This is a genomic window from Micromonospora fiedleri, assembly GCF_016774385.1.
GTDB classification, from domain to species: Bacteria; Actinomycetota; Actinomycetes; order Mycobacteriales; family Micromonosporaceae; genus Micromonospora; species Micromonospora gifhornensis.
Window position 1 is genome coordinate 1 of record NZ_JAETXL010000003.1, and the last position, 115,343, is coordinate 115,343.

Annotated in this window: 87 protein-coding genes and 1 pseudogene (1 of these 88 running past the window's edge); 41 read left to right on the plus strand and 47 right to left on the minus strand. The window is 69.5% G+C overall.

Annotated elements, in window-relative coordinates:
• Positions 1-23 precede the first annotated feature (23 nt).
• Entirely contained in the window at positions 24-917 is an 894-nt protein-coding gene (locus JMF97_RS07805) for an IS5 family transposase (protein ID WP_203220936.1), read from the minus strand.
• Positions 918-1,121: 204 nt separating this feature from the next.
• On the opposite strand from JMF97_RS07805, the gene JMF97_RS31945 reads away from it, so the two are divergent.
• Positions 1,122-2,474 carry an HNH endonuclease gene (locus JMF97_RS31945; protein ID WP_203220937.1) on the plus strand — a complete coding sequence of 451 codons (1,353 nt, stop codon included), beginning with the start codon at positions 1,122-1,124 and terminating at the stop codon, positions 2,472-2,474.
• Between the two features lie 98 nt (positions 2,475-2,572).
• On the opposite strand, the gene JMF97_RS07815 is transcribed toward JMF97_RS31945, so the two are convergent.
• From JMF97_RS07815 to JMF97_RS07850, 8 genes are all read right to left on the minus strand, one after another.
• On the minus strand, positions 2,573-3,061 hold the full coding sequence (locus tag JMF97_RS07815; protein ID WP_238359021.1) for a MarR family winged helix-turn-helix transcriptional regulator: 489 nt from the start codon (positions 3,059-3,061) through the stop codon (positions 2,573-2,575).
• A gap of 8 nt (positions 3,062-3,069) precedes the next feature.
• Positions 3,070-4,317 (minus strand): FAD-dependent oxidoreductase, encoded by a 1,248-nt coding sequence (locus JMF97_RS07820; protein ID WP_203220939.1) that lies wholly within the window; start codon positions 4,315-4,317, stop codon positions 3,070-3,072.
• An 85-nt stretch (positions 4,318-4,402) separates the two neighbouring features.
• Positions 4,403-5,113 (minus strand): hypothetical protein, encoded by a 711-nt coding sequence (locus JMF97_RS07825; RefSeq protein WP_238359022.1) that lies wholly within the window; start codon positions 5,111-5,113, stop codon positions 4,403-4,405.
• A gap of 58 nt (positions 5,114-5,171) precedes the next feature.
• Positions 5,172-6,497: a TIGR04013 family B12-binding domain/radical SAM domain-containing protein gene (locus JMF97_RS07830; protein ID WP_203220940.1), complete on the minus strand. Its 1,326-nt coding sequence runs from the start codon at positions 6,495-6,497 to the stop codon at positions 5,172-5,174.
• Between the two features lie 82 nt (positions 6,498-6,579).
• On the minus strand, positions 6,580-7,587 hold the full coding sequence (locus JMF97_RS07835; protein WP_203220941.1) for a sugar phosphate isomerase/epimerase family protein: 1,008 nt from the start codon (positions 7,585-7,587) through the stop codon (positions 6,580-6,582).
• Between the two features lie 80 nt (positions 7,588-7,667).
• Positions 7,668-9,779 (minus strand): PQQ-dependent sugar dehydrogenase, encoded by a 2,112-nt coding sequence (locus JMF97_RS07840; protein ID WP_238359023.1) that lies wholly within the window; start codon positions 9,777-9,779, stop codon positions 7,668-7,670.
• 322 nt (positions 9,780-10,101) lie between these two features.
• Positions 10,102-10,350, minus strand: coding sequence for a hypothetical protein (locus JMF97_RS07845; protein ID WP_203220942.1), 249 nt, complete (start codon positions 10,348-10,350; stop codon positions 10,102-10,104).
• Between the two features lie 252 nt (positions 10,351-10,602).
• Positions 10,603-11,157, minus strand: coding sequence for a DUF4352 domain-containing protein (locus tag JMF97_RS07850; protein ID WP_203220943.1), 555 nt, complete (start codon positions 11,155-11,157; stop codon positions 10,603-10,605).
• A 105-nt stretch (positions 11,158-11,262) separates the two neighbouring features.
• Between JMF97_RS07850 and JMF97_RS07855 the strand changes: the two genes are divergently transcribed.
• The 6 genes from JMF97_RS07855 (at position 11,263) to JMF97_RS07880 (ending at position 30,401) form a co-directional block, all read left to right on the plus strand.
• Positions 11,263-13,152: an N-6 DNA methylase gene (locus tag JMF97_RS07855; protein ID WP_307816816.1), complete on the plus strand. Its 1,890-nt coding sequence runs from the start codon at positions 11,263-11,265 to the stop codon at positions 13,150-13,152.
• A 469-nt stretch (positions 13,153-13,621) separates the two neighbouring features.
• Positions 13,622-16,261, plus strand: coding sequence for a DEAD/DEAH box helicase (locus JMF97_RS07860; RefSeq protein ID WP_203220945.1), 2,640 nt, complete (start codon positions 13,622-13,624; stop codon positions 16,259-16,261).
• Between the two features lie 476 nt (positions 16,262-16,737).
• A complete protein-coding gene (locus tag JMF97_RS07865; RefSeq protein WP_203220946.1) occupies positions 16,738-22,974 on the plus strand; it encodes a protein kinase domain-containing protein in 6,237 nt (2,078 codons plus the stop codon).
• Between the two features lie 96 nt (positions 22,975-23,070).
• Positions 23,071-25,953, plus strand: coding sequence for a DUF8741 domain-containing protein (locus JMF97_RS07870; protein ID WP_307816817.1), 2,883 nt, complete (start codon positions 23,071-23,073; stop codon positions 25,951-25,953).
• Entirely contained in the window at positions 25,953-30,005 is a 4,053-nt protein-coding gene (locus JMF97_RS07875; protein WP_203220948.1) for an Eco57I restriction-modification methylase domain-containing protein, read from the plus strand. The genes JMF97_RS07870 and JMF97_RS07875 overlap by 1 nt, the downstream gene beginning before the upstream one ends.
• Before the next feature lie 42 nt (positions 30,006-30,047).
• Positions 30,048-30,401 (plus strand): hypothetical protein, encoded by a 354-nt coding sequence (locus JMF97_RS07880; protein ID WP_203220949.1) that lies wholly within the window; start codon positions 30,048-30,050, stop codon positions 30,399-30,401.
• Positions 30,402-30,408: 7 nt separating this feature from the next.
• Here the strand turns inward: JMF97_RS07880 and JMF97_RS07885 are convergent, their stop codons facing one another.
• The gene (locus JMF97_RS07885) at positions 30,409-31,233 is read right to left on the minus strand and encodes a transposase family protein (RefSeq protein WP_203220950.1); all 825 of its coding nucleotides are present in this window, start codon (positions 31,231-31,233) and stop codon (positions 30,409-30,411) included.
• A 56-nt stretch (positions 31,234-31,289) separates the two neighbouring features.
• Between JMF97_RS07885 and JMF97_RS31950 the strand changes: the two genes are divergently transcribed.
• Together JMF97_RS31950 and JMF97_RS07895 are read left to right on the plus strand one after the other, a co-directional pair.
• On the plus strand, positions 31,290-32,180 hold the full coding sequence (locus tag JMF97_RS31950) for a restriction system modified-DNA reader domain-containing protein (RefSeq protein ID WP_203220951.1): 891 nt from the start codon (positions 31,290-31,292) through the stop codon (positions 32,178-32,180).
• The gene (locus JMF97_RS07895; protein WP_203220952.1) at positions 32,181-32,864 is read left to right on the plus strand and encodes a DUF6308 family protein; all 684 of its coding nucleotides are present in this window, start codon (positions 32,181-32,183) and stop codon (positions 32,862-32,864) included. It begins immediately after the preceding gene.
• Positions 32,865-32,918: 54 nt separating this feature from the next.
• Here JMF97_RS07895 and JMF97_RS07900 read toward each other — a convergent pair whose 3' ends face one another.
• The 4 genes from JMF97_RS07900 to JMF97_RS07915 form a co-directional block, all read right to left on the minus strand.
• Entirely contained in the window at positions 32,919-33,113 is a 195-nt protein-coding gene (locus tag JMF97_RS07900) for a DUF397 domain-containing protein (RefSeq protein WP_203220953.1), read from the minus strand.
• The gene (locus JMF97_RS07905) at positions 33,106-33,996 is read right to left on the minus strand and encodes a helix-turn-helix domain-containing protein (RefSeq protein WP_203220954.1); all 891 of its coding nucleotides are present in this window, start codon (positions 33,994-33,996) and stop codon (positions 33,106-33,108) included. Before JMF97_RS07905 ends, JMF97_RS07900 begins: the two co-directional genes overlap by 8 nt.
• Before the next feature lie 268 nt (positions 33,997-34,264).
• Positions 34,265-34,759, minus strand: coding sequence for a hypothetical protein (locus JMF97_RS07910; RefSeq protein WP_203220955.1), 495 nt, complete (start codon positions 34,757-34,759; stop codon positions 34,265-34,267).
• A 6-nt stretch (positions 34,760-34,765) separates the two neighbouring features.
• The gene (locus tag JMF97_RS07915) at positions 34,766-35,002 is read right to left on the minus strand and encodes a GntR family transcriptional regulator (RefSeq protein ID WP_203220956.1); all 237 of its coding nucleotides are present in this window, start codon (positions 35,000-35,002) and stop codon (positions 34,766-34,768) included.
• 117 nt (positions 35,003-35,119) lie between these two features.
• On the opposite strand from JMF97_RS07915, the gene JMF97_RS07920 reads away from it, so the two are divergent.
• Together JMF97_RS07920 and JMF97_RS07925 are read left to right on the plus strand one after the other, a co-directional pair.
• The gene (locus JMF97_RS07920; RefSeq protein ID WP_203220957.1) at positions 35,120-35,629 is read left to right on the plus strand and encodes a hypothetical protein; all 510 of its coding nucleotides are present in this window, start codon (positions 35,120-35,122) and stop codon (positions 35,627-35,629) included.
• Positions 35,626-35,985 carry a hypothetical protein gene (locus JMF97_RS07925; RefSeq protein ID WP_203220958.1) on the plus strand — a complete coding sequence of 120 codons (360 nt, stop codon included), beginning with the start codon at positions 35,626-35,628 and terminating at the stop codon, positions 35,983-35,985. The genes JMF97_RS07920 and JMF97_RS07925 overlap by 4 nt, the downstream gene beginning before the upstream one ends.
• Positions 35,986-35,995: 10 nt before the next feature.
• On the opposite strand, the gene JMF97_RS07930 is transcribed toward JMF97_RS07925, so the two are convergent.
• Positions 35,996-37,132 (minus strand): serine hydrolase domain-containing protein, encoded by a 1,137-nt coding sequence (locus JMF97_RS07930; RefSeq protein ID WP_203220959.1) that lies wholly within the window; start codon positions 37,130-37,132, stop codon positions 35,996-35,998.
• A 53-nt stretch (positions 37,133-37,185) separates the two neighbouring features.
• Here JMF97_RS07930 and JMF97_RS07935 point away from each other — a divergent pair, with 53 nt between their 5' ends.
• From JMF97_RS07935 to JMF97_RS31750, 4 genes and pseudogenes are all read left to right on the plus strand, one after another.
• On the plus strand, positions 37,186-37,725 hold the full coding sequence (locus JMF97_RS07935) for a PadR family transcriptional regulator (RefSeq protein WP_203220960.1): 540 nt from the start codon (positions 37,186-37,188) through the stop codon (positions 37,723-37,725).
• A 162-nt stretch (positions 37,726-37,887) separates the two neighbouring features.
• On the plus strand, positions 37,888-40,443 hold the full coding sequence (locus tag JMF97_RS07940) for a GmrSD restriction endonuclease domain-containing protein (RefSeq protein WP_203220961.1): 2,556 nt from the start codon (positions 37,888-37,890) through the stop codon (positions 40,441-40,443).
• 188 nt (positions 40,444-40,631) lie between these two features.
• Positions 40,632-41,492 (plus strand): annotated as a pseudogene (locus tag JMF97_RS32200) (UvrD-helicase domain-containing protein); the annotation flags it as partial.
• Between the two features lie 697 nt (positions 41,493-42,189).
• Positions 42,190-42,513 carry a 3'-5' exonuclease gene (locus JMF97_RS31750; RefSeq protein WP_307816819.1) on the plus strand — a complete coding sequence of 108 codons (324 nt, stop codon included), beginning with the start codon at positions 42,190-42,192 and terminating at the stop codon, positions 42,511-42,513.
• 415 nt (positions 42,514-42,928) lie between these two features.
• On the opposite strand, the gene JMF97_RS07950 is transcribed toward JMF97_RS31750, so the two are convergent.
• Together JMF97_RS07950 and JMF97_RS07955 are read right to left on the minus strand one after the other, a co-directional pair.
• Positions 42,929-43,639: a hypothetical protein gene (locus JMF97_RS07950; protein WP_238359024.1), complete on the minus strand. Its 711-nt coding sequence runs from the start codon at positions 43,637-43,639 to the stop codon at positions 42,929-42,931.
• Positions 43,640-43,781: 142 nt separating this feature from the next.
• Positions 43,782-44,261, minus strand: a complete 480-nt coding sequence (locus tag JMF97_RS07955; RefSeq protein ID WP_203220964.1) for a hypothetical protein — start codon at positions 44,259-44,261, stop codon at positions 43,782-43,784.
• A gap of 119 nt (positions 44,262-44,380) precedes the next feature.
• Here JMF97_RS07955 and JMF97_RS31955 point away from each other — a divergent pair, with 119 nt between their 5' ends.
• The 3 genes from JMF97_RS31955 (at position 44,381) to JMF97_RS07970 (ending at position 51,781) form a co-directional block, all read left to right on the plus strand.
• Entirely contained in the window at positions 44,381-46,468 is a 2,088-nt protein-coding gene (locus tag JMF97_RS31955) for a DUF4011 domain-containing protein (RefSeq protein WP_203220965.1), read from the plus strand.
• Positions 46,399-50,394: an AAA domain-containing protein gene (locus tag JMF97_RS07965; RefSeq protein ID WP_203220966.1), complete on the plus strand. Its 3,996-nt coding sequence runs from the start codon at positions 46,399-46,401 to the stop codon at positions 50,392-50,394. The genes JMF97_RS31955 and JMF97_RS07965 overlap by 70 nt, the downstream gene beginning before the upstream one ends.
• Before the next feature lie 97 nt (positions 50,395-50,491).
• Positions 50,492-51,781 (plus strand): serpin family protein, encoded by a 1,290-nt coding sequence (locus JMF97_RS07970; protein WP_203220967.1) that lies wholly within the window; start codon positions 50,492-50,494, stop codon positions 51,779-51,781.
• 89 nt (positions 51,782-51,870) lie between these two features.
• Here JMF97_RS07970 and JMF97_RS07975 read toward each other — a convergent pair whose 3' ends face one another.
• Positions 51,871-54,231, minus strand: coding sequence for a M14 family zinc carboxypeptidase (locus JMF97_RS07975; protein WP_203220968.1), 2,361 nt, complete (start codon positions 54,229-54,231; stop codon positions 51,871-51,873).
• A 229-nt stretch (positions 54,232-54,460) separates the two neighbouring features.
• Positions 54,461-54,886 carry a MerR family transcriptional regulator gene (locus tag JMF97_RS07980; protein ID WP_203220969.1) on the minus strand — a complete coding sequence of 142 codons (426 nt, stop codon included), beginning with the start codon at positions 54,884-54,886 and terminating at the stop codon, positions 54,461-54,463.
• 121 nt (positions 54,887-55,007) lie between these two features.
• Between JMF97_RS07980 and JMF97_RS07985 the strand changes: the two genes are divergently transcribed.
• Positions 55,008-55,733, plus strand: a complete 726-nt coding sequence (locus JMF97_RS07985; RefSeq protein ID WP_203220970.1) for an SDR family oxidoreductase — start codon at positions 55,008-55,010, stop codon at positions 55,731-55,733.
• A gap of 75 nt (positions 55,734-55,808) precedes the next feature.
• On the opposite strand, the gene JMF97_RS07990 is transcribed toward JMF97_RS07985, so the two are convergent.
• The gene (locus JMF97_RS07990) at positions 55,809-56,324 is read right to left on the minus strand and encodes a Uma2 family endonuclease (protein WP_307816820.1); all 516 of its coding nucleotides are present in this window, start codon (positions 56,322-56,324) and stop codon (positions 55,809-55,811) included.
• Between the two features lie 183 nt (positions 56,325-56,507).
• On the opposite strand from JMF97_RS07990, the gene JMF97_RS07995 reads away from it, so the two are divergent.
• Complete coding sequence (locus JMF97_RS07995) at positions 56,508-57,557, plus strand: sigma-70 family RNA polymerase sigma factor (RefSeq protein ID WP_203220971.1); 1,050 nt, start codon at positions 56,508-56,510, stop codon at positions 57,555-57,557.
• Between the two features lie 61 nt (positions 57,558-57,618).
• Positions 57,619-58,182: a dihydrofolate reductase family protein gene (locus JMF97_RS08000; protein WP_203220972.1), complete on the plus strand. Its 564-nt coding sequence runs from the start codon at positions 57,619-57,621 to the stop codon at positions 58,180-58,182.
• A gap of 75 nt (positions 58,183-58,257) precedes the next feature.
• On the opposite strand, the gene JMF97_RS08005 is transcribed toward JMF97_RS08000, so the two are convergent.
• The 3 genes from JMF97_RS08005 to JMF97_RS08015 all read right to left on the minus strand — a co-directional run bounded on the left by JMF97_RS08005 (position 58,258) and on the right by JMF97_RS08015 (position 61,583).
• Entirely contained in the window at positions 58,258-58,605 is a 348-nt protein-coding gene (locus JMF97_RS08005; RefSeq protein ID WP_203220973.1) for a hypothetical protein, read from the minus strand.
• Entirely contained in the window at positions 58,602-59,888 is a 1,287-nt protein-coding gene (locus JMF97_RS08010) for a S1 family peptidase (RefSeq protein ID WP_203220974.1), read from the minus strand. The genes JMF97_RS08005 and JMF97_RS08010 overlap by 4 nt, the downstream gene beginning before the upstream one ends.
• 432 nt (positions 59,889-60,320) lie before the next feature.
• On the minus strand, positions 60,321-61,583 hold the full coding sequence (locus JMF97_RS08015; RefSeq protein WP_307816821.1) for a hypothetical protein: 1,263 nt from the start codon (positions 61,581-61,583) through the stop codon (positions 60,321-60,323).
• Between the two features lie 116 nt (positions 61,584-61,699).
• Here JMF97_RS08015 and JMF97_RS08020 point away from each other — a divergent pair, with 116 nt between their 5' ends.
• Complete coding sequence (locus JMF97_RS08020; RefSeq protein ID WP_203220975.1) at positions 61,700-63,250, plus strand: NAD(P)/FAD-dependent oxidoreductase; 1,551 nt, start codon at positions 61,700-61,702, stop codon at positions 63,248-63,250.
• Between the two features lie 10 nt (positions 63,251-63,260).
• Here the strand turns inward: JMF97_RS08020 and JMF97_RS08025 are convergent, their stop codons facing one another.
• A complete protein-coding gene (locus JMF97_RS08025; protein WP_203220976.1) occupies positions 63,261-64,466 on the minus strand; it encodes an MFS transporter in 1,206 nt (401 codons plus the stop codon).
• A gap of 88 nt (positions 64,467-64,554) precedes the next feature.
• Between JMF97_RS08025 and JMF97_RS08030 the strand changes: the two genes are divergently transcribed.
• Together JMF97_RS08030 and JMF97_RS08035 are read left to right on the plus strand one after the other, a co-directional pair.
• The gene (locus tag JMF97_RS08030) at positions 64,555-65,175 is read left to right on the plus strand and encodes a CGNR zinc finger domain-containing protein (RefSeq protein ID WP_203220977.1); all 621 of its coding nucleotides are present in this window, start codon (positions 64,555-64,557) and stop codon (positions 65,173-65,175) included.
• A 97-nt stretch (positions 65,176-65,272) separates the two neighbouring features.
• Complete coding sequence (locus JMF97_RS08035) at positions 65,273-66,889, plus strand: flavin monoamine oxidase family protein (RefSeq protein ID WP_203220978.1); 1,617 nt, start codon at positions 65,273-65,275, stop codon at positions 66,887-66,889.
• Positions 66,890-66,917: 28 nt separating this feature from the next.
• Here JMF97_RS08035 and JMF97_RS08040 read toward each other — a convergent pair whose 3' ends face one another.
• The 3 genes from JMF97_RS08040 to JMF97_RS08050 are packed head-to-tail and all read right to left on the minus strand — an operon-like array spanning position 66,918 to position 70,248.
• Positions 66,918-67,703 (minus strand): hypothetical protein, encoded by a 786-nt coding sequence (locus JMF97_RS08040; protein ID WP_203220979.1) that lies wholly within the window; start codon positions 67,701-67,703, stop codon positions 66,918-66,920.
• A 35-nt stretch (positions 67,704-67,738) separates the two neighbouring features.
• Positions 67,739-69,052: an HEXXH motif domain-containing protein gene (locus JMF97_RS08045; RefSeq protein WP_203220980.1), complete on the minus strand. Its 1,314-nt coding sequence runs from the start codon at positions 69,050-69,052 to the stop codon at positions 67,739-67,741.
• The gene (locus JMF97_RS08050) at positions 69,049-70,248 is read right to left on the minus strand and encodes an FxsB family cyclophane-forming radical SAM/SPASM peptide maturase (protein ID WP_203220981.1); all 1,200 of its coding nucleotides are present in this window, start codon (positions 70,246-70,248) and stop codon (positions 69,049-69,051) included. Before JMF97_RS08050 ends, JMF97_RS08045 begins: the two co-directional genes overlap by 4 nt.
• Before the next feature lie 274 nt (positions 70,249-70,522).
• Between JMF97_RS08050 and fxsA the strand changes: the two genes are divergently transcribed.
• Genes fxsA through JMF97_RS08065 form a run of 3 tightly spaced genes read left to right on the plus strand, consistent with a single transcriptional unit; the run spans position 70,523 to position 75,547 of the window.
• Positions 70,523-70,705, plus strand: coding sequence for an FxSxx-COOH cyclophane-containing RiPP peptide (gene fxsA / locus JMF97_RS08055; protein ID WP_126710996.1), 183 nt, complete (start codon positions 70,523-70,525; stop codon positions 70,703-70,705).
• Entirely contained in the window at positions 70,692-74,546 is a 3,855-nt protein-coding gene (fxsT, locus tag JMF97_RS08060) for an FxSxx-COOH system tetratricopeptide repeat protein (RefSeq protein ID WP_203220982.1), read from the plus strand. Before fxsA ends, fxsT begins: the two co-directional genes overlap by 14 nt.
• An 11-nt stretch (positions 74,547-74,557) precedes the next feature.
• The gene (locus tag JMF97_RS08065) at positions 74,558-75,547 is read left to right on the plus strand and encodes a hypothetical protein (RefSeq protein WP_203220983.1); all 990 of its coding nucleotides are present in this window, start codon (positions 74,558-74,560) and stop codon (positions 75,545-75,547) included.
• Positions 75,548-75,577: 30 nt separating this feature from the next.
• Here JMF97_RS08065 and JMF97_RS08070 read toward each other — a convergent pair whose 3' ends face one another.
• A complete protein-coding gene (locus JMF97_RS08070; protein WP_203220984.1) occupies positions 75,578-77,749 on the minus strand; it encodes an ATP-binding protein in 2,172 nt (723 codons plus the stop codon).
• A gap of 314 nt (positions 77,750-78,063) precedes the next feature.
• Here JMF97_RS08070 and JMF97_RS08075 point away from each other — a divergent pair, with 314 nt between their 5' ends.
• Both JMF97_RS08075 and JMF97_RS08080 read left to right on the plus strand, forming a co-directional pair.
• Positions 78,064-79,866, plus strand: coding sequence for a RyR domain-containing protein (locus JMF97_RS08075; protein WP_203220985.1), 1,803 nt, complete (start codon positions 78,064-78,066; stop codon positions 79,864-79,866).
• Complete coding sequence (locus JMF97_RS08080; protein ID WP_203220986.1) at positions 79,856-80,353, plus strand: hypothetical protein; 498 nt, start codon at positions 79,856-79,858, stop codon at positions 80,351-80,353. The genes JMF97_RS08075 and JMF97_RS08080 overlap by 11 nt, the downstream gene beginning before the upstream one ends.
• A gap of 18 nt (positions 80,354-80,371) precedes the next feature.
• Here the strand turns inward: JMF97_RS08080 and JMF97_RS08085 are convergent, their stop codons facing one another.
• From JMF97_RS08085 to JMF97_RS08105, 5 genes are all read right to left on the minus strand, one after another.
• Positions 80,372-80,998: a response regulator transcription factor gene (locus JMF97_RS08085; protein WP_203220987.1), complete on the minus strand. Its 627-nt coding sequence runs from the start codon at positions 80,996-80,998 to the stop codon at positions 80,372-80,374.
• Positions 80,995-82,179: a sensor histidine kinase gene (locus tag JMF97_RS08090; RefSeq protein ID WP_203220988.1), complete on the minus strand. Its 1,185-nt coding sequence runs from the start codon at positions 82,177-82,179 to the stop codon at positions 80,995-80,997. The genes JMF97_RS08085 and JMF97_RS08090 overlap by 4 nt, the downstream gene beginning before the upstream one ends.
• Before the next feature lie 10 nt (positions 82,180-82,189).
• Positions 82,190-82,627 (minus strand): ABA4-like family protein, encoded by a 438-nt coding sequence (locus tag JMF97_RS08095; RefSeq protein ID WP_203220989.1) that lies wholly within the window; start codon positions 82,625-82,627, stop codon positions 82,190-82,192.
• Positions 82,628-82,688: 61 nt separating this feature from the next.
• Positions 82,689-83,621, minus strand: a complete 933-nt coding sequence (locus tag JMF97_RS08100; RefSeq protein WP_238359026.1) for a hypothetical protein — start codon at positions 83,619-83,621, stop codon at positions 82,689-82,691.
• A gap of 113 nt (positions 83,622-83,734) precedes the next feature.
• Positions 83,735-84,814 carry an FAD-binding oxidoreductase gene (locus tag JMF97_RS08105; RefSeq protein WP_238359027.1) on the minus strand — a complete coding sequence of 360 codons (1,080 nt, stop codon included), beginning with the start codon at positions 84,812-84,814 and terminating at the stop codon, positions 83,735-83,737.
• A 278-nt stretch (positions 84,815-85,092) separates the two neighbouring features.
• Here JMF97_RS08105 and JMF97_RS08110 point away from each other — a divergent pair, with 278 nt between their 5' ends.
• The 3 genes from JMF97_RS08110 to JMF97_RS08120 are packed head-to-tail and all read left to right on the plus strand — an operon-like array spanning position 85,093 to position 87,087.
• Entirely contained in the window at positions 85,093-85,497 is a 405-nt protein-coding gene (locus JMF97_RS08110; RefSeq protein WP_238359028.1) for a helix-turn-helix domain-containing protein, read from the plus strand.
• Positions 85,498-85,528: 31 nt separating this feature from the next.
• Positions 85,529-86,551, plus strand: coding sequence for an NsdA family TPR-like regulatory protein (locus JMF97_RS08115; RefSeq protein ID WP_498043305.1), 1,023 nt, complete (start codon positions 85,529-85,531; stop codon positions 86,549-86,551).
• Positions 86,548-87,087 (plus strand): GNAT family N-acetyltransferase, encoded by a 540-nt coding sequence (locus JMF97_RS08120; RefSeq protein WP_203220990.1) that lies wholly within the window; start codon positions 86,548-86,550, stop codon positions 87,085-87,087. The genes JMF97_RS08115 and JMF97_RS08120 overlap by 4 nt, the downstream gene beginning before the upstream one ends.
• A 3-nt stretch (positions 87,088-87,090) precedes the next feature.
• Here JMF97_RS08120 and JMF97_RS08125 read toward each other — a convergent pair whose 3' ends face one another.
• From JMF97_RS08125 to JMF97_RS08150, 6 genes are all read right to left on the minus strand, one after another.
• Positions 87,091-90,672: a tetratricopeptide repeat protein gene (locus JMF97_RS08125; protein ID WP_203220991.1), complete on the minus strand. Its 3,582-nt coding sequence runs from the start codon at positions 90,670-90,672 to the stop codon at positions 87,091-87,093.
• A gap of 191 nt (positions 90,673-90,863) precedes the next feature.
• Positions 90,864-91,754 (minus strand): hypothetical protein, encoded by an 891-nt coding sequence (locus tag JMF97_RS08130; RefSeq protein ID WP_203220992.1) that lies wholly within the window; start codon positions 91,752-91,754, stop codon positions 90,864-90,866.
• A 13-nt stretch (positions 91,755-91,767) separates the two neighbouring features.
• The gene (locus JMF97_RS08135; protein WP_203220993.1) at positions 91,768-93,330 is read right to left on the minus strand and encodes an AAA family ATPase; all 1,563 of its coding nucleotides are present in this window, start codon (positions 93,328-93,330) and stop codon (positions 91,768-91,770) included.
• A 10-nt stretch (positions 93,331-93,340) separates the two neighbouring features.
• Positions 93,341-93,895: a hypothetical protein gene (locus tag JMF97_RS08140; RefSeq protein ID WP_203220994.1), complete on the minus strand. Its 555-nt coding sequence runs from the start codon at positions 93,893-93,895 to the stop codon at positions 93,341-93,343.
• Between the two features lie 3 nt (positions 93,896-93,898).
• On the minus strand, positions 93,899-94,093 hold the full coding sequence (locus JMF97_RS08145) for a hypothetical protein (protein ID WP_203220995.1): 195 nt from the start codon (positions 94,091-94,093) through the stop codon (positions 93,899-93,901).
• Position 94,094: 1 nt separating this feature from the next.
• Positions 94,095-95,864 carry a hypothetical protein gene (locus JMF97_RS08150; RefSeq protein ID WP_203220996.1) on the minus strand — a complete coding sequence of 590 codons (1,770 nt, stop codon included), beginning with the start codon at positions 95,862-95,864 and terminating at the stop codon, positions 94,095-94,097.
• A 745-nt stretch (positions 95,865-96,609) separates the two neighbouring features.
• Here JMF97_RS08150 and JMF97_RS08155 point away from each other — a divergent pair.
• From JMF97_RS08155 to JMF97_RS31960, 3 genes are read left to right on the plus strand one after another with little or no spacing between them, the layout of a single operon-like run.
• Positions 96,610-97,923 carry an RNA-binding protein gene (locus JMF97_RS08155; protein ID WP_203220997.1) on the plus strand — a complete coding sequence of 438 codons (1,314 nt, stop codon included), beginning with the start codon at positions 96,610-96,612 and terminating at the stop codon, positions 97,921-97,923.
• Positions 97,923-99,869, plus strand: coding sequence for a caspase family protein (locus JMF97_RS08160; RefSeq protein ID WP_203220998.1), 1,947 nt, complete (start codon positions 97,923-97,925; stop codon positions 99,867-99,869). The genes JMF97_RS08155 and JMF97_RS08160 overlap by 1 nt, the downstream gene beginning before the upstream one ends.
• A complete protein-coding gene (locus JMF97_RS31960) occupies positions 99,866-103,771 on the plus strand; it encodes a CHAT domain-containing tetratricopeptide repeat protein (RefSeq protein ID WP_203220999.1) in 3,906 nt (1,301 codons plus the stop codon). The genes JMF97_RS08160 and JMF97_RS31960 overlap by 4 nt, the downstream gene beginning before the upstream one ends.
• Positions 103,772-104,055: 284 nt before the next feature.
• Here JMF97_RS31960 and JMF97_RS08170 read toward each other — a convergent pair whose 3' ends face one another.
• The 4 genes from JMF97_RS08170 to JMF97_RS08185 are packed head-to-tail and all read right to left on the minus strand — an operon-like array spanning position 104,056 to position 106,567.
• The gene (locus tag JMF97_RS08170) at positions 104,056-104,544 is read right to left on the minus strand and encodes a hypothetical protein (protein WP_203221000.1); all 489 of its coding nucleotides are present in this window, start codon (positions 104,542-104,544) and stop codon (positions 104,056-104,058) included.
• A 4-nt stretch (positions 104,545-104,548) separates the two neighbouring features.
• On the minus strand, positions 104,549-105,865 hold the full coding sequence (locus tag JMF97_RS31175) for a WXG100-like domain-containing protein (protein ID WP_238359029.1): 1,317 nt from the start codon (positions 105,863-105,865) through the stop codon (positions 104,549-104,551).
• Positions 105,862-106,182, minus strand: coding sequence for a type VII secretion target (locus JMF97_RS08180; protein WP_203221001.1), 321 nt, complete (start codon positions 106,180-106,182; stop codon positions 105,862-105,864). Before JMF97_RS08180 ends, JMF97_RS31175 begins: the two co-directional genes overlap by 4 nt.
• Positions 106,169-106,567 (minus strand): YbaB/EbfC family nucleoid-associated protein, encoded by a 399-nt coding sequence (locus tag JMF97_RS08185; RefSeq protein ID WP_203221002.1) that lies wholly within the window; start codon positions 106,565-106,567, stop codon positions 106,169-106,171. The genes JMF97_RS08180 and JMF97_RS08185 overlap by 14 nt, the downstream gene beginning before the upstream one ends.
• A gap of 290 nt (positions 106,568-106,857) precedes the next feature.
• Here JMF97_RS08185 and JMF97_RS08190 point away from each other — a divergent pair, with 290 nt between their 5' ends.
• Positions 106,858-107,559, plus strand: a complete 702-nt coding sequence (locus JMF97_RS08190; RefSeq protein ID WP_203221003.1) for a CBS domain-containing protein — start codon at positions 106,858-106,860, stop codon at positions 107,557-107,559.
• A 66-nt stretch (positions 107,560-107,625) separates the two neighbouring features.
• Here JMF97_RS08190 and JMF97_RS08195 read toward each other — a convergent pair whose 3' ends face one another.
• The gene (locus tag JMF97_RS08195; protein ID WP_203221004.1) at positions 107,626-108,402 is read right to left on the minus strand and encodes an SDR family oxidoreductase; all 777 of its coding nucleotides are present in this window, start codon (positions 108,400-108,402) and stop codon (positions 107,626-107,628) included.
• A gap of 234 nt (positions 108,403-108,636) precedes the next feature.
• Between JMF97_RS08195 and sigJ the strand changes: the two genes are divergently transcribed.
• The gene (gene sigJ / locus JMF97_RS08200; RefSeq protein ID WP_203221005.1) at positions 108,637-109,521 is read left to right on the plus strand and encodes an RNA polymerase sigma factor SigJ; all 885 of its coding nucleotides are present in this window, start codon (positions 108,637-108,639) and stop codon (positions 109,519-109,521) included.
• 111 nt (positions 109,522-109,632) lie between these two features.
• Here the strand turns inward: sigJ and JMF97_RS08205 are convergent, their stop codons facing one another.
• Complete coding sequence (locus JMF97_RS08205) at positions 109,633-110,259, minus strand: DUF6518 family protein (protein ID WP_203221006.1); 627 nt, start codon at positions 110,257-110,259, stop codon at positions 109,633-109,635.
• A gap of 91 nt (positions 110,260-110,350) precedes the next feature.
• Entirely contained in the window at positions 110,351-110,962 is a 612-nt protein-coding gene (locus JMF97_RS08210) for a CG0192-related protein (RefSeq protein ID WP_203221007.1), read from the minus strand.
• Between the two features lie 126 nt (positions 110,963-111,088).
• Between JMF97_RS08210 and JMF97_RS08215 the strand changes: the two genes are divergently transcribed.
• Positions 111,089-111,436 (plus strand): hypothetical protein, encoded by a 348-nt coding sequence (locus tag JMF97_RS08215; RefSeq protein ID WP_203221008.1) that lies wholly within the window; start codon positions 111,089-111,091, stop codon positions 111,434-111,436.
• 7 nt (positions 111,437-111,443) lie between these two features.
• On the opposite strand, the gene JMF97_RS08220 is transcribed toward JMF97_RS08215, so the two are convergent.
• Entirely contained in the window at positions 111,444-112,208 is a 765-nt protein-coding gene (locus JMF97_RS08220) for a FadR/GntR family transcriptional regulator (protein ID WP_307816823.1), read from the minus strand.
• 179 nt (positions 112,209-112,387) lie between these two features.
• Between JMF97_RS08220 and JMF97_RS08225 the strand changes: the two genes are divergently transcribed.
• From JMF97_RS08225 to JMF97_RS08235, 3 genes are all read left to right on the plus strand, one after another.
• On the plus strand, positions 112,388-113,635 hold the full coding sequence (locus tag JMF97_RS08225) for an ABC transporter substrate-binding protein (RefSeq protein WP_307816869.1): 1,248 nt from the start codon (positions 112,388-112,390) through the stop codon (positions 113,633-113,635).
• A 117-nt stretch (positions 113,636-113,752) separates the two neighbouring features.
• A complete protein-coding gene (locus JMF97_RS08230) occupies positions 113,753-114,655 on the plus strand; it encodes a carbohydrate ABC transporter permease (RefSeq protein WP_203221011.1) in 903 nt (300 codons plus the stop codon).
• On the plus strand, positions 114,652-115,343 hold the 5' portion of the coding sequence (locus JMF97_RS08235) for a carbohydrate ABC transporter permease (RefSeq protein ID WP_203221012.1). The gene runs 124 nt beyond the window's last position; 692 of the gene's 816 nt are visible here — the first part of the coding sequence; it begins with the start codon at positions 114,652-114,654; the stop codon falls past the right edge of the window. The genes JMF97_RS08230 and JMF97_RS08235 overlap by 4 nt, the downstream gene beginning before the upstream one ends.

Below are 115,343 nucleotides of genomic sequence, written 5' to 3' on the forward strand. Positions count from 1 at the left end.
TAGGCCGCGTTTCGTAATGGCCGTCAAAGCCACTGGTTGATGACGGCGATGGTGACGGTGGCTTCGAAGCGGACGGAGAGTTTGTCGTATCGGGTGGCCATCGCCCGGTTCTGTTTGAGCTGGTTGATGCCGCATTCCACGGCGTGACGCTGCCGGTAGAGGACCGGGTCGAACGACGGAGGACGCCCGCCCTTGGCTCCTTTGGCCTTGCGGTGGGCGTCCTGGTCAGCCTTGCTCGGGATGCACACCCTGATCCTGCGGCGGCGGGCGTACCCGCGATTGCCTCGGCTGGTGTACGCCTTGTCAGCCAAGACCAGGTCCGGCCGGGTGCGGGGCCGTCCACCACCGACCCGGTAGACCTTGATCCGTTCGAGGACCGTGATGAACTGCGGACTGTCACCACGCTGACCAGCAGTGATCACCGTCGACAGCGTCTTACGGCCTTGTTCGCAGGCCAGATGGGTCTTGGTGGTGAACCCGCCCCGGGACCTGCCCAGAGCATGATCGGCGGGTTCGGTGAACACTCCACCCGGCGGTTCCTTCTGCAGGTCACCTGCATGACGGGCACCCGCAGCATGCTGATGGGCACGACTGATCGTGGAATCGACACTCACCGCCCACTCGATGTCACCGGCCGCGTCGGCCCGGGTCTGGAGCCGGGCCAGGATCTTCGCCCAGGTCCCGTCACGCTGCCACCGCCTAAACCAGCGATACAACGTCTGCCAGGGCGCGTACACCTCGGGCACGTCCCGCCACGGCGTTCCCGCCCGAACCCGCCACCGGATCCCATCAATGATCTGCCGCTTCGTCCATCGCGGCGGACGACCTCGCCGAGGATCCGCAGGCAGCGCAGGCCTCAGCACCGCCCACTGAGCGTCGGTGAGATCATGCCGCCTCGCTGCCACTACCCTGGGCACGAGGTCTCCGGTGGTTCAGGTTTGCTTGGTCGCTAACCCATCTACCGGAGACCTCACTTCGTATCGACAACCGCCACGCCCAGACACGTCACACCCCGCCCGCACTTACGAAACGCGGCCTAGTATCGCCCTTTCTTATCGCCCGCTGGTGGGCGCTCGGGTCGTCGGCCGCATGGCCGGGACGAGGAGTCGACGAAGCGTATGGTGGCCAACGGCAAGAACCAGTTCGAGCGGCTGAGCGAGAGCGGGCACTACTCCGCGGTGGTCGAGGCGAACCGGGCGTACCTGAATGTCGCGGTGCCCGACCCGGCTGGCACGGAGCGGGAGTACTGGACCCTTTCCTGCCTGCCGAGCACCAAGAGCAACCCGCGCCGGCTGTCTGCGGTGTCCATGCGATCGATGGAGACATTCGTTCTGCACGAACCGCTCGATCCGGAAAGCCAGGATGTTGCCGAAGGGTTCGTCATCGTCCGCCGGTCCGTGCTCCGTCGGCACTGGCCGACCGGCCGAGCCCTGGCCCGGACGTTTCCCGGCCTCACCGAGGAGCCGTCAGACTACCGAGACGCGGGACCGGACCAGGTTCGGGTGTGCGGCCCGTACGACCAGTTGGTTGCAGCGTTCGCCGACGAGCGCTTCGCTGCGGCAGTACGGCACCTGACCTCCTCCCTCCTCACCGCGCGGACGATGCAGGGTGCTGGGCACAGCCGCCGGCTCGTCGGCGAGGTGCTGAGCCGTGCGCGTTCGGCCGCCGAGTGGATCTATCCGGTGAACGACCAGACCGACGGGTGGGGCTACGACCAGGACGTGCTGGAGATGTTCGGGGGCCTGCCGGCCGACGGGGCGTACGACGACTGGCACCTCTCCTCCTGCTTCAATCAGATCCGGGCTGGAGATCGCATCTGGGTCTATGCCAGCAGCCCGCACCGGCGGATCGTGGCAGCCGGGACCGCCTGGGCCGACCCGTACCTTTGGGTCGACGGCGACGGTTCGCAGTGGCGGTTGGAGATCCGCTGGGAGGTGCCGCTGATCCGCTTCCTACTCAGACGCCCTGTCCCGGGGGCAGACGTATTGGAGAAGGTCGTGCAGGGCGTTCGCGCCGTGCAGCCGGTGGAGTCGGACCGACTGGCCAAGATCCTCGACGAGGGCCATGCGCCGGAACCGGAGGGAATTCCACAGGGCCGCCGTCGGCGGCTGGCGCAGGTCACGGCCCGACAGGGACAGGCCGACTTCCGTCGCCGGCTCGTCGAGGCGTACCAGGGCCGCTGTGTGATCAGCGGTTGCGGTGTGGACGCGGCACTGCAGGCTGCACACATCGAGCCGTACGACGGGCCAGCTACCAACCGGGTTTCCAACGGCCTTCTACTCCGAGCGGACCTACACAACCTGTTCGACAAAGGGCTGCTCTGGATCGACGACTCGTACCGAGTCCAGGTCGCGGAAGGACTCGACCACTACCGCAAGTTCGCCGGCGTCGAACTGCCGCCGACAGCGGATCCCGCGCACCGGCCGGACCGGCGGGCGTTGGCGGCCCACCGCCGCGACCACGGCCTTGAGTGACGATTACCGCAGCCGACTCTTGCCGTCCTCACCCGGGTGGCCGGGCGAGTCGCTGCGTCGGCGACTCACCCCTCGGTCCGCCGACCGGAAGCGGTCAGTCACGCGACGCCTGCCTCAGGCAGACCCTTGCGGAGGCGGTCCAACTCGGCGAGGTACATCGCCTGCATGCGGTCGTAGTGTCGGACCAGCAGCATGATCTCCTCGACGCTGTAACCCTCGATGAGGTGCTTCGTTCGCTTGGCGAATCCCTCGTACGGTCGCTCCAACTCGGCAGTCCGCTCCGGCCGCAGGGTGACGATCACCCGCCGCCGGTCCGCCGGATCGCGTTCGGCCGTGACGTAGCCCGCCTGCTGGAGTCGACGGAGCATGCTGGTCACCGCTCCGGTGGTGAGGTTGGTCCGCTCGGCGATCTGGCCGGCGGTGGCCGATTCGACGTCCGCCAGGTAGTCCAGGCACTCCAGGTCGCTCACGGTGAGGCCCAGCTGTTCCGCGATGGCGTACCGGAACACCATGGACAGCCGTGACATCTCCCGCCCGGCGCGCATGAGGTCGGCGATCGCGGACGCACGGGCGGGCTCGTGGGACATGCCCGCAATCATGCCTCCGGCACGGTGACCCGGTGCAGCCGAGGTAACACCCGGGTGAGCACCCAGTGCGGTGCGGCCGCGCCCCCGGTGAGGCGGCGCATCAGTCCGGCGGCGGTGTCGACGGCGCGGAAGGCGTACGGCACCATCTCGTCCTGGTAGCGGGCGATCGCCTTCTCCACCGGCGCACCGCTCGCACGGGCCTCGATTAGCCTGCGGCCGAGCAGGGCGGCGTCGCGCAGCGCGGTGTTGCCGCCGTGCGCGCCGAACGGCGGCATGACGTGTACGGCGTCGCCCATCATCGTCGCCCGGGGCAGCGCCCACCGGTGCGGGCGTTGGCCGGTGGCGAAGAGGTTGAGCACCATCGCGTCCAGTTCGGCATTGTCGACCAGGCGCCGGACGAGCGGGTGGAAGTCCGTACTCAAGCCGGTGGCCAGGTTCCACAGGGCCAGCAGGTCCCGGCGGACGGTGGTGGGCAGCTCCTCCTGCCGCAGCAGCAGCCCCCACATGACGTAGTCGTCGCCGGTGGGTGCGTAGCTGCCCGGGGCCAGGCGGGCGAACGCCTCGCGCGGGTTCTCGCCGAACCGCATCGAGGTGAAGAAGAAGGCGCGGCCCGGCCGGTCGTCGATGGCCAGGACCCCGCTGGTACGCAGCGCGTCCGGGATGATGCTCTCGCCGTTTCGCCGCAGTGGCGTCCGGCCGTAGATGCCGGCCATCGGGGTGTTCACCGGTGCCGCGTCCGGCATGAGCTGTGCGCGCAGCGCGGAGCCGACGCCGTCCGCGCCGACGATGACGCTCGCCGGCACGGAGCCGCCGTCGGCGAAGAGCAGCCGCATCCGTGCCGGGTCGCTGCTGTCCACTCCGGCGGCGGCCTTGCCGTAGTGGATGCGCCCGTCCAGCCCGTACTGCAGGATCGACCGCAGGGTCAGCCGGTCGACCTGGCGGGTCGCGTGTGTCTTGTCCTTGAAGGTGATGGTGAAGGCGTCCCGTAGCCGCCGGTCGGTGAAGCGCAGCTGCCCGCCGGGTTCGTCGCCGGTGGCCAGCGCCAGGTGGTACAGCGGACGGGGCAGGCTCGTACGCAGGGCCTCCAGCCCGTACTGGTCGAGAATGATCCGGTAGCCCTGCTGCCTGACGAAGGGGCCCGGGTCCCGCTCGTAGACGTGCACGTCGATGCCGGCGCGCACCAGGTACTGGGCGAGGCAGAGGCCGGAGAGGCCGGCGCCGGCGATCGCCACCGAGAAGTCAGTCGATGTGTCCATGCAGTTATCTTAATGACTAAGATGATTTGGCCAAGGGGTGTCGGCACACCACAAGGCTCGTTCCCGCTGCGTCGGGTCAGCTTGGTCAGGCCGAGGTGATCACTGTTACCGGCGAGCCGAAGGTGGCGGAGCCGGGGCCGTGCGCGAGGCAGATCAGGACCCGGTTGCCGAGCGGAGCGGCCAGGCGCACGACCACCTCGCGTTCCTCCGCATAGGCCAGCCGGATGCCGTCCGGCCCGTCAAGAGGGACTTCCACCGGCTTGACGAGTACCGCGGTTTCCGTCTCGAACACCTCGGCGTAGGGATAGTCGGCATATTGCCGGGGTGTACCCGTGAACCGGTGGGTCAGGGTGCGGTGGTCGTCCGCGAGCACGGATTCCGGGTGACCGGAAGCGGTCAGGCCCGGCGGGCACCACGTCATCCGACGTTGGAAGTCTGGATCCAGGGCGATGAACGGCCATCTCCGGTTGGCGGGATATATCATCCACGCCGGGAGCTCCCGAAGGCCGCGGTCGGTGGCGAAGGGTCCGTTCGCCCGTACGAGGCGCGCCAATGGTTTCGGTTCCCCGGTCTGTACGTTACGGCAGTAGTCGATGGCGGCCGGAAGGATCTCCGGCGGCAACTCGGATTCCGCAACGCCAGGGCCATCGAACAACGTTCGCCACCGGGTGTCCGCCTTGAGTTGGTCGAGTGCGATGACGCTCATCGTCGTCAGCACGATCGGGCGTGGCTGACGGTGGACCGGAAAAGCTTCCCATCTCGCCAATGCCTGCCGTACCTGCTCATCGATCGACATACGCTGCAGGCTAGCGACCCGACGCCCGTTGAGGTGCTCCGGCTGTTCTCCGCAGAGGCTACGGTGCTTCGGTCCTGGGGACCTGGGGCAGGATGGTGCGGCTGCGTCCGGGGCGGGGGTACGCCTCGGCGGCGGCCGCGAGCCGGGCCGCGTGTTCGCGTTGCTTCTGCCAGTGTCCGTAGAGCGCGCCGCGTTGAGAGAGACGGTCGACCTCGCGGATGGTCTCCGGGTCCACATCGCCCGGTGGGGCGTCGCGCCACGGGGTGCCGGGCAGCGGCATGAAGGTGTGGGCGTGGATGCGGGCGCCGACCTCGGCGAGTTCACCGGCCAGGCGCAGGGAGTCGGCCACGTCCTGCTCGCTCTCGCCGGGCATGCCGAAGATCATGTCGACGTTGATCCGGAACCCTTCCTCGATGCCGAGGCGGGCGGCCCGTTTGACCTCCTCGACGCCGTGGCCGCGTTTCGCGGCGTCGAGAACCCGGTCGGAGCCGGACTGGGCGCCGACGATGATGTTGTTGTTCGCGCAGTACTTCTTGACCAGCCGCAGCGCCGCCCGGCTGACATGCTCGGGTCGGATCTCGCTGGGGAACGAACCGAAGAAGACCCGCCCGTTCGGTCCGATGCCCTCCTTGCAGCTGGCCAGCAACTCTTCGACCGCGTCGAGGTTCGGTTCCTCGGTCTGGCTGCCGTAGCTCAACGCGGTCGGCGTGATGAACCGGACGTCGCGCAGCCCACGGGCCCGCATCTGGTCGACGTGCCACCGCACGTCCGCCACGCTGCGGTGCCGGAACTTCGCCGAGAACATGAACGGGGTCTGGCAGAAGCGGCACGAGAAGACACAACCCCGGGTGATCTCCAGGGCGTTGAAACGGTCCCACCGCAGCGAGAAGCCCCGGAAGTCGTCAAGCGGTCGCCGCTGCGGTCGGCCCGTACGCACCACGGCGCCGGTGTCGTCGCGGTACACCAGTCCGGTGATCCCGGCCGGGTCACCGACGGCGTCGACGAGGTGCAGCAGCGTCGTCTCGCCCTCGCCGACCGCCGCGATGTCCCACCCGGCGTCGAGGGTCTGCACCGGCTCGGCGGTCGCGTGCACGCCGCCGGCGATGTGGGCCACGTTCGCCGCGTCGGCCAGGGCCCGGATCTCGGCCAGCTCCTGGGCCAGGGCGTGGGCGTCGGGGGAGTAGAACGACCACAACACCAGCACCCGGGTCGCGGTGGTGGCGGCGTCGCGGATGTGCGTGGCGGTCGTCTCCGGGGTGTCGCCGAAACGCACCTCGTACCGGGTGGCGGTCTGATGGGTCTCCAGCGCGCCGAGCAGGACGTGCAGCCCGTACGTCACCGCCTTGCGGTAACGCAGCACCAGCACCAGCTCGGCAGCTTCCATGGCCGCGATTGTGTCAGGGGAACCGGCCGTGATGTCGACGGGCACCGGGCCGACCGTGCGGCCCGATGCCCGTCGGCGGACGTCAGTACCGCAGCTTGCGCAGGTAGCGGTAGCCGACCTCGGCGGTCTGCTGGGGCGTCACGTCGGGGGTGTCGTTCTCGACGATGTACTCCTGCACGGCGTGACCCCGGAAGATCCGCGCGAAATCGATCATCCCGGTGCCCAGGTCGGCCATGTCTCCGTCGGCGGCGTGCCGGTCCTTCACGTGGTACTGCAGGACCTGCTGCGGCGCGCGGCGGATCACGTCCAGCGTGAAGCCCTCCGGGTCGGCCGCGCCGGCACCGGACTCGATGCCGCCGGTGACCGCCCAGTAGATGTCGATCTCCAGGTGAACGAGTTTGGGGTCGAGCTCCGCGGTCAGGATGTCCCAGGGTGTACGCCCACCGCCGAGGTCGATGGTGAACTCGTGCGCGTGGTTGTGGTAGCCGTACCGCAGACCTGCCTTGCGTGCCGCGGCGGCCTCGACGTTCATCTGCTCCGCCCAGCGCTTCCACTCGTCGGCGCTCTCGGAGTAGAGGTACGGCACCACCATGTACTTCTGGCCCAGGGTGACCGCGTCCTGGATCTTCTGCCGCAGTCCGGCGGCGTCGGCGCTGATCCCGTCGTGGCTGGAGCTGGCCTTGATGCCGATGCTGTCGAGGAACCGGCGCAACTGACCGGCGCTACGACCGAAGTAGCCGAGTGCCAGCTCCACCTTCGGGTAGCCGATGCGGGCGAGGTGCTTGAGGGTGGCGTCGTAGCCAGGCGAGCCGTTCAGCGCGTCGCGTACCGTCCACAGCTGGATGCTGATCAGACCCGGCGGCACGTGGTGCCGCCCGGCGTGACCGTGACCCGGCCCGTGACCGTGACCGGGCCCATGGCCGTGACCCGGACCGTGGCCGTGGCCGGGACCGGCGGTCGCGGCGGTCGCGCCGATCCCGGACGCGACCAGCCCCACACCGGCGGCGGCTGCCAACGAACCGCGCAACAGGCCCCGCCGGTCGATGACGGACCGCCGCAGCGCGGCCTCGCCGTCGTACCCGTAACACATGTGGCACTCCTCTCGTGGTGCGTGGACCCGGGCCGAGGTCCCTGGCCGACAGGCGTCGACCAGGGACCTCGATCGGGGACTTACTGGGTGGGGACCAGGACGACCTCGGTCGTGCCGGTCAGCGGCGGCAGGCCGTCACCACCCGGATCGGTGTACGACGCGACGAACACCGCGGACAGGTTGTCGGTCGCCGGATCGTGCCCGGAGGGCACCGTGGTGGTGATCGCGCCGGTGCAGCCGTTGGCCGTGGTGATCGGGTGGCCGTGGTCGTCGTGACCCAGGATGTACGTCACGCTGACCCTCGCGCAGTCCACCGGCTGGTCGTCGGTGACCCGCACCTCGAACTGCACCACGTCACCGAAGGTGAACGGCTGCCCGACGACCGGGCTGACCAGCTCCACCACCGGCGTGGCGTTGCCGACCACGACCCGCACGGAGGCCGACGCCGACCGTCCCTTCTGGTCGGTCACCTTCAACGTCGCCTCGTAGCTGCCGTTGCGGCGGTACGTGAACGTCGGGTTCGCCTCACGGGAGTCGACCTTGTCGTCGTCGTCGAGGTACCACTCGTACCGGAGCCGGTCACCGTCCGGGTCGACGGTGCCCTCGCTGGAGAACTCCACGGTCAGCGGCGCGAGCCCGGCCGTCTGGGTGGCCGACACCTGCGGCACCGGACTGTGGTTGCCGTCCCAGCCGATGTGGTCGACACGGGCCAACTGGGCGTCCGGGTTCTCGCTGAAGTAGCCGTCACCGTATTCGAGCACGTACAGCGCGCCGTCCGGGCCGAACTCCAGATCCATCGGGTTGTCGAAGACCACCGACGGCAGCACCGACTCGATGCCGCGCAGCTCGCCGCGCCGATCCAGCTGGAAAGCCTTCACGTAGTCGCGGGTCCACTCGTAGAACAGCGGCTTGCCGTCGTAGTAGGCGGGCCAGCCGGACGGGTTGCGGCCGCGGGTGGTGGAGCGGTCGAACTGGTACGCCGGACCGGCCATCGGCCCGATGCCGCCGGTACCCAGCTCCGGGAACTGCGGGGACAGGCCGAAGCCGTACCAGACCTGCGGCTGCTGCACCGGCGGAAGCTTGCGCAGACCGGTGTTGTGCGGCGAGTCGTTGACGGGTGCGGCGCAGTTGAACGGCGCCCCCGGCGTGGCGGTGGCGAAGTCGTAGTCGAGGTACGGCTGATCCGGCGTGATGCAGTACGGCCAGCCGTGGTTGCCGGGCTCGCGGGCGGCGAGCCACTTACCCTGCCCCGCCGGTCCACGATCCGGGTTGGGCTGACGGGCGTCCGGCGAGTAGTCACCGACGAACAGCGTGTCCGTCTTGCGGTCCAGCTCGATGCGGAACGGGTTGCGCAGGCCCATCAGGTAGATCTCGGGCCGGGTGTTCGGCGTCCCCTTCTTGAACAGGTTGCCCTTCGGGACAGTGTAGCCGCCCTTGGCACCCACCTTGATCCGCAGGATCTTGCCGCGCAGGTCGTTGGTGTTGGCCGAACTGCGCTGCGCGTCGTACGCCGGGTGACGGCCGGGGCGCTCATCGATCGGCGCGTACCCACCGGACTCGAACGGGTTGCTGTCGTCACCGGTGGACAGGTACAGGTTGCCCTTGCTGTCGAAGACGATGTCCCCGCCCACGTGGCAGCAGATGCCCCGGTCGACAGGCACGTCGATGATCTGCTGCTCGGACCGCAGATCCAGCGTGTCCTTGACCAGGCGGAACCGGGACAGCCGGATCACCCCGCGGAAGGGCGCGAAGTCCTCCTCGCTGCCCCAGGCCGGCGCATCGCCCTCGTTGACGTCCGGAGTGGACGGATCATCGACCGGAGTGTCCATCGGGGGCGAGTAGTACAGGTAGACCCAGTTGTTGCCGCCCTTGCCGAAGCCCGGGTCGATCGCAACGTTCTGCAGACCCTCCTCGTCGTGCTGGTACACGTCGAGGGTCGCGGCGATCGTGTTGCGGCCGGTGGCGGGATTGTGCAACCAGACCTGACCGGCGCGGGTCACGTGCAGCACCCGACGGTCGGGGAGCACGGCGAGGTCCATCGGCTCGCCCGGTCGATCGTTGAGTGTGACTTTCTGGAAGGCCGAGTCCGGCGGAGCGCTGGTGGGCGCCGGTGCGGCCATCGTCGGGGTCGGCGTCGCGGTGAGCGCGATGGCGGTCAGACCGGCCACAGCGAGCGCGAGTCGTCTCTTCAACTGCCTCTCCTTCGGTGAGGGACTGGTCGGGCAGGTCGTAGACGTGGGGGCTGGTTCCTCCTCGTGGGATGGGCAGCACGGAACCGCCCGTCGGCACCGCCTTCGCGGCGATCGGGGCGTTCTGGTGGGTGGGGTGGGAGATGTGGTCGGACGGCGGTTACGGTCGAGGTGCCCTCGACAAATCGGTTTACCTCGACGTAACAACTCGACTGAAGCTAACAAAGCGGATGTCCATATGTCTATGGCTTTCGCCGGACTCCGTGGAACTTTCCGCCAAGGCAGCGAAAGGCGTGTCCGTACCGGAAGAACGATGTCTCGGCGGTCAGCGCTGCGCCGCCCGCAGGTGTCGGATCAGGACGTCCACCGGGATGCCCAGCACGCCGGCCAGCAGGATCATCGGCTCCGGGTAACCCCGCGCGTTCAACTCCTCGTAGATCGCCAGCAGGCCACGTAGCCGGACCTCGGCGTCCTCCGGACGGTACGGCAGCTCGGCCAGTCGCGCCTGCACGTACCGGCGTGCCTGGTCCGCGTCGAGGCCGGGGGCCTCGTCGTCGTACGGCTGCGGTGACATGGCGTACCCCGCTTCAGCCGACGACCAGGCGGGAACCCGCCCGGGCCGGGCGGCGGCCGGGTCCGGCCCAGCCGCCTCCCGCGCCTGCGGTGCCGTGCCGACGAACGATGATCAGATGCGATTCCATCGATGCTCCTTCCCTTGCTGTGGACAGGACGAGGCAATACGGGACGCGCATGGTGAGTGGTGGGGGCCGGGACGAGCAGGGGAGTGCCCGTCCCGGATGCGGCGTGGCTCAGCGAGAGGGCAGGTTCACTTCAGGGCGACGGTGACGCCGCCGGAGAACGGCGAGTCGTGCAGCTCGAGCTTGGTGAGCTTGACGCCCTTGGGGATGTCGAAGACGACGACACCGGTGACCTGGTTGCCGGGGTTGATGTCGTTGAGGAAGGTCTCGGCGTTCTCGTTGGCGTAGATCGCCGCCCCGCCGTCGGCGGAGTACTCGGTGCCGTCGGCCGCGAACGCCTTCTGGCTGCTGCCGTCGAACATCTGCGATTCCTTGCCGATGTTCTTGACCTTGAGCGTGACCAGGCAGAACTGCCCCTGAGCCTTCGCGCCGAACAGGTCGCTGCCGACCTTGCGTACGCCGCACTTGGTGGACTTGACGGTGAACTCGAACTTGCCGTCGCGGGCCGGATCGCCGATCTTCGCCACCTTCTCGGCCTTCTCCGCCTTGTCGGCCTTCTTGTCCTCGCCCTCGGCGGCGACAGCGCCGCCGCCGGCGTCGCCGGCTTCGTCGGTGGCTCCGGCACCGCAGCCCAGGCCGACGAGAGCGGTGGCGAGCAGAGCGATCAGCGTGGTCTTGCGCATCGTTGTCCTCCTGATGTGAACGTGGCGGCGTCAATGAGAGCATCATCTGTGAACCGTGTCAACGGACATGATGCTTGACAGGTGTGACACGCTACGGAGGTGCAGGTGAACCCGAGCATCACCGCGGCAGAGATCGCCCGCCTCGCCGGAGTCGGACGGGCCGCTGTCAGCAACTGGCGCAAACGGCACGCCGACTTCCCGGCCCCGGTCGGCGGAACGGCTGCCAGCCCCGAGTTCGACCTGATCCAGGTCGAACAATGGCTCCGCGCCCAAGGCAAGCTCGCCGACCAGTCCACCGCCGACCGGCTCTGGCGCCGCCTCGCCCCCGCCGGCGAAACCCCGGCTGCCGCCCTCGCCGCCGTCGGCGCCCTGCTGCTGGCCCGACAACGCGGCCAACGCCCCCGCCGCCCCGACGACCCGCACCTGACAGCACTGCTGCCCGACCTCGACGCCCTCGCCGACGAACTCGGCCCCCAAGGTGCCTTCGACGAACTCTGGCAACGCTTCAGCGCACCCGGCCCCACCCGGACCTTGGCCACCCCCGACCACCTCGCCGACCTGATGGTCGCGCTGGCCGGAGTCGACGGGGGCACCGTCCTCGACCCGGCCACCGGCTCCGGCGCCCTGCTGCGCGCCGCCGTCCGGGCCGGCTGCAGCACCGCGTACGGGCAGGAACTCGACGAGGACCTGGCCCGCCTCGCCGAACTCTGGCTCGCGCTGCGCGAGGTACCCGGTCAGGTGCACGTCGGCGACTCACTGCGCGCCGACGCCTTCGCCGGGCACACCTTCGACACCGTGCTCTGCCACCCACCCTTCGGCGCCACGAACTGGGGAGACGAGGAACTCGGCCACGACCCACGCTGGATCGTCGGCACCACCCCGCGTACCGAACCGGAACTGGCCTGGGCCCAACACGCCCTGGCCCACCTGCGCACCGGCGGACACGCCGTACTGCTGATGCCGCCCACGGTCGCCAGCCGCCGCGCCGGCCGACGCATCCGCGCCGAACTGCTCCGCCGCGGCGCGCTACGCGCCGTCATCGCCCTACCGCCGGGAGCCGCCGCGCCGCACGGCGTACCGCTGCACCTGTGGGTGCTGCGACGGCCCGCCCCCGACGCACCACCACCGGCGCGGACGCTGCTGGTCGACGCCGCCGCGGACGACCTGACCGCGACCGCCCCGCGGATCCTCGCCGCCTGGCGGGCCTTCCACACCGACCCCGAGGCCGAGGAACCCGGCTTCGCCCGCGCGGTACCGGTCATCGAACTGCTCGACGAGGAAGTCGACCTCACCCCCGCCCGTCGCCAACCCGCCGTCGAGGGCAGGACCGCAGAGCATCTGGTACGCACCAGAGACCGCCTCGCCGCCCTCGTCGGCGACCTGCCGGCGCTGATGCCCCAGGTCACGCCCGCCCCCGGCGGCCCCGACGGCGAATTTCTGACCGTGGCGGAACTGGTCCGCGCCGGAGCCTTGCAGCTGATCGGCCCGATCCGCGCGGCCTCGACCGAACCAGGCGAACCGACCGGGGAAGGGCTGCCGGTGCTGACCGTGCCGGACGTGCTCGCCGGTGAGCCTGCCTCGGGCCACGACGACGGCGGGCTGGGCCAGCAGATCCGGCTGGCCGTCGGTGACGTGGTGGTGCCGATGGTGGCCCGGCAGCTCACCGCCCGGGTGGTGACCGCCGAAGGGGCACTGCTGGGTCGCAACCTGTACCTGCTGCGACCCAACCCGACGGCCCTGGATCCCTGGTTCCTGGCCGGTCAACTGCGCACCACGACCAACAAGAGGCAGGCGTCGAGCCTGTCCGGCACCCTGCGCTTCGACATCCGGCGGGCCCAGGTACGCCGACTGTCGCTGGAGGAGCAACGGGTACAGGGGGAGGCCTTCCGCCGGCTGAACGCTTTCGAGGCGGCGATCCGACAGGCCGCGACCCTCGGCGCGGAACTCGTCCAACTCGCCGCCGACGGCCTGGCCCGGGGAACGATCAGGTCTTGATCACTCTGCGCTAACTCTTACCGCACCTCACCACCGGATCTCGACCCCACGAGGTGCGGAGGGCCGACCGATTTCGGCCGCGAATGTCGGTCCATTGTGGTGTTGCTTGTCGCCGAGGGGCTGATGGCCCTGGGAGTTAGGCTGTCCGACTCCGGACACCATTTCCGACGATAGAACCTGCTCCGTGGATTGTCCCGCCTCCAACTGATCTGGTTACCTTGCCGGCTCACGGGTACGGCGGTGTCGGGGTGGTGCGGGAGTGAGAAGCGAGCGCAAGCTCATCAAGGCTGTACAACACGCGCTGGCGCGCGGGCCGATGTCGCAGGAGGCCCTGCTTTTAGCACTGGCCCAGGCAGGTGTACGGACCGACAGCAGTGCCCTCTACATCGCCTGCGCAACCCACGGCCTTGCCGATCTTCAGGGTGATACCTGGATACCTCGTGACTGGGCTGCCCCGGCGGTCGAGACGGTGCTCGTGCCGCCGGTGCAACGCTCGGCCGAGTCGGCGGCAACTCGCAAAGCCCTCGCGGAGGTGCGTCAGCTCGCTGCCTCGATCGGCATCTCCATGGACGAACCGGTTCCGCCGATCGGGCCGGTGCCGGACTCGTGGCCGCGAATCGCCGAGCAGGCCGCCCGAGCACTACATGAGGAGCTTCGGGCAGTCACCGATAAGCGCACCCTTCAGGATGTGCCGCTCAGCAGCGGATTCGTAGTCGCCGACACGACGACCCGGAAGCTGATGCGCTTCGAGGCGGAGGGTGATCTCGGCGTGGCGGAGGGCGCGCAGGCAACGCTCGTGGTGGATGGGGTGCCGCTGGACGTCGAGGTGGTGTCAGTCTTCGGCAACGTCGTCACGCTGGCAATGCCTCCGTCGGCGACGGTGCCGGCGGAGGCGTTGCTGCGCTGTGACCTGTCGTGGCTGCTCTCCGCGCAGAGCAAGCGTCTGCGCGAGTTGGTCCAGGGCGGCCCGGGGTTCAACGCCGAAGCTGCAGTGGCCATCTTGGACTCCGGTCGGGATCCCGCGCCGCAGGAGCTGCCAGACGTAGCTGTCGATCGGCTCAATCAGGGCCAGCGGTACGCCGTCCAGCTTGCGCTCACCCCCGGGGTCACCTGGCTCTGGGGCCCACCTGGAACCGGCAAGACCACCACCATCGGCACCCTCGTCGCGCAGCTCTGCGTACGCGGATCACGTGTCCTGCTCACCGCACCCACCAACGCCGCAGTCGACGTCGCTGTCCGTGCCGTCCTGGAGGTGATACCCGAGCTTGCCGGGGGTGGCCTGGTGCGCCTCGGGCAGCCCTCGGACACTGCGCTCATCGGACGCAGCGAGGGGCATGTACTGATCGACGAGATCGCCGCGAAGCGTGGTGAGGTTCTGGCCCGCAAGCGCGTTGACGAGGGTCGACGGAATCGTGACCTGCAGGATCGGCTCAAGGAGTTGGGGCGGCGCCACGCGAGCCTCACCGACGAGGAGCAGGAACTGCGGCTGGCCTGGGAGCGGGATCTGGCCGACTCCACCGCGCTGCTCCGAAAGCTCGACGAATCTCTGCAACTGGTACGCCGCCAGGTCTGCCGCGATGCGGAGGTGGTGGCCGCCACCTCACATCAGGTTGTGCTGGGGACCCTGCGTGAACTCACCTTCGACGTGGTGATTCTCGATGAGGCGAGCATGACCACGACGGCGCTGGCGCTGTTGGTCGCCGGTGCGGGCAGTGGGCACACCATCGTCGCGGGTGACTTTCGGCAACTGCCGCCGGTCGTGGTTGCCGAGACTGCGGAAGCACGGCAGTGGCTGCGAAACAGTCCGTTCGAGAAGTCTGCCGTCGACGCCGCAGTGGGCAGGGGCGTAGCGCCGGGTCGGCTCGCCGCTCTGACGAAGCAGCACCGTATGCGTCAGGACATCAACTCGGTCGTCAGCGCAGCCTTCTATCCGGAAAACCCGCTGATCTCCGCCGAGACGATTTCTGCCCGGCCGCGGCGCAGCAGGACAGCGTGGGCCGACGGTGAACTCCTGCTGCTGGACACATCCCGCATCGGTGCCCGTACCGCTCGCAAGCAGGGCATGTCGTCCCGGTACAACCTGATGCACGCACAACTCGTCGCCGGGCTGCTCGCGCAGGCGGGCGGTGAGTTGACCAGCCTGGGCGTCATCTCACCCTTCGCCGCACAGGCCCGACTGCTGGAGTCGCTCCTTCCCGACTCGGAGCAGGAGGCGTGGGCGGCGTCCACGGTGCACCGGTTTCAAGGTGGAGAGCGGGACATCGTCGTCTACGACACGGTGGACAGCGGTATCGGGGTGCGGCCCTTGCACCGGTGGTTCACCGAGGGCGAGTCGGGCGGGGACGGCGCTCGGCTGCTGAACGTGGCCGCCAGCCGCGCCCGCGACCACCTTATGGTCATCGCGGCTCTGGATCGGCTGCACCGGCAGCGCACCAGCAGGGACGCGGTGTGGCGGTTCTTTGCGACGTTGCTGGAGCGAGGTCGGGTCGTGCCGTGGGAGGAGGCACTCGACAACGGGGTCACCCGCCGGGTGACAGGTGACGTCATCGCCCTGTTGCGCGATGACCTGGCCGAGGCCGGGTCCGTCGAGATGTGGCTTCCCCGGGCGCCGCTGGTGGGCCTGCGGCCGTTGATCGAGTCGCTGAAGCTGGTCGCCGAGCAGGACGTACCGACCGAGCCGGTGACCATCTGGGTCGAGCCGGATCCGGATGGCTACCTGTCGGCCGAGGCGTTGGAGGCGAAGCGAAGAGGGGTGAACATCCGTCCCTGCCTGCCCATTTTCGAATCCAGCGCCGTGATCGGCGATGTGGTCTGGACGTCTACCGGCTCGCTGCTCGGTCCCGATCCGGGTGTGGTGCTGCGGACTCATCATCAGGCCTTCGCTGACGCGGTGCGGCGGGCTCAACGCCGCCGCCCCGGCACCGCCCCCGGCAGCGGCCAGCTTGGCGACGAGTGTGGGCGGTGTGAGCGTACGTTGGTGCGGTTCGAGGTGGGGCGGCGTGGTCTGCCGACGGTTGGCTATGGATGCCCGACCTGCGACAGGGGAGCGGGACGACAGGTCGCCGACCACAGCCTTGGGCGGGAGCGACAACCGAGCCGGCGGCGCTGACCGTGCGGGGTGCTTCCGCCCGGCGCGCGGCGCCTGAGTCGGCAATCCGACAGGCGGATTCATGGGTTGGCAGCCCTCTAGGCACACACCATCTGCCGGCCGCGCGGGGTGTTGCCCATCCGGCGGGCAGTCAATCTAGGAAGTGAGGCGTTTTCGCAGGTCCCGGCTGATCTGCGGGCATGAGCGGAGCGGTATTCCTCAGGGTGCGGGAGTCCATTGGCGACCCTCATGGCCAAGGCATTGATCGAACTCTGTCAAGGGGATCGACGTTTGGCTGGGTATTTTCGCTATCCGGACGAGTACCGCGCGCCATGCCGAACCATACATACTCCACGGACGTTATCGCGAGCAACCTTCAACTGTTGAGGTGTCGAGGTGTGGCCTTCGGCAGGGGGCGTCGGCCTGACGGAGTGCTTGGTTCTGCAGAACTGAAACGCCCACGCTCGCGATGCACGACGAGCTGGGAGCGTTGAGCATTGACTGGGGCGAACGACTGGGTGGCGGGCAGGTTCCGCATCCTGGCCGCGATCGGCAAGGGCAACATGGGCGAGGTCCATCGGGCCGAGGACATGTTGGCTGCGGAGGGATCCCCTGACCGGATCCTGGCGTTGAAGCTGATCCTGCGTAGCCGGTCCGGCGCGATGATCGACACGGCGGGCGACGGCAAGGCGCGGCAGCGCTTCGAGCGTGAGGTGCGCATCATGCGCAAGCTCGACCACCCCAACCTGCCCTGGATCATCGCCGGTGCGGCCCAGGCCGACAAGCTGCCCTTCATCGCGATGGAACTGCTCGACGGAGAGACCCTGCGAGACCTCGTCGCCGAGCACCCGCAACTGCCGATCTCCTGGGTGGCCGGCATCGGTGCGCAGATCGCCGACGGGTTGGCCGCCGCACACGGGGTCGGCGTCGTACACCGGGATCTCAAGCCGTCCAATGTCATGCTGCTGCGCGGCGGCGTGGTCAAGGTGCTCGACTTCGGCATGGGCCGGATCCTCGACGACGAGGCCACCGGTCGGGTGACCAGCACGGGAGTGACCGTCGGCACCGCACGCTACATGGCGCCGGAGCAGTTCCAAGCTGCCGCCGTCACCCAGGCCGCCGACCTGTATGCGCTGGGCTGTGTGCTGTTCGAGCTGCTGACCGGTGTCCCGCCCTTCCTCAGCGAGTCCGCGTACGAGTTGAGTCAGAAGCACCGTGAGGAACCCGTACCCGAGATCGGCCTGATGCGCTCCGACGTGCCGGCCGGACTGGCCCGGCTGCTCACGCAACTGCTAGCCAAGGACCCCGCCGATCGTCCGGCCGACGCGGTGACTGTCCGCGAGGCGTTGCGCCAGCACGCGAAGGGCGAGGACACGGTACCGGGCTGGGCTGAGTTCGATCCGGTGAGACACCTGGCTGCGGAGACGGCGGAGAATACTCCTGCCGTGCCGCCGGCGGTCTCCACCGACGGGGTGCTGGCCACCGCCGGGCCGGCCGGGATGGACGTCTTCGGGGTGCACCGGCAGCTCATCAAGGACTATCGCGCCTTCACCGAGGGTGGGACCGTCATCCGTAACGACCGGATCGCGGCCTTCGTCGAGGAGGATCTGAACGCCAAATCGCAGTGGCCCGACCCGTGGCTGTCGCTCAACCCTTTCTTCGCCTCTGGCGGGTCGGTCCTGGAACTGGTCAGCCAAGGGGTCCTGCACGAGGAGTGCGCCCGGATCTTCCAGGCCCGCAAGACCGAGGGGGGTACGGAGTGTGACGGGCGCCCGCTGACGTTGCATCAGCATCAGCGGGAGGCCATCGAGAAGGCCCAGTCGGGTGCCTCCTACGTGTTGACCACCGGCACCGGATCCGGCAAGTCGCTGTCGTACATCGTGCCGATCGTGGACCGGGTCCTGCGGGCACGTCAGCAGGAAGGGCCCAAACCCCAGCGGCGCGTACGGGCGATCATCGTCTATCCGATGAACGCGCTGGCCAACAGCCAGCTCAAGGAACTCGACAAGTTCCTCCAGGACGGCTACGGACCCGGTCGTGAGCCGGTCACCTACGCCCGGTACACCGGCCAGGAGAGCGACGAGCGGCGTCGGGAGATCCGGGAGAGCAAGCCGGACATCCTGCTCACCAACTACGTGATGCTGGAGTTGATGCTCACCCGCCCGGACGACCGGCGATCGTTGATCAAGATGGCGGAGGGGTTGGAGTTCCTCGTCTTCGACGAGCTGCACACCTACCGGGGTCGGCAGGGCGCCGATGTCGCCCTGCTCATCCGCCGGGTACGCGAGGCGTGCCGCGCCGACCAGCTGCAGTGCGTGGGCACCTCCGCCACCATCTCCAGCGAGGGCAGCCTGGACGACCAGCGGGCCGCGGTTGCCCGGGTCGCCACCACCCTGTTCGGCACCGAGGTCACCCCGGACAACGTGATCGGGGAGACCCTGGTCCGCGCCACCGGCCCCGCACCGGACACCGTCTCCGCGGATCGGCTACGCGCACCCGGCGCACCCCGGGCGTACGGCGATCTGGTCAACGACCCGTTGGCCAGGTGGATCGAGACCCGGTTCGGCCTGGTCGAGGACCCCACCGGGCGACTGGTCCGGCAGCGTCCGGCGAAGATCGAGCAGGCTGCCGTGGAGTTGGCACAGCATAGCGGCCTGTCCGCCGCCGAGTGCGGCAAGGCCATCCGGGATGTGCTCAAGGCCGGTTCGGAAGCGCGGCATCCGGTCACCGAGCGACCGTTGTTCGCGTTCCGGCTGCATCAGTTCCTGGCCAAGGGCGACACCGTCTACGTGACCCTCGAGGACGAACTGACCCGCCACCTGACCCGGGAGTACCAGCTCGTCCTGCCCGGCCCGGACCGCAAGATCCTGCTGCCCTTGGCCTTCTGCCGCGAGTGCGGCCAGGAGTATCTGACGGTCTTCCGGGTCGAACGGGACGGCTACGCCTTCTACGAGCCGCGTCGGGACACCGCCGCCACCGGGGGGCGTACCGACGACGGATACCTCTTCATCGACTCCGACCGACCCTGGCCGACCAGCGTGCAGCGGGCGATCGAGGAACGCCGGCTTCCCGAGTCGTGGCTAGAGGCCGACCCCAGCGGCCAGGAGACCGTCCGGGCCGCCTACCGCGACCGGGTGCCGAAGGCCGTGACCGTGGACCCGCAGGGCTTCGAGGGGCGCGGCGAGTTGCGGGCCGCCTTCGTACCCTCGCCGTTCTCGTTCTGCCTGCACTGCGGGGTCAGCTACGAGCAGACCCGGGGTCGGGATTTCGCCAAGCTGGCCACCCTCGACCAGGAGGGACGATCCTCGGCCACCTCGCTGGTCTCGGCGTCGATCGTGCGGTCGCTGCTCAGCGCGCCCGCCGAGGCCTTGGACGCCAAGGCCCGCAAGCTGCTGACCTTCGTTGACAACCGGCAGGACGCCTCACTGCAAGCCGGTCACTTCAACGACTTCGTGCAGATCACCCAACTGCGGGGTGCCCTCTATCAGGCGGTGCTCGCCGAGTCGGACGGCATCGTGCACGAGGATCTCGCTGCCAAGGTGACCGAGGCGCTGCAGCTGCGACCCGGTGACTACGCCCGGGGCGACGACCTGCCGCCGATGATGATGAAGCGGGCCGCCAAGGCGCTGCGTGACGTGGTGGCCTACCGCCTCTACCTCGATCTTGAGCGGGGCTGGCGGATCACCATGCCCAACCTGGAGCAGACCGGGTTGTTGGTGATCGACTATCCGGACGCCGAATGGCTCGCCACGTCGCAGGAACGTTGGACCGGCACCGACCGCCGACTGCAGGACGCGGAGCCAGACCAGCGCGCCGAGATCGTCCGGGCGCTGCTCAACGAGATGCGCCGGGCCCTGGCCATCGATGTGCAGTACTTCCGGGGCGACTTCGACTCCCTCCAACGGGCCAGCGAGGAACTGCTGGTTGACCCGTGGGTGCTCGCCGCCAGCGACCAGCCGAAGGTCGGCACCGCCTACCCGCAGGGCTCGAAGCCGGGCCTGGATCGCTCGGGACTGTTCCTGTCCGGGCGCGGCAAGTTCGGCAAGTACCTGCGGCGGGCGCACTTCGGCACCGGCCTGTCCTTCGACGACGCCCAGCAGATGATCGTGGATCTGCTCAAGGTGCTCAGCGACGGCGGTCAGGTGACCGAGGTCGTCGAGGCACCCCAGCGCCCCGGCCGCTACCGCCGCACCGAGACCCCACTGACCGGCTACCGGGTCTCCGCCGCCGCGCTGCTGTGGCGGGCCGGTCGGGGCGAGACGGGCAGCCACGACCCGCTGACCCGCACCTACGCCAGCGGCGACGGCCCCCGGGTGAACACCTTCTTCCGAGGCCTCTACCGCAGCGCGGCCGGGGCCCTGGCCGGCCTGGCCGCCCGGGAACACACCGCCCAGGTCGACCCGGTGGAGCGGGAGAAGCGGGAGGAAGCCTTCCGCAAGGCCGAACTGAAGCTGCTCTACTGCTCGCCGACCATGGAGTTGGGTGTCGACATTTCCGAACTCAACGCCGTCATGATGCGCAACGTCCCGCCCACCCCGGCCAACTACGCCCAGCGCAGCGGTCGGGCCGGCCGCTCCGGCCAACCGGCCCTGGTCACCACCTACTGCGCCACCGGCAACAGCCATGACCAGTACTATTTCCGCCGCTCGGACCGGATGGTCGCCGGTGCCGTCGCCGCGCCCCGCCTCGACCTGGCCAACGAGGATCTGGTGCGCTCCCATGTGCAGGCGATCTGGCTGGCAGAGGCCGGCATCAAGCTGGGACGCACCATTCCGGAGAGCATCGACATCAGCTACCCGGAGGACTCCCGGCTGCCGGACCCGGCGCTGCCGCTGCACGACCACCTGGCCGCCGCGCTGCGCGACGCCGCGTCCCAGGAGCGGGCCGCCCGCGCCGCCCGCCGCGTCTTCGCCGGCCTACTGCCCGAGTACGCGCAGTCGAGCTGGTGGGACGAGCGGTGGATCGAGGACACCGTACGCACCACCCCGGAACGGTTCGACCGGGCCTTCGACCGGTGGCGCGGCCTGTTCAAGGCGGCCCTGGTCGACCAGGCCGAACAGAACCGGCGGGTGCTGGACCACACCCTCTCCGAGCGGGACCGCCATATCGCTCAGGGCCGCCGCAGGGAGGCCGAGACGCAGCTGACCCTGCTCAAGAACGAGAGTGTGGACAGCAAGTCCGTGCTGTCGGACTTCAACCCGTACCGCTACCTGGCCAGCGAGGGTTTCCTGCCGGGCTACTCCTTCCCCCGGCTGCCGCTGGCCGCGTACGTGCCGACCACCGGGCGACGCTTCGGGGAGGGGGACTACCTGCAACGGCCACGTTTCCTGGCCATCCGGGAGTTCGGGCCGGGCGCGCTGATCTACCACGAGGGGGCGCGCTACCAGGTGACCCGTATCCAGTTGCCGCCGGACGCGGCCGGGGATGTGGTGACCGGGGAGGCCCGCCGTTGCGGGCAGTGCGGCTACCACCACGACGTGCAGGAGAACGCCGACCGCTGCCAGATGTGCGGGGTGGCGCTGGGGGAGAAGACCGTCGGCCTGCTGCACCTGCACACCGTCTTCACCAAGCGCCGGGAGCGGATCTCCTCCGACGAGGAGGAGCGTCGCCGCGCCGGGTATCGGCTGGTCACCTCGTACCGCTTCCACGACCATGGGGCCCGGCCGGGCCGCCGCGACGCTTTGGTCGCCGACCAGGTCGGCGGGTTGGCCACCCTGTCGTACGGAGATTCGGCGACGGTCCGGATCACCAATGTGGGACGGGTGCGGGCCAAGCCCGACGAGCCGGACGGTTTCTGGCTCGACCCGGCCGACGGGCGCTGGATGAACGAACGCGACGCCGCGGAGGCCTCCGGTGACTCCCGGGAGATGCCGGTGGTGGACGCCGACGGCAACGAGCAGCGCCGCAAGAAGCGCGTCATCCCGTACGTGGAGGATCGGCGCAACATCCTGGTGCTCAAACTCGACGAACCGCTCGACCCGCCGGTGGCCCTGTCCCTGATGTACGCCCTGGAACGCGGCATCGAGGCGGTCTTCGAGCTGGAGGATTCGGAGTTGACCACCGAACTCCTGCCACCGGACGAGGGCCCGCGGGAACGGATGCTGTTCACCGAGGCCGCCGAGGGTGGGGCCGGGGTGCTGCGGCTGATGCAGTCCGATCCGAACGCCTTGGCCCGGGCCGCCGCCGAAGCCCTGGCCATCTGCCACTTCGCCCCCGACGGCACCGACCTGGGTGGCCCGGACGAGAAGCGGCCCTGCGCCCTGGGCTGCTACGAGTGCCTGCTCACCTACGGCAACCAGCTCAACCACCGGCACATCGACCGGCACAGCGTGCGGGACCTGCTGCTGCGGTTCGCCGCCGCCTCGGCCACCCCGACCGGGCAGGGCGAGTCCCGCACCGAGCAGCTTCGGCGGCTGGCCGACAACTCCGACACCGCCCTGGAGAGCAAGTTCGTCACCTGGTTGAAGGAACGCGGGCTGCGGCTGCCCGACGAGGCGCAGACCCTCATCCCCGAGGCGTTGGCCCGCCCCGACTTCGTCTACCGGCTGTCCGGGGTCAACGTGGCCGTCTTCATCGACGGGCCGGTGCACGAACACGAGTTCGTCGCCCAACGGGACCGGGACGCCGAGGAGCGGCTCTACGACAGCTCCTGGGACGTGGTCCGGTTCCCGCACGACGCCGACTGGGCCGCCATCGTCGACAAACACAAGCGCTACTTCGGCGTGACCCCCTGACCTGCGCCAACCCCTGAACCCCCCTCGACTTCGGAAGACACCATGCCCCCCTCGTACACCCCTGGTTCTCTGGTTTCCGCGCGCGGCCGTGAGTGGGTGGTGCTGCCCGAGAGCGCCCCCGACATGCTGGTCCTGCGTCCGCTCGGCGGGGCCGACGACGATGTCGCGGCCGTCTTTCCGGACATCGAGCCGGTCTCCCACGCCCAGTTCGCCGCACCCTCCCCGACCGACCTGGGGGATGCCCAGGCGGCGGGCCTGCTGCGGTCCGCGCTGCGGATCGGGTTCCGCTCCGGTGCCGGGCCGTTCCGGTCGTTGGCCGGCATCGCGGTCGAGCCCCGCGCCTACCAGCTGGTGCCGCTGCTGATGGCGTTGCGGCAGAAGACCGTCCGCATGTTGATCTCTGACGATGTGGGGATCGGGAAGACCGTCGAGGCGGGCCTGATCGCCACTGAGCTGCTGGCGCAGGGCAGCGCCACCCGGCTCGCGGTGCTCTGCTCACCGGCCCTGGCCGAGCAGTGGCAGGAGGAACTGCGCACCAAGTTCGGCCTGGACGCCGAGCTGGTGCTGGCCTCCACGGTGTCCCGGCTGGAACGCGGCCTGGACCTGGGGGAGTCGCTGTTCGACCGGCACCCGCATGTGATCGTCTCCACCGACTTCATCAAGTCCACCCGGCACCGGGACGACTTCGTCCGACACTGCCCGGACCTGGTCATCGTGGACGAGGCGCACACCTGTGTGGCCGCCGACGAGGCCAGCAACACCCAGAACCAGCTCCGCTACGAACTGCTGCACCGGGTCGCCGCCGACCCCGAGCGGCATCTGCTGCTGGTGACCGCGACCCCGCACAGCGGCAAGGAGAGCGCCTTCCGTAACCTGCTCGGCCTGGTCCGGCCCGAACTGGCCACGGTCGACCTGGGTTCGGAGGCGGGCCGCCGCCTGCTCGCCCAGCATTTCGTCCACCGCAAGCGCGCCGACGTGCGGCAGTACCTGACCCGCGGCGACGGCTTGGCCGACGACAGCCTGGCCGAGAAGACCAGCTTCCCCACCGACCGGGAGTTCAAGGACGAGACCTACCGGCTGTCGGCGGGCTACCGGGCGCTGCTGGACGACGCCATCGCGTACGCCAGTGAGCGAGTGACCGCCGCGGACAGCCGGGGCCGACGGGAGGCCCGGATCGCCTGGTGGTCGGCGATCGCCCTGCTGCGTTCCCTGGTCTCCTCACCCCGCGCCGCCGCGCAGACCCTGCGAACCCGTTCGGCGACCGCGACCGCCGACACCCCGGAGGAGGCCGACCGGCTCGGTGCCCCGCTGACCAGCGACTCGGTCGACGCGGACGCGCTGGAAGGGCTGGACGTGGCACCCGGCGCGGAGGCCGGCGCCGTGGAGGTCGACGCCGGTCGCCGCCTGGCCGAGTTGGCCGACCGGGCCGCCGAACTGGAGGGACCGGCCGGGGACACCAAACTCGCCGCCCTGACCAGACACCTCAAGGCCCTGCTCAAGGAGGGCTACCACCCGATCGTCTTCTGCCGCTACATCCCCACCGCCGAGTACGTCGCCGACCACCTGGCCGACGCCCTGGGCAAGAAGACCGTCGTACGAGCGGTCACCGGCACCCTGTCGCCGCAGCAGCGCATCGAACGCATCGAGGACCTGGCCCGGGAAGCCGGTGACGACCCGGCCGCCCGGCGGGTCCTGGTCGCCACGGACTGCCTCTCCGAGGGTGTGAACCTGCAACACCACTTCGACGCGGTCGTCCACTACGACCTGGCCTGGAACCCCACCCGGCACGACCAGCGAGAGGGCCGGGTCGACCGGTACGGCCAGCAACGCGACAAGGTTCGCGTGATCACCCTGTGGGGCAGCGACAACGGCATCGACGGCAAGGTCCTCGATGTGCTGATCCGCAAGCACCGGCAGATCCGTAAGGACCTCGGTATCTCCGTCTCCGTTCCGGACGCCGCCTCCCAGGGGGTCACCGACGCGATCGTGGAATGGCTGCTGCTGCGGGGCCGCGACGGCGAGCAGGGCAGCCTCTTCGACGCCGAGGAGTACCGCGCCATCGACAAGCGGGCCGCCGCCCTGGAAAGCGAATGGCAGTCCGCCGCCGAGAAGGAGAAGACGTCCCGGTCCCGCTTCGCCCAGCAGACCATCCGCCCCGACGAGGTGGCCCGCGAGGTCGCCGAGATCCGCGACACCCTGGGCCGGGCCGCCGAGATCCGCGACTTCGTACGCCTGTCGCTGCGGGCTCTCGACGGGGTGCTGCGGGACGCGCCGGACGGCTCCGGTGACTTCACCGCCGATGTCAGCGGCACCCCCGCCGGCCTACGCGACACCCTCGCCCCGGTGCTCGGCGGCGACGCCGTCGAGACGGGCAAACCGGTGCTGTTCCGTACGACCGCCGCCGTGGCACGCGGCCAGGCCGCCCTGGTCCGCACCGACCCGGCGGTGGTGGCCCTGGCCGGGTACGTGCTCAACGCCGCCCTCGACGACCAGACCACCGGCGCCCGCCCGGCCCGCCGCTGCGGGGTCATCCGCACTCGGGCGGTCACCGTACGCACCACCCTGCTGCTGGTCCGCTACCGCTTCCACCTGACCCTGCCCTCGCGGGCCGGCACCCGGCAGATCGTCGCCGAGGACGCCCGGCTGCTGGCCTTCTCCGGGGCACCCGCCAACGCCACCTGGCTGCCGGATGCCGAGGCCATGCGGCTGCTCGACGCAGGCGCCGACGAGAACACCGACCGGGACTTCGCCGAACGCACCATGGGCCGCATCCTCGACGGCCTGCCCGAGGTCACCGACCACCTGACCGCGTACGGCGAGGAGTTGGCCGCCAGACTGCTCGCCTCGCACCGCCGGGTGCGCAGCGTCGCCGGTGAGATCGTCCGCGGCCTCACCGTCACCGCGCAGGACCGCCCCGACGTCCTCGGCGCCTACGTCTACCTGCCCGCGTCCACCCCCGCCGCCGGAGGCAACGCCTGATGTCCGCCACCGCCCGCAACCAGGTCTTCTCCGCCGTCCACACCATCGGCGGGCTGATCCCCGCCGACATGCTGGTCCGCATCTCCGAGGGCCGCGACGTCAGCGGCGCCAAACCCGCCGACTACAAGGTGATCGGCTCCCGCTCCGTACGCGACGACGCCGAACGCCACTGGGACTACCTCAAGTCGGTGTGGAAGGAACTGCGTAACCGGCTGCCGGTCGCCCCGGCCGCCGAAACCCCGGCCGACCCGACCGGCCTGGCCGTCGCCGAGTGGCTGCTACCCCTCTTCGGCGAAGGACTCGGCTTCGGCCCGCTGACCGCGCTCGGCGACACCGGCATCAGCTCCGACGACGGCAACAAGACCTTCCCGATCAGCCACCGCTGGCAGCACGTCCCGATCCACCTGGTGCCCTGGAACGCCGCCCTAGACAAGCGTCCCGCCGGCAGCGGCGGGGTGCCGCCGCAGTCGCTGGTGCAGGAGCTGCTGAACCGCTCCGAGGCCCACCTGTGGGGGGTCCTCACCAACGGCCGACAGTTGCGCCTGCTGCGCGACTCCAGCGCCCTGGCCACCGCCGCCTACGTCGAATTCGACCTGGAAGCCATCTTCGACGGCGAACTGTTCAGCGAGTTCGTCCTGCTCTACCGCCTCCTGCACGTCTCCCGCTTCGAGACCGCCGCTGACGCCGCACCGTCGACCTGCTGGCTGGAGAAGTGGCGCACCGAGGCGATCGCCGCCGGCACCCGCGCCCTCGACCAACTCCGCAAGGGGGTGCAGGAGGCGATCACCGCCCTCGGCACCGGTTTCCTCCGCCACCCGGCCAACGCCACGCTGCGGGAGAACGTCGACCCGCAGGCCCTGCACAACGCGCTGCTGCGGCTGGTGTACCGGCTGTTGTTCCTCTTCGTCGCCGAGGACCGCGACGCCCTGCACCACCCCGACGCCGACGACCAGGCCCGCGAACGCTACGCGAAATACTTCTCGTCGGCCCGGCTGCGCGCCCAGGCCCGCCGTCGCCGAGGTACCACCCACAGTGACCTCTACCAAGCCCTACGCCTCGTCCTCGACGCGCTCGGCGACGAGAACGGCCGCCCCGAGCTGGGCCTGCCCGGCCTCGGTGGCCTCTTCGACCACGCCGACGCCGACGACCCGCTGCGCGACCTGTCGCTGTCGAACGACCACCTGCTGACCGCCGTTCGCCACCTGTCGTTGGTACGCGACACCAGCACCCGCCGCTGGCGTTCGGTCGACTACCGCAACCTGGACGCCGAAGAACTCGGCTCGATCTACGAATCCCTGCTGGAACTGGTGCCGAAACACAGCGCCGTCGACCGCACCTTCGAGCTGGTCGAACTGGCGGGCAACACCCGCAAAACCACCGGCTCCTACTACACCCCGTCCTCCCTGATCGACTGCCTGCTCGACTCGGCCCTCGACCCGGTCATCGACGACGCGGTGAAGCGCGCCGAGCAGGCCGCCACCGCCGCCGGACAACCCGACCCGAGCGACCACATCGTCGACGAACTGCTGTCGCTGACCGTCTGCGACCCGGCCTGCGGCTCCGGCCACTTCCTGGTCGCCGCCGCCCGTCGCATCGCCAAGCGGGTAGCCGCCGTCCGCGAACGCAACCCCGAACCCACCACCGACGCCGTACGCACCGCCCTGCACGAGGTCGTCGCCCGCTGCATCTACGGCGTGGACCTCAACCCGATGGCCGTCGAACTCGCCAAGGTCTCCCTCTGGATGGAAGCCCTGGAACCCGGCAAGCCACTCAGCTTCCTCGACGCCCACATCAAGTGCGGCAACGCCCTGATCGGCGCCACCCCCGCCCTGCTCAAGAAGGGCATCCCCGACGAGGCGTTCAAACCCATCGAGGGCGACGACAAGAAGCACGCCAAGTCCCTGGAAAAGCAGAACGCCAAGGAACGGGCCGGTCAGGGCACCCTCTTCGATGTGGACAGAGGCGCGAAGGTCGCCAACATCGTCTTCGCCCAGGATCTGCGTCGCATCATCACGGCACCTACCGACAACCTCGGCGACGTCCGCAGGCAGGCGTCCGCCTACCGGACCTGGAAGACCTCCGACGAGTACGCCCGAGCGCTACGTGCTGCCGATGCCTGGTGTGCCGCGTTCATGTGGCGGAAAACGGCGGACGCCCCGCCCGCCGTCACCCACAACGTCTTCCGCGCCCTGGAGGCCCCGGACGCCTCGGCGGCCCCACAGGCGACCCACGACGAGATCACCCGGCTGCGTGCGCAGTACCGCTTCTTCCACTGGCACCTGGAGTTTCCCGAGGTTTTCGAGGTACCGGAGCGCGACGTGGGCGTCGACCCGGCGACGGGCTGGGCCGGCGGTTTCGACGGCGTCCTGGGCAACCCGCCCTGGGAACGCATCAAACTCCAAGAGCAGGAGTTCTTCGCCCAGCGAGACGAGGCGATCGCCAAGGCAGTGAACGCTGCTGCTCGTAAAAGGCTGATCGCCGCACTCGTTACCAGCCGACCTGATCTTCATTTGGAATTCACCTCGGCGAAGCGACGCGCTGAGGGAGAGAGCCAGTTCCTACGCGCCTCGCAACGCTACCCGCTGACCGGCCGTGGCGACATCAACACCTTCGCGGTGTTTTCAGAAACAGGCCGCAATATCGTTTCCCCAAACGGTCGCAATGGATTCGTTTTGCCCACACAAATCGGGACGTCTGCAACAACAGCGATGTACTTCTCGGATGTTGTTAGCGCTGAGTCCCTCGTTTGTTTTTTGAACTTTGAGAACGAGGCTTACCTTCTGAGTAGAAAGGTGCATCACGATACCGATTTTAGCCTAATAACAATATTGGGGCGCGGTGCAAGGGTGCCTGAGGCAGACTTCTGCTTCTATGTCAGGCACATGGAAGACTTGGACGCGTCCAGGATTCGCCTCAGCGTAGCCGACCTGTTGAAAGTGAATCCGAACACTGGAACGTGCCCGCTATTTCGGTCCCGCCGAGACGCGGAGATCACCCTCGGGATCTATAGCCGGGTTCCAGTGCTCTTCAAGGAGGGCGATCCAAGGGGTAATCCGTGGGGGCTGTCGTTCATAACTATGTTTCATATGTCCAATAGTTCCAACCTTTTCTCGTCTCGGGAAGATTTAGAACGTGATGGCTGGACCATCCAAGGCAACACCTTCAAGCGCGGAGATGCCCGCATGTTGCCGTTGGTCGAGGCAAAGATGCTTCACTATTTCGACCACCGGCTGGGAACCTACGAAGGTCAGACGGAGGCCCAGGCCAACATGGGAAGCTTGCCGAGACTGGCCGCCGAGCAGCAAGACGACCCCAACTTTGTGACGATGCCTCGGTACTGGGTTTCTGAGCGCGAGGTGGACGAGAGGCTTGCTTCAAGGCAATGGAAGCGAGATTGGCTTCTCGGATGGCGGGAGATTACCAACTCCGCGAATGAGCGCACAGCCGTAGTCTCGATGTTTCCTCGTGTTGCTGTTGGCCATAAGTTCCCACTCATGTTTTCCTGCCTTCATGCCAAATTTTCTGCCTGCTTGTATGCATGCCAAAGTTCATTCGTGTTCGACTATGTGAGCCGCCAGAAGATCGGCGGCACTAGCATGAGCAGCTTCGTGTGGAAGCAACTTCCCGTTCCGCATCCCGATTCGCTCGCCTCGCACGCTCCGATGCTAATCCCTCGAACTGTAGAGCTGACCTACACCGCACACGACATGGCTTCCTTCGCCCGAGATCTCGGCGACATTGGCGCCCCATTTCGGTGGGACGAGGAACGCCGTGTAATAATTCGAGCCGAGATTGATGCTCTCTTCTTTCACCTCTACGGAGTCTCCCGTGATGACGTGGGCTATATCATGGAGACGTTCCCGATCGTCAAGCGCAAAGACGAGGCAAAGTATGGCACCTACCGGACCAAGGAGTTGATCCTCGACGAGTATGATCGGATGGCTGCTGGGGGTGTCAGCCCGACCAATCCGCTCGTTGAGGGAGAGAATTACACCTCCACTCTGACCCTGCCTCCCGGCCATGGTCCCCGTCATTCGGGCCGAGGAAACTAACCATTGGCCGGACGGCGCAGGCTAGCGTGAGGGGCAGTAGGTATGAATGAGTTGGACGGCGCGATTAAGCAGTGCGTCGAGCGGGTGGAGCGGTTCCGTCGGCAGCCGCAGCGGGTGATCGGCGAGATGGATACCAGAGTCGCTCTCATAGAGCCGATTATTGGTGCACTTGGCTGGGATCTTTACGACCTCGATCAGGTAAGGCGAGAGTATCGACGGCGGGGCGTGGACAACCCGGTGGACTACGCACTGCTGCTTCTGCGGACTCCGCGCTTGTTCATCGAGGCGAAGGGGCTTGGCGAGAACCTTGACGATCCGCGCTGGGCCAACCAGACCATTGGCTATGCAACGATGGCCGGTGTGGAATGGGTCGCCCTGACTGACGGCGCGGAGTGAGGTGATCTCAGCAAGATTCGGGTAGGTAGCGGTATTCGAAGTGAGTCAGGTGTAGCGCGGCGGCGACGATCTCGCCGATCCGGCGTGGGCTGGCGGTGGTGTGGCGGAGCGTTTTCCAGCGTCCGGTCAGGATGGCGAAGCCGCGTTCGCCTTGCCAGCGCAGGCCGCGTAGCAGCCGGTTGTAGGCGCGGTTGTCGGGTGCGAGTCGGCTGCCGTCGGCGGGCTGTTTGATCGGTGTCTTGATGCCGTGGCCTGCGCTTTCGTAGCCGGAGTCGGCCAGGGTGGGCAGGTCGAGTTCGGCGGCGGACCAGTTCAATGCGGCGGTGACACCGAGTTCGCGGGCGCAGCTGGTGTCGTGCAGATGCGCGGGCATAGCCTGCGAGGTCCAGATCGGCAGCCCGTCTGGGCGCATGATCGCTTGGATGTTCGCGCCGAAGTCGCGGTGCTTTCCGGAGTACCAGGCGTCGATGGTCTCGCCCTTGACCGACAGGGTGGTCTCGGTGAGGCGGTCGCAGTCGAACAGCTTGCCGTCGAGGATCACGTGCGACCAGCCGTCGTCGGCGGCACGGCGCAGCGCGGTGTGTAAGTCGCTTGCTTGCGCGGCGAGTACCGCGATGCCCTCGTCGCGGTAGCGGTACGCGGTCGCCCGGGAGATCCCGAACCCCGCGCCGAGCAGGGCCAGGTCCTCGCCCTTGCGGAACCAGATCAGCACCAACAACGCCTGGTAGAAGCAGGTCAACGCGCGAGTGCCGCGCCGGGTCCCCTTGGCTCGACGCTCGGCGGCAAGCAGCCGGCCGAGATGCTGCACGAGTTCCCTCGGGACGTCGACCATGGCACGATAGGCAATCACGTGGAGCCCTCTCGAAGACGTGTTTCTGTCGCAAGGACGTGTCTATCGATGGCTCCACGCCTGTTTCCATCACCGCCCGACTCGACACCTTCGCCCGTGTCGTACTAATCAACACTTTTGCGCTGCTGAGATCACCTCAGTGGCGGGTCTACAACGCCCATGCGCCGGTGCCGATCGAGCACAAGCTCTTCCGCGCGGTCCGGATCGAAGACGACGTTGACGCAGCCGTCGATCTGTTGAGCCTGCTCAGCAAGCAGAACATGGGTGACAACCGGATCGAGGAGTTGTGGAAGGGTCTCTTTGTCGACCGGCAGGTGCATACCGAACTAACGGACCTGTTCGCAGGGTCGGACCCTGCGTCGGAACTGGTCGACCTGCTCGACAGTCGAATGCCCAGGCTGACCCGCGAGGAGATCCGGCAGAGCCTCATCCGTGCCCGCGCTACCTTCGACTTCCCGATGTCAGCCGTGCCACCTCAGCGGCATGTGCCCCCGAAGCAGGCGTACAAGCCCTCGGTTGAGCACGCCGCCCCTTCGCATGCCCAAGCGGCTTCATCGATTCAGTTACCAGAGACGAAGCGCTTAAGACGGGCGTCCGGGCGCGTGTCGCCGGATGAGCGCAAGCTGAAGTTGGCTGACCTGATTGCCGCTGGCCGGCTGCGGCCGGGAACCACGCTCATCGCTCGCTACCTCGGACAGCAGCACACCGCTGAGCTGTTGGCGGATGGCCGAGTGCGCTACCAGGGGGAAAATTACGACTCACCCTCGGGGGCAGGGCGTGCAGTGAAGATCGCCCTTCACGGCCGGGACATCACCGAAGCTCGTATTGCGACCGATGGGCTCGACTTCTGGCAAGCACAGGATGCGGTGAAGGGCGATGTGGTCACGCTCAAGGAGATTCGCCGCCGAGTCGCGTTGGGGGAGGCGTGAATGTCTGACGACTGGCTGCCACTGCAAAAGATTGTGACTGTGCTCGATGACAAACAGTCGGTGGAGGACCTCAAACGCTATTTTGTGAATCACCCTAAGCCCTTCACGGGTAGTCAGTTCGAGGCGTTGGGCGGTGGACCGATTGCCCTGCACCGGGATGTTGTGACCGCCGAGGATCTGATCGCTGTCCAGTTGTTGGAGGTGCGGGTTCCGCCTGCGGTCGCCCTCAACCTCCTGCAAGGCGACCTAGGCCAGCGCATCAGCGACGAGCTACGTGAAATCCCGATCTCGGTTGACTTGGCCGATGAGGGAGCGCGGAAGTACATCCAGAATGGTGGTCCGGCGGATCGCGCCTGGCACCGGCTGACGGCTCAGCCGGGCGTGAGCAAGACGATCGCAGGCAAGGTGCTCGCCAGGAAGCGTCCGAGACTCATCCCGGTCTACGACAGCGTGTTGGCCTGCGCGTTGCATGGTCGCCATGGTTTCTGGCTCTGGCTGCACGAACAGCTTCGAGCCGACAACTGCCGCCTAGCCCGCAGGTTGCGCAACCTGCGGGTCAAGGCAAATGTGCCAGCCCACGTATCGGACATCCGAATTTTCGATGTCGTCTTCTGGATGCGTCACCAGGGCGAGCATCGTCGTCGGAACTGCCAAGGGCTGTCGATCAACGGATTTGAGGACTGATTCGGCCGGATCGGCTGAACGTGTGCGAAGCAGGGACGCTGGTGCTCGCCGTATTCAGTCGGCCGACCGGGCCATGGTGACGAAGGCAGCCCAGGCGGCGGGGGAGAAGGTCAGAGCAGGACCGGTCGGGTCTTTGGAGTCGCGTACGGCGACGAGGCCGGGGAGGTTGGCGGCGACCTCGATGCAGTCGCCGCCGTTGCCGCCGCTGCGGGTGCTCTTGCGCCAGATGGCGTCGGTTAGGTCAGTCATGACGCATCTCCCCGATGATCTGCTTGATTAGCTCGCCTGATTCTGCCTCATTGAGCGCTCGGGTATCCAAGCCCTTCCACACGGCCTCGTATGCCTGTAGCTCGTCCGGCTTGTCCAGGTAGAGCGCGCCGGTGAGGGACTCGCTGTAGACCACGGAGGGTTCGGGAGCGGCCCGGCCGCCTTTGGTAGGCGGGAAGTCGAGGATGACGAAGGAACCGGCGACTGCACCAGGATGAGGACCTGCTGCCAGCGGAAGCACCCGGAGGGAGACATTCGGCAGGTCTGACAGCCGGAGGAGGTGATCAAGTTGAGCGATCATGACTCGAAGGTCACCCACGGCGCGGCGGAGGACCGCTTCGGACAGTACTTGCGCCACCTTCGGTGCGGCCGGAAGGCGCCGGACCAGCAGGGATTGCCGTTGCAGCCGGACCTGAACTGCGCGCTCACGGTCCTCTTCGCTGGCCTGAGGACGGTCGAGGCGGTAGATCGCCTGTGCGTACTCACGAGTCTGGAACAAGCCGGGGATCACTGACTCGTCGTAGCGGCGCAGGTGGGCGGCGGCGGATTCTAGGCCGACGTACAGCTCGAACCAGCTTGGTACGGCGTCGCCGTAGGCGTGCCACCAGCCTTTCGACTTGGTTTCGACGGCCAGGCCGCGCATGGCCTCGGTCATCTCGGGCGACACCCCGTACAGCTCGCACATGGCCTTGACGTCGAGCACCCGGATGGAGCCCATGCCGCTTTCGATACGCCAGATCTTCTGTCGGCTGTATTCGAGGGCTTCGGCGGCGGCGTCGAGCGTCACCCCGGCCTCGTTGCGGAACTGGCGTAACAGTCGGCCGAGCTGGCGGCGCGGCACTGTCGATCCGATGTCCTCGGCCATTGGCACACTCCCTGGTTCCAACGCGCAACACTGCGTGACCTGTCATTGAAACACCTAACCGTTACAGGAAAGAAAGTCAATGCATACACGCGAAATTCGGCTTTAGAACGTTGCGTTTCCGCTGCGGAGGGTTCCAGGATGGTCACAGCGCGGCGGCCGGACCGATTCCCCCCGGACGGTCGCCGCGTTTCAATCTCATCCTTGCCGCCCAGCTTGGAAGGGCAGCGCTATGACGATCTGCCGCCCCGCTGCACACTCCGGTCTGCTGCTACGCAGCCGCCGGTCGGTGGTAGGTGCTCAGTGCTTCGGTCCTCGGCTTGGCTATCGGGGTCAGGAGCGTGTCGAGGAGTTGCGCGTCCTGAGTCGGCAGCGTCAGCAGCGCGCGGCGCAGGTAGATGCTCCACGTCTGCGGCTTGGGGAAGGCTGCCAACTGCGCCACCAGCGGCTGCAACTCCAGCCCACCCGGATACGGTGCCAGAGCCTCGATCCGCAGGTCACAACCGGAGACGAAGGTTCGGCCGGCGATCTCGACCGGGGTGTCCAGCTTCTGGACCGAGGTGCGGGCCACCGCCGTACCGATGATCCGGCCACGGTCGCGGGTGGGGTTACGCCAGGCACCCCGGGTGGCGTAGAGGAACAGCCGGTCGTCGGCGGCGAGGGCCGCGACCTCCGCGCGCGGTGTCGCCGGAAACGCCATCCGCTGCTCATGCAGTACCCACGAGATGGCGTCCCGGTCACCAAGGATCACCAGGTACGCATTCATCGGTGGTCAGGAATCCTGCTCGGAGGTTTCGGCGACGAAGACTCCGATGCCCATGCGGCCGACCAGTTCGCCAAGCTCGATCATGGAGTCCAACGCGCGCCGTACCGTCATGTGGCTGGTGTCGTACTCCTCGGCGAGCAGGCGGGTGGAGGGGAGCTTGCTGCCCGGCGGGTAGATGCCGACCCGGATCTTGGCGCGCAGGTCATCTCTGATCTGTCGCCAGAGCGGCTGGGCGTACGGCATGAGATCAGGGAAGCACTGACCTGAAGGATCATGTAAAGGATCCCCTTCCTATCTTTACAGGCTTTACAGGTGGACTAGACTTCGGATCGGCGTGGTGGAGACGGAGAGGGGCGGGACATGGGTCGGCGGTGGAAGTGGTTCTTGCGGGCGGGGCCGGTGGCGTTGGACCTGACCGGGCAGCCCGTACCGGACGGGGATGTGCCAGGGCGGTTTCGGCGGCTGCCGGTGGAGCAGCTCGTACCGGAGTTGCGGCTGACCTCGCGCTGCGACGGCGCGGAGGTCTACGAGCGACCCGAGGAACGCCCGGCGGGGTCGCGCAACCGGCGGGCGGGGCGCGACGACGAGGGTCGGGCCGGACGGCGGAACCGGGGGAGGTTCCCGACGCCGATCTGCCCGGGGCCGCCGGGCGTCGGGTCGGCCGAGCCTGATCGGGTGGAGTCGGGCGAGGACGAGTTCGCCTCGGGGCAGCTCGCGCAGGCCAACCGGCTGTTCAACCAGCATTGGCGGCGGCCCGGCGAAGATTGGCGTACCCGCAAATGCCCGGGCTGTCACCCGGACGGCTCCTGCCCCCGGGCGGCCTGGGCCGAGGCGACCATCGCTCGCATCCTGCGGCGGCGACTGCGGTGAACGTCTTCGACCTGTCGCCCGCGCAGATCCGTAACCGGCTGATCCTGCGCGCCCGGCAGGCAGCGCAGGCCGTCGCCGCACCGCCGCCGCCGTGGCCGCGCGGTCGCCTCAAGGGGACACCGACCCGGGTGCCGGTCGTGCCCCGCGTTCCGGTGGCGGCCGGGGACGTGGTCCAGCTAGCCGAAACCGACCATCGGTACGCCACCGGCGCGCTGCGGCTGCGGATCCTCCGGGTACGCCTCGATGTCAGTCAGTGGTACGACGGCGAGTGGGTGTGGCTGGAAGGTGTCGAGATCGGGCCGGACGACCAGCCCGGTGCCTTCCGGCCGGTCCTGGCCCGGGTCGCCGCACTGTGACCGGCCACGTTCAGTTGGCCCAGATTCGCAGGCAGGCGGCCATGATGCGGAATGGGAGGCTCTGGGCCTCGGTCTGGTCGACGGTGCCGGCCAGGTGCAGGTCGAGTTCCGGGCAGGTGAACAGCCAGGTGCCGGTCGACCCCGAGTGCCCGACCAGCGTCACCGGCTTGGGTAGTGGCGACATCAGCCGGTTGACGGTGAAGAACATGGTGCCCAGCCCGTAGCGCAGCACCGGGGCGTTGCTCAGCCGGTTGCGACGTTCGGTCAGCAGGTGCCGGGTGTTCGGGTCGGCGAAGGGCTCACCGGCCACGAGTGCCCGCTCGAAGGCGAGGAGATCCGTGGTGGTGCTGAACAGGTCGTCGGCCGAGGCGATGACCTTGGGAAGGTCCACACGTCGTCGCCCGATGTGCAGAGGCAGGGGTGCTGGGAGATCAGGGTCGGCGGGCGCGGCGGCGGGATGCCAGGTGCCGGTGAGGCCGAGCGGGCCGGTGATGCGGTCGGCGAGCAGGTCGGGGAAAGTGCGGCCGGTGACCGCCTCCAGGATCCGGAGCAGCAACTGGTAGCCCGTGTCGGAGTAGCGTGCCCGCTGCCTGGGGGCGTTGAGGTCCTGCGGGTCGAAGTGGGGGCGCTGCTGGTTGCGGGTGATGTCGAGGACGTCGTCGAAGGTCCAGGAGATGTCCTGTCCGGCGCGTAGCTGCCGGTAGAGGCTGGGCTCGCCGCGGCGTCGTTCGAGGAAGTCCGGCAGCCCGGAGGTGTGGGTGGCCAGGTGGCGTACGGTGGTCTGTGCCGTCCGGTCCACGCCGCGCCGCACGTGTAGTCCGGTGGTGACGGACGCGGGCAGGTAGGTGGAGATCGGGGCGTCCAGGTCGAGTTCGCCGCGCTCATGGGCCTGTAGGACGAGCGTGACGATGAACCGCTTGGTGATCGAGGCGATGAAGAACGGTGCCTCGGGGCGTACCTGCGGCTCGGTGGTGTCCGCCGGACCCGATGCGCCGGCCCAGTGGCGCTGCCCGTCGGCGCCGGACACGGCGAGGCTGACGTGGTGCAGGCCGCGCTTGGCGCTCAACTTCTGGACGAGCCGGGTCAGGCCGGCGTCGACCTCGCTGGTCACCCGATTGCCGGACTGCTGCTGGAGGCTGCTCAACATGACAACATGTCTACTAGACATGTCTAAGAGAGTCAACAGGGTAGGATCGCGATGTGGCACACGTGATCCTGGGCCTGCTGTTGCTCGCCCCGCAGAGCCTGTACGACCTGATCAAGAGCTTCGAAGCGGGCGTCGCGCTCTTCTACAGCGCCAGCTCGGGCAGCATCAAACGCGCCCTCGACGGGTTGCTCGGCAAAGGGCTGATCGAGGTCGCGAGCACCGAACCGGGCGGGCGCGGCAAGAAGGTCTACCGGGTGACCGAGGCGGGCCGGCAGGAGTTCCACCGATGGATGACGGGCGAACTCAGCGGGGCGGATCTGGAGACGGCGGCGCTGTCCCGGCTGTACTTCCTGGGCCTGCTCGACCCGGCGGATCGCGTACCGGTGCTGCGGCGCATCCAGGAGCGGGCCGCAGCTCACCTCGCCCAGCTCACCGCGCTCAAGAAGCGCATCGACACGATCGAGGTGCCGGCGGAGTTCCGCGATGTGGCGGTGTACCAGCGCGCAACCCTGGACTACGGGATCTCCTCCGGACAGCACGCCCTCACCTGGTTCGGCGAACTCGCCGATCGCGGCGAACCCCAGGCACGGTGAGCCCGCGCCGACCCGGCGAGGCGTCGAGTCGCCGTGTCGGGCATCCGACATGCCGCTCAGCCTGTAAGCGGGCTCCCGACCCCTTTGGTGAGTTGCCGTGCACGCAGTCGCTCTGGTTGTCTTGCCGGACTCAAGACCAGATCACAGCGAGGAGCCGGTTGCATGGTTGCGGCGCACGAAACGATTCTGCGGGAGCTGCTGGAAGGCGCGAAGCAGTATCAGGTGCCGCTGTACCAGCGCACCTACTCGTGGTCGAAGGTTCAGCTCACGCGGCTGTGGGAGGACATCCGCAAGCTGGCCGACGACCAGATCGAGGATCCGACCGCGACGCACTTCATCGGCTCACTCGTGCTGGCGCCCAGCCCGAACATCGGACCGGCCGGGGTCGCCGAGTACCTGGTGGTGGACGGGCAGCAACGCCTCACCACCCTGACGATCCTGCTCTGCGCAATCCGCGACCACCGCGCCAAATACGACGGCCCCGAGCACCACGACCGGATCCACATGCAGTACCTGGTCAACCCGTTCAGGGCGGAGTCGCAGCGACTGAAGCTTGTTCCCACCCAGGCCAACCGGGCCGCCTATCTGGCCTGCGTCGACTCGACCCCGCTGGCCGGCGGTGCCGACCCGATCGGCGAGGCGTACCGGTTCTTCGGCGCACAGCTGGCCGCCGCCGACGACCCCGACGATCCGCTCGACATCGAGCGAATCGAGAACGCCGTCCTTTCCGGATTGGCGTTGGTGTCGGTCACCGCACAGGCCGGTGACAACGTCTACCGGATCTTTGAGTCGCTGAACAACACCGGGTTGCGCTTGTCTCAGGCCGACCTGCTGCGCAACTACCTGTTCATGCGCCTGCCCACCCGAGGCGAGACCGTCTACCGAACCCTGTGGTTCCCGTTGCAGCAGCACCTGGTTTTCGACGACCTGGTGCTGCTGTTCTGGCTCGATCTGGTACACCGGGACCCGCGGGTCAAGCAGACCGACGTCTACGCCGCTCAACAGGCCCGACTGAACAGGCTGCGCTCCGAAGAGGAGATCGAGGCAGAGGTCCGACGGTTCAGCCAGCTCGGCGCGCTGCTGCGGGTCATTCTCCACCCTGCGGAGGAGAGCGACCCGGGCGTACGGCAGCGACTGGAGCGGTTGCGCGCCTGGGGCACGACCACCGTCTATCCACTGCTGCTTCACCTGCTCGACCGCCGTGAGCGGGGTACGGCGACCTCGGAGCAGGTCGCCTCGGCCATGCGGTACGTCGAGAGCTTCTTTGTCCGGCGCCTGCTGATCGGCCGCGCCACCGCGAACATCAACCGGATTCTGCTCAGCATCGTCACCGAGATGAGCCCCGAGCTGCCGGTGGACGAGGCGGTCCGGGCCTACCTGTCGACCGGTCGCAAGCACTATGCCAGCGACGCCAGTGTGCGCGCTGCCGTGCGATCGATTCCGTTCTACCTGAACGGCCGGGCACATCAACGCAAGTTGGTCCTTCAGTGGCTGGAGGAGTCGTTTGGCAGCAAGGAGCCGGTGAAGCCGGAGTCGCTGACCATCGAGCATGTCCTCCCGCAAACCCTGACCCCCGACTGGCGGCAGATGCTGGCCGCCGACCTCGGTCCGGACGAGAACTTCGTGGAGGCGTACGAAGCCCTGGTGCACACGATCGGAAATCTGACCCTCACCGGTTACAACTCCGAGCTCGGCAACAAGTCCTTCACGGTCAAGCAGATGGACCTGAAGCGCAGCGGCCTCAGACTGAACCAGGAGATCGCCCGACAGGAGCGTTGGGGACGTACCGAGATCCACGCCCGAGCCGATGCCCTCGCCGAGCGCATCGTCACCCTCTGGCCCAGCCCCACCGAGCAGGCCCCCGAGCAGTCCGATGCCCTGTGGGGCCTGATGAACAAGGTGCTTGCCGAACTGCCCGCCGGTTCCTGGACCACGTACGGCGACATCGCTGCACTCATCGGCACGGCGCCGCTGCCGGTGGGCACCCGGTTGGCCAAACACCCGGCCCCGAACGCTCATCGGGTGTTGCAAGCCGATGGCCTCGTCGCGGCCAACTTCCGATGGCTTGATCCGAGCCGTACCGACGATCCGCGTGAGCTGCTCACCGCGGAGGGCGTGAAGTTCGACGAACACGGCCGGGCCGACCAGGCCCAGCGCATCGGCACCGAGGAACTGGCACAGCTTGCCGGTGTGACGCCAGAGGACCTGCCCGAGCGCCTGCCGCGACAGCGGCCGGCCGGAGACGTCGACCACGCCGCACGGTTCATCGAACAGCTCACCGCACTGCAGGGCCCCACGATCGCGACCGCTGTGCACGTGGTGCTCGACGCCTGGACCACGATGGGCGGCACCCTGCTGTATGGCAGCGCCGGGGAAACCTCCTGTTTCCTGATGGCCCGCAGCAAAGATCACGAATTGGGCAATATCTGGCCAGCGGCGATCTACCCGAGCGGCAAGTTCGAGGTGGTCTTCCAGCACCTGAGTGCGCGTCCGCCGTTCGACGACATCACCCTGCGTGAAGAGCTGCGCCAGCGGCTGAACCAGCTACCCGATGTGGATATCGCTGCCGCCAAGATTGCCCTCCGCCCTGGCTTCTCCCTAGCGGTTCTCGTGGACGCCGACGCCAGGGATGCGTTGCTCGACCATCTTCACTGGTTCTACGACCAGGCGACCGCCATCAGTGCAGACCGTCAGATCCAGGTGCCGTCGCTTCAGTAACCGGGAGGCTTGTAGTGCCGCAGCTAGCCTTCGCCAACACGTTCTGGCAGAGCTATGACGTGCTGGAGAAGCCGGTCAAGGCCGGCGTACGCAAGGCGATGGAGAAGTTCCACCAGCTCACCGTCGCCGAGTTGCATGCCGACAAGGGGCTGCACCTGGAGTCGGTGAACAACGCCCGGGATCCACGGATGCGGACGATCCGGATCACGGACTTCTGGCGCGGGGTGGTGCTCGCACCTGACGACGGCAGTGACACCTTTCTGCTGATCAACGTCGTTCCGCATGACGACGCGTACACCTGGGCCGCCAAGCGGCTCTACACGGTCAACAGTGCGACGCGGGCGCTTGAGGTCCGCAACGTCGTCGCCATCGAGCAGCTCACCCCGGCGTTGGAACAGGCGGCCGCGCAGGCGCCGAGCCTGTTGTTCGCCAAACACTCCGACACCGTGCTGCGTGATCTCGGCATCGACGATCAGGTGCTGCGGGCGGTCCGCACCATCGTCGACAAGCCGCAGCTGGAGGCATTCGGGACGCTGCTGCCCGAAGACCAGTTCGAGGTGTTGCAGTACCTTGCCGAGGGCTTCACCCCGGAGGAGGTCTACCGGGACGTGGTGGTCGAGCGACGGCCGGCGAACGTCGCGGCGGAGACCAGCGACAGCCTGGAGATCGCGATCGCGAACACCGCCAGCCGGATCACCCTGGTCACCAGCCCGGACGAACTCGCCGAGATCCTCGACAAGCCGTTCGCCGCCTGGCGGGTGTTCCTGCATCCGTCGCAGCGGCGGGTCGCCTACCGGGTCTCGTACAACGGACCGGCGCAGGTGACCGGCGGGCCCGGCACCGGGAAGACGGTCGCGGCCCTGCACCGGGTCAAGCACCTGCTTGCCCGTACGCCCGAAGGGCGGGTGCTGCTCACCACCTACACCAACGCCCTGGCCGCCAGCCTGCGGGAGAGCCTCGCGCTGCTGCTCGGCGACGAGCGGCAACTGGCGCGGGTGGAGGTCACCACGGTCAACGCGGTGGCCAACCGGACGGTACGCGCCCTCGCCGGCCGGGTGCCCACCCCGATCGGTGACCTCGACGAGCGGCAGATCTGGCGGCGGGTGTGCCGCAAGCTGACGCTGCCCTTCACCGAGCAGTTTCTGGCCCAGGAGTTCCGGCACGTCATACTCGCCCAGGACATCCGGGACCGGGAGGCGTACCGGGCGGCCAGCCGGTTCCGCCACGCACCTGCAGATCTGCGCGCGGGCAGCGGATCTGCTCGGCGAGGCCGACCTGACCGAGTACGGCTACCGGCATGTCGTGGTCGACGAGGCGCAGGACCTGCACCCGGCGCAGTGGCGGGTGTTGCGTGCCGCTGTGCCGCCCGGTGCCGACGACCTGTTCATCACCGGCGACCCGCACCAGAGGATCTACGATTCCCGGGTCTCGTTGGCCGCCCTGGGCATTTCCGTCGCCGGCCGCAGCAGCCGACTGCGGATCAACTACCGCAGTACGGAGGAGATCCTCACCTGGTCCACCAGGGTGCTCGTCGGCTCGTCGGTCGGGGATCTGGGCGGCGAGGGCGAGGACAGCCTTACCGGATACCGGTCCCTGTTGCACGGCAGGCGGCCCGCAGCCCAGGGGTACCCGTCGGCGCAGGCGGAGATCGGCGCCCTGGTCGAACGGGTGAGGGAGTGGTTGGGCCAAGGTGTCGGGCCGAGTGAAATCGCCATCTGCGCCCGGTTCAACACCACCCTGAGCGGCGTGCAGGACGAGCTGTCCTCGGCAGGGATTCCGTCAGTCCGGGTCCGCGACCAGCCGGGCGCGGAGGTCGACGGCGTACGACTGGCCACCATGCACGCGATGAAGGGCCTGGAGTTCCGCTGTGTCGCAATCGTCGGTGTGACATCGAGGGCGGTTCCCTTCGCCAAGGAGGTCACGCCACCGGAGGTAGACCAGGTGCAGCACGACAACGATCTGCTGCGGGAACGCTGCCTGCTGTTCGTCGCCAGCACCAGAGCCCGGGAGGCACTCCACGTCTCGTGGAGTGGCGCACCCAGCCCCTTCCTGTCTTTCGCCGTCCACTGACCGCCCTTCAGGGCCGGAAGGGGAGACCGGACTGTTCTTGCTCGTAGCGTCATAGGACCGGCTGCACGTGATCGGGCACCAACCGCTGCCGACCCGAGCAGGAAAGCAGCCGACCCGACTCGGAAAGCTGCCGGCAGGAACTGGCCGAGCCCTCCAGTTCGATCACATCTGTGATTGACAGGATGATGGCTACCGTCGTGGCCCCGACAGACCTTCGCCTGCCAGCAACCTCGCCGACATTGAGAGAGCAGATTCATTCGGCCCAGATGGCCGAAGTGAAGGCCGACGGACAAGCGATACCGGGACGCTGCATGGTCGTTCCGAGCGCACTGGCCAGCCAGTGCGCTCGGAACGACGAGATGAGATGGTCCGGGGTGCGAGTCCCGGCATAGTCCCCGAGATGGTCGACGCCGGGTCAGATGCTGAGTGACCTCCGGGTGGCCCGGACGGTGTCGAACAGCTCCTCATAGCAGTCGAAGCCCCGCTCGACACAGTCCATGTCGACCCCGCATTCCCGCTGTCGCGCCCGTAGCAGCGACTCATCCGCCACATATACCGGAAAGGTCAGGAAATCGACGTCGGGAACCCGTTCCTGGAGCATGGCGACGTCGTCCTGCACGCCTTCCCTGAACTGAAGCCAACCGTTGAGGTCGTCGTAGACGACCGCGCCGGCGGTGATCCCTTTCGTCCATCCGGTAAAGAGCGCGGCGAGACTGGTGGCGGCACGAGCCGAACCCCAGGCATCGGGGGTCAACTCGTAGCGCCAGATTTCCCCCTCGTGGTCGCCGGCGAGCACGAACGTGTAGATCAGGTGCTCGAAGTTGAACAGCCGCACTTGATGCCGCCACGGGAAGGGGGTGCCGATCGATATCGCCAAGGTGTCGAGTTCCTCGCCCCAGTTGGTCGGCCACGGCATGATCCATCCGCCGTTGGGCAGCAGCCGTCGCGGCGGCCATTTCTGCGACTGAAACCAGGTCAGCTGCTCGGCGACGTGGTCCACGTCGAAGAGCCGGTCGACCATGTCGGGTGGCTGCCCGACGGGAGCTTCTGCGTGCTCGGGCCAGTCGAGGCCCGCAGCCGTCGCCGCCGCACGGTACTCCGAGACCGCGTCACGTAGCACGCGCATGTCGTCAAGCATCAGGGAGCCGCCGGCAGGTTGGGGGTCATGCACATGCTGGCCCCGCCCTCACTGACTCGGAATCCGAAACTCGGCCCGTTTGCCGCGACCCATGGCTTCACCGGCAGCACAACGCGATCCTGGCGGCCAGTCAGTCGAGGCGTTGGCCGTCGAGCACGTTGATGAGCCGGTCGTCGCGGCTGACCTCGTACCCGCGTTCGCGCAGCGCCGCTACCAGCTCACTCTCCTGATCGAGTGGGATCTCGAGGTAGTCGCCGTTGTGAACGGTGGAGACCTCCTTGCCGAACCGGTTGCAGAGATCCTCGGGGAGCAGCGTGAGGGCCCGCTCCGTGACCATCGGCGGCCAGTTGCCCTCCGTGATCGCAGCCACCTCGTCGAGGGTGAAGGGCCGGTCGTCGGGGTAGTCCTCCGGCTCGTAGCATTCCGGGCCGGCGGGATTCGACAGGTGGGTCATCTGGACCTGGCGGGCTTCGCCCCAGGTGCGGGCGGCGGCCAGCGCGGTGATCTCCGCGGCCTCCGCGGTGGCGGTGTCCGCGTTGGCGAAGGCGAGGCAGTCGTGCAGCTGGGCGTGGCCGTAGACCAGGCGCGGGACGGTCGGGTGTTGCGTCATGGCGGACATCCTGCCGCAGGGATACGACTTCCCGGATCGGCGTACGGACGGGGGAGGATCCCCCGGTCGGGTGGCCGTTAGGCTGACCGTTCCTGGCCTCGCTACCCGGAGTGATTCTCGTGTCCGACAGCGTGTTCGCGCAGTTCACCGCCGACGACGATCAGTTCGCCGTGGCGTTGCTCGTGCAGCCGGCGATCAACGCCGCCCTGGTGCACAACCGGGTGCCGTTGATCCGGCATCTCACGCTCGTCAACCGTGGCACCGAGCCACTGTCGGGTGTGACGTTGACGCTGGAACTGCTCGGGCCGGCCGGAGCGCTCACCGAGCCGTGGCACCGCAGCCTCACCGCGCCGCTGCGGCCCGGCGCGAGCACCGGATTTGACGACTTCCGGGACGTCAGCCCGGACGGCGCGCTGCTCTACCGCACCGACGAGGCATTTCCGGTCGACTATCGCCTCACCGTTGCGGCGGCCGGCAAGGAGCTGCACCTGGTCGCCCCGTCGCGGGTGCTGGCGCACAACGAGTGGTTCAACAGCCCGGCCCTCTACGACAGCCTGGCGGCGTTCGTGCAGCCGAACACCAGGGCGGTCGAGGCGGTGCTGCGCTCGGCGGCGCAGATCCTGCTGGCGCGTACCGGTTCCGGCTCGCTGCAGGGTTACCAGGACGGCTCGGAACGCGCGGCGCTGATCGCCGGCGCGGTGTACGAGGCGCTGCGGCACCTTGAGATCACCTACCAGACGCTGCCGGCGTCGTTCGAGAACAGCGGGCAGAAGGTCCGGACGACGGCCGCCGTGCTGGAGGGGCGGCTCGGCAACTGTCTCGATCTGTCGGTCACCTATGCGGCCTGCCTGGAGGCGGCGGGGCTGCATCCGCTCATCTTCATCAGCGAGGGTCACGCCTTCGGTGGCTTCCTGTTGGAGGAGGAGCGGCTCGGCTCCGCCGCCGTCACCGAGACGAACCTGCTGATCTCGATGGTCGATTCGGGTCGGGCGGTGCCGGTCGAGCTGACTCGCATCGGGCCCGGCGCCCAGTCGGCGACGTTCACCGAGGCGGTTCGGGTCGGGCTCGGCCACTTCCGTGGCGAGGGCCACCGGCTCCAGGGCGTCGTCGATGTGCACCTGGCCCACCGTTCCGGGATCCGGCCACTGCCGTCGGCCGACGAGCTGGTCACGCCCGCGCCGGTCGACGCGCAGACGGACACCGACACCGTGGCCGCGTCGCTGGACCTGCCGCCCGGGGTCGCCGCCGCCAAGGTGCGCCAGCTCGCCGAGGAGGGCGACGAGGTCGCGCCGCCGTCCGACGGGTCGCCGGCGCGGATCCAGCAGTGGCGCAAGTCGCTGCTCGACCTGAGCCTGCGCAATCCGCTGCTCAACCTGCCCAAACGCGGTCGCGGTCTGGACCTGCACGTGCCGGCCGGAGCGCTGGCCCTGCTCGACGATCTCATTCATGACGGCCGCCAGGTGCACGTCATCCCGCAGGACGACATCAGCCACGTCCACGAACTGGCCGGAGCACGCCGGGCGCAGGATCTCGACGCCGAGATCCTCACCCGGGAACTGCGCACCGACCGCCGGGTCTACGGCGCGGTCACCGAGGCCCGCTACAAGACCGTGATGCGGACGTTGCAGCGTGAGGCGCGCACGCTGGAGCAGGAGACCGGCGGCAACTATCTCTACCTGACCATCGGCACGCTGGTGCACACCAAGACCACCGGGGGAGAGGCGTACGCCCCGCTGTTCCTGCTGCCGGTACGCATCGAGGGCGGTGCGGGCCGCCGGCCGTACGCGATGGTCATCGACGGCACCGAGGTCGCCAGCCCCAACTACTGCCTGATCGAGTGGTTGCGGGTCAAGCACAGTGTCCGCATCCCGGAGCTGGAGCAGCCGGTTCTCGACGAGCACGGCATCGACATCGCCAAGACCCTCGCCGCGATCAACACGGGCCTGGTCGACAACCGGCTCAACTACCGCATCGACGAGACCGCGAGCCTGCGGCTGCTGCAGTTCTCCACCTTCCAGATGTGGCGTGACCTCGGCGACCACTGGCCCCGGTTCATGGAGAACCGGTCGTCCGGCATCTCGTCGAGTCCTCCGGCGCCACCTTCGACGACCCGGCCCGGCCGGAACACGAGACCGAGGTGGCTGTCGACGAAGCCGAGCTGCACCTGCCGATCCCCGCCGACGGATCGCAGATGCAGGCCATCGTGATGGCCGAGCGTGGCCAGTCCTTCGTCCTGGAGGGGCCGCCCGGCACCGGCAAGTCCCAGACCATCACCAACATGATCGCCCGGGCGGTCGCCGCCGGCCGGTCGGTGCTGTTCGTCGCCGAGAAGCAGGCCGCCCTCGAGGTCGTGAAGCGTCGGCTCAAGCAGATCGGCCTGGGGTCGTTCGCCCTCGATCTGCACGGGCGTAAACAGTCCCTCAACGCCATCCGTCAGCAGCTGCGCGACGCCCTCGACCAGTACGACGACGGCGGCGACGGGGACTGGACGGCCGTCGAGACCGCCTACCGGACCCGGCTGGCGCCGCTGGTCGAGTACCCGGAGCAGGTCCACACCGCCAACCCCGCCGGGATGTCGCTCTGGTCGGCCTACGAGCAGGTCCTCGCGTACGGTGACGGTCCGGTCGCCCCGATCCCGGTGAGCTACCTGCACGCCCCCGACGAGGTACGCGCCGAGGTGGAGCGGACGCTGCGGGAGTTCCCGGCCGCCGCCCGCTCGGCACGGGTGCGTCCCGAATACCCGTGGGCGCTCAGCGGCTGCCGCACTCTCGACGGGCTGCACGGCGCGGCCGTCACGGAGATCGCCGCCGAACTCGAACGCCTGCGCGCCGACCTCGCCGCCCACCCGCACCTCGTCGGGCTGCTGCGCACGCTGCCCACCCCGGAGGCGGTCGCCGAGTTGCAGGCCGGCGCCTGGCTCGCGGTACGCGCCATGCTGCCGGACCGGGAGACCACCCTGCGCGCCGGCGACCGACGGTGGGACGAGGCGGTGGCGCGGCTGCAGGCCGACCTCGCCGCCTTCCACCAGGGCTTCGCCGGCGAGCTGGCCACCTTCCGACCGGACGTGTACGCCCGGCCCGAGCTGGCCACCTGGCACGCCGAGGCGGAGGAGGCAGCGAAACGGCTGTTCGGCAAGCGCAAACGACGCCAGGCGGTCGCCGACAAGCTGGCCGTGCATCTTGTCGCCGGCGCCACCGTCGACGTCGAGCGGGTCGAGGTGACCACGGGCCGCCTCGTCGCCGCCCAGGCACAGGCCGCGGCGTTCCATCAGCAGCACGCCGCCGCGCTCGGCGGCCTCCGGCTCGTCGGCTGGCAGCCCACCAGCGCGGACGCCCCGCAGCGGCTGGCCGAGGCGATCGAGGCGACCCGCGTCGGCCGGACGTTGCTGGCCCGGCACCCGCAGGCGTGGGACCTGTTCCAGCACGGTGTCACCGACGTCGACGCCAGTCTGCTGGACCGGGTCGCCGCCCGATGGCGGGCCTGGCGCGGGGTGCTGCGCTCCGCGGAGCCGGAACTGGCCCTCTGGGCGGCCGGCTCGCACTGGGTGGACGCCTGGGAACGCGACGGCGCGACCTGGCTGCACGGCCTGCGTACCGAGGAACTCTTCCCGCTGCGCCGCTGGGCCACCGTCCTCGCCCACGCCGACGTGCTCGCCGCCGCCGGTCTCGGCGACTACCGGGACCAGTTGCTGCGCGCCGACGTCGCCGGGCAGTACGCCGAGGAGGCGTACCGGCGGGGTGTCGCCGCCGCCTCGCTCGCCGAGCGGACCCGGGCCGGCGGGTTGCAGTACTTCGACCCGGAGCTGCACGACGACGAGATAGCCCAGTTCGAGACGGCCGCGGGTGAGCTGCGCTCCGCGCTGCCCGAGCGCCTGCCCTCGGTGCTGGTGCGCCGCCGGCCGTTCAGTCCGACCGACCGGCGGGGCCGCTTCGCCGACTTCGCCGCCGAGCTGCGCCGCAAGCGCGGCGGCAAATCCTTCCGGGAGCTGTTCGAGCTGTACCCGGATGCGGTGCTGGCGTTGACCCCGTGTGTGCTGGTCAGCCCGGCGTCGGCGGCGAACTTCCTGGCACCGGGGAGTCAGCGCTTCGACCTGGTCATCTTCGACGAGGCGTCGCAGATCCGCGTCGCCGAGGCGGTCGGCGCGATGGGTCGTGGCCGCGCGGTCGTGGTCGTCGGCGACTCCCGGCAGATGCCACCGAGCAGCATCATGCAGGCCAGTCACGTCACCGACGAGGTCGACGGCGATGACGGCCCGGTGCCCGAGGATCTGGAGAGCATCCTCAGCGAGGCCGTCGAGTCAGGATTGCCGCAGCGGTGGCTGTCCTGGCACTACCGCAGCCACGACGAGTCGCTGATCGCCTTTTCCAACCGCTACTACTACGACAACAAGCTCTCCAGCCTCCCGTCGCCCGGTGCCAGCAGTTCCGCCGGCATCACCTGGCGCCGCGTCGACGGCCAGTACGACCGGGGCGGCTCGCGCACCAACGACGTCGAGGCGCGGGCGATCCTCGCCGACATCACCCGACGCCTGCACGCCCCGGCCACCGCCGGTCAGTCCATCGGTGTCGTCACGTTCAACATCCAGCAGCGCGACCTCATCCTGAACCTGCTGGAGGAGAGCGCCGACCCGTTCATCCGGGAACACCTCTCCGGTGCCGTCCCGGAGCCGATCTTCGTGAAGAACCTGGAGAACGTGCAGGGCGACGAGCGGGACGTCGTGCTGTTCTCCCTGGCCTTCTCCACCAACCCGGAAACCGGCCAGCTGCCGCTGAACTTCGGCCCGCTGAGCCAGGCCGGCGGGGAGCGGCGACTCAACGTGGCCATCACCCGGGCGCGCCGGCAGGTCGTGTTGTTCTCGTCGTTCGACCCGTCCGACATCGACCTGTCCCGCACCTCGGCGGTGGGCACCCAGCACCTGCGGGCGTACTGCGCGATGGCCGCGGCCGGCGCGGACCGCCTGGGTGATCTGGCCACCGACCGGACCGAGCGGCGCAGCCGCATCCGGGACGAGGTCGCCGCAGCCCTTCGCGAGCGCGGCTACGAGGTGCGGACCTCCCACGGCCTGTCCGACTTCACTGTCGACATCGCGGTACGCGGGCCGGGTGCCGCCCGCTGGCAGGTGGCGGTGATGCTCGACGGTCCTGAGTGGAGAGGTCGCCCGACGGTGGCCGATCGGGACTCCGCGCCCGGACTACTTCGGTCGATCATGGAATGGCCGGGGGTCGTCCGGTTCTGGCTGCCGGCGTGGATCCACGACCGTTCCGCGTTGTTGCAGCGGGTCGACGAGGCGATCGAGCGAGCCTCCGCCGCTGACGAGAACGCGCCCGAGTCGGCTCAGGACATCGCACCCGCCGCCGAAACCGAGCTGCCGTCACCCCGGACCGGTGAGCAGATCGAGCAGCCACACTCGACGGACGACCTCGCCACCCCTTCGCGTACCGAACTCGTCGCAGCTGCCCCGACGGCACACGTGACCAGCCTGGCAGCCGCGCCCGCGTCGGCGCCGGCCTCCGGCCCACCCGCGCCGGTGTCCGGTCCGCCCGCGTCATCGGCAGCCGCGAGCGCCATCGCGGTCAGCCCCTTCGTCGCGTACGCGCCGACACCGCTCGGCGACCAGAGCGACCTCGACCTGCTCGCCACCGACCAGCGGGTGCGCGGGCTGGTCCGGGTGGCACTTCGCGAGATCATCGCCGCCGAGGGGCCGATCGAGCAGCACCGGCTCGCCCGGCTGGCGCTGGCCCGCTTCGGGTTCCTCCGCACCCGGGAGGATCGGCGCACCACGGTGCTCGCGCTCGTCGACGCCCGCCGGCTCTACGACCACCCGACCGTCGGCCGGTACGCCTGGCCGGAGGGGACGGACCCGCAGACCTACCGGGCGTACCGGGTCACGCAGGCGAGCAACGACCGGGCGTTCGAGGAGGTGCCGCCGGAGGAGGTAGCAAATGCCTTCGTGCACGTGCTGCAGGAGGTGGCGCGGATGGAGGAGGATCGGCTGCTGCGCGCCGGGCTCGAACGTCTCGGCTACCGGCGGCGTACCGAAAAGATCGACAAGCTGCTCCGGTACGGCCTCCAGGTGGCCCTGACCAGCGGCCGTGCCCGGTACGACGAGGACGGACGCATCACGCCCGGCTGACGGCTGGTCACCACGCGGCTCGCATATATCGCAGAACGTCGATGTAATTTCGGTGTTTACCTGGTGTTTCGGTGTGAGTCTGCATTACCGTCGAGATATGGTCTCGCGTCGATCGGTGTTGCGGACCGTGCCCCTCGCGGCCGCCACGCTCACCGCCACCCCAGGTCAACTCCGCCGCCTCGACGAACCGTCCACATCGACCGACCCGATACGCGTACCTCCCGATCCTGCCACGCTCGCTGCCGCCGCGACCGCGGTGCGCGGCTTCTCGGCCGACCTCTACCGAGAGCTGGCGTCGACCCGTCCCGGCGACAACGTGGTGTGCGCCCCTTACTCGGTGGGGCTCGCGCTGGCAATGACCCGGGCGGGCGCCGGTTCGACCACGGCGGCGGAGATGGATGCGGTGCTGCACGCGCCGCATCCCCGGCCCGGCGCGCTCGACAGTGGCCTCAACACCATCGAACAGACCCTCGCTACCCGCTACCAGGACGGTGACGGGAAAGCCCGGCCGCTGCTGACCACCGCCAACGCCCTCTGGACCCGGCTCGGCCTGGGCCTGCGCCCCGGGTTCCAGGACACGCTGACCGGCTACTACGGCGCCGCGCCGCACCCGGTCGACTTCGCCGGCGCGCCGGAAGCGGCCCGCCAGGAGATCAACACCTGGGTGTCCGACCGGACCAACGCGAAGATCCCGGAGCTGCTGCCGTTCGGTGCCGTGAGCCCCGGCACCAATCTGATCCTCACCAACACGACCTACCTCAAGGCGGCCTGGAAATACCAGTTCGTGCCGGCGTTGACCGCCACCGAGCCGTTCACCCGGGACGACGGCAGCGTGGTCGGCGTACCGATGATGCGCGGGCCGTTCGCCGGGATGGGCTACCAGGTCGGCGACGGGTGGCGGGCGGTCGACGTGCCGTTCGCGGGGGACCGGCTGGGCATGGCCATCGTCATGCCGACCGGGAACGATCTCGCCGCGATCGAGGGCAACCTCGACGGGGCGTGGCTGGGCGCGTTGCTGACCGGGTTCGGCGGCGCCACCGTGCAGCTGCGGCTGCCCCGGTGGACGTTCCGCCTGCCGGCCGAGCTGGCGGCGGTGCTGAGCAGCCTCGGCATGCCCACGGCGTTCACCCCGCAGGCCGATCTCAGTGGCATGAGCACCGATTCGGCCCTGTACATCGACGATGTGCTGCACGAGACGTTCATCGCGGTGGACGAGAAGGGCACCGAGGCGGCAGCCGCGACGGCCGTGATCATCCCGCCGCCGTCGATCCCGCAGGGGCCGCAGTTCTTTGTGAACCGGCCGTTCCTGTACGTCATCCACGACTGGTACACCGGCGTGCCGTTCTTCCTCGGCCGGGTCCATGATCCGCTGGTCGGCGCCCCGTAGGCAGCGGGCGGGCCGCCTCGACAACAGTGGTGGGCAAGGTCCCGCCCGGCACCAGACGGCGCCGGGCGGGACCGAGCGGGCTGACAGGATCAGCCGTGGAGGATGTCGAGCAGACGCTGTAGCTCCACGGCCAGCTCCGTGCGCGCTGCCGGGTCGGAGTTGTCGCGCTTGGCGTTCTCCACCTGACGGATCAACGCGGTCAGCACCGGCCGGGCGGCGTGCGCCGGACCGTCCTTGCTGAGCAGGTTCTCGATCACGGTCAGCCGGGACGTCACCTGCGATGCCGTCTGCTGCGCCAGCCGTTCGGCGTCGATCAGCTCGGCGAGGAGTTCGCGCGCCGGCGCAAGCCGGGGGTCACCGGCAGCGCAGTACGAGCGCCGCTGCGCGTCAGCGACCGCGGTCTCCGCGCGGGCGTCGAGGAGCAGCGGGATCATCCGCCGGTGTGCCTGCGCCATGGAGACCCCGATACCGTCCGGGCGTACCTGCGCGTCGATCTGGTGCCGGCGCAACAGCTCCGCGAGCTGCCCGTCGTACTGCTGCGCCGGGATCAGGTAGCCGCAGGTGTCGGCCTCCACCGGCACCGTCGCGTCCTCGTCGAGGTAGACGGTGCCCCGACCCGCCTGCGCCTCGGCGGTCGAGTGCGCGATGGCGGCAGTGATGTCGGCGCTGTTGGCGGCGAAGTACGCCACCGTCGCGTCGAGGACGAAGTCGAAGGCGCGTACGGCCCGGTGCCGGATGTTCAACGTCCGGTTCGGATCACCGGTCTGCTCTTCGAGCCGGCCGGCCACGGCCCCGGAACGCACCTCGTTGAGCAGGCCCACCGAGTTACGCAGCCCGGAGTAGTTGCGCATGATGGTGGCGTCGCCACGGGTCGCGAGGGTGGACCGCTGCGCGGTGTAGCCGACGGTGCCGGCACCGTCGATCAGCGCCTCCTGCACGAGGGCCTGTGCGTGGTCCTGGACGGGCTGGGCGACGTTCGGATGCTGGGCCCAGTTCGGCACCACCGACTGGTCGCAGCAGTTGTGGCCGTCGAGCACCACCGCCGGTCGGTAGCGGTTCAGCACCTCGACCGCGGCCCGGGCCTCCGGGGACTGCAGGGCGAGGTAGTCCCGGTTGACGTCCAGACCCTGGGCGTTCTCCCGCACCCCGGCGACCCGTCCGTCCGGATTGGCCGTCGGGTTCACCAGCACGGCGTGGGTGGTCAGCATCGCGGTGACGGCCGGGTCCTCGGAGAGCGCCAGGTTGCGGATGAGCCCCAGGCAGGACTCCCGTGGCGTCCACTCGTTGCCGTGCACGGTGCAGTTGACGAAGAGGGTCGGGCGCTGGCGGATCTCACGCTCGTCGGGGGCCTTCGGGTAGCCGATCCGGACCAGGTTGATCACGCGTTCCTGCACGCTGGTGCCGATCTGGTCGACGGCGATCCGCTCCGACCGGGCGTCGATCTCGGCGAGGAACTGCTGTTCCCGCGTGAACGTGGTCAACTGTCCACCACTGGCCTCGAACGGCGTCGGGACGTCGGCGAAGGAGTTGGCGGGTGCGGTGACCGTGAGCGGCGGCGACCATGCGCCGGGGCCGAGCAGCGCCGAGACCCCACGCACCCGGTAGCGGGCCGCCGTCGCGGGGGCGACCAGCGGATCGGCGTACGCGGTAAGCGTCCACGGCGAGGCGATGAGCTTGCCGTCGCGCTCGACCTCGTACCAGTTCGCGCCGTCCAACTCGGTCCAGCCGACGGAGATCTGGTTGGCGATCGGCCGGCTCGTCACCGACGGCGTGCCGGGAACGACCGGCTTGGCGACGATCCCGTTCGGTGCGCGCGGAGCACTGCCGCCGGTCGCCACGCCCAGGTGGGCCCACTCGGTGACCGTGTCACCGCCGGTGGTGTGCCCGACCCCGACCCGGCCGCCCTGGTGCACGGAGTCGCTGACCTCCAGCATCCAGCTGTCCGGCTCATCCGCGCCGTACGGCCACACCTTGAACCGCAGCAGGTTCCCGGTGCGTTGCAGCACCATCTCGTACCACATGCCGACGATCGGCGCGGCTGCCAGATTCGGGCCGTTGCGCAGGGTGGTGAAGGTGCCGTTCTGGTAGCGGTTGATCCGGTACCGCAGGCTGCCGGTCTCGCCACGGAAGTCCACGTAGTACGCGTTCTCCGCGCCCGGCGCGCCTCCGGCGTGCAGGAACAGCACGCTCTGCGTACCCGAGGTGGAGAAGATCCGGACCAGGGCGGAGACCTCCACGTCGCCGGTGACCTGGCCCACGGCGTCCGGGCTCAGCGCCTGCCGGCCGGAGGTCGTGGCCCGATGAACGAGACGAGCCGGGTCCGGCTGGACCCGGTACTCCGAGTCCCGCCACACGCTGGACCAGCCGGCCGGTGCCGTACCGGCGGCCTGTCCCCGGAAGTCGATGCTCTGTGGTGCGGCGTCCGCGGCTGACGCGGGTGCCGCAGCCACCAAGGAAAGGGGTACGAGAAGGGCGGTCATGACGACTGCGGTGCGCCTGAGCCACCGGGTGATTGCAGGACGCGATCCCATGGGCAACACTCCCGTCGGGCGATGGAAGTCGGACGATGCGTGACGTCCTCCCGGCAGCCGAATATCGGCTCGGGCTCCAATGTCCCGGCGAGGCTACGGTCAGGGGTCGCGCCTGGTAGACCGAGCGGCGTACTCCTTGAGCAAGTCCTCAGACAACCGCGGCGGCCGTGGTCGCCTCGGCGTCGTGGTACGGCGTCCAGGGGGGTTCACGCAGGGCGGGGCAGTGCTCGGGGGTCGGATGGTGCGCAATGTCGATCATGCGATCGAGGACGTCGCGTGCGGCAGCGAGGTCGGCCATGGCGGCGGTGATGCGGTTGCGCTCGGCGGCCATCAGTGCGAAGACCTCGGGGGAACCGTGCCCGGTGTCGATGTAGGGCATCAGCTGCACGATGGTACGGCTGGGCAGGCCGGCGGTGAAGAGTTGCTGGATCAACCGGACGCGTTCGACAGCTGACTCGGGGTAGATGCGCTGGCCGCTGGGGGTGCGTTCCGAGGTGAGCAGACCCTGCTCTTCGTAGTACCGCAGAGCTCTCGTGCTGACGCCCGCCTGTCGCGCGATGTCACCGATGCGCATCGGTGTCCTCCTCTGCTTGCCCCGTCCGACTTGCCCTTGACGTCAACGTCAACTCCTACGGTAGTCGACGCCAGGCCGGAACGCGGCCCCCCACCGAAGCCCATCCAGGGAGCGAGAACCCATGAACACCGCTGACCAGATCGCCCTCGTCACGGGAGCCAACCGCGGCATCGGCCGCCAGTTCGTGCTCGAACTGCTCGAACGCGGGGCGCGCAGGGTGTACGCGACGGCCCGTCGCCCGGAGAGCCTCGACTTCACCGACAGCCGGGTGGTGCCGCTGCGACTCGACCTGCTCGACCACGAGTCCGTCGTCGCGGCCGCAGCGACCGCACGTGATGTCACACTCCTGATCAACAACGCCGGCATCGCCACCGGAGCTCCGCTGGTCACCGGTGACCTCGCCGAGGTGCGCCGCGAGATGGACACCCACTTCTGGGGCACGCTCGACGTGATCCGCGCGTTCGCTCCCGTGCTCGCCGCCAACGGCGGCGGCGCGATCGTGAACGTACTGTCGGCGCTGTCGTGGTTCGCCGGGCCGGGCACCGGCTCGTACGCCGCCGCCAAGGCCGCCGAGTGGAACATGACCAACGGCGTACGCCTCGAACTCGCCGACCAGGGCACCCTGGTCCAGGGCGTCCTCCTCGGAGCCGCCGACACGGACATCTCCGCCGGCTACGACGGACCCAAGATCGACCCCCGTGACGTCCCGCGTCGATCGCTCGACGGCCTGGCCGCCGGATCGATCGAGGTGATCGTCGACGACTGGACCGCCATGGTGAAGGCCTCGCTCGCCGGCGACCCCGCCCCGTTCTACACGCAGATCACCGAACTACTCGGTGCCAGCTGAGCGACGTCGCGGACGGCGAGATCGCACATCAGCGGGGCAGCCGATGTGCGATCTCGCGTCGTCGTGGTGGCGCAGTCAGTCGAGGTCGTGTTCGGTTGGGCTGGTGTTGAGGAGCCAGGCCAGCGGCATGGTCGCGCGGACGGTGTAGTGGTCGCCGTCCAGGTGGTGCATGGTGACGGTCTGGGCGGCATCCTGGTCGACCACCCAGTACTGGCCGATGCCGGCGGCGGCGTACTCGTTGCGCTTCGTCACAGTGTCGATGCCCTCGGAGCCGGGTGAGATGATCTCGACGACGAGAAGCACATCGGCGACCGGCAGCCAGACCCCGTCAGCCTGAGCCTTACTCCAGACGACCAGGTCGGGGATACGTCCGCCGACGCTGCCGTCTCGGCCGGGAATGCGTAGGCCCACGGTCTGAGCGATACGGTCCGCCGGCACGCCGCCCTGGGCGAACCACACCATGAGCCGGGTCGCGATGATGGCATGGGCGTACCCCGGCGGCGGCATGATCGAGAGGACTCCCTCCGGGCTGATCTCGTACCGGTGGTTTTCGTCCTCAGCCATCATCGCGGTGAGGTCATCGAGCGTCACGACCGGGGGCATGTATCTGCCAACCGCCTCTGAGCTCATGCGCAGATCCTACCGGCCGAGGACCGGACGAGGGACGGTGACACCTTCGTACCTGGTTGACCCTCGGCAGTGGAGGGAGGCAGATGCAAAAGCGCCATTGGCTGACGCGTCGAGCGACAGCCGTGCGTTCGGTACGGTCGCCCGGTGAGCGACGACGACTTCGCCTCCCGGATCGAGCAGCACCGGCGTGAGCTGCGCGTCCACTGCTACCGCATGGTCGGCTCCTTCGACGAGGCGGAGGACCTCGTGCAGGAGGTCTTTCTCAAGGCGTGGCGGGCACGGGACGGGTTCGAAGGACGGTCGTCGCTGCGCAGCTGGCTCTACCGCATCGCCACCAATGTCTGCCTCGACGCCCTCGACGGGCGCAAGCGGCGGCTGCTGCCCGATCAGGCCAACCCGGACTACGTGCCGGGGCAGCCCGCGACGACCCTGGTCACCGGCCCGTGGCTGCAACCGTTCCCCGACGCGCTGCGCGAACCGTACGCCCTGCGGGAACCACGTACGCCGCGCGAATCGTACGCCCTGCGGGAGCCGGTCGCGCCGCGCCAGGACGAGCCGGAGGCGGCGGTCGTGGCGCGGGAGACCCTGGAGCTGGCGTTCCTGGCGGCGATGCAGCACCTGCCGCCGCGGCAGCGCGCCGCGGTGATCCTCTGCGACGTGCTGGGCTGGCCGGCGCGGCAGACCGCCCAGGTGCTCGACGGCAGCGTCGCCTCCGTCAACAGCGCCTTGCAGCGGGCCCGCGTGACGTTGCGGGAGCACCTCCCGCCCGGGCGGTCGGACTGGGCCCCGGCCGCGCCACCGACCGAACCGCAGCGGCAGGTGCTGCGGCGATACCTGGACGCGGTCGAGCGCGGCGATCTCGACGAGGTGGCCGAACTGCTGGCCAAGGACGTGCGGGCGACCATGCCGCCGTTGCCGGAGTGGTTCGCCGACCGCGAGTCGGTCCTCGCGGCGCTGGCCGCGACCTGGGACCCGACCTCTGCCGACTACATCGGCGCGCTGCGGATGATCCCCACCAGCGCCAACGGGCAGCTCGCCGCCGCGAGCTACCGCCGACCGCCGGGCCGGCAGGTCTTCGAGCCGTTCGGGATCGGGGTGTTGCAGGTACGTGACGGACTGATCACCGAGATCGTCGCCTTCCACGAGCCGGCGCTCTTCCCGGCGTTCGGCCTCCCGCCGACGCTGAACCGATGAGTTTTCGTCGCGGCTGCCGTCACTTCTTCGGTACGAGTTCAACGACGCACGGGAGGACAGCATGAGCGACTTCGCACCGCAGACCGCCGGCGGCAAGGTTCTGTGGCACTTCACCATGTCACTCGACGGGTTCGTGGCGGGACCGGAACACGACATGACGTGGATGGAGACCGGCATCTCCGAGCGACCCGGCTTCATCCGGCAGTACGTCGAGACGACCGGCGCCATCCTCGGCGGCCGACGTGGCTGGGACATGTTCCCCGACGCCGGCAATGTCTACGGCGGCGACTGGACCGGCCCGGTCTTCGTGTTGACCCACCACCCCGAGGACGCGAAACCCGCTGACCGGGTGACGTTCCTCGACTGCGATGTGGCGGAGGCGGTGCGGATCGCGTTGGCGGCCGCCGACGGCAAGAACGTGGAGGTGCTGTCGCCGGACATCGGCCGTCAACTCCTCGAACGTGACCTGATCGACGAGATCGACCTGCACATCGCGCCGGTGTTGCTGGGTGACGGCATCCGGCTCTACGAACACGTCGGTGGCCGCCCGATCTACCTGCACCGCGTCGGCGTCGACGACCCGACGGCCGAGGTGGACGTCCGCTACCGGCCGGCGGCAGCCTGACGCGCGGGGTCCGGACCAGCCCACACGCTGGTCCGGACCCCGTCGGTCCAGGTACCCGACCACTTCTGAAGATCGTCACTCGCCTTGTCGCGGCACGGGGTTGCCGGTGCCGCCGTCGACCACCGCGCGGTCGCCGAGCGGCTGGTCCAGCGTGATCGTTTGCTGCGTCGGCAGGCCGAGTGAGTCGCGGTCGCTGCCGTTGGCCTGTGCGCGCAGGGTGACGACGACGCGATCGGGCTCCTCGACGACCTCAGGATCGAGTAGCTTGTCGCCCTCACCGAGGACCGTCGTCAGCGTGACCTCGACCGAGTCGGGCGATCCGTGGAATCCGTCGATGCGCGGCTCGTAGCTGTCACCGCCGCAGCCAGTCGTGGCGGTGACCACCAAGCCGGTGACGACGAGAAGTAGTGCGCGTCGGTTCATGCCACCCTCAGAAAGCCGGGAAAGCCATTGTAGGCATCCCAGATGTCAGTGAACCGCTCGTAGCAGGGGTCCAACGCGCCACCCCAGTTATCGCCACCGCCGCCGCTGGTGCCGCTGTGAATGCCCTTGGCGACCACGCTGCCGTTGCTCAGCACGGTGTAGGTCGGCCCACCAGAGTCACCGCCCATGGTGCACTGGCCCTGCTTGCGGCCCTGGGAGACGTTTCGGAGCACCTCGCCGTTGCTGTTGGTGTGGTTGATCCGGACATTGACCACGACCCACCCGCATTGTTCGCCGGTAGTGCGGCCCCCCGTGCAGTACTGGTCGCCGTTCTGCGGTGCCCGGCTCCACATCGAGTCGATGGCGCCCGAACTGCTCGACCCGACACCGCCGCGGTAGATGCGTGTGCCGCTGGATCGTCCGGACGGCATCTCCACGAGGGCCAGGTCGCCACGGTAGGTGGTCTGTCCGGTTAGGTAGACCGTACCGACACCGGGGTTACGGTTTTCCCGGCTGCTAACGGTGATCGAGCCCATCGACTGCGCGGGAGTCGAGACACTGCCCCCGTTGGGGGCACAGTGGCCGGCCGTCACCATATAACTGGTCGACCCCGAATACCACGGGAAGCCTGTGCTGCACATGCCAGCTGGCGCGTTAATGCGCGCGCCGCCCCAGAACGGCGACGTGTCGTCATCGCGAGCGTCGTCGTGGCCTTTCTCATGCTTGGTGTTCACCCGGATGGCGATGTCGGTGGTGCCGTATCGGGCAGCAAGCGCGTTGAGTAGCGGGTCACTAAGCCGGTCGATGGTGATGATGACTCGGTTGTGCTCCTCGTCGGGCTCGGTCTGCACGATTGCTTCACTGTCGGGCAACGCGTTGCCAAGACTGATTGCCTCGTCTTTGATGCCTTCGAGCTTCTGCCAGCTCGCGGTCACCGAACGGACTGCGGCGGCCCTGGCTGGCAGAGCGGTGCTTGGCGAGAAGCTGCGAAGCGCTGCCTCACCTGCTGTACTGGCGGCTGACAAAACTAGGCGGTGGTTCTTGCGGTCGAGATAGGGATATCCCACAGAGGTGGGATTCTTCTGAGCGTATTGGACCGCGTCATGGTGGGCGTGGGCGAGATCCTCCGGTGCTGGTGCCGGGTTTTCATCGAGTGGGCCGACAATCACGAGTCCGCTGGAGTGCCGAGCCTCGCTAGGAACTGCGCCCGCGGGAACTGCGCTGACGGACAGGGTGATAGACGTCGCGATTGCGATGGAAAGAAGCGTGATGGGTTTCCGCATATGGTTTCCCCTTGGAAACGCCGCGTGCCCTGGTTGACGCGCAGCGATGCCGAAGAGTAACAGGTATCGAGATACCTCGCTGCCCCTATCCCTTGCTGGTTGAGGCTGTCCTGTTAATCTCTGCCCCCGGCCTCCAGGAAGAATATGTGACACGTGTCGATAGATCCCGTTATGGCAGGTAGCAGCCGGTCGAAGTGAGCCACGTTGGAAATCATCGTCCGTATCTACAGGTTGATGAACGGGTGGTTCGTCGGACGCTAGCCAAATTTGGCCAGAGGATGTCCTTGCCCTACTGTGGAGCGAGCACGAGCGCCTTCTGCAAGCAGGTGAAGAACCTTGCTCCTCTCTGATCAGCTGGCCGGAGATACGTTCATCTGGCGCGGTCAGATCGGCTGGGCGATGCGAACCGACCGGGCATTCCGGCGGCGGTGTTCAGATGATGAAGTGGGTCCAGTAGGCGAGCCAGATGACGAACAGGGCGCCTTGGAGCACCGCGAGCACGGCGGTCAGCCAGACGTCGAGCTGGGGTCGTCGTGCCCAGGCGGCCAGCACCAGGGCCACCGGGAACACCGCGAGCAGATAGCGCAGCAGGCTCTTGTAGACAGGGGTGCCCATCGACAGCGGCACCAGCACCATCATCACCCCGTACACCAGGTAGGGCAGGCCCAGGCGGCGGGCGCCGGCGACGAGGACGGCCAGGAACAGCACGGCGACCCAGACCCGTACGGCGTCGGGTGCCGCTCCGGTCAGGCCGTGCCAGAGGACACCGAGCGGGTTCTGCACGCGGATGTTCCAGCCCTGCTCCTGGGCGTGCTTGTAGGCGAACCAGTCGCCGCTCTGCCACCAGCAGAACGCCATGAAGCTGAGCCATCCTGCGGGCAACAGCAGCAGCGGCCATCCGGCTCGGAGATATTCCCACAGGGCGCGCGGATGCAGCCGGTAGCCACCCTGCCGCAGCAGCACCAGGGCCAGCGGCAGCGCCACGAAGAACCCGGCCGACCGGCTCAACGCGAGGAAGAAGCCGACGACGCCGACCAGCAGCCAGCGCCGCCGCTCCGCGTAGTAGAAGGCGGCAAGTGTCAGGCAGAGGAAGAGGGATTCGGTCAGCGCCGCGTGGAACAGGAAGGCGGTGGGCAGCAGCACCAGGTACCGCACGAACCGCCGCGCCGCCCGGCCACCGTCACCCGATCCGCCGGCAGCGCCCGACCCGTCGGCCCGGTCGGTGACAGGGGCCCGATCGTCGGTCAGCAGGCGCTCGCCGAGGCGGACGCCGTAGTAGAGCACGCCGATGAAGGCCAGGTTGGCGATGATCAGCAGGGCCAGCGCGGTGTCGCCGCCCAGCAGAGCCGCCAGCGGCCGGGCGAGGAACGGATACAGCAGCGGGAAGGCGAAATCCGTCCACGGTTCGTCGAGCGGCAACCGGGCCAGGTGGTGGTAGAGGAACGAGTCCCAGGCGAACCAGAACGACAGCCACCCGTGCGGTGAGACCTCCCGCTGCTGCTGGCGCATCTGCGCCTCGTCGGGCGGGGGCGCCCACCCGGTGCCGTCGAAGGCGGCGAGCGTGAGCACCCCGACCAGCGTGAAGACGATCTTCGTGCCGAGGAAGACCCCGAGCACGTACGGCCAGGGGGCCGGCACCCGCGCGAGCGCCCGGCCCACCCGGCCCGTCCCGACCATCCGTCCCCCGACCGTCACGAATCGGGTCGGTGTACCCGCTGCGGCAGCGACCACACCCGCAGCACGCAGGTGACATCGCCGCGAGGACGGGTAACCGGCCGGGTCGGTCGGGGGACGTTGAGGTGGCGAGGGGCATGGACGACGAGCACGGCACCGTGGTGATCGGTGCGGGTCCGGCGGGACTGACCGCGGCGTACGAACTGCTCCGCCACGGTGCGCCGGTGCGGGTCTTCGAGGCCGACGAGGTGGTCGGTGGCATCAGCCGGACCGTGGAACGCGACGGCTGGCGCTTCGACATCGGCGGGCACCGGTTCTTCACGAAGGTGTCCCGGGTCGAGGACTTCTGGCACGAGATCCTGCCGGACGAGGACTTCCTGCTCCGCCCCCGGATGAGCCGGATCTACTACCGGGGGGCGCTCTACGACTACCCGCTCAACGCCGGCAACGCGCTGCGCAACCTCGGCCTGTGGGAAGCGGCCCGGTGCATGGCGTCGTACGCCCGGGCCCGGCTGCGGCCGCCGGCGGACCAGTCGCACTTCGAGGGGTGGGTGTCGGCCCGCTTCGGTTGGCGGCTGTACTCGATCTTCTTCAAGACGTACACCGAGAAGGTCTGGGGCATGCCGGCCGACCAGTTGCAGGCGGACTGGGCGGCGCAGCGGATCAAGAACCTGTCGCTGGCCAAGGCGGTCCGCAACGCGGTGCTGCCCAAACGCAACCGTACCGACGTGACAAGCCTGATCGAGGAGTTCCAGTACCCGAAGCTGGGGCCCGGCATGATGTGGGAACGCTGCGCCGAGCAGGTACGGCGACACGGCGGCACGGTGCAGACCGGCACCTGGGTCACCACCGTGCACCGCGACCCACAGCGGCGGCGGGCGACCTCGGTCACCGTCGACGGCACCGGCGGCCGACGCACCGAGCCGGCCGACCACGTCATCTCCTCGATGCCCATCTCGGAACTGGTGGCGGCGCTGCGCCCGGCCCCACCGGCACAGGTTCTCGCCGCCGCCGAGGATCTGCGCTACCGGGACTTCCTCACCGTGGCGCTCGTCGTACCGGCGGAGTTCTCCTTCCTTGACAACTGGATCTACGTGCACGACCCGGACGTGAAGGCGGGCCGTATCCAGAACTTCGGCTCCTGGTCGCCGTACCTGGTCAAGGACGGTCGTACCTGCCTCGGGCTGGAGTATTTCGTGTCGGTGGGCGACGAGACCTGGCGTACGCCCGACGCCGACCTGATCGTCGCCGCGACCCGGGAGTTGGAGACGCTGGGACTGGTCCGGCCCGGGGTGGTCGAGGCCGGCTACGTGGTGCGGATGCCGAAGGCGTACCCGGTCTACGACGAGCGCTACCAGCACAACGTCGACGTGATCCGGCAGTGGCTGGCCCGCGAGGTGCCGAACGTGCACCCTGTCGGGCGTAACGGCATGCACCGCTACAACAACCAGGACCACTCGATGCTGACGGCGATGCTGACCGTCGAGAACATCGTGCGGGACGCCGGCCACGACGTCTGGTCGGTCAACGTGGAGCAGGACTACCACGAGGAGACCTCGCACGGCGACGGGCGGCACGGCACCGGCCGCGACGCACCGCTGATGCCGGCCCCGCCGCTGCCCGCCGCGACCACCCTCGCCGTCGAGATCCCCGCGGACGTCCACCGCAACACGGGCGTGCCGCGCTGACCTGCGGGCCTCAGGACACCCGCTCGGATCGCGCCGGGGCGTCGGAACGCCGTCGGTGCCCTGTCGTGGCGGCGGGGCGCAGGCGTCGTTCGCCGACAGCCAGCATCGCGGCGACGACGCCGAGCAGGGCGCCGATCAAAACCGTGCTGCGTACGCCGTGGCCCGGCAGGGCGAGGCCACCGATCAGGGCCCCGGCGGTGATGCCGACGTTGACCGCGGCGGAGACGGTGGCGGCGGCCAGGTCGGACCGCCCGGGCGCAACCTGGAGCACCAGGCCGCCGAGGGCGGCGGTGAACGCGGCGAAGGCAAGCCCGGCCACCGCGATCAGGGCGACGGCCACCGCCGGTTCGTGGCCGAAGGTGTAGAGGCCGAGCAGGGCCCCCGACTGCAGCGCGACGGTTGCGGCCAGCACGGACCATGGGCCACGGTCCACCACCGTGGCGACGGCGAGGATGCCGAGGACGCTGGCGATGCCGCGTACCAGCAGGATGGCCCCGACGGATGCGGCGGAGAAGCCGGCCACCTCGGTGACGAAGAGGGCGACGTAGGTGTAGGCGGCGATGGCGCCGGCGGTCGCCAGGACGGCCACCGCGACCAGCAACCAGAAGCGTCGGGCGTCGGGCGTCGCGCCGCGAGCGGCATGCCCCTGGTCCGGCTGCGTCGAGGGCAGCAGCGAGGCCACCGTGGCGAGCACGACCGCACCGAGCGCGGCGACCGCCAGGAACGAGGCCCGCCAGCCGGCCCGCTCACCCAGCCAGGTTCCCGCGGGTACGCCGAGCGCCAGCGCGACGGTGCCGCCGGCGAAGACGACCGCGACCACCCGCCCGCGCAGTCGAGGTGGGAACAGTTCGGCGGCTGCCGGCACCACGACCGCCCAGAACAGCGCGTGGGTGGCGGCGGTCGCCATCCTGGCCGCCAGGAGCAGCGTGAGGTCGTCCGCCACCACCGTGATCGCGGTGCTGAGGACGAAGCCGGCCAGCAGGGCCGACAGCAACCGTCGGCGGGGGACCGTGCGGACCAACGCCGTCAACGGGACCGAGGCGACCATCACCACCGCGCCGTACGCGGTGACGAGCAGGCCGACCTGCGGTGGTGTGACGGCCAGGTCGGCGGCCATGGGCAGGAGCAGTCCGATGGGTAGCGCCTCGGCCGTGGTGTAGAGGAACGTCCCCCCGGACAGGCCGATCAACGCGCCCACCGCCCGACTGCGTCTCATCCGACCCTCCCCGTTGTTACTCCCTAAACCCGCTATGATGGAAACTAAGCGCCGATCGTCGATGGGTCAACTGGTAAAGTGAATTTCGATGGAAACACCCGAGGACGTCACGCGGATGCGCCTGGTGGGCGGCAACCTCGCCCTGGACTTCGTCAACACCCGCTCCGGCCCACCCACCGGAGCGCCGGACGACGACACCCTCACCAGCTACCCCGACCTGGTCGCCTGGGGCGTGTACGCGGGCGCGCTCACCCCGGCGCAGGCCGCTGCGCTGCGCCGCGGCGCGCGCGCCGATCCGGGCGGCGCCGAGGCCACCCTCGGGCAGGCGCTGCGCACCCGCGACGACCTCGACGAGGTGTTCCGGGCGCTGGCCACCGGCCGGGACCCGAGCGCGTCCGCGCTGGCCCGGCTGCGCGACGGCGAAGCAGACGCGCTGCGCCACGCACGACTCGAACGCGACCACACCTACGTGTGGACCTGGCGTGCCGACGACACCCTCGCCCGGCCACTGCGACCGGTCGTGCACGCGGCGGTAGCCCTGCTCACTGCGGGCCAACTGGACCGGATCAAGGGCTGCGGCGGCTGCCGGTTCCTCTTCCACGACGAGAGCAAGAACCGCAGCCGTCGATGGTGCAGCATGGACGACTGCGGCACCGCCGAGAAGATCCGCCGCTACGTCACCGCCCGCCGCAGCCGCGCCCCCCGGTGAGCATCGCTGTCCGGTGATGCCCGCGTTACCGGGATGACCCACCGGTGAAACTCGCCGCTGAGATCGTCACGCATCGATCTTCAGCAAGGAGGCGGCGATGACCAGTCCCACGACGCGGCGTCAGTTCCTGCAGGCCGTCGGAGTCTCCGGCGGAGCGGGCGTCCTCTACAGCACGATGGCTGCCCTCGGCCTGGCACCGGCCGCCCAGGCGGCACCCGCGTTCCGGGCGCCGAACCGATCGGATTTCACCCTGACCGGCCGGTCCGCCAAATCCGTCCTGATCCTCGGCGCCGGCATTGCCGGCCTGGCCACCGCGTACGAACTGGCCAAGGCCGGCTACCGGGTGCAGATCCTGGAGGCGCGCAACCGGCCCGGCGGTCGCAACTGGACGGTACGGGGCGGCACCGTGGAAACCGACCTGGACGGGCAGACCCAACGGGCCCGGTTCAGCGGCGGCCAGTACCTCAACGCCGGGCCGGCCCGCATCGCGCAGCACATGGTGACCCTCGACTACTGCCGTGAGCTGGGCGTGCCGGTCGAGGTCTTCGGCAACCAGAACGCCGACAGCTACTACTTCAACGACAACGTCGGTGCGTTGTCCGGGCATCCGATCCGGCACCGGGAGGCCAAGGCCGACGTCTACGGGTACGTCTCCGAACTGCTCGCCAAGGCCACCGACCAGGGTGCCCTGGACGCCCACCTCACCGGCGAGGACAAGGAACGGCTGCTGGAGTTCCTGCGCTCCTTCGGCGCTATCGGCCCTCGGGTGGCCGGCGACCCGGCGGCCAGCTGGCGGTACACCGGCACCAACCGGCGCGGCTACGAGGTGGAACCGGGCGCCGGCTTCCAGGCGGGTACCCCGAAGCTCACCCCCTACCCGTTGTCCGACGTGCTGGCCAGCGGCGTCGGCCGGTACTTCTCCTTCGAGTTCGGCTACGACCAGGCAATGCTGATGTTCCAGCCCGTCGGCGGGATGGACCGCATCGCGTACGCCCTGGAAGAGGCCGTCGGGCGGCGGCACATCAGCTACGACGCGGAGGTCCGCTCCATCTCGAACACCGGTTCCGGGGTGTCCGTGGTCTACACCGGACCGGGTGGGCGGACGCGCACCGCCACCGCGGACTTCTGCGTCTGCACCATTCCGCCGCAGGTGCTGGCGAAGATTCCGTCGAACCTCACCGAGCCGGTCAGGACCGCCCTGGCGTACGCGGTGCCGAACGCCACCGGCAAGATCGGTCTCCAGTACCGCCGACGGTGGTGGGAGCAGGACGAGAAGATCTACTCCGGCATCACCAACACCAACCTCGACCTCTCCGCGATCTGGTACCCGTCGTACGGCTTCCACGGCGCGAAGGGTGTCGTCGTCGGGTACTACAACAACGGCGCCAACGCCCGGACGTACGCGGCACTGTCCCCGGCCGACCGGGAGGCCCGCGCCGTCGCCCAGGGGGTACGCATCCACGGCGAGAAGTACCGCACCGAGCTGGAGACCTCCTTCTCGGTGGCCTGGGAACGCACCCGCTACTCCGAGGGCGGCTGGGTGTCGTGGCCCTCACGTACCACGGGCGGACACTACGGTCGACTGCTGGAGCCCGACGGCCGGGTCTACTTCGCCGGTGACCACCTCAGCCACTACATCGCCTGGCAGGCCGGGGCCTTCGAGTCGGCCCGCAAGGTCGTCACCGCCCTGCACACCCGCGTCATGTCGAGTTGACAGGCGGGCCGACCGACCCGGCGGCGGCTCAGCCGGGCCGGTGGTTGTTGGTCCGGCCGACCCGCTGAATGAGGGCCTCGACCCAGCGTTCGAAACGGCTGCTGCCGCCGCCGAGCAGCCCGCTCAGCTCGTCGGCGGTCACCCCGCCCCGGGCGGCCAGCGACTCGACCAGGGTGCGTAGCCGGCGGTTGTCGTCGTCGGCCGGCCCCTCGCTGAAACCGCCGGTGCCCAGGTGGCGCTGCACGTCCTGGAGGATGTCCATCATCTGCGGCAGCGTTTCGACGATCTGCGACAGGCCGGCCTCGCGTGGGCTGGTCGAGCCGCGCAACTCCTGAAGGGCGAGGGCGATCGATATCGGGGTGACGATGTCGTCGCCCTCGCCGAAGGCGTCGATGGCCCGACCGAGTTGCTTCTTGGCCTGGTGCACGCTGTCCAGGTCGGTGTGGTCGACGCTGATCACCCGCATGCCGTGCACGTCGAAGGGCAGCTGCTGGTCCTTCGCCAGCAACTGCACGAACGGCTTGCGCAGCGCGTGCCGGACGGCCAGCTCGTAGAAGACGTTGGGATTCTGGTCGGTGAGGTCGGCGATGACCAGGTCGTTCAGGATGATCCGGTCCAGCACCTGCGAGGTGATCATGCCGGAGCGTTCGATCTCGTCGCCACGTACCGCGACGTAGCCGCGCTCCTCGACCACCGGGCGGATGACGTGGTTGAGGATCTGGTCGCTGCGTTTGCGAGTGTCCGAGCCCTCCGGGCCGATCGGTGCGATCACGAAGCACTCACGGCTGGCCGGCCTGTCGTTACCCTCCCCCATGGACACAGCGTAGTGGAGCCCAGCGATACGCGTTGTCAGCCGGTCGGTGCGCGACGTCGGCCCCACCGCTCGCGATGGTCGGCGAGCAGCCGATTAGCTCGCTGCGCGGCCGGCGGGCTGACCGGCTCCGCCGCCCAGTCGGCCAGCACGGCGGCCATCCCGTCGACCAGGTGCCGGCCCACCCGGGTCAGTCGCCGCTGCGCGGCCAGCACCCGTACGGTGTCGTCGGCGGCCCGGCTCCACCGGGCGAACTCGACCTCGGCGCGGTACCGGGCCGCACCGTCGACCGTCACCCGCGCCTGCCGACGCCAGAACCCCGCCACCCCCAGATGGGCGTACACCCCGTGCAGCAGGCCCTCCAACGGCCGGGGGTCGGTGCGCCACGGCGTGTAGAACAGCTCGGGTGGGCCCGGTTCCAGCAGGGCGAACATGTCGTTGAGCGCGGCCAGTTTGGCGTGCTGGATCTCGTGGGCGAGCACGACGGCGGCGGACGGGGCGTCCGGTGGCAGCGACATGGCCACCGCCCCGAAGGCGTGGTGGAAGGTGCCGCTGCGGCTGCCGGCGCCGGGCGAGGGGACCGGCACCAGCGCGCGTAACGCGCCGGACAACTCCTCGGCGACCGGTCGATGGTGCTCGACCAGCAGACGCCACGCCTCGTCCAGGCGCGACCGCCACGCGTCGGTCAGCCCGCCGCCGATGCGGTGACCGGTGCCGATCCCCGGCACATGCCGCCAACTGCGGACCTCCAGCAGCAGCGACAACCGCAGCCCGTGGTGGGCCAGATCCAGCCGGGGCACCGGCCGCCAGCGCCTGTCGGTCGAGCCGGCACCGATCTCGACCCGCTCGCCCGCGCCGTACGCCCAGGCGTGTCCACGGCTGACCCGGACCCGGGCGCGGGTGGCGGCGTCCGGCAACGTCGCCGTGCCCAGGCCGGGCAGATCCAACCGGCCGGCCGCGCCGACCGCGAGCGGCACGTCGAGGTCGGCCTCCATTCCCGCGCGTACGGCGGCGGTGGCCGCCACCGCCGCCAGCAGCCCGGGGTACGCCCGCGCCGCGCCGTCCCCGTCGAGCAGCGCCGCGGTGCCGAACGCCCAGGCGGCGACCGGTGGATGCCCGAGCGCCGTGGCCCGCTGCTCGGGCCGCAGCCCGGCCAGCAGCCGATAGGCCGCCTCGATCGCGGCCCGGTCGGGATGCCCCCGCTCGCGCAGCAGCGCGACGATCGCCCGGACCAGCAGCATCGACTTGCTGTGCTGGGCGGCCCGCAACCGGGCCACCCCGTCCGCGCCGCCGCGCCCGGCGGCCAACTCGTCGAGGACCGCCCGGGGCAGCCGATGCTCGCCGGGGATCACCGGGCCGCCCCGGACAGCACCGCGAGGTCCCGTCGTATCGTGCGCCCGATGTGGCCGATCAGGGCGTACAGGTCGGGGCAGTAGACCGACGGATTGTCGAAGCCGGTGTCGGCTCGCCAACGGTGGGTACGCAACCCGCCGCCGCAGACCCGGCGCCTGTCGCAGGCCTGACAGGTGGCACAGAGGGACGCCGACCCGGCCTGCTGCGCGCGGACCGCCGGCAGGTCGAGCGCATCGTCGAACCGGTCCCGCAGCACGTGCAGCCCGGTGCGGGCGGCACCGCTGTGCGCGGCGGCGAGCGTGTCGTCCATCTCGATGGCACCGTCGGTCTGCACCACTGCGACCGCGGCGGGGCTGGTACCCACCCCGGCGAGTCGGGAGTGGCCGCCGAGCAGCACCTGGATGATCTCGTCGAAGAGACGGATCCGTACCGGTGGACCGTCGGCGTGGTACCACTGCTCGAAGATCGTGATCAGCCAGTCCGCGTACGGGGTCGGGCGCGGCTGCGGCACCCGCCCGGGTGGGGGAGTGCTCCAGGTGCCGTGCGGCAGCAGGAAGTCCATCGTCGGTGGCCGGTGCGCCAGCAGGCTGCGGTACGTGGTCACCGGGTCGTTGCGCAGGTCGACGGTGCACAGCAGACCGTTGAACAGGTGCGGATAGCCGGTGGTGAGCCGGCGGATCGCCGCGTCGACCCGGTCGTGGCTGCCGCGCCCGTCGGGCCCGCGCCGATGCCGGTCGTGGGCGGCCCGGTCACCGTCGAGACTGAGGCTGATTCGCACGTCGAGCCGGTCGAACAGCCGCAGGTACGCCTCGTCCAGCCGGATGCCGTTGGTCTGCACCGTGAGCCGGGCCGGCACCGGCGCGACGCCCTGTCGGATGGCCGACACGGCGCTCTCGATCCGCGCCGGCCCGGCCAGCAGCGGCTCGCCACCGTGCAGGATCACCGAGACGGTGTCGAGCCGGTGCGCGCGGGCATGTTCGCCGATGCGGCGTGCGGTCGCGTCGAGCACCCGGGGCGACATGATCCGGGGCAGGTCCCGCCACCGCTGGTCGGCCATCGTGTAGACGTAGCAGTGGTCGCAGGCCAGGTCGCAGCGACTGTGCAACTTGAGCACGAACTGGCGGAAGGCTACCGGCGGGGCGCGGCGGACGGCCGAATCACCGGCTGTCCGGTGCCCGTCGTCTGATTCGGGCATCAGGGGCTCCAAAACAGGCGGCGGCCGGAGGGCCGCCGTCGATGCCATCAGCATACATTGATGAGCGGCGCTGACCGGGTTGCCAGCGGATCGACAGACGGTGAAGGATGTCGTCCGAGACGGTCCGCCGCCGGCCTCGGGTGGCGCAGCGGTCACCCCTGGTCTCGACGCCGTACCGTTATCATGGGCGTACGCAGCGGATCTGGCCAACGATCTATGTCCGGCTTCGAGGCGACACGATCATTGTGCGATACGCAGACAGGCGGTGATCGGGTTGGACACCGGGGAGGACGTGTTGCGCTCCGATCTGATCGATCTCACCGAAGTGGACCTGGCCGCGCTGGAGGGCATGCCCTCTCAGGTGCTGCTGGCCGCGCTGCATCGCCTGCAACGCCGCAGCGCCGCCGCCGGCGACCAGTACGCAGGCTGGAACAGTGCGATCGATGACGACGACTGAGCAGCAGGGCGGCCTGACCGCCGCCGGGGGCGCGGGGGAGCCGGCCGCCCACTGCACCATCGTGTCCTTCGTGTCGCCCACCAGCGGCAACTCCGGACGCAGCAGCGCGGTGGCCAACATCGCCTGGATCCTGGCCTCGAACGGCAAGCGGGTCCTCGCGGTCGACTGGTGCACCAAGACCCCCCGGGTCTACGACTACCTGCGTTCCTTCCGGGTCGACGCCCTCGGCAGCTCCGGGGTGCTCGGCGCGGAGCTGGCCGCGTTGACCAGCCCGCACCCGGACGCGCCGGCCCACCGCACCTCGGCGCTGAGCGGGCCGACCGCACCGGAGCAGGGCGTCCTCTACCGGTACGCCATCCCCGGCACGAGCTTCGGTTTCGCCCTGGTCGGGGTGAGCCTGGAGGTCGACGGCCTGCCCAAGGTCGACCCGGTACGGGCCCGGCTGCTGCTGCGGCAGGCCGGCTACGACTACGTCCTGATCGACACCCCGGTGGATCTCACCATGCCGGGGGTCAGCTACGCCGCCATGCTCAGCGACGTGGCGGTGGTCTCGATTCCGCCCCGCCGTCCCGCCCTGCAGCAGGCCGCCGACCTCGCCGACCAGTTGCAACGGCAGGCCACCGGCGGCATCCGCATCCTCGCCGCGCCCACCCTGCGCGACGTCAGCCAACCGTGGTACGGCGAGGCCCGCGACTCGGCCCGTAAGGCGTTCGCGAAGCTGCTCGACGAGTCCGCCAACGCACCGAACTCCTCCGTCGAGATCGTCGAGGTGCCCGAGCCGACCTACGACACCTACGACGACGTGCTGGCCGTGCTGGCCGACAGCCCCGGCGAGCAGAGCAGCCTGCTGTCGGCGTACGAACAGATGGCCTCCTGGATCAGCGGTGGCGCGGTGACCCGGGTGGCCGAGGTGCCCGACCGGATCCGCCGCCGCTACCGCCGGGGTGTGCTGCTGGAACGGGCGGAGAGCGCGGACGAGATCCACGTACTGTACGAGCCGCCCGAGCGGCCGTACGCCGACTGGATCGCCGGGCAGCTGCGGCGGGCCGACGTCCACGTTCACCCGCACGCCCTGCGTGGTGGCGCCGCACCGACGTTCGAGGCCGACGCCACCGTGCTGGCCCTGCTCTCCCCGGGGGTGGTCAAAGCGCTCGGTGCCGGCCTGACGGCCGCACCCGGCACCGACATCGAGGTGTTCGGGGTACTGACCGACGGCCAGCCACCGAACCAACTGGATCCCAGCCGGATCATCGACCTGCGCGAGATCGACGCCGCCCGAGCCCAGCCTCTGCTGCTGAGCCGGCTGGGTCTCATCGCACCCACCCAACCCAGCGGCGACCTGCGCTCGGCCCCGCGCTACCCGGCCGAGACGGAACGGCGTCTGCGCTCGAACCTGCCGACCCGCAACGGGTCCTTCGTGGGCCGCAGCGACTACCTGGAACGACTGCGCGACCAGCTGACCGACGGTGGTGGGCCGGTGACCCTCACCGGCGGGGCCGGTGTCGGCAAGAGCGAGATCGCCCGAGAGTTCGCCCACCGCTTCGCCTACGACTACGACGTGGTCTGGTGGATCCCGGCGCAGGACCGGGAGACGGTGCAGGCGGCCCTGGGCGAGCTGGCCCAGGAGATCAACGTGGTGGACAGCGTCGGAGCGGCGGAGGCGGCCGTGGCCGCCCTGTCGGAGCCGAGGAGCACCATCGCCCGCTGGCTGCTGATCTACGACAACGCCGACGACGCCGAGGTGCTGGCCGGCCTGCTGCCCCGCCCCGGTACCGGGCACATCCTGTTCACCTCCCGCGACGACGGCTCCTCGAACCTGCCCTCCCCGCTGGAAGTGGCGGCGTTCAGCGGCGACGAGAGCGTCACCATGCTGCGCCGCATGCTCGGCATCAGCGCTGCCGACGCCCGGTCCATCGCCGCCGCGGTCGACCACCTGCCGTTGGCCCTGCGGCTGGCCACCGCCTGGATCCGCGAGCGCACCCGGACGCTGGAACGCGAGGGCGTGCCCAACCTGGTGGCGGTCAGCCGCTCCGTCGAGGAGTTGCTGTCCAGCCTGCGCCAACCGGGCGTGGAGGAGCCGACCGAAGGCATCCCCGGATCGCGTACCTCCACGGTCGCCCGGGTGCTGGACAACACCCTGGCCACCCTGCAGGACACCGAGTTCGGGGCGTTGGCGATCCGGGTGGCCGAGATCGCCGCGTTCCTCTCCCCGGAGGGCATCGGCCTACCACTGCTGCGCTCGACGCCGATGCTGGTGCAGCTCGCCGCGGCAGCCGAGGCCGATCCGGAGGAGTTGCTGCTCGCCGCCGGAGAGATCGACCTGGTGCTGGCCGTGGGCGCGCGCTTCGCCCTGTTCGACATCGACTGGGGGCGGGGTGCGGCGCTGCGGATGCACCGGGCCATCCAGTTCCTGATCCGCGAGTCGATACCCGAGCCGCAGCGGCGCGAACGACACCGTCAGGTCCTGCACGGCCTGGCCGGTTACGCGCCGTCCGACCCGGAGGCCGACGACCGCCGCTACCTGCCGATCTTCGAGGAACTGCAACGTCATCTCGTACCGTCCGGGGCGTTGACCGCCGACGACGCCCGGGTGCGACACTGGGTGGTCAAACAGGTCCGTTACCTGTTCTACTTCGGCGACAGCGACGCCTGGCAGTCCGCGGTACGCCTGGCGCAGCAGGCCTGTGACCGGTGGGCGGCCGGCGGCGACTTCGACCAGCTCACCATGCGCCTGTTCGTCCAGACCGCGAACCTGCACCGGGTGCTGGGCCGGCCGCAGGAGGCGCTGCGCCTCGACGAGCAGGTGCTCAGCGAGCAGCGCCGCCGCTACGGGCTGCGGCACTTCCGGACCCTCATCGCGGGCCGGGGCAGGGGCGGTGACCTGCGTGGCCTCGGCCGATTCGAGGACGCCCTGGTGGAGGACCAGGCCACCCTCGCCGGCTACCACGAAGTGCTCGGCGGCGACCATCCGAACACCCGGATGGCGATCAACAACCTCGCCATCTCCTTCCAGTTGACCGGCGACGCTCGGGAAGCACTGCGCCTGGCGCACCAACTGTTCGACAGGTGGATGAGCCTGTTCGGCCCGGACGAGCCGGCGACCTGGCGGGCGGCCTGCCTGGTCGGCACCCTGGAGCGGGAGGTCGGCGAGTACGAGCTGTCGCTGACCACCCTGCGGGGCACCCTGGAACGGGTGCACGAGCTGCGGTCGGCCTCCCAACTTGACGAACTGCAGGTCAACCGCAGCCTCGCGGTCACCGAGCGCCGTCTGGGGCTGACCCTCGCCGCGAAGAAGCGCAGCATCGAGACCTTCCGTGGCTACCGGGACCGCTTCGGGGAAGATCATCCGCTGACCCGGTCCAGCCTGCTCAGCATGGCCGTCGACTACTACCGGGCCGGAGACGCCGGCGCCGCCGTCGAACATGCCATGCGCTGCCTGCGGGGCTACGAGCGGACGTTGGAGACCGGCCACCCGTTCACCGCGGTCTGCTCGGTCAACCTCGGCATCTGCCACCGGGGCACCGGCGAGTACGACCACGCCATCCGTGACGGGGAGCGGGGCATGCGCACCCTGCGGGCGCGGCTCGGCGACGCCCACCCGTGGACGCTGACCGCGGCGACCGCCCAGGCCGGTCACCTGGCCGCCCGCGGTGACCTGGCCGACGCCGTACGTCTGCAGCAGGAGACGCACCTGACCAGTCTGCGTTTCCTCGGTCGGCGGCACCCCTGCACCGGCGACGCCGCCGCCAACCTCGCTGCGATCGTCGCCCGGCGCGACGGCACGGACGACGGCGGTGTGGTGGCGTTGACCGACACCGACATCGACGTGCCGAGAAGCTGAGGAGTGACCAGGTGAGCGACCCGCAGCTGATCGATGCGGTGGTGGAGGACTCCGCCGAGCAGGACGTGCCGGGGTTCCGGAAGAAGCGGGACCTGTGCCGGCAGTTGCTCCTCGACGACCCGGCGGTCTACCACATCGCGCACTACACCGGCGGCGTGCTCGACTTCTCGCTGGACCTGCTGGCCCACGACTCGGCGCCGGCCGGTCGACCCGACACCGACCCCACCCAGCGCCGTGAGGCGTACCGCCGGGTGGGTGCCCAGTTGGCCTACCGGGCCGCCGAACTCAGCCGCCGGGTCTGGCACCTGCAGTGTGGTGGGCTGGTGCGGTTGGCCGCGCAGACCCGGGTCGACTACGTCTTCTGCAACACCACGGTCGGCGGGGAGCACGTGGTAGGTTTCGCGCGTACCGCCCCGGCCACCGGCTCCGTGGTCGACCCGGCGGCGGCCAGTCAGATCGACCAGGGGGCTGCGAAACTCGCCACCGACCTGCGCGGTCTGGTCCGACAGCCGTCACAGAATCCGGGCGGCTGGCAGACCGAGACGTACGACCCGTCGTCCTCGGACGGCGACGTCACGCCCTACCTGACCGAGGTCGGCGACAGCGAACCGATTCTCACCCGGGCCCTGCGCCCCGCGGGCCTGCACTATCTCAGTCATCACCGGCTGGGGGAGCAGGTCTCGGCGGTCGACATCCTCGTGCACCCGGATCTCGAACAGTTCTTCAACCGGGGCGCCACCGTGGTCGACCGGCGTACCGGCTACCAGCGGCTGTCGCGGGACCTGTCCCTGCTGGCGCTGCAGGTCAGCCGGGACCTCCGCCGGGCGATCACGGGCGAGGTGGAACGGTTGGTGCTCGACCTGGAGATCGGCGCCGTCTACTACTACCTGCTCGCGCCGGACGAGTACCTCTTCGGGGTGTGTCTCGACCAGGACTGGGTCAGCCACGCCGACGAGGCCATGTGGAAGGTGGGCGGGCAACTCTCCCGCGCCCGCCCCTGACACCTCACGCGTCGACCGGCGACCCGCTGGTCAGCTGTCGATCACCTGTCGGCGTACCTGGCCGCTGAGTCCGTCGAACATCGACCGCGCCTCCGACCAGCTCAGCGACCGGTCGACCGGCTCGGTCGGGGTGCCGCCGTCGGGCGGGGCCAGGTCGTCGAGCAGATCCAGTTGGAACAGCGGCAGGTATTCGGCGATCCCGTCGTAGGTCTCACAGAGCCGGTCCAGCCGCTGCAGGTCAGCCGGGTGGGGGGCGTGACGGTGGTTGACGTACCACTGCTCGACGCCTTCGCGGAACGCCTCGATCAGCCGTCGCAGCACCAGGGCGGTGCCCAGCGCCCGCTGCACGTCCCGCGAGCGCAGGCCCGAGCGCAGCAGCGGCGCCGCCTCGCCGGTTCGGCGGGCGGGCTCCGGTCGGGACGGGGTGAACGCGTCACGCAGGTGGCGTTCGAAGCCGGTGAGCTGGTCCAGCGCCTGCACCGCCTCGACGAAGACCCGGGCCACCCGGCCCGGCAGGGCAGTGGCGAGCCCGGTCTCGGTCTGGTGCGTGGACGACACGGTGTCGCGTCGGGTCGACGTCCGCGCGTCCGGGCGCAGGTCGCCCCGGATCTCGTCCAGCTGGTACGACAGCCGTTCCAGCGAACGCTGGGCGTTTGTCTGTTGCCGCTGGATCCGCTCGACCCGCTGCCGCACCGAGGTCAACGCGTCCGCGCCGAGCGTCTGCTCCAGCCGACGCATCGACGCCTTGACGCTGCCGGACAGATCCTCGGCGAAGGTCTGCGGATCGTGGACGATCGGCTCCACACTGAACGTCTCGGTGAGGTCGGCGGCGAACTCCGCCGGCAGATGCCCGACGACGACCAGGATCACCTCGCTGTCCGGTACGGCCGCCCGGATCGCCACGACCCGACGGTTGAGCTCGTCGACCTCCTCGGCCTTGAGCACCGACTCGGTCAGCAGCACGCAGCAGCCGGCGCCCTGCTCGTCCAACGGCACCCAGAAGTCGACCGGCAGGTCCCGCAGCGAACCGATCAGGTGATCCCGCTGGTACGACCAGCCCTCCTGGGTCAGCACCCGCCGCACGTCGGCGGCGACATCCTGCCGGCTGGCCAGATCGAACTGGACCCGTACCGCCTCCCGGACCATGCGGTGGGTGACCTGCGTGCCGTCCTGCAACGCCCGCTGGTAGAGGTGATAGCACAGCCGGATCAGTCGACGCGGCACCCCGTCGGTCAGGTTGGTCAGGTATTCGGTGGTCTCCACCGTGAAGGGTGTCAGCCTGGCCTGGCCGAACGCCCGCAGCTGGCTCTGCCGGATGAAGTCGCGGACGTCCTGCGCGGTGAGCGCGGACATCCGTACGATCGGCCCGATCCGCTGGCGCACCTGCGGGGTCAGCAGGTGCAGCAACTCGGGCAGCCCGGCGATCACCAGCAGCGCGCCCGCCGAGGCGAAGACGCCGATCAGGCGGGAGAACCGGGCCGAGGTCTCGTCGCCCGGCCGACCGGCGGTGGACAGGATCTTGTCCAGTTCGTCCAGCACCAGCACGAAACGGTCGTGTCGGCGCGCGAGCAGCAGCGCCAGCACCCCCATCGTCTCCACCGCACCGGACTCCACGTCCGCCCGCGCGGTGACGCCGGCGCTGACAAGTGCCGGCCCCGGTGGGTAGCCCATCAGCCAGTCCCAGGCCGCCGCCTCGGTGGCCGGATCGACGAGCATCGCCAGCACCGTGCCGATGGCGGGATCGGCGGTGACCTCGGCCAACTCGACCCGCAGCCGCTCGGCGAGCACCTGCGTACGCTCACCGGCTGGTGTCGGCGCGTCGGCCGACTCCGCTCGGTAGTCGTCGACCAGGGCGCGTACCGCCTCACGGGACAGTCGACCCAGGAATCGTCGGCTCAGCGACAGGAAGGTGTCGGCCGGCGCGTCGAGGTACACGGCCTGCACCGTCCCGGTGGTGCCGCGCCGGGCGTGGGCCAGCAGCTCGGCCGCGAGATGTGTCTTGCCGGTGCCGTAGTCACCCACCACCGCCACCGTGCCGCCGTTGCCGGTGGTCAGGTAGTTGTCCAGGTGGGCGAGGGCGTCGCGGATGGCCACCGTGACCACGGTGGTGGCCAGCGCGCCGCCCTCGGTCACGCGGGCCACCGCCGTCGGGGAGAACGGATTGACCGGGTCGACCGCCGGCGGATCCTCGATTGCGTCCATTGCCCTGATCCTCCGGTAGCTCTGCTCTGGGCACCAGGCAGTCTCACGCCGGAGGTCGGATTTCCCCGTACACCGCCACCGGAACGTCTTCAAATCGTAGCCCTCGGTAGCCATCCAGGCGGACCCTCGAACGAGCTCAGAAGGGGCTCACCTGCAAAAAAGAGCCGATCGGCGGGTCTGCCGAACGCTCTGGCGATCGACTGCGTCAAATACCATTGGCCCATGGGCTCAGTCCGCTGGTCGGGATGCCGACCGTGGCCGCCCCACCTCACCGGTTCCGGCACGTACGGCCCTCCTGAGGAGGGCACCCTCCGATGACGTACCCGTCCTCCGGTTTCGGCCGGCCCTCCGCCTGGTGGCTGCGGGTCGTGTTCGGAATCATCGGCGTGGTCGCCCTGGTCCTCGGCGGGATCGGGTTCGACCGGCTGCGCACGGAACGCCCGGACGCCATCCACGATTCCTACGACGTGCTCTACTACACGCTGCAACTGTTCGTCCTCAGCGCCGAGCCCTTCGAAAACCCCGGCCCCTACCCGTGGCAGGTGCAGGTCGCCCGCTTCGTCGCCCCACTGTTCACCCTGCTCGCCGTCGCCGAGGCGGCCCGGCTGCTGCTGGCCGCCGAGATCCGCCGGCTGCGGGCCCGCCGGGCCAGCGGTCACGCCCTGGTCTGCGGCGACTCCCAGTTCGCCCACATGCTCGCCGACCGGCTCTACGCCGACGGTGAGCGGGTGGTCGTGGTGCGCTCCGAAGCGTTCGGGCCGCTGGAATACCGCCGACGCCGCTACCTCGGCGTGATCGGCGACCCCACAAGCGTCGAGGTACTGCGCGGCGCCGGTCTGCCCCGGGCCCACACCATCTACGCCTGCACCCACGACGACGACCTCAACCACGCGATCGCCAACGCCGCCAGCCGGCTGATCCAGGACCGGCGCAACCCGCCCCGGGTGTACGTCCAGGTCCACGATCCGGAGATGTGCCTGTCGTTGCAGGCCCGGCGGCTCGGTGCGGCCGGTTCCAGCCGGCTGCGACTGGACTACTTCCACGTCGACGACATCGCCGCCCGCGCGCTGCACCGCCACCATCCGCTGCGCCCGGTTCGGGACCGCACCGCCACCGTCCTCATCGCCGGCAACGGCAGCTTCCGTCGCGCCCTGCTGGTGGAGACGGCCCGGCACTGGCGGGCCCAGCGCACCCGGTCGAACCTGGCCGCCGCGCCGCTGCGGGTGGACCTGGTGGCCCCCGACGCCCGCGCCGAGTTCGCGCTCGTGGCGGCCCGCTACCCGTTCCTGCGCACCGTCTGCCAGGTGTCGACGTACGACCGGCAGGTCGACGAGCTGACCGCGCTGGCCCAGTTCACCGCCGGTGGCTACGACCGCATCTACATCTGCCTGCCGGACGAGGACAGCGGCCTGCAGTTCGCACTCGACACCCCCGCGCTCTGGCAGGGCACCCGCAGCACCGTCTTCGTGCCGGTCTACCGGCAGGCCGCGCTGGCCGCCGCCTTCCACGGCGACTCCCGTCACGACCTGCTCGACGAGGTGCACGGCAAACTGTGCCTCTACCCGGTGCTGACCCACGCCTGCGAGGCCGAACTCATCGCCGAGGACCTCACCGAACGGCTGGCCCAGCAGATCCACGAACGCTACCTGCACGCCCGGCAGCAAGCCGGCGTACGCCTCGGCGACGCCCCCGCGATGGTGCACTGGTCCCGGCTGCCCGAGTCGCTGCGCCGCGCCAACCGCAGCCACGTCCAGGACATCGCCGCCAAGCTGCTCAACCTCGGCTGCGTCGTCGCGCCCCGGCACGGACACACCGGCGACGCCTCGGCCGCCGGGCAGGCCATCGCCGAACGCGTCGAGCAGCTGGCCCGTCTCGAACACGAACGGTGGTGCCAGGAACGGCGCACGGAAGGCTGGACGTACGGTGAGCCCCGTGACGATCTGCGCCAACGGCATCCCGAACTTCGACCGTGGGACGAGTTGAGCCCCGCCGTGCAGGAACAGAACCGCGAGGAGATCCGGGCCCTGCCGGATGTGCTGTCCGACAGTGGATTCGAGCTGATCCGGCTGACCACCCCGGTGCCCGCCCCACGACCGGGAGCAGCCGATGGCCGGTGAGCACGGCCCGCTGCGCGTCGGCGTCGCGGGCCACATCCACCTGACCCCCGGCAGCGTCCGGCCGATCGCCGACGCGCTACGGGCCGAACTGCACCGGCTCAGCGACCGACCGGTGCACGGCGTCACCTGCCTGGCCGACGGCACCGACCAGATCTTCGCCCGGGTGGTCCTGGCCACCGGCGGCACGTACGAGGTGATCCTGCCCGCCGCGGACTACCGGGACACGATCACCGTCGCCCGCCGGGCCGAGTTCGACGAGTTGCTGGCGCGGGCCAGCACGGTCATCCACACCGGGCACCAGCACTCCGGCACCGCCGCCTACCTGGCCGCCAACCAGGAGTTGTTGAGTCGGGTGCAGTGTCTGGTCGCGGTCTGGGACGGCTCACCGGGCTGCCACGCGGCCGCCACGGACCGGACCGTCGACGCGGCCCGCCAGCGCGGCATCCCCACCACCGTCCTGTGGCCCGCGCAGGCCCGCCGCGCCTGACGGCCGGCACGCCGCTGCTCACACGCCGTGGGCGAACAACGCCAGGCGTACCCGGTTCGGGCTGCCGGTCTTGGTCATCAGGCTGGTGATGTGCGTCTTGACGGTGGTGACACCGATGTGGAGCCGCTCGGCGATCTCTGCGTTGGACAGCCCCTCGGCGACCAACCTCAGCACCTCCTGTTCGCGGGCGGAGAGCCCACCGACCGGCTCCGGCGACCCGGTGCGGGCGTGCACCGCCCGGTGCACCAGCCGCCGCAGCACCTCCTGGCTGAACGGACTGTCCCCGGCCGCGGCCCGACGGATGCCGTCGAGCAGGTCGGTGGGGGGTGCGTCCTTGAGCAGGAAGCCGCAGGCGCCGGCGGTCAACGCCGGATAGAGGTGGTCGTCGTCGCCGAACGTGGTCAACACCAGCACCCGGGTGGCGGGCCGGTCGGCGAGGATGCGGCTGGTCGCGGTGATCCCGTCCACGCCCGGCATCCGCAGATCCATCACCACCACGTCGGGGCGCAGCCGGGCGGCCAGGGAGACCGCCTCGCGGCCGTTGTCGGCCTCGCCGACCACCTCGATGTCCGGCGCGGACTCGCAGAGCATCCGCAGGCCGGCGCGGATGAGATGCTGATCGTCGACGAGCAGGACCCGGATCACGACACCCCTTCCGGCACGGCGGGCAGGACGGTCTGCACCCGCCAGCCCGTACCCTCGACCGGTCCGGCGGCCAACCGGCCGCCCAGCACCTCGACCCGCTCCCGCATCCCCGGAATGCCGTGGCCGCCGCCGGCCGGCACCGGCGCCGGCACCGGGCCACGCCCGTCGTCCACCACCTCCCAGTGGACGGCCCCGTCACGCATCCGCACGGTCAACTGGGCCACGGCCGACGGACCGGCGTGCCGGGCCACGTTGGTCAGCGCCTCCTGGGTCAGGCGCAGCACCGCCAGGCCCCGCACCGCGTCGATCGCGCCGATCGCCGGGTCGATGTCGGCCTCCACGGTGATCCCCGCCTGCCGAGCCCGGTCCACCGCCGCACCCAGAGCAGCGGGCAGCGCCGACGGCTCGATCGCGGTCAACGCCGCGTCGCCGCGTACCGCGTCGGGGTCGCGCAGCACCGCGACCAGCCGGCGCAGGTCGGCCAGGGCCGCGGTGCCGGTGGCGTGCACGTCACCGAAGACCGCGTCCACCCGCGGATCCAGGTCGGTGATGACGTGCCGGGCCACGCCGACCCGCAGCACCATCGACGCCACGTGATGCGCGACCACGTCGTGCAGTTCGCGGGCGATGGCGCTGCGTTCGTCGGCGCGGGCCGCACGGGCCTCCGACTCCCGGCGGCGCTGCTCCTCCGCCGCCCGCTGCTGCGCCTGCGTGGTCAGCTCGCGGGTCGTCCGCACGACCAGGCCGAGCAGCAGCGGAACGCCGACCTCCAGCAGCAGCCCGACCACACCGGCGAGGAACCGGGGCAGTGGTTCGCCGATCGAGTCGGTCAGCGCGACCGCCGCCAACCCGGCGGCGGCCAGCCAGATCGTCCGGGTCGCCTCGGCCCGCATGGTCAGTTCGAGCAGCGCCCAACTGGCCCCGACCTGGTTGATCGTGATGTCGTCGAGCAGGGGGATCGCCACGGCCAGCAGCGCGGTCTGTACCACCAGGTTGACCAGGGGCCGGCGGTGCAACACCAGGCCGAGGGAGAACGCGATCACCGCGAGGACCCACTGCGTGGCGGGCGGCCGACTGCCACCGAGCGGGCCGAAGATCAGGTAGCCGAGACCCGCGAGGTCGAGCAGGACCATCCGCGCGAAGCTGTCCCGCGCGTCGAACAGCCGTCCCACCCACCCCACGGGGGTCACCCTAGCCCTCCGCGCCGGCCGGCCGCGGCGTCCACCGGCCCCTGATGATCAGGTACGCGGCCAGGCCGAGCGGCCCGAGCAGGATCGTCAACACCAGCACCGGCGCCATCACCAGCGACGGCACCCCACGCTCCCGACTGTCCAGCCACGCCCACCGACCGACGAACAGATCGAACACGATCATGTGCGCCCAGCCCGCCGCCGCACCGTCCGCCTCACCCAGCAGGCCGCGTACCCCGTCCAGGGACGGCGACGCCACCGCCGGCAGCACGTCGCCGAGCGCGGGCAGCACCAGCACCGCGTAGATCACCAGGCCGGGGAGCACGATCCACGGCGAGGCGATGACCCGAGCGGTCACCGACCACTTCGGTGCCAGGATCATCAACGCCCAGAACGGCGCGGCCACCGCGAACGTCAGCGTGAACAGCACCTCGGTCATGTCTGCGCCCCTTCCTCCCAGACGCCTTCCCGGCGTCCGCCGCACCTGATGCTGCGCCCACTCACGCCGCCAACGCCACTTCGGGTTTGCGACCACGTGCCACCGCCAGGCCGGCGGCAGCCACGGTGGCGACGAGCAGTGCCGCCGCGACGCCCAGGGTCAGCGCGTCAGGCCGCAGCAGCGGCTGCCCGCGCAACGCCTGCCAGGTCAACAGCAGCGTCAACCCGCCGTATGCGCCACCCGCCACGACCAGCAGCCGAGCCCGGGTACGCCCGTCGAGACGGCCACCGCCGAACCGGCCGAGCAGCACCGCCACGATCGGCAACACCTGCATCGCGTGCAGCCCCACGAAATGGCCGATCCGCAGATCCCCACCGGTGCTGCTCCAACCGACCAGGGGCAGGCCGGGACCGCCGTCGACCACCCCCACGCTGTGCGCCCCGGCGATCCCCTCGGCGGCCGACCCGTCACCAGCCATCACCATCGGGATCGCCACCAGCATGCCGAGCAGCGCCAGCCCCAACCCCAACCCGATCGCGTACCGGCCGGCCCGGTCGGCGATCGGCTGCCGCAGCACCACCACCGCGAGGACGAGGTGTGCCACGGCCAGCACCATGATCGCCACACCCATCAGCATCCACAGCGCCGCGTTCAACGGGCTGCTCACGTTGTAGTGGCTGGTGGTGCCCCGCAGCACCTGACCGACGACGATGGCCATCTCCACCACCCCCAGCGCCACGATGAGGGTGGCGGTCCACTCCGCGACCCGGCTGCGTCGGCGCAGCAGGGAGAGCAGCCAGGCCAGGGTCACGCCGTACAGCACGAAGGACACCGCGAACTTCAACGGCTTGAGCCAGATCGGCACACCGGTCAGGACCCGCCCGTCGACGACGACGCCGACGGCGGAGACGACGGCGAGACCCGCCATCGCCCAGACGAAAACCATAAGTGGACGGTGCCAGGTCGTGCCCTGGCGTCGATAGGTAGCAGTCATGCTGTCGATGCTGTTCGGCGTACTGCCGCAGCGCGCCCGACCGCAGGCCCCAACCGCGACCACAGGTCTGGGTCCCGCCTCCTACCGGGGTAGGAGAGGCGGTCGTGGGCCGGTCAGCGCCACGGGATCTGTTCGGGCAGGTGAATCCGGTCGGCAGGCACCCCGGCGGCCAGCAGCCGCAGCCGGGAACCGGCGAGCATCGCGGGCGGCCCACAGACGTACACCCGCTGGTCGGGGCGGAGATGATCCAGCGCGACCGTGAGGGCGTCACCCTGCTCACCGGGCTCGGCGCGCGGGTCGTGGGAGAGGGCGGGCACGATCCGCAGCCACGGGTGGATGTAGGCCAGCTTGTCCAGGGCGATCGCGTCGTACAGGTCGACGAAGGTCCGGGCCCCGACGACCAGGGTGACCTCCGGTTGAGCTGCGGCCTCGACGATCTGCTCGACCAGGGCGCGCAGCGGCGCTAGCCCGGTGCCACCGGCCACCAGCAGCAGGGGAGTCGGGGAGTCGGGCAGGGCCAGGCCGGTGGGGGTCGGTGGGCCGAGCCGCAGCAGGTCGCCGGGGCGTACCTGATGGGCCAGCCGGTGTGAGACGTCGCCGCCGGGCACGGCACGGACATGCAGCTCGACGGTGCCGTCGGCGCGTGGGGCATTGGCTGGGCAGTACCAGCGCCACCGCCCCGGATGCTGCGGCACGTTCACCGGCACCGCGTCACCGGGCCGGAACGGCAGCCGCCGCCAGGGGCGTACGGTCAGGATGGTGATGGTGTCCCCGGCCCGGTCCCGGCCGAGGACCTCGACCGGCCAGCAGGCCGGCCCGTCGCCCACCCGGGCGGCGGCGCGTTCGACCAACCGCCAGGTCGCGGTCTCCAAGGGCATCGAGGGTACGGCGGCAGTCAGCGCCGCCCCGAACACATCCGCGTGATCGGGGCGCAGCCGGTGCTCCCGGTACACCCGACCCAGGACGGTCAGCAGGGCCAACCGCCCCGGCCGGTCATCACCGCCCCCCACCAGCCGCAACAACCCGCCGACGATCAACGGGGCCTCCGCCTCCGGCAGCAATCCCGGGCACCTGTCCTGCACGGTGTCCCAGAACCGGGCGGCGGTGCGGCCGAAGACCGCCTCGGCAATACCGCCGGCCCCCGAGGTGGCGGCAGGGTGGTCGGGCATGTCGGCCTCCGGTGCGATGGACATTCTGGGACGGCACCGAGGCGGGCGGGAGCGGTGACAGATCGTACGGGGGAAGGCCGATCCGTCACCGGAGCCGGCACCCGCCCCGGGCCGTGTCTCCACCCTGGACCCGGCCGGTCCACCCCGATATGCCGGAATGATCGTCAACGGAATTCGCGCAGCGTATTCGATAGATGGCAGAATGTGGCCGGGTCGATATGCGTGGCGTGCATACCGGCATCGCCGGAAACGGCTTGAATGGACGGGCTCGACTCAGTCGCCCACGAACGGCGAGGTTGCCGGTGACACCTGCCAACTGCCCCCGCTGCGGGGGACGCCTGGCACGCGACAACCACAGCGGACGCTGCGCCCCCTGCCAGGCCGCCGAACGCGACCGGCTCACCGCACCCCCGGCCGTGCCGCCACCCTTCTGGGACCACCAACCGGTACGCGCCGCACTGGCCCGACGCCACCTGGGACACCTCATCCGGGCCTACCGGCACCACCCCTACCACGGTCGGCTGCCGCTGACCCAGTCCGTGGTCGCCGGATGGCTCGGCATCACCCAGGCCCAACTCAGCCGGATCGAGAACGGCCCCGCACCGATCCACCTGGACCGCCTAACCCACTGGGCCGCCCCTGCTGCACATCCCCGAACAACTGCTCTGGTTCCGACTGCCCGGCCAGCCGCCCACCGGCACGTCTGACCGGGATGCGCACGCCGAACCGCCGACTAGTCTGGAGACGGCTCCGGTCGAAGGAGGTGGCACCACGAAACGCCGCCGATTCAACGCCCTGGCAGCGCTCGCTGGCCTGGGCGGAAGCAACCTGATCGACGCCCTACTCACCGCCGATGATCGAGTCGAGAACCTCGGCATGGAACATGTACGCCTCGCCGGCTCGCTGGTGGAGCGCTTCCGGGAGGCCGACGCCGCTGTCGGCGCGGACGAGTTGTGCGACGCGGCGATGACCGTTCACACCCGCCTGTCCGCCTGGGCGAGCAAGGCCCGCGTCAGCCGAAACCTGGAGGCGACCCTCCAGACGACACTGGCTGACCTCGCAAACCAGGCCGCCTGGCTGGCGATCGACGCCGAACGCCGACCCAAAGCACGTCCGTACCTCAACGACGCCATCACCCGGGCCCGGATCTCCGACAACCCGCGTGAGGAGGTACGAGCACTGGCCTGTCTCTCCCTGCTCACCCGGGAAGGCCAACCCACCGAATCCGTGCACTGTGCCGAAGCCGCACTCCGAGCCTGCCAAGGCTGGTCGACCCCTCGCCTCAGGACCCTCCTGCGCCTCCGAATGGCCCACGCATACGCCAACCTGGGAGACGCCAGCGGCTTCAACCGCGAGATGGCGGTTGCCTTCCGTGAGTTCGACCGTGGTCCCCACGAGGACGACCTGCCCTTCCTGCAATTCGTCACCTCCCACGAACTGACCGGCATACAGGGACTGGCATTCCTCGCCCTCAACAGACCCGCGCGCGCCGTCAAGTCCCTAGCGGTCAGCAGCACCACCCGCACGGAACACCGACGCAACCGGGTGCTGTCCACCGTGCGACTCGCCGAAGCCGAATACCGCCTCGGCGATGTCAACCGGGCCGCCCGCACGGCGTTGCGGGTGCTGCCCGAGGTGAAACAACTGAACTCAGGACGGACAACCCGCAACCTCGCACAGGTCGGGGCGCACCTGAGCCGAGAGAACACCGCTGCGACACGCGATTTCGTCGACGCCTACCGGGCGGAGTTCGGGCCATGAAAGGGAACATCCTCCTCGACCGGCATCGGGCCGATGAGGTGGACGACCTCCTCGGTGATCTGGTCGAGGTCTATCTCGACGCCCACTCCGGGGATGGAGAGTTCTACAACGAGTCCCGATACCGCCAACAGATGGCCGGGCACATGAAGGCCCCCGGATGGGAACTTGTCACCGCCACGATCGACGGTCGCCTGGTTGGTTACGCCTACGGCTTTCCGCTGCCGGCGGGAACCAGGTGGTGGAACGGCATCGAGGAGCCTTATCCGGCCGGCTTCACCGAGGAGGACGGGCGGCGCACCTTCGCCCTCAGTGAGCTGCTGGTACGCCCCGCCTGGCAACGCCAGGGAATCGCACGGGCGCTGCACGACGAACTTGTCGGTGCCCGCCCCGAGTCCCGAATGACCCTGCTAGCCCGACCCGACAATGCCCCCGCCCAGGCGGCCTACCGGTCCTGGGGCTGGCAACGGGTCACCCGCCTACGGCCCGCCTGGGAGAACGCCCCCCTCTTCGACGTCCTCATCCTGGAGCGCCGATAGCCCTCAGTCCGACGTCGGCTCACCCTGCTCGGGCAGGTCCGCCAGCAGTTCGCTGATGCCTTGGACTACGTCGGACATGCCGATCTTCTGGGCGGCGGCCAGGCTCAGTTCCAGCACGGCGCGAGCCTCATCGATATGGCCGTCATGTGCCAGCAGTTGGCCGATCTTGTGACCCACCGCTGCTATGCCGCCGGGACGTTGCAGTTGCATGAAGCCATTGAACGACTCGACCAGTTGCGGAAAGGCGGACCGGTAATCCTCGTGTGTTAGGTTTACCTTGGCCAATCCCCATTTTGCAGTCGCGATTCCATCGATGTTGCCGTGACTCTCATGCACAGCTAACCGTTTGTGCTGCAGTTCGACGGCACGGTAGTGGTCGCCTTGGTGGTGGTGGATTTCGGCAATCTTCCCCCACGTGATGGCGGTTTCGCGGGCGTCGCCGAGGCGTTCGTAGGCAGGTAACTGTATCTCGAGGTGGATGCGTAGTGCTTCGTCGTAGTCGCCGCGTATGTGGTGGAGGTCGGCGATCTGCCCCCAGGTGATAGCGGCGGATCGGGTGTCGCCGAGCCGTTCGTAGACGGGTAGTTCGATGTCGTTGTGGATGCGTAGTGCTTCGTCGTAGTCGCCGCGACGGTGGTGGACGTGGGCGATTTGGCCCCAGGTGACGGCGGTGGAGTGGGTGTCGCCGAGCCGTTCGTAGACGGGTAGTTCGATGTCGTTGTGGATGCGTAGCGCTTCGTCGTAGTCGCCGCGTTCGAAATGAAGACCACCGATCGCACCCATGGCGGCGGCGGCCTCTAGCTCCGAACCAGCCGCCAGGAACAGTTGATGCACACGCCGATACAGTTGCTCGGCCAGATCAGGCTCGCCTCGCTTGCTGAGGAATTCCGCTCGCTCGGCGATGACTCGGGCCTGGTCGAGTGAGTCAACCTCCTGCTCATCCGCGTTCTGTACCTGCCGCACCGCCCGGTCGAGCAGATCTCCTGCCGCGTCGCCTTCCCCGCTGGTGAAAGCGGCATCCGCAACCTGGCACAACAGGAGAGGCGGCACCGGCGTGTAATGCCGGTCGAGCAGTGCGATCGCTTCTTCGCCGAACCGATAAGCCTCCACCGCCCGGCCAGCGCGCAGTGCCAACATGGCCGCTGCGGCGCAGGCCGCCACGACCATCGGGTGGTCGGCAGCGAGTGCCAGTCGAGTCAGTTGCCAATTCATGACCGAGCTACGGCTGAACTCATCTTCGATGCCGCCCCAGGCGTCGAACAACGGCTCGACGGCCAGTGCAGCCACCGTGGTCTGCTCCTGGGACCTCAGCGGAGGGAGCCGTCCGGCGACCAGTGGGTTGACGGCCACGGCCGGGCGTTGCGGATCGTAGGCATCCGGGTAGGCGTCCAGAAGTCCGAGGGCACGCAGCCGGTCCACTGACCCACCGGTATCGCTGGCCAGCACCTCGATCGCCGACACCGGCACCGGCAGGTCGAACAGGGTCACCGCCCGTAGCAGGGCGTAGTGCGCCTTCCCTGCCAGGGCCAGCAACTCGTCCAGGTCGAGGTTTTCCAGGAAGGCGCGAAGGTCGGCGTCCGAGGGCAGGTCGCCCTGCTTCAGGTACGCCTCCAGCCCGGCCACAGCCGTTTCGGCCCGTTCCAGGGGCACCTGATCGCTGTAGACCAGCCGTCGGCCGATGAGATCCTGTAGACCCGGGTTGCCGCCGCTGGCGTCGAGTGCCCGCTGCGCCAACTTCGCCCGCTCGTCCTGCCGCTCGGCGGGGATGAGCCCCTGCTGGCGCCGCAGCAACTTGTCGCGGGCCACCCTGGACAGTGGGCGCAACTGCACCGTTTCCAGCCGGGATTCCAACCCGCCGAGGGTGAACAGGTAGCGGCTGGTCAGCAGCAGTCGGCTGTCGGTCTCCAACGGGTCGAACGCGCGCAGCACGGCCGCCAGCACCGGCGCGTACCCGGTCTTTACCCGGTGTAGGCCCGTGGGGTCAGGGTCGAGGATCTGCTCCAGATCGTCGATGACCAGCAGTAGCGGACGCTGCCCGTCGCCTTCCTGGGCGCACGGGCCGGTCAGCAGATCGATCAGGACCTCTTCGAGGGCTTCGGGTCGAGCACGTACCTCTGACCGATGAGAATCGATCAGGTCTCGGGCTCTCGGGTTGGCGCGTACCGCCTTGGCGATCTCGTCCAGGATCGCCATCGCGCTGTAGTCGCCGAAGACGACCGCGACCGCCCGCTCCGGGAAACGGTCCACCAAGCGGGCGGCCAGGCTGGATTTGCCCAACCGCCCCTGGCCGTGCAGCAGCGCTCCGGCCCGCTCGCCGGAGCGCAGGGCCCGCAGGGCCTGCTGCAACTCGGGCCGTCGGCCGACGAACATGTCCGCCGAGGCGACCGGCACCTGCTCCTTGCCCGCGAGGAAGGTCGTGATTCCGCGTACGGCCCCCACCAGGGACCGTCGTCGGGTGCCGGCCACCAGGGGTCCGCCACCGGTCGGCCCCAGCCACAGCCGTGCCAGGTGCCAGTCCGCGCGTACCGTCATGTCTGTCGACTCGAACAAGGCCCGGCGTGCCTCGCCGACCGCCTCCGCTAGATCGGCCCGCTTGCCCAGTTGGCCGTAGAGCTTCTCGGCGAAGATGATGGCTGCCCGGTCGTTGACCGAACCATCCCAGCCAAGCACCGCCGGCACACCTGCGGTGACCAGCGCGGTCGCCAACGAGTGCGCCAGCAGGGCGCTGCCACCCTCGGATCGCCCCTGACCGGTACGCCGGCCGCTGCCGGGCGGCAGGTGGCCGGGCGCGTCGGCCGCGGTGGCGGTCAGGCAGGCCGAGACGAACATCAGCCGGGGCATCGTGGTCAGCAACCTGACCAGGTCGGCGGCGGTGGTCGGGCGAGCGTCACCCACCTCGTTTTCGAGGATCAGTGCCGGCACGCCACGGCGGCCCGGCTGCGCCGACCAGTTGTTCAGCCCGTGGCAGGACAGGTGCAGCACCGGGAATCCACCCAGGTCGGCCAGCCGGTGCGCCAACTGCTCCGGGTCACCGGTGTCCTCGACCATCAGGTCCAGCCGGGTGTCCCCGACCGTACGCAGGATGGCCGCCTCCTCGGCCTCGAAGTCGAGTTCATGCTGCCCGCGCGGGGCCGCCGCCATGAACGCCAACCCCAACCGGAAACCGTCGAGCGCCGGCGTTGGCCCCGGCGACCCGAGCCGACGGACCACCGAGAACTGGGCCCATTCCTGCATCAGGAACCCGCCGCCCGGCCGGGCCAACAGTTCGTACGGCGCCCGCAGCACCGCCCAACCCCGCTCCGAGGGGGTACGCGGCCCCTGGACCTCGAAGATCAGAGGTGCCGGTGCCTGCTTCAACAGGCCGGTCAGTTGGCGGTGCTCACCGTCCAGCCAGTCGAACAACTCACGACCCAGGGCGATGAACACCTCGTCGTCGCTGTTCGCCTGCACCGCGCGCACGTAGCGCTCGGCCAACGCATCGAGCAGCGCCGCATCCTCGGCGCTCAAGGTGCGGCGGGGTCCGATCCGCTCCCCGTCGACCAGCACCTCGAAGCCGGTGTCATCAAGAACCAGACCGGTAGTCATGCGAGCCTCCCCCTACCACTTTTCCTACCTTGCCAACTGCCGTGAATCCGAGACACGACAAACCGTCGATGGCCATTCCTGAACTCGGCGAGCGGGTCGCCGTATCGCCGAAACGGCGGGGTAGACGGCGACGGGAAGCCGCCACTTCGGCGAAACGGAGTCGATCACCGCCCGCCCGACGACGGTGCGGCTCAGGAGGAGCCGACAGGATTCAGACGGCGAGGCACGCACTGGTTGTCCAGGTCGGTTCCGGTGAGCTGTGGGAACTGGTTGGCGCACCAGCGGGCGACGGCCTCCTTCGAGCTGCCCGGCGGGAGCGCGAGGGTGATCCAGAGGGGCTCACCCTCGTACAGTTGCTGCCGCCCGTAGTCCGTGCTCAGCAACAGGACCACCTGGGTCTCGCCGTCGAACCTGTTTCGCAGGTCAAGATGCTCGGCCAGGATGTCCTCCGCGTAGAAGGTGTGTGAGCCGTTGGCCGCGACCTGGTTGCGGTCGACGATGCCCACCGTCTTGGAGGCCAGTTGGGCGACGTACTGGCCCGCCAGGGAGACCGTCGGCAGGTCCTGCTGACGGAACTGGTGCAGCTGGGCCAGGGCCAGGTCCTCCGGATCGTCGAAGGTCGGCTCGGCGGGCTCGGTGGTCGGGATGAACGACGGTTCCGGGGTCGGCAACCCGGCATCCTCCGGAGGAAGGTACTGCGGCCCTCCGGCCGGGAAATCGGGATAGGGGGTACCGGTCGAGGTGTCGTCGTCGGTCGATCCGACCGCTACGACGAGCGCCACGACCATCACCAGCAGGGTGACACCGGCGGCCACGACCGCCTTGCCCATCGAGATTCCGCTCGACTGCGGGACCACCTGACCGGTACTGACCCACTCGCCCCGTACCGGCGGCTGAGGGGTCGGCCCTGTCGCATCCGACGCAGCCGGGACGCCGACCGGACGGCTGGACTGCGGCCTGCCGGCGGGTGACTCCTGCGGCCTGTCGGTGGAGGACTCCGGTGGCAGCTCATCGGCCAGGTCGCCGACCAGGGCCCGAACGTTCCAGATGATTCCGCCGTCGGGCTGCTGATCATTGCTCATCTGATACTCCTGGTCAGGTGTCTCCCGGGACGATCACCCGGCGGCGGCCACCGGCGGCCGGCGTACCGGCGGCACCGGTGGCACCGGCGGGAATCGCCCGCTCCCGGCCCCAGGCCCGCAGCTCGGCGATCTCCTCGGGATGGGTACGGCTCATCGGGTTGGTGTTGACGAAGGTGTCCACGACGAACTCGGGCCGCAGGCTGGTGGTGCCCTCGGTGTGGACCGTGTATCCCAGCTCGCGCAGCGCCGCCTCGATGTCGGAGCCGGCGAAGCCGTCGGAGGCGGTCACGAGCCGACCGACAAGTTCGTCGTCCGGTTCGGTGCGGAGGTAGCGGCCGTGGTAGAGCCGGATGATCTCCGCCCGTTCGGTCTCGTCCGGCAGGTCGACGAAGAAGAGTTCGTCGAAGCGATCCTTACGCAGCAGCTCCGGCGGCAGGGAACGGACGTCGTTGGAGGTGGCCACGACGAACACCCGGGACCGTGACTCCTGCAACCAGTACAGGAACTGTCCGACCATGCGCCGGCTCACCCCGGTCGAGTCGTACTGCCCGGAGAGGCCCTTCTCGATCTCGTCGATCCAGAGCACACAGGGAGCGGTCCGGTCGGCCATCTCCAGGGCCTCCCGCAACCGGGCCTCGGACTGTCCGACGTACATGCCGAGAATGGCGGCGAAGTCGAGCCGGTACAGCGGTAGTCGCCACTGGGCGGCCACCGCCTTGGCGGAGAGGGACTTTCCGCAGCCGGGTACCCCGACCAGCAGGACCCCCCGCGGTGGGCGCAGCGAGGTCTCCCGCAGGTCGGAGAGCATCACCTTGTGGCGGCGGTCCAGCCAGGTACGGAGCTGGTGCAGACCGCCGATCATGTGGTCGGCCGGTCCCAGCGGGACACGTTCCAGGCCGGCCAGATCGGAGAAGTGCTTGTCCTTGACCTCGGTGAGCCGGTCGAGATCCTCCCGGTGCAGGCGTCCGGCCGTGGCGATGGTGGCGAGGATGTTCACCGCGGTGCCCTCGGGGACCCCGACCAGGAACTGGGCGGCGCGTCGGGCGTCGGTCGCGGTCCAGTCGATGGTGATCGCGCCCTGCTGCTCCTTGAGGAAGCCGACCACGATGTCGTACATCTCGTCGACGTTGGGCGGCTCCAGGGTGATGCTCATGCCCAGCCGTTGCAGCCCGCTCCACAACGGGGTGTCGGTGATCAGCACGATGCTGCCGGAGTGGTCGTCGGCCAGGCGGGCCAACTCCGCCATGTGACGGGTGACCGAGGAGTCGGCGTCGAGCATGTCCGGGTCCACGAAGGCGGTCGTGGCCTGGGCCCGCCGGGTGAACTGACTGGCGGCGAAGTCCATCGCGGCCACCAGCGACCGGTCGTCCTGGAGGGAGTTGTTGGTCCGCAGATCCCGCAGGCCGGTGGCCCGGGTGTAGATGGAGAAGGGCAGGTTGACCCGACGGGTGCTGGAGGCCACCTCGCGCAGCAGCCGCACGGCGCGTACCTGCTCGGGGGTCCGGATGCCGATGAGGGGAACCCGTGCGGCGATGTAGCTGTCGAGGTCCCGGCGGGCCTCGTCGTAGTGGGACAACGGGCGCTCCTCAGGTTGGTCGTACGGGAGGATCGACGATGATCCGGCGGCCCGGCCGGGCCGGGGCGGCGGCCCAGCCGGTCCCGGCAGGCGAGCGGTCCTGCACGGTCAGTGGGTTGTCGCGCAGGGTGCGCAGTCTGGCCTGTACGAGCCGGTCGTCGAGCCCGGCCCGGCGGGCGTCGTCGATGCCGTCCTCCAGGGCCCGCTGGACCAGGCGGATCTGTTCGTCGACCTGATCGCGTAACGCCCGCGCCAGCTTCCCGGGCAGGGCGGGATGGGCCGCGACGGCCCGGATGGCGGCCAGTCCGCGCCTGGCCTGGGTCAGGGCACGGGCCATCTCGAACTCGTCACGGGTCGCGGCCATGGCGTCGATCAGCGCATCGGCCCAGGTCTGCAAGCGGTACGCCAGGGCATCGGTCAGTCGGGTGACCAGCCGCAGCCAGACCTCCGCCGGGTAGTCCTGCTCGACCAGGGTCGGCAGACCCTGCGGATCGGTGGCGGAGCCGGCCCGCCACTGCTCAAGGAAGGCGGCCCACCGCTGGTAGCCGCCGTCACCGACCAGCACCGGTCAGCCCTGCCGAGGGCGGCGGATCACCATCTCACCCGGTGGCATCGGCTCCCAGTCGGGCAACCCCTCGGCGATGCGGCGTACCCGATCGGTGTGGCGTTGACGCGGCGGTGTGGGCTGCCGGGCCCACGGCACCACCTCAGCTTCGGTGGGCCCGTCCGGGGTCGGCTGGTCGGTGCTGTCGGTCGACGGCATGTCAGTTCTCCTCCAGGGGGTCGACCGCGCGACGCTCGTGCGGGCTGCGTGGTGCGCCCGCCGTGGCGAGGTTGGCGATCAGCTCTTTCACCTGCGTCTCCTTGCCGTCGGCTGCGCTGAACCGGCTGGTCCAGTCGGTCAGCTCGGCCCCGGCCGCCCGCAGCACGAGCAAGGACTCCTTCTTGGCCGTCGCCACCCGCGCCCGAGCCTTGTCCTGACCGGCGCGGGCCTTGTCGGCCGCCCCCTTCAGGTAGACCAACCAGGCGACCCCGCCGAAGACGGCGATCACGATGCCCAACCCCACGTTGCTGGCGGCGGAGACGAAGAGCAGGACGAGAACGAGCACCACGGCCGGCACGATGAGTCGTTGACCCCACCGGAAGGCCAGGCTGTTGAGGTACGGCTGCGCGTACCGGTCCCAGTGCTGGTTCAGCGACCGTTCCAGGGCGTTCATCGGCTGGTCGAAAGAGCCCGTCCAGGCGGGTGGTTGAAATCCGGCGAGTCCGGCGTTGTCACCCAGGTCAAATCGCATCTGGACCTTCGCGGGCATCGCCAGGCGGTAGTCGCGGGTGAAGGCGGTGTGCGCCTCGTCCATCCAGACGTGACAGAACGCCACGGCCAGCCGCTGGGTCTGCGTAGACACCCCGATGCCCTCGGGCTCGAGCGCCGACTGGGTCTGGATGGTCAGATAGTCGCGGGTGTCGTCCAGGGTGGTGGTCTCGGAGAAGGCGGCCTCGGCTGCCGCCAGGTCACCACCGGCCTGGACGATCGACTCGTTGGCGGCGAGTTCCCGACGCAGTGGCAGTTCCTCGTGGTCGTACTCGTCGACCAGCCGGTCGAGGATGTCGTCGATGGCGTCCTCGATGCGGCTGTTCGGCGGCGCCTCCGCGTCCATCAGGGCGGTGTACCGGTCGATGATCGACTGATGGGCCTCAGCGCCGGCCAGGACACGTTGCAGTTGTGGCCACTGGGGCGATGTGGTTGCCAGGCGGGGGAACTCTGCGGCGAGTTCCTCCACCCGGACGTGGGTCTCCATCTCCCGGCGCCAGCGGTTGACCTGGGCGACCATCGACTCCTTGTCGTCGAGCAGCAGGTGACGCCAGGTGCCCAGTCGGTCCCGGACCACCTCCATGCCGGCCGGTCCGAAGGCGCCCTGGGCGATGGCCTCCAGGATCACGGCGAACTCGCGGTTGAGGGCCTTGGGGTCCTGCGCGTCGAGGTAGTGCCGTAGCCACCGGGCGGCGCTGGCCAGTCGCCCCTGCCGACGCAGGACGAGCATCATGAACAGGGAGGTGCGATGCGGGGAGCGGCGGTACGCCTCCTCGACCGCCCGGACACACAGATCCGGATCGTCGCCGGCCCAGGAGGCGAGGGCGACCAGCACGGGGGCCAACCAGTAACGGGGGGTCTGCACCATCAACTGGTCGCCCACCGCCCGGACGGACTCCTCGCTGACCAACCCGAGGTCGAACGACTGGAGCATGCCGACCGCGGTTCTGCGGACCACCTTGTGATGGCCGAACTGATGCTCAAGGTCGCCCTTGAGGGTGTTGATCGCGATCTCGGCGCGTTGCAGGTTGGCGGTCCGCTCCGCCTGCTGGACGAAGCGGAGGAAGTCCGCGCGCAGCGCCAGGAGTTCCTCCCGGGCGGCCGTCTGCTGTTGCCCGAGTTGGACGACATGGGTACCCACCAGGTCCAGGGTGCGGTCGAGGTCGACCAGCATCCGCTTCGCGTCACGGACTTCGCTACGTATCGCGTTCAGTTCGGACATGATTCTCCGGCTCACGTGTCAAAGGGGATGAGCGAGCTTTCCCGGTAACGGGGTGAAATGTGGATCGGACCGCGATTGCTGGTCCCATGGACGGTACTGGCAGGCATCCTGTCTGCTACTTCGACTGAAGGGATTGAATGAATGTCCGAACGGATGTCGGAAACATTGTCCGGGTGGGGCTGATCATTCAGCTCCGACAGACGTTCGGCTGATCGTTGCGGTCGGGAGGTTGGGTGCGGCCGCCCCGCAGGGCAGTTGTGGCAGATGTCGATCGACGGCCTCCGGGCCGGCGCCGACCCGTCGGGCTTGAGGCTGGCCCCACCTCGGCCGGTTGCCGCCGTCCGAAGTGGGGCCAGGGGGTCCTGGCGGGCTGCCGTCGTTCCTTCTGCTGCGTCAGGGTCGAGCCTGACACCCCCTGGCCCGGCGGATCCCGCCTTTCTACGGGATTCCCGTTACCGGGCCGGGTCATCGTTGGGAGATGCCCGAGCCGGGGAGGAGTTATCTCACGACCAAGCCGGATTCTGTCGACTGGGCGACACTTCCGTTCCTGTTCTGGAGGTTTCGGTGATGATCGGAGCCCGCGCGATGAACTCATCGGTCGTGTGTATCTCGACGCCAATCCCATGGCATACCGCGAGCGTGACATGTAGATGTCGAAATGGGTGACCCGGTGCAATCCGTACGGCCCTGACAGTGGGCTGATGCTGGCTGCCGACCATTCGACGAACGGTGAACTGGAGGGTCGATGACCGCAAACCCCTCAACGCATCCGGCGGAGGAACGGCTGCAATCCTCCGATGTGCTGGCTCGACTGCCGCTTCGACCGGAGCAGGTGCGGGGGGTCGACGAACCGGATCCGGCCTTCGGCGCGGGCACGGTGAGCTGTGGTCGTCCCCTGATCTTCCCGGTGCCGGTCGAGGATCTGCCGGTCGAACTGCGCCGCCGTGCGCAGGCCTCCGGACGGCACTACTACGGACTGTTGGTCGCCTTCGACCTGAACGAGCCGCCGGACGCCCGGCGCTACACCTCAGTCCGCTTCGAGGTCGCCCTCGACGACGAGGAGGCCGTGGCGGTACGGCTCGACCGGGACGGCGGCACCCTCGGCCTGAGCTACGCCGCCAGTTCTCCGCATCCGTTGACCCCGGCCGCCGACCGCGCGATCCTCGCCGCCACCACCCGGCAGGGCTGGCTGCTCCGCCTGGCCCCCCGCTCCGGCCGTCCCCGAGCCTGGTCGTTCGGCCTGCACTGGCACCGGTTCGGATGGACGTACGAGGACCCGTCCGGGGCGATGTTTCTGCCGCTGACCTACGGGATGCACGCCATGATCGAGGTGCCCCCGTCGACCCGGTTCCTGTCCGGGCGCATCGGATTGCGGGTCGAGACCCTCGGCACCTGGCGGCATCGGCCGGTACACCGGTCCGCCACCCTCGCGGACTCGATCTCATTCCGTGAGGCCCTGCCGCAGAACCCCGTACCGAGCGGCGCGGCCGTGCGACTGTGCATGGCCGCCGATGTGACAGGTTACAGCCGCCGACCGAATCACCTTGCCGAACGCACTCAGTCGTGGCTGGTGCGGTCCCTGGCGGAGGCCCGCGCCGGCGCCGGCCTGGACGAGGCCACGGTCGTGGTGCAGGCCCAGGGCGACGGGCAGTTCGCTGTCCTGCCGGTGGGCATCGACGAGTCGCGGGTGATCCCGGACCTGATCTGCGGTCTGGCCGACGCCCTGCGTCGGACCAACGACGGTCTGAGCGCCGAGGAACGGGTACGACTGCGGGTTGCGCTGCACCGTGGCTTGATGAAACCGGCCGACAGTGGCTGGGTCGGCACTGCGGCGATCGCGGTACATCGGATTCTCGACAGCCCACCGCTACGCGCCGCCATCCGGGACACCCCGACCGCCGACTACGTCCTGGGCGTGCCCGACCTGCTCTACCAGGACGTCATCCGGCACACCGTGGTCCCCCCGCTGCCCCACCAGTTCACCGAGATCACCATTGACCTGCCCGACAAGGGCTTCGTCGAACACGGCTGGCTGCATGTGCCCGTGGGGAGCCGATGATGACCAGGAGGATCTTCGCGCTGCTGGTCGGGATCGACCGCTACCGGGCCGCAGGCCAGCTTCAGGGATGCCACAACGACGTGCTCGCGGTGCGGGACTATCTACAGGTACGTGCCGGGGTGAGCGACCCGCGAGCCATCCGGCTGCTGGCGAACGAAGACGCCACCCGCAGTGCCGTCATCGCGGGCCTACGTGAGCACCTGGGCCAGGCCGGTCCGGGCGACACCGCCTTGTTCTGGTTCAGCGGGCACGGCTCCTGGGCGGCGGTGCCAAAGGAACTGTCCCACCTGGAGCCGTCCGGTCAGATGCAGACTCTGGTCTGCCATGACAGCCGACACGACGAGGTGCCGGACCTCTACGACAAGGAGCTGCTGCTCCTGTGCGACGAGATAGCCGGCACCGGTGCTCACCTGGCGGTAGTGCTGGACAGTTGCCACTCGCAGAGCGCCACCCGCGACCTGGTCCGCTACGCGCCCGCCTCGACCACCCCGCCGAGACTCGAAGCGCTGCTGCCGCAGTTGCGCCGCGTGCTGACTCGGCCACCTGCCCAGCATGTCGCACTGGCGGCCTGCCGGACGGACGAGACGGCAGGGGAGACCTGGGCGGACGGACGGGCGTACGGCCTGTTCAGCTGGTCCCTGCTGAGCGCCATGCGTCGGCTGGCGCCCTCGGCGACCTACCGCGACCTGCTGGTGGCGGCGCGATGCGAGGTGGAGCGCCAGTCCCGGCAGCAGGTCCCGCAGCTGGAGCCGGTCACCCCCGGAATCGCTGATCAGCCCTTCCTGGGCGGACGGGTCACCCTGCCCGCCATCGGTATCCGGATGCGTCGAATCCGGGGCGAATGGGAGATCGACGCTGGCTCCTGCCATGGGTTGTCCCTGCCCTCGGCCGCCCAGGACGTCCGGGTTGCCGTGCCCGGGCCGCTGCTGCGCGAGGCGCGGATCGTGCGGGTCCATCCGGAACGCAGCGTGGTCGAGCCGCTGGGCTGGGAACCCGACGAGGACACCCAGTACCCGGTCGTGCTGAGCCGGGTCCCGATGCCGACGGTCACCGTGGCGGTCGACGGGGCACACCGGTCCGCGGCCGACCCGGTGCTCACCGCGCTGGCCTCGGCCGGGCCGGGGGGAGGGCCCTCTCCGCACGTACGACCGGTCGAAGGCGACGCGGAACTGCTGCTGGACGTACGCCAACCGGACCGGGTGCACATCCGGGACGCGGACGGGTTCCTGCTCTGCCCTGAGCTGACCCTCGACGACGGCGGTCGACGAACCGTCCTGGCCCTGGAACACCTGGCCCGGGTGCACCAGATCAAGGCCCTGGTGAACCCGATCTCCCGGCTGACGGGAGCGGTCGGCCTGGAACTGGTCGAGACCCGTCCGGGTGAGCCGACGGCACCCGCGCACCGCCCGCCCCTGCTGCCGGGCGGAGACGGCACCCTGCATCTCCGCTACCGGTGGGAGCAGGGGACCTGGCGACCCCCGACGGTCTTCATCCGGATGCGCAACAACAGCGACCGGCCGCTCTTCTTCGTCCTGCTCAACATCACCGAACGGCACCGCGTCCACGCCACGCTCTTCGCCGGGGATCATGTCGCACCCGGGCACGTCGGGGCGGCGCTGTACGGGCGAGCGGTCGAGTTCACGATCCCGGCCGGCGATCCGGTGCAACCGGGTGCGCGCACCCGGGACTGGCTGCTGCTGCTCGCCGCCGAGGAACAGTTCAGCTCCGCTCCGTTCGAGCTGCCGGCGATCGAGGACATCTCGGCCGACAGGAGACGCTCTCCACTGGCCGTCGCCGGTCTCCTGGGCCGACTGGGGCTGGCCGCCGTGCACCGCGATGCCGGTGCCGCCGGTACGGGTGCCAGCGACTGGATCACCCTGGCCGTGCCGGTGGTCACCGAGGTGCCCGCCGGTCGCGGTGCCCACCTGGCCGGTGAGCGTCGGTGAACGGCCTCGAGGAGATCGAAGAGGTACCTCTCGACGACTGGATTGCACACCTGACCGTGCTCGTAGCCTCCCCGCCCGACGGTGAGGACCTCGCCGAACTGGCCGGGCTGCTCGGGCAGGCGTACGGCGAACGCTACGTACGCGACCAGGACGAGACGTCTCTCCTGGCCGCCATCGCCGAATTCGACCGGGCGCTGACCTACGCCCCCCACCACGAGCAGGCACCGTTCTGGCACTGGGGAAAGGGCATGTCCCAGCTCGAACGGACCTGGCTCGACGACGACAGCACCGCCCACGAGGGTGCGGTCCGGCACCTGATCGAGGCGTACCGGGGGTGGCCGCCGGACGACACGGAACGCGATGACGTGGCGGAGGCCCTGCTGGAGGCGATCTGGAACCGGTATCTCTGGCGGTACGCGCAGAGTGAGACGCCGGAGGCCACGATCGAGTACGGCGTCGAAGCCATGCAGGCCCTCGAGGTGGTGCTGACCAGCCCCTCCGGTGAGGAGTCCACAGCGTACGCCCGGATGCTGCTGGGTGTGCTCCTGCTGAACCGGTACGACAATGGCAGCAAGGACGTACCGGATCTGGATCAGGCGATAACGCTGCTCGCCGAGTCGCTGGCCCGACTTCCTCCCGACACCACCGCTCACTATTTTCTCGCCTGCACGGAACTGGTTGCGGCCTACCTGGAGGCGGCCGGCCTGCGCGAGGACCGGACGAGCGTCGAGTCGGCGATCCAGGCCGCCGACCGGGCCGTGGAGGCCTGCCCGCCCGGTGACGCCATGCGGCGTCACCTGCTCCGCCACCAGGCCGAGGCGTACGCCGCCTTGTGGCGCCTGGACGCAGATCCGGCAAACCTGACCCGGGCGATCGACCGCTGGCGTGCGGCGCGTGCGGAGGATGACGACCCTCTCTGCCAGGTGGCCCTCGCCGAGCTGCTGTACGCCGCCGGTGACCTCGACAGCCTCACCGAGGCGGTCGCCCTGTGGGAACAGGCGCTGCCCTCGGTGCCCCGACCGTGGTGGGTGTGGGTACACCTCGGCGAAGCGCACCTGGCGCGCTGGGAGCTAGCCGAGGTGCCGGGCAGCCTGGACGCGGCCGCCCGCTGTCTGGATCATGCCCTCACCGAGGGGGAAACACCGGACGATCTGCTGTCGGTGCACGCCACGCGGGTGGTCGTCGCCAAGGCGTTGTTGGAACACGAGTCTGCCCAGGACCCCGACCGCGCTCCACCCAGCCTGCACCGGGTGCGGGAAATCCTCGACGAGGGGGGACGCGCACTGGATGCCGCGACCGAAAGCAGCACACGCGACCGGGCTCTGCTCGCCACCGTCCTGCTGGGCACCGATCTCGCCTATGCCCTGCACGCACTGGTCGAGGTGGATTCGCCGAGGTTCCATCACCTGTTGGCCGTGGGGCGAATGGTCGGTGACGACCCGCCTGCGGGTATGGCCGTAGTGTTGGACTTGGCCGAAGCGGCTCTGAAGCAGTTCGACCAGGTCACCCACGGCAGAGGCGCTCCGGACGACAGCCTGCGGACGTTCTTGCGAGCCGCTGCCGACGAAACGGTAACCAAGGCCGACGCAAAGGTCTTCCGGGCGTTGTTGCCGTCCTTGCTGCATGCCCGAGCCGCTCGATACTGGGACGACCGCCCGCACCGCGCTGCGCAGGCTATGGCGGCGGACCTCGCACGCGGCAAGTCCTCGGCCGCGGTCGTCGTTGAGGCGCAATTGATATCGGCCGTGATGGAGGCGCTTGCTCGGGGTCGTCTGGGCGACCTGGAGGGCATGCGGACGGCGGCCCGGCGAGCCGTTGCGCTGCGGCGTCGGCTCGGCCCGTCGCGGCTGAACGCGGCCATGCTGGATCCACTGGTCCGCCTCTGTGAGGACCTGGTGGACAACATCGACGGCCGAGGGATCCGGCCGCAACCGCCGGTTCCGCTGCCACCGGGTCCTCCCACCCACTCCGCAACCCTCTCGGTGCTGGTCGGCGGGGTCCAGGTCATGGCCGCCCTCCGGCGCGCCGACCTGCCGCTGCTGCGCCAGTGGGCGGACTATCTGACCGACCTTGCCGGCCGTTTCCCGCAGCACCATGTCCTGCGGGTAGGGAGTTTGGCGACGGCCGCGAAGGCCCAGTTCCCCCTGGCGGTCCTTGGACAGCGGCAGGCCGCCGCCTCCGCCGTCGCCCTTCTGGAGCAGGCGACAGCGGAGGCGGGGACCAACATGGCGATCTGGGCCGAACTGGTTCACGACCTCGCATACGCTCTGCGCCTGGCCGGTGACCCTGACCGGGCGCGGGCCCGGCGGCTCGGGCTCGACGGCCTGCACGGCCGTGCCCGGCGGGTGCTCCTGCAGGCAGGCACGGATTACGCCATGGGTACCGCCCGGGAGGCCGCCGCGACCGCGACCACCGTCGCCAGATGGTGCCTCCAGGACCAGGCCGACGACGATCTTGTCACCGCCCTCGACGCGGGGCGTGGCCTGGTCCTGCACGCGGCGACCGCCTCCCGCAACGTGGCCGACCTGCTCGAGGAGGCTGGGCAGGCCGAGTTGGCCACGGAGTGGCGACAGACCGGGGGACTGGGCCGTGACCAGCTCACCGGCGCTGCCCTCGCTTCGGTGCTCGCGGCCGGGGAGATTCCCGACGACCTGCGGTTGCGTGTGCTGGATGCCCTCGACCTGACCACCCACGGCCCGCTGGCACAGGTGCGCCCCGGCGAGATCAGCAGCGCACTCACCGCATTGGAGGCCGACGCGCTCGTCTATCTGGTGCCGGCCGCGCCCCCGGTGCCGGGCCTCGCGGTGGTGGTCCCCAGCGTCGGCGAGGTCGAGATCCTCGAACTACGCGATCTGGTGGCCGGCGACAACGCGCCGGTGCGCAGGCTGCTGCGAGCCGCCTTCGGTGCAGACCTCGCCGGGGCGGGGAGGCGGGCACCCCGAGATGCCGGTCCGGTCGGCGGGCCCCGTCCGCCGTCTGCGGGAACCGCCATCGACGACCTGTGCCGGTGGGCCTGGCGAGCAGCCATGAGCCACCTGGTGGCGTACCTGCGACCGCCGGGTTCGGCGGGCCCGGCTCGGGTGGTCCTCGTCCCGATGGGCGCACTCGGGTTGGTGCCCTGGCACGCCGCCTACCACGAAACCCCGTCCGGTCGCCGCTACGCCGTGCACGACCTGATCGTCTCCTACAGCCCCTCCGCCCGACTGCTCTGCACCGCCGCGGCGCGCCCGGTGCAGCCGGTCCGCTCGGCTCTGGTGGTCGGGGATCCGCTCGGTGACCTGCCGTTCGCGGGCATCGAGGCCCAGGCGATCCACCGACGGTTCCACCCCGAGGGCCACTATCTTGGCGGGCCGGCCGACGATTCCGGGCACCTGGCACGCCCGGAAGCCGTCCTGGAGTGGGTACGCACGGTCGGGGCGGGATCATCCCTGTTGCACCTCGCCTGTCACGGGCGCGTCGACCCGGCCCGACCTGCCGACTCACACCTGATGCTGGCCGGTGGTCTGCTGCCGGCCCGTGACCTGTTGGAGGTGTCCCGACTGGCGGCGCTCGACCTGGGTCAGGTGTTCCTCGCCGGCTGCACGACGAACCTCGCCGGTGGGCTACCCGACGAGGCGTTCAGCCTGGCCACCGCGTTCCTCGCGGCCGGCGCCCAGACCGTCTTCGGCTCCTTGTGGTCGGTGCCCGACGTGGGTACCTCCCTGCTGATGTACCAGGTCCACCACTTCCTGTATGAGCAGGGGTGTGCACCGGCCGAGGCGTTGCACCGGGCCCAGTTGTGGATGCTGGACCCGGACCGTGAACCGCCTGAAGGTATGCCGGCGGAACTGGCCAACCATTGTTCCCGCGTCGACAACGCCGCGCCGCTGGCCTGGGCCGCCTTCACCCATCTCGGGCGGTGACCGACGACGGCACGGGTGTCACGCAGTGGCGGACGAGCGCGGACGAAACGTCCTCCGTCCGCGTCGAGGTACGCCATCCCAACCGGCAGATGGCCGCCCTCAGCAACCCCATCATCCTGAGCTGACGAACCCGCGTCGCCATATCGCCGAAACGGCGGGGTACGCCCCAGCGGGAAACCGCCACTACGGCGAAACGGAGTCGATCATCGCCGCCCGGACTTATCCGCTCAGCCCAGGGGTGAGGCGGCCGACGAGGGTGCCCCGCAGTGATCGGCCGGGCGTGATCACGTGTGCGGCTGGGCTAAGCGCTCGAAGTAGCGGTACCAAAGCTCTCGACTATCGGCGTCCGGTGTCGTGCCGGGCGGGAACCAGGTGAGGCCGAGTACGGGATCCCAGGCCGCGATCAGGGTGTCGAGGCCGGCGATGAGCGCCGCCGGCCACAACGCCGACGCGGCCAGTTCGGTGAACGCCAGCCGGGCCTCCGCCAACTGAATGTCGCGGTCCCGGCCGGTGTACCCGAAGCCCCACAGGATCTGATAGCCGTCCAACAGTGACTGTTCCGCCTGGCTCGCCTGTGCGTCTGCCAGGTAGTTGTCCGCGACCTCGCCGCCAACCTCCTTGCCGCCGGAAACACCCCACCGGGCCGGACGGCTCACGTAGACGCCACCCTTGCGGCCGGCGAACTTTCGCATGCTCAGCGAGGCCGCAAGCTGTTCGGCGACCTCCTCCGGCGAGGAGTCCGCGTTGATGAAGATCTGCTCCTGGACCGACACGGCGTCACCGTGGCCCGTCGGGCAGAGTGATGATCCGATCCTCGCCGAGGATGATCTGGACGCGATCCGGTAGCGGAGTGCCGTGCTGCCGGTGATGTCCAACCGCTCGGGCGTACCCTCTGCGCGCCTCATCTTCGGTGAGACCCACCGCGCGACCATCTATCACCACGTCGCCGCCACCTTCTTGTTCCAGCTGTTTGCCGGCCGTCAGGATGTTACGTCGGACGGCTTCACTGCTGGCCTGATTGAGACTCTTGAGCTCGGTCACCACACCCGGGTCATCAGGACCGGCACGGGTCATCGCATCAGGGTTCTTCTGGAACTCGATGTCGTCGATGCGCTCCCGCGGATGCACCATGATGCCTTCGGCACCGAGCCGGTCGGCGACGTGCCGCTCCTTGTCGTCGAACAGGCCGTGAGGATCCTGTGTGCCTGGACGGAAATCGTCTCCGAGCGCACCCCGGTGCTTGCCTGGGTCGAAATCGGGAGGCCTCGGCTCGCTGCCGGGCTGGCGTTGTCCGCGCGGGTTCTCCTCCGGCGATCGTCGGCCTCCGGGTGGCGTGTTGCGGAGTCGGGCGAGGGCTTGTTTGAGCTGGTCGATGAGGGTGCCGAGGCGGCGGATGGTGGGGATGAGGTGACGGAGGCTGTTGAGCAGTCCGCGCAGCAGCCGGGCGATGCGGGCAGCCCAGGCGGCGACCAGCGTGGTGACCTGTTCGACGACCAGGGGAGTGGCCAGGCCGGCGGTGGCGATGAGTTCGGTGGCGTACACGATGAGGCGGGAGACGCAGGTGGCGATGGCGTCGCGGACCAGCAGTCGGACGGCGGCGACCAGGCCTGCGGTGCCTTCGGTGATGGCGGCCATCGTGTCGGCGCCCTGGGCGAGGCCGGTGAGGGCCTGGCGTTGTTCGGTGGACCAGGCACGGTAGGCGTGGGCGGCCTCGCCCTGCCAGGCCGCGATGTCGGTGGTGACGTCGCGGGCCAGCGTGGCGGCCTCGTCGCGCAGCGAGGATGCCACGTTGCGCCAGGTCTGGGCGTGTGCGGTGATCTGGGCCGGGTCACCGGCGAGCCAGTCGAGGGCTTCGCTGAGGGGTTTGACGTGTTCGATGAGCCAGGCGATGCCGTACTGGAGCAGGGCGCCGACCGGGTCGGAGACGAACGCGAGAGCGTCCAGGCCGGCGCTGACCACGCCGAGGGTGCCGTCGATCCAACTGCCGGTGGTGACACCCTGGTGGATCAGCTCGATGTCTTCGAGGATCCAGGCTCCCGCCCACGGGCTCGGCCCGGTGTGCACCGGGGCGGCGACGAGCGGGTTGCTGGTCACCGGGCGTTCCGTACCCGATCCAGGCTGTGCTGGGCGCGAGTGTCGGTGGCCCGGTAGTTGTCGGCGCTGGTGCGTAACCGGCCGGCGGTGTCGCGGACCGAGGTGGCGGCGGTGCCGATGCCGTCGACCAGGATTCGTTGCAGGCCGTCGAGCAGTGTGGGCATGATCGCGCAGAGTTGACCGTACGCGTCGGCGCTGAGCCGGACGTGCTGGCCGGCCTGTCGGGCGGTGTCGAGGGTGTCGGCGTGCCGGTCGAGGCCTGCGGCATGGGTCACCAGGTCGTCGGGGTCGACCTGGATGCGCTCACCGGTCGGCATCCGGTGCGCCCTGCCCGGTCAGGCGACGGCGGTAGGAGTCCAGCAGCGCCGGCCCGGCCGGGTCGTCGTCGCCGAGGGTCTCGGTGGTCGCCGTGGTGATGCGGCGCAGCAGGTCGGCCTGTGCGGCTCGGGTGGTGGCCAGCACCTGCCGCGCGGTGTGCGCCGCGGACTGTTGGCGGATCCGTTCGTCCAGCCGCAGGTCGACCAGTTGGCCTGCCGAGTCGACGGTGACCTCGACGCTGCGGTCGGCGTTGTGGGCGGTGCCGGTGAGGGTGCTGACGCGTGCCGACAGGGACCGGGCCCGTTGCGCCCGGTCGGCGAGCGACGTCTCCCACTCGTCGAGCCGGTGTTGCGTCGCGTCCAGCGCAGCCTCGTCCGCCCACATGCGAGCCTCCCGGGACATCGCCGGTCGCCAGAGGCGAGGTCGCCGTCACGTTATCAACCGGTCGCGCTGCGTGCTGCCCCGCGCGCGGCCGCCGCCGGGTCCACCCGCGCCGCCACCACCGTCCCGGTCCGGGCGGTTTGACCACCGCCACCGGGCGCGCTGTCCGGTTGCTCGCCGACGGGCCTGGTCGGGGTGGGCCAGAGGTCCTGTCGAGGCGGGTCGGGCAGCACTGACCTGCCCGACCGTCCCCGGCATAGCGTGGATTCGCAAGACTTACAGAGGAGGTCGTGATGCGGGCCTGGCAGGTGGAAGACGTGATGACCAGGGACGTCGCCACGGTGGTGGAGCAGACGCCGTACCGGCAGATCGTCGATCTGCTTGCCGAGCGGCGGGTCAGCGCCGTGCCGGTGGTGGACGATTTTGGGCACGTGCTGGGCGTGGTGTCCGAGGCGGACCTGCTGCACAAGGTGGAGTGGATGGGTGAGCCGCACGAGCGGCGGGTCTTCGAGGGCGCCCGGCAGCGCAGGTCGCGCCGCAAGGGTGAGGCGGACAACGCCCGGGAGCTGATGACGACCCCGGCGGTGACCACCTCACCGCACACCTCGCTGGTCGCCGCAGCCAAGCTGATGGACCGTGAGCAGGTCAAACGCCTGCCGGTGGTGGACGACCTGGGCCGGGTCGTCGGCATCGTGACCCGTTCCGACCTGTTGCGGGTGCACCTGCGCCCGGACGCGGACGTCCGCCACGACGTGGTGCAGGAGGTGCTGCGTCGGGTGCTGGCGGTACGCGAGGGCGCCGTCCGGGTCGAGGTACGCGACGGTGCGGTGACCATGACCGGTCGGCTGGACCGGCGTTCCGCGGTCGACATCGCGGGGCGGCTCGCCGCCCGGGTGAGCGGCGTCGTCGAGGTGGTCAACGAGTTGGCCTTCGACTTCGACGACACCGACCTGCCCCGTTACGCATCGTTCCCCGTGCAGCCGACCCGCCTGTAGAGCCGGTGGCGCACGCGGCCGGGCCCGGCCGGGAGACCCCCGTGTCCCGACCGGGCCCGGCCCTTTCTAGGCCGACGCCGGGCGCCCGACCTGGTCGGTGAGGAACTGCCCCCAGGTGCGGGTGCCTCTCGTCGCGCCGGGCAGGCTCAGGTTCGCCCCTTGCCGGTAGGCGCGACCCGCGCTGCCGGGCATCCGTACCGGCATCCGCAGCCGGCTTCGGCCGGTGGCCCGCAGGTAGCTGCGGATCAGCTCGCCCAGCGCGTACACCTGCGGGCCGGCCAGGTCGGGCACCAGGCCGGCCGGTGCGGCCAGGGCCAGCGCGGCGAGCCGGGCTGCGACCTCGCGGCCGTCCACCGGTTCCAGCCGCATCCCGCCGGGTGCCGGGATCACCGGCAGGGCGGACATCTTTCGGACCAGGGTCAGGGTCAGTTCGTGGAACTGGGCGGCGCGCAGCGTCGTCCACGGCACGCCGGAGTCGGCGACAGCCTGCTCGGCGGCGAATTTCGTCCGCAGCCAGGCCAGCGGCACCCGGTCCGCTCCGATCACCGAGACGAAAACCAGATGGCGTACGCTGGCCTGCCGCGCGGCCCGCGCCAGGGTGCGCGCCAGCTGGTCGTCGCCCTTCTGGCCGCCGGCCAGGTGCAGCACGATCTGCACGTCGCGGACCGCCGCGTCTATGCCCTCCCCGGTGGCCAGGTCGCCGGTGACGTGGGTGACACCGGGGGAGGGCTGCCCGCCGTTGCGGCTGAGGACCCGAACCCGGTGGCCGGCCTCGTGCAGCAGTGGGACGACCAGTCGGCCGAGGGTGCCGGTGCCGCCGGTGACGAGAATCGGTGGGTGCACGACGTTCTCCCTGCGCCAGGACCGGGCAGTGCGCTCGCGGTCGATTACCGTTCGTGGCTTCACCGGCTCGACCCTGCCCAACCGATCGACGTGACATCCGGGTGAGCTGGATCACCCGCGGTCACGTCCGGGCGCGCGGTGGGGTCGAAGCGTTAGGAAGGGCCCCTTCCTAACGCCTGCGGTAGAGGAAGGGCCCCTTGTTAACGACCGGTCGGTCCAGCCGAAAGGAACGACATGGACGGGCGTACCTGGTTGGCCGAGCGGTTCGAGGAGCATCGGCCGCACCTGCACGCGGTGGCCTACCGGATGCTGGGCTCTCTCGGCGAGGCCGATGACGCGGTGCAGGAGACCTGGCTGCGGCTGTCCCGTACCGACGTCGACGGGGTGGACAACCTCGCCGCCTGGCTGACCACGGTGGTCGCCCGGGTCAGTCTGAACACGCTGCGCGGCCGCCGGCGTCGCCGGGAGGAGCCACTGGACGTGCGGGTACCCGACCCGGTGGTCGCACCGGCCGGCCCGGACGATCCCGAGTACGCTGCCGTGCTTGCCGACTCGGTGGGGTTGGCGTTGCTGGTGGTCCTGGACACCCTCACTCCGGCGGAGCGGCTCGCCTTCGTGCTGCACGACATGTTCGCCGTACCGTTCGACGAGATCGCGCCGATGATCGACCGGTCACCGACGGCGGCGCGGCAACTGGCCAGCCGGGCCCGCCGACGGGTACGCGGCCAGGTCCCCCGACCGGACGCCGACCTGGCCCGGCAGCGGCAGGTGGTCGACGCCTTCCTCGCCGCCGCCCGCCACGGTGACCTCGACGCGCTGGTGGGGGTCCTGCATCCGGACGTGGTGCTGCGTTCCGACGGTGGCGTGGCCCGTACCCGGCACACCACCGTGCTCACCGGGGCCCGGGACGTCGCCGCCCAGGCCGTCACCTTCGGCCGGTTCTCTCCGTTCGCCCGGCCGGCCGTGATCAACGGCAGCGCCGGTGTGGTGGTGACCGCGGCCGGGCGGCCGTTGTCGGTGATGGCCTTCACCGTCTCGGCCGGACTGATCGCCGAGATCGACGTGATCGCCGACCCGGACCGCCTGGCCCGACTGGATCTCGCCTCGTTCACCGACTGAGGACCGCACCGGACAGCAGGGTGGCCGGCTCGCCGCCCGCCTCGCGCCGCCGAGATCGTCCGGTCGCGATCGGGTGAGCGGGCGAGTCGATGCGGTGGGGGTGGTCTCGGGTCAGGCGCCGAAGCCGGCCAGTCGGAAGGCCAAGAAGCCGACGAGAGCCAGGGGGAGTGCGGTGGCCAGCGCGAGCAGTCGCGCCCGGGTGCCGCGGGCGACGACGACCACGACCAGGACGCCCAGCGTGGTCTTGATCAGTACGTCCCAGAGCGGGTCGATGCCGTAGTTCGGGTGGTTGATCCGGCTGGCATCGATCAGGGCCTCGGCGAACAGGACCGCGCCGGGCAGGGCGATGCCGACCGGTTGTCGCCACCCTCGGTCGTGCGCCCAGACACCGCCGATGCCGAAGACCACTCCGGCGAGGACCCCGAAGCTCATCCAGAGCAGCGAGGTGGGTGCCCACAGTATCGACCAGTCGTCGCCCTGGATGACCGCCGCCGCGGCGTAGTAGCCGGGGACCGCGACGACGAGCGCGACGGCGGCGCCGACGGCCGCGCGTACCCAGCCGGTCCGGACCCAGAAGCCGAAGGCGAACGCGGCGACCGCCCAGACCGCACTGGAGTTGCCCAGGTCGGCGAAGGGGAAGGGGACGAACTTGATCCAGATGAAGTCGAGGATGCCGAGCAGCAGTCCGCCGAGTACGGCGGTGAGCGCGATGCTGCGGCGGTCGGGGTGGTGTCGCATGAGATCGGAGCATACTCGGTATGCATCGATGGTCCCAGGCTGCCCTGTCGCTGGGGCACCATCGCGCCGAAAGACGCCAGGGACGAGGGCGTCAGCGCACCGAGGCGTACGCCAAGGGCATGCTGACATCGTCCCAGGCGCCGGTCAGCGTGGCAGCGGCCACGCCGGGACGGCGAACCAGAGTCAACTCCACCGTGTCGGTGACGATCACGGTCAGGGTGCCGTCCACCACCCGGCGGATCGCGCCGACGGTCGGCACATCGATGCCGCCCGAGTCGCTGGTGATCTCCATGTTCGGCGCGCGCACCTCACGGTGGCCGTCGACCTCGAAGTACTCCTCGGCCTGCCCGGTGCCGGCCAGAACGGCGTCGGCCAGCGCGGCGGCGTACACCGGATCGGCGCAGGCGTCGTAGACCCAGCGGGTGCCCAGCACCGAGTGCTCCACGGTGCCGATCAGCCAGGCGTCGGCGGACGGCAGCGGCGCGCCACGGTAGGTCAGCGGCACCTGGTGGACCGGGCCGGCCCCGGCGCGGACCAGCAGGGTCTCGATGCCGACCTCACCGGCCGGGTCGTCGAACCGGTACGCGGCCACCCGCACCACCTCGGCTGCGGCGTCACCCTGGTACCAGCCACGGCTGGGCAGCCAGGCGGTCAGCAGTTCGAGCTTGGTGGGGCGGATCTCCGCCCGGTGCAGCAACGCCATGCGCGGCATCGTATGCCCGCGCTGTGTCCGGCGCGGTCCCGGCGGACGTGTGCGCAGGGCGGGAGCGGGTATGGCAGCCCTCTCACCGGACGGGCGGCCGCCGACGCGTACCGAAGGAGCGGGACAGTGACGGATCTCGGTGCAAAGGTCTCGTACCTCGCCCTCGGCACCGGTGTCCCGGTCTACGCCCCCGGCGGTGCGTTCGTCGGGGTCGTCGAGCATGTCGTCGCCGACGAGGCGCAGGACATCTTCCATGGCGTGATCATCGAACCGTCCCGGGAGCACCATGCCCACCGCTTCGCCTACCGGGAGCAGATCGCCGAACTCCACGAGCGGGGTGTGGTGCTGTCGGTGCCGGCCGGGCAGTTGCACGAGCCGGGCTCGGACATGCCGGCCGAGCAGGTGGAGGAGTCCGACGACCCGGTACGGCTGGGCCTGCGTCGGGCCTGGGAGTGGCTGATCCGACCGCGGTGACCGGGGTTCAGGCCGGGTGCGGGTCGTGCAGCGTCTGCTCCCAGATCGACGACATCTCCTCGAACGCGTGCTCCATGATCTGCACCATGGCCCGGCGGGCGCTGTCGCCGTCGTGTCGTTGGATCCCCTGGGCGACCTCGGCGTGCAGTTGCAGGGCCTGCTCGTGCGGGTAGTGCGGCATCAGGTGGTAGTGATGCCGGCCGATGAGCACCTCGGCGACCAGGTCCTGGAGCTTGACGAACATCTCGTTGCCGGAGGCGCGCAGCACCCGCTGATGGAACTCGATGTCCAGGCGCAGGAAGCGCTCCTCGTCGCCGGCCTTGCCGGCGGCCCACATCTTCGCGGCGAGCCCCACCAGCTCGCTCGCGTCGTCGTGGTCGACGCGCTGGGCGGCCAGCCACGCGGCGTGCGGCTCGATGGCGGTGCGCAGCTCGGTGATCGAGCGGATCTGGGCGATGCGTCCGGCCGAGGCCAGCCGCCAGCGGATCACCTGGGGATCGAAGACGTTCCAGTGATCGGCTGAGCGGATCATGACGCCGACCCGGCGGCGCGTCTCGATGAACCCCATCGACGCGAGCACCCGCAGCACCTCTCGGATCACCGAGCGGGACACCGCGTAGCGGTCGACCAGTTCATCGATGTTGAGCACGGCGCCGGCGGCCAGTTCACCGCCGCAGATGGCGGTGCCGAGGTGGTCGAGGACGCGTCCGTGCAGCCCAGCCTCGGCAGGGGCGGCCTGTGCGGGTGCAACCCCCGGTGAGGGCACAATCACGTCACGGATCATATCAGTCCGAGGTACCCCTTGTATAAGTCTGCTTTTTCGGCCTAGCATCCGGACGTTAAGCGGATGTAAAAACCCGTTGTCGTGCCCGTCCCCCCGGGGTCGCGACCAACACAGAAGGAGAGACGGACGTGGGACGTCGGTCAAAAATCGGGATATCTCTGGCGATGGTGTCCGCCTTGACGTTGTCCGCCTGCGGTGGCGGCGACGACAGCGGCTCCTCCGACACCGTGCGCGTGACCCTGGTCAACCATGTCTGGACCGAGAACATCCGGAAGGCGTTGCCGGAGTTCGAGCGGGAGACCGGCATCAAGGTCGAGGTCACCCAGCTCGGTGAGGACCAGCTGTCGGACCAGTACAACGTCAAGCTGAACGCCGGCTCCAGCGACATCGACGTGATGATGTACCGCCCGCTGCAGGAAGGCCGGCTGTTCGCCAAGAACAAGTACCTCGCCGACCTCACCGACAAGGCCAAGGGCAGCAGCGACTTCGACCTCGCCGACATCCAGGCGGCGCCGCTGAGCACCACCACCTACGAGGACAAGGTGGTCGGCGTGCCGATCATCACCGAGCAGCAGGTGCTCTACTACCGCAAGGACCTGCTGGAGAAGTCCGGCTTCACCGCCCCGCCGGCGACCCTGGACGAGCTCAAGGCCCAGGCCGCGAAGATCGAGGCGGACAACCCGGGTGTGGCCGGCTTCGTCTCGCGTACCGGCAAGGCCGCCGCGGTCACCCAGTTCTCCAGCTTCCTGTTCAGCTTCGGCGGCGACTTCGTCGACGAGGCCGGCAAGTCCGCGGTCAGCTCCGACGCCGCCAAGCAGGCGTACGCGTACTACGGCGGTCTGCTGCGGGAGCACGGCCCGGCCAACATCAGCACCGACATGAGCTGGTCGGAGGCGATGGCGATCTTCACCCAGGGCCAGGCCGCCTTCTACACCGAGGCGAACTCGCTCTACAAGAACGCCACCGACCCGGCCAAGTCGAAGGTCTCCGACACCGTCGGCTTCGCGCCGTTCCCGGCCGGCCCGGCCGGCTCGAAGCCGTACAACGTCCCCTCCTGGGCGCTGGCCGTCAACGAGGCCTCGAAGAACCAGGACAACTCCTGGAAGTTCATCGAGTGGGCCGCCGGTAAGGCGCAGACCTTGGAGCAGCAGAAGGCCGGTGTGCCGGGCGCCCGCACCTCCGTGTGGGAGAACCCCGAGGGCATCGCCACCTACCCGAAGGACATGGCCGACGCGATCACCGTGAGCCTGGCCAACGGTGTCGGCCACGACCGGCCGGTGGTCGAGCGGGTCGCGCAGGCCCGCGAGATCGTCGGTCAGCCGATCGTCGACGCCATCACCGGTAAGGACGCCGCCGCCTCCGCCGAGGCCGCCAACCAGGCCTTCCAGAAGTTCCTGGACGACGAGGCCCGCTAAGTCCGGGCGCGGGGGTGGTGGGGTCACGACCCCACCACCCCCGTCCGGCCTCCCCCTCACGGAGATCTGATGCCAGCTGTAACCGCACCCAGCCGGACGCCAGGCGGCGCCGGAGTCATGCCTGACACGCCCGGCTGGGCGCGTTGGGCCAACGACCATCGCAAGTGGCTCTTCGCGGCCCCGGCCATGGCCTTCGTCGCCGCGCTGATCATTTTCCCGCTGGGCTGGACCATCTACCTCAGCCTCACCGACTCCTCGGGGTCGGTCCGGGCCGAGTCGGAGTTCATCGGCCTGCGCAACTACCTGGACGTGCTCACCGACACCGATCGGTTCTGGCCCGCCGTGGGACGGACCGCAGCGTTCACCGGTGCCGCGCTGTTCTTCGAGGTCGTCCTCGGCATGGCGATCGCCCTGCTGCTGTGGCGTCCGTTCAAGGGCGAGAAGTGGGTCCGGGTCGCGATCCTGCTGCCGCTGGTCGCCACCCCGGTGGCCGTCGGCATGATGTGGCGGCTCATCTTCGACCCCAACATCGGTATGGCCAACCAGATCCTCAGCTGGGTCGGCATCGGCCCGCAGCCGTGGCTGGCCGGGCAGAACAGCGCGCTGCCCACCACGATCTTCATCGACATCTGGCAGTGGACCCCGATGGTGGTGCTGATCCTGCTCGCCGGCCTGACCTCGCTCTCCGACGAGCCGCAGGAAGCGGCGATGATCGACGGCGCGAGCACCTGGCAGCGCTTCCGGCACGTCACCCTGCCGCTGCTGATGCCCACCGTGATCGTCGCGGTGCTGCTGCGCGGCATCGACGCGCTGAAGACCTTCGACATCCTCTACGCGACCAAGGGCCGTGGCGGTGGTTCGTTCCACGAGGTGGAGACGCTCAACGTGTACGCCTACGGCCTGAGCTTCGACTACAACGAGTACGGCCTGTCGTCGACGGTGCTGATCCTGTTCTTCCTGATCATCATCGGCGTGATGTGGGCGCTCACCGCCCGTAAGAAGAAGGAGGCGGCCCGATGAAGGCAAGTGCCGGGTTCCGGGCCTTCCGCGCGGTGGCGCTGGTCGTCGTCGTGCTCTCGTTGGTGGCGCCGCTGGTCTGGATGGTCGCCGCCTCCTTCAAGACCAACGTCGACATCTACGACACCAGCAAGGCCTTGATCTTCTCGCCCACGCTGGACAACTACGGCACCGTCCTCCAGCAGGCCAACTACCTCCAGTTCATCGGCAACAGCCTCTGGGTGGCCTTCGCGGCGACCGTGCTGTCGCTGCTGCTCGGCGTGCCGGCCGCGTACGCGATGAGCCGGTTCAACATGCGCAAGTCGGCGCTGGTGGTGCTGATGGCCCGGGTCATCCCCGGTGTCTCGCTGCTGGTGCCCTGGTACTACGTCTTCTCGAACCTGCGCATGGTCGGCGGCTTCACCGTGCTGATCCTGAGCCACATGTTCGTGTCGCTGCCGTTGATCGTCTACATCATGATGGGCTTCTTCGACGGTCTGCCGGACGAGTTGGAGGAGGCGGCGCAGGTCGACGGTCTGACCCCGATCGGGGCGTTCCGTCGGGTCACCCTGCCGCTGTCGGTGCCGGGCATCGCGACCGCCGGCATCCTGTCCTTCATCTTCTCCTGGAACAACTTCATGTTCGCCCTGGTGCTCTCCGGCGCGGACACGAAGACCCTGCCCGTGGCGATCTTCGACTTCGTCGGCTACGC

Bases quoted from the DNA above. Each gene is read 5' to 3' on its own strand.
- JMF97_RS08105 (WP_238359027.1), bottom strand. From the start codon at position 84,814: ATGTCCATCGCACCGGAGGCCGACATGCCCGACCACCCTGCCGCCACC.
- JMF97_RS08160 (WP_203220998.1), top strand. From the start codon at position 97,923: ATGACCAGGAGGATCTTCGCGCTGCTGGTCGGGATCGACCGCTACCGG.
- JMF97_RS08190 (WP_203221003.1), top strand. From the start codon at position 106,858: ATGCGGGCCTGGCAGGTGGAAGACGTGATGACCAGGGACGTCGCCACG.
- JMF97_RS08150 (WP_203220996.1), bottom strand. From the start codon at position 95,864: ATGTCCGAACTGAACGCGATACGTAGCGAAGTCCGTGACGCGAAGCGG.
- JMF97_RS07940 (WP_203220961.1), top strand. From the start codon at position 37,888: ATGGTTGCGGCGCACGAAACGATTCTGCGGGAGCTGCTGGAAGGCGCG.
- JMF97_RS08185 (WP_203221002.1), bottom strand. From the start codon at position 106,567: ATGTGGGCGGACGAGGCTGCGCTGGACGCGACGCAACACCGGCTCGAC.
- JMF97_RS08035 (WP_203220978.1), top strand. From the start codon at position 65,273: ATGACCAGTCCCACGACGCGGCGTCAGTTCCTGCAGGCCGTCGGAGTC.
- JMF97_RS08145 (WP_203220995.1), bottom strand. From the start codon at position 94,093: ATGCCGTCGACCGACAGCACCGACCAGCCGACCCCGGACGGGCCCACC.
- JMF97_RS07825 (WP_238359022.1), bottom strand. From the start codon at position 5,113: ATGTCGATCGATGAGCAGGTACGGCAGGCATTGGCGAGATGGGAAGCT.
- JMF97_RS07920 (WP_203220957.1), top strand. From the start codon at position 35,120: ATGGGTCGGCGGTGGAAGTGGTTCTTGCGGGCGGGGCCGGTGGCGTTG.
- JMF97_RS08130 (WP_203220992.1), bottom strand. From the start codon at position 91,754: ATGAGCAATGATCAGCAGCCCGACGGCGGAATCATCTGGAACGTTCGG.
- JMF97_RS08095 (WP_203220989.1), bottom strand. From the start codon at position 82,627: ATGACCGAGGTGCTGTTCACGCTGACGTTCGCGGTGGCCGCGCCGTTC.
- JMF97_RS08155 (WP_203220997.1), top strand. From the start codon at position 96,610: ATGACCGCAAACCCCTCAACGCATCCGGCGGAGGAACGGCTGCAATCC.
- JMF97_RS08180 (WP_203221001.1), bottom strand. From the start codon at position 106,182: ATGCCGACCGGTGAGCGCATCCAGGTCGACCCCGACGACCTGGTGACC.
- JMF97_RS07905 (WP_203220954.1), bottom strand. From the start codon at position 33,996: ATGGCCGAGGACATCGGATCGACAGTGCCGCGCCGCCAGCTCGGCCGA.
- JMF97_RS07930 (WP_203220959.1), bottom strand. From the start codon at position 37,132: ATGTTGAGCAGCCTCCAGCAGCAGTCCGGCAATCGGGTGACCAGCGAG.
- JMF97_RS08005 (WP_203220973.1), bottom strand. From the start codon at position 58,605: ATGAACCGACGCGCACTACTTCTCGTCGTCACCGGCTTGGTGGTCACC.
- JMF97_RS07985 (WP_203220970.1), top strand. From the start codon at position 55,008: ATGAACACCGCTGACCAGATCGCCCTCGTCACGGGAGCCAACCGCGGC.
- JMF97_RS07880 (WP_203220949.1), top strand. From the start codon at position 30,048: ATGAATGAGTTGGACGGCGCGATTAAGCAGTGCGTCGAGCGGGTGGAG.
- JMF97_RS07875 (WP_203220948.1), top strand. From the start codon at position 25,953: ATGTCCGCCACCGCCCGCAACCAGGTCTTCTCCGCCGTCCACACCATC.
- JMF97_RS07835 (WP_203220941.1), bottom strand. From the start codon at position 7,587: ATGTGTTACGGGTACGACGGCGAGGCCGCGCTGCGGCGGTCCGTCATC.
- JMF97_RS08050 (WP_203220981.1), bottom strand. From the start codon at position 70,248: ATGCCCGAATCAGACGACGGGCACCGGACAGCCGGTGATTCGGCCGTC.
- JMF97_RS07970 (WP_203220967.1), top strand. From the start codon at position 50,492: ATGGTCTCGCGTCGATCGGTGTTGCGGACCGTGCCCCTCGCGGCCGCC.
- JMF97_RS07815 (WP_238359021.1), bottom strand. From the start codon at position 3,061: ATGTCCCACGAGCCCGCCCGTGCGTCCGCGATCGCCGACCTCATGCGC.
- JMF97_RS07980 (WP_203220969.1), bottom strand. From the start codon at position 54,886: ATGCGCATCGGTGACATCGCGCGACAGGCGGGCGTCAGCACGAGAGCT.
- JMF97_RS08210 (WP_203221007.1), bottom strand. From the start codon at position 110,962: ATGGCGTTGCTGCACCGGGCGGAGATCCGCCCCACCAAGCTCGAACTG.
- JMF97_RS07915 (WP_203220956.1), bottom strand. From the start codon at position 35,002: ATGCCGTACGCCCAGCCGCTCTGGCGACAGATCAGAGATGACCTGCGC.
- JMF97_RS08120 (WP_203220990.1), top strand. From the start codon at position 86,548: ATGAAAGGGAACATCCTCCTCGACCGGCATCGGGCCGATGAGGTGGAC.
- JMF97_RS07845 (WP_203220942.1), bottom strand. From the start codon at position 10,350: ATGTCACCGCAGCCGTACGACGACGAGGCCCCCGGCCTCGACGCGGAC.
- JMF97_RS08010 (WP_203220974.1), bottom strand. From the start codon at position 59,888: ATGCGGAAACCCATCACGCTTCTTTCCATCGCAATCGCGACGTCTATC.
- JMF97_RS08080 (WP_203220986.1), top strand. From the start codon at position 79,856: ATGGCCGGTGAGCACGGCCCGCTGCGCGTCGGCGTCGCGGGCCACATC.
- JMF97_RS08100 (WP_238359026.1), bottom strand. From the start codon at position 83,621: ATGACTGCTACCTATCGACGCCAGGGCACGACCTGGCACCGTCCACTT.
- JMF97_RS08000 (WP_203220972.1), top strand. From the start codon at position 57,619: ATGAGCGACTTCGCACCGCAGACCGCCGGCGGCAAGGTTCTGTGGCAC.
- JMF97_RS08205 (WP_203221006.1), bottom strand. From the start codon at position 110,259: ATGCGACACCACCCCGACCGCCGCAGCATCGCGCTCACCGCCGTACTC.
- JMF97_RS08230 (WP_203221011.1), top strand. From the start codon at position 113,753: ATGCCTGACACGCCCGGCTGGGCGCGTTGGGCCAACGACCATCGCAAG.
- JMF97_RS07955 (WP_203220964.1), bottom strand. From the start codon at position 44,261: ATGACGCAACACCCGACCGTCCCGCGCCTGGTCTACGGCCACGCCCAG.
- JMF97_RS07900 (WP_203220953.1), bottom strand. From the start codon at position 33,113: ATGACTGACCTAACCGACGCCATCTGGCGCAAGAGCACCCGCAGCGGC.
- JMF97_RS08030 (WP_203220977.1), top strand. From the start codon at position 64,555: ATGGAAACACCCGAGGACGTCACGCGGATGCGCCTGGTGGGCGGCAAC.
- JMF97_RS08040 (WP_203220979.1), bottom strand. From the start codon at position 67,703: ATGGGGGAGGGTAACGACAGGCCGGCCAGCCGTGAGTGCTTCGTGATC.
- JMF97_RS07895 (WP_203220952.1), top strand. From the start codon at position 32,181: ATGTCTGACGACTGGCTGCCACTGCAAAAGATTGTGACTGTGCTCGAT.
- JMF97_RS08075 (WP_203220985.1), top strand. From the start codon at position 78,064: ATGACGTACCCGTCCTCCGGTTTCGGCCGGCCCTCCGCCTGGTGGCTG.
- JMF97_RS07820 (WP_203220939.1), bottom strand. From the start codon at position 4,317: ATGGACACATCGACTGACTTCTCGGTGGCGATCGCCGGCGCCGGCCTC.
- JMF97_RS07830 (WP_203220940.1), bottom strand. From the start codon at position 6,497: ATGGAAGCTGCCGAGCTGGTGCTGGTGCTGCGTTACCGCAAGGCGGTG.
- JMF97_RS07910 (WP_203220955.1), bottom strand. From the start codon at position 34,759: ATGAATGCGTACCTGGTGATCCTTGGTGACCGGGACGCCATCTCGTGG.
- JMF97_RS08020 (WP_203220975.1), top strand. From the start codon at position 61,700: ATGGACGACGAGCACGGCACCGTGGTGATCGGTGCGGGTCCGGCGGGA.
- fxsT (WP_203220982.1), top strand. From the start codon at position 70,692: ATGACGACGACTGAGCAGCAGGGCGGCCTGACCGCCGCCGGGGGCGCG.
- JMF97_RS08025 (WP_203220976.1), bottom strand. From the start codon at position 64,466: ATGAGACGCAGTCGGGCGGTGGGCGCGTTGATCGGCCTGTCCGGGGGG.
- JMF97_RS07885 (WP_203220950.1), bottom strand. From the start codon at position 31,233: ATGGTCGACGTCCCGAGGGAACTCGTGCAGCATCTCGGCCGGCTGCTT.
- JMF97_RS08070 (WP_203220984.1), bottom strand. From the start codon at position 77,749: ATGGACGCAATCGAGGATCCGCCGGCGGTCGACCCGGTCAATCCGTTC.
- sigJ (WP_203221005.1), top strand. From the start codon at position 108,637: ATGGACGGGCGTACCTGGTTGGCCGAGCGGTTCGAGGAGCATCGGCCG.
- JMF97_RS07850 (WP_203220943.1), bottom strand. From the start codon at position 11,157: ATGCGCAAGACCACGCTGATCGCTCTGCTCGCCACCGCTCTCGTCGGC.
- JMF97_RS08125 (WP_203220991.1), bottom strand. From the start codon at position 90,672: ATGACTACCGGTCTGGTTCTTGATGACACCGGCTTCGAGGTGCTGGTC.
- JMF97_RS07950 (WP_238359024.1), bottom strand. From the start codon at position 43,639: ATGCGCGTGCTACGTGACGCGGTCTCGGAGTACCGTGCGGCGGCGACG.